Below are 111763 nucleotides of genomic sequence, written 5' to 3' on the forward strand. Positions count from 1 at the left end.
TGGTTGACCAGGGCTGCGGTGACCTGGAAGGGGCCGATCTCGACGGTGCCCGGCGACAGCGCCGTGAAGGCGAAGGCGGTCTCCATCGTGGGCTCCTGCGGCATCCCGTAGGCGGCGTTCAACCTCGTGGGGGCCATCGAGGGGGCGTACACCGGGATCTTGGCGTAGGGGGCCCCGGGGCCGTAGCTGCGGACGACGTGGTAGCTGCACATGTCGAGACAGTGGTCGGCGTGCAGGTGCGACAGGCAGATCGCGTCGATGTCGAACGGGCTGACGTGACGCTGCAGCGCGCCGAGCGACCCGTTGCCGAAGTCGACGAGCATCCGGAAGCCCTCGGCCTCGTACAGGTAGCAGGACGACGGGCTGTCGGGGCCGGGGAAGCTGCCGGAGCAGCCGACGACGGTCAGTTTCACGCTGTGCCTCCGAACACGGGCGCGGCCATCTCGACCGCTTGGATCTCCGGCCCGAGGAACCGCCGCCCGAGGGTCTCGAACAGCAGCGTGTCGCCGGTCGTGCCGAACCGGTGGGCGGGCACGCCCGAGGCCCGCACCAGGCCCCGGTCGCGCAGCACCCGGAAGACGTCTTTGGCGGTCTCCTCGGCGCTCGAGACGAGCGTGACGCCGTCTCCGGCGACGTAGGAGATCGCGCCGAGCAGCAGCGGATAGTGGGTGCACCCGAGGATCAGGGTGTCGCAGCCGGCGTCGAGGATCGGCGTCAGGTATTCGCGCACCGCCTCGATGACGGCCTCGCTCTCGGTCTCGCCGCGTTCGACGAACTCGACCAGGCGCGGTGCGGCGACCCCGACGAGCTCGACGTGCGGCGCGGCGGCGAAGGCGTCCTGGTAGGCCATCGACGAGATGGTGGCCTGGGTGCCGATCACCCCGACCTTCCCGTTGCGGGTCGCCGACGCGGCCCGCCGGGTGGCCGGCTGGATGACCTCGACGACCGGCACCCGGTAGCGCTCGCGGGCGTCGCGCAGCACCGCCGCGCTGGCCGTGTTGCACGCGATCACGAGCATCTTGACGTCGTGGGACACCAGATGGTCGAGCAGTTCGAGGGCGTAGGACCGGACCTCGGCGATGCGCTTGGGGCCGTAGGGCTGACGGGCCGTGTCGGCGACGTAGAAGACCGGTTCGTTGGGCAACTGGTCGATGATCGCGCGGGCTACGGTCAGCCCCCCGAATCCGCTGTCGAAGATCCCGATGGACCCCTGACCATAACTCTCCACCACGGAGTCAGCTTATGGCCGATCATGCCGGCCGTCCCCGTGACAACGAGCACATTAATCAGCCGCGTCCCACCCTCGCGAGCTGCCGCGACTGCGCGACGAGGCGTCCGGCGGAGTCCCACACCTCGGCGTCCTCGTCGAACCAGCCGTCGCCGACCATCCGTCCTGAGGCGAGGACGGTCAGCCAGCCGGGGGCCGGCAGGGCGCGCAGGTGCCAGGTGAGCTCGACGGTCGGCGCCCAGCCGCGCAGGCCCGCGCTGAACACCACAGGGGGCAGCGCGTCGACCGCCAGGGCCAGCACGAACGGGTCGGGCTCCTGGCCGTGCCGCAGGCGGAAGTAGGCCCGCGACTCGGGACGGCCGGTCGGCGCGCCGTTCAGCCAGCCGACGGTGGGCGGGTCGAACAGCAGCTCCATCTGGCCGTTCAGGTTCATGTTCGACTCGGGCCTGGGCTCGGGCAGCGGCAGGCACTCCTCGGGCGGCGGCATCGCATGTGCGGGCGCGCTCGTGTAGAGGGGCTCGGCGAGCGGGTCGAGGGTCGCCGTGGTGACCAACGTCTCCAGCAGCGGGCCGTCGTCGGAGACGAGCGAGGCCCTGCTGATCGTCGTCGTCTTGCCCGTCTTCACCTGCTCCACCCTGACCCGCGCCGGGCCCGGCCGACCGGTCCGCAGGAACTGGGCGCTCGTCGAGACCGGGTGCTCGTGCGGCGAGTCGTCGACCGCCGCCCGCAGCAGCACGGCCATCAGATATCCGCCGTTCAGCGGGCCCCCGATCGAGTACCCGTCGTCGAGGCACACGTCGTAGACGCCCTCGCCGACCCGGACCGCCCGGGTCGCCTCCCCGAAACCGCTCAACACACCCTCCCGAATGTTGTTCTGGAACACTGTATCTTGACTGGTCCATAGCCGTCCGTACAGGGAGATCCGGGCATTCACCGGCCATGACGGGACGGGAACTGATCGGTCAGTGCGTATGGGACGTACGCGGGGTGTGGGTCGGCCACGTGGTCGACGTGCGCATGGTCACCGGCAGCCGCAACCCGTTCAAGAGGGGCACCGAGCCCGAGACCGCCGGGCTGGTCGTGTCGGCCACCCGGGCGCAGTTCCTGCTCGGCGTCCACCGCGACGCCAACGGCCGCGTCAACGGCACGATGCAGCGGCTCACCCGGCTCCTGTACGCCCGCAGCCTGGTCGTCCCCTGGGATCTGGTCGAAACCAGCGATACCGGAGAAGTGCACCTCAAAGAACCGAAAGATGTCCTTCAGCGCCAATAGTCAAGAACCCTGCAAGCGATTCGCTACCGGCACGGCATACTTTCAGACTCGTCGGAGATCACCCCACTTTGCGAGTTGACCCCATGCCTGCCGAGAACCCCCCCGGTTTCCCCTACGACATCAGTGGCGGAGACCCGGACCGGACCATCAACTACCGGACGCCGCCGCCGCAGCAGCAGCAGCCGCAGCCGCACGCAGAGCCGACCCGGATCGACTTCGGCGGCACCCAGCAGATGTACGCCCCCCAGCAGCCCCCGCAGCAGGGCCAGTGGCGTCAGCCCGAGGAACTCGGTTACGGCCTGCCCCCCGTGGTGCACGAGCCCGTCCAGAAGCGCGGCCCCAAGGGCGCCATCATCGCCGTGATCGTCGCCGTGCTCGTCGGCCTCGTCGGCGGCGGCGGCGTGTGGGCCTTCTCCGCCCTGAGCGGCGGCGGCGCGCAGCCCGCCGAGGCTCTCCCGGCCGGCGCCCTCGCCTACGCCCGGATCGACCTCGACCCGGCCGCCAACCAGAAGCTGGCGCTGTTCAACATCGCCCGCAAGTTCACCGTCACCCAGGACGCCTTCTCGGGCGACGACCCGCGTGAGGCCTTCTTCAAGGCCATCTCGTCGGACAACGAGAGCTTCAAGGACATCAACTACGCGGCCGACATCGAGCCCTGGCTCGGCGACCGCATCGGCTTCGCCGTCATGCCCGGCAAGGACGCGAACCAGCCCGGCTTCGCCCTCGCGATCCAGGTGAAGGACGCCGACGCGGCCCGCGCCGGCATCGCCAAGCTCGACGCCGGCTCTGACACCAAGACCGGCGTGGCCATCCGGGGCGACTACGCCATCGTCTCCACCACCCAGGAGGAGGCCGACAAGTACGCCACCGGCCCCACCCTGGCCGAGTCGGCGAACTTCTCCGCCGACATGGAGGCCCTCGGCGAGCCCGGCGTGCTGTCCTTCTGGGGCGACCTCGGCCAGCTCGCCGCGCTGGGCGGCGCCCAGGTCGCCGACCCGGCCCTGACCGACCAGCTGAAGAACGGCCGCTTCGCGGGGGCGCTGCGGTTCGACGGCTCGTACGCCGAACTCGCCGCCATCACCCGCGGCGTCAAGAGCCCGGTCACCGTGCAGACCAGCCCGGTGAAGCTGGGCGAACTGCCCGACACCACCGCCGGCGCGCTGGCCGTCTCGGGCCTCGGCGAGGGCGTCAAGAGCGGCTGGGACCAGATCGTGAAGTCGGTGGAGGGCACCGGCGGCGGCGCCCAGTTCAGCCAGTTCATCACCCAGGCCCAGCAGCAGTTCGGCCTGACCCTGCCCGACGACCTGGCCACCCTGCTCGGCGACAGCATCACCGTCGCGATCGACTCGCAGGGCCTCGACGGCAACATGCCGAACGCCGGCGCCGTGCTGGCCACCGACCCGGCCAAGGCCGGCGAGGTGCTGACCAAGGTCGAGCAGGCGCTCGCCGTGGCCGGCGCGCCGCTCCAGCTCGCCAAGGCCCCCGGTGAGGGCAAGCTGGTCGTGGCGACCAACCAGGACTACGCGAACAAGCTCGCCGCGGGCGGCACGCTGGCCGACAGCGAGACCTTCCAGACCGCGGTCCCGAACGCCGACACGGCCGGGTTCGGACTGTTCGTCGACCTCGACAAGATCGAGAACCTGTACCTGCAGGGCATGTCGGACGAGGACAAGGCCAACCTCCAGGTGCTCCGCGCGGTGGGCATGAGCGGCGGGACCTCGGGGAGCGACGCGAACTTCTCTCTGCGCGTGCTGTTCAATTGACATACGGGAAGGACCCCGCCTCAACTCTCAGGGAGGCGGGGTCCTTCTCGCTTTTCTAGAGGTTTCCTGGCGCGAGCCACGGCCGTCCTTCGGCCGTCCGCGTCTCGCTCAAGCCCAGAGCTGCCCTTCGAGGCGGTCTTCGGCCTCGTCGAGGGTGCCCTCGTAGGCGCCGGTCGACAGGTACTTCCAGCCGCCGTCGGCGACCACGAACACGATGTCGGCCCGCTCACCCTCCTGCACGGCCTTGCGGGCCATGCCGATGGCCGCGTGGAGGGCGCAGCCGGTGGAGATGCCGGCGAAGATGCCCTCGGTGGCCAGCAGCTCGCGCGTCCGCTTCAGGGCGTCGGCCGAGGTCACCGAGTAGCGGGTGGTCAGCACCGACTCGTCGTAGATCTCCGGGATGAAGCCCTCGTCGACGTTGCGCAGGCCGTAGACGAGCTCTCCGTAGCGGGGCTCGGCGGCCACGATCTTCACGTCGGGCTTCTGCTCGCGCAGGTAGCGCCCGACGCCCATCAGGGTGCCGGTGGTGCCCAGGCCCGCGACGAAGTGGGTGACCGTCGGCAGGTCGTCGAGGATCTCGGGACCGGTCGACTCGTAGTGGGACCGCCAGTTGGCCGGGTTGCCGTACTGGTAGAGCATGATCCAGTCGGGGTGTTCGGCCGCCAGGCCCTTGGCCACCCGGACCGCCTCGTTGGAGCCGCCCGCCGCGGGCGACGAGATGATCTCGGCGCCGTACATGCGGAGCAGCTGGCGGCGCTCCTCGGAGGTGTTCTCGGGCATGACGCAGATCAGCTTGTAGCCCTTGAGCCGGGCCGACATCGCCAGCGAGATGCCGGTGTTGCCGGAGGTCGGTTCGAGGATCGTGCAGCCGGGGCTGAGCACCCCGTCCTTCTCGGCCTGCTCGATCATCCACAGGGCGGGCCGGTCTTTGATCGAGCCGGTCGGGTTGCGGTCTTCGAGCTTGGCCCAGATCCGCACGTCGGCCGACGGCGAGAGGCGGGGCAGCCCGACGAGCGGGGTGCGGCCGACCGACTCGATCAGCGAGTCGAAGCGCATCAGTGATCAGCCACCGGCGACGGCGGGCAGCACGGTGACCGTGTCGCCGTCGGAGACGGGGGTGCCGAGCCCGCCGAGGAACCGGACGTCCTCGTCGTTGAGGTAGACGTTCACGAACCGGCGGAGCTTGTCGTTCTCGACCAGCCGCGCCTTGATCCCCGGGTGCCGGGCCTCCAGGTCGCCGATCAGCTCTTCGATGGTGGCGCCGGAGGCGTCGACGGCCTTGGCGCCGTCGGTGTAGGTGCGCAGGATGGTCGGGATGCGGACCTCGATGGCCATGTCTCGTTCTCTCTCTTCAGGAAGGTCTGTGGTGTACGGGGAATGTGAACGATCAATGACAGTCGTAGACCACGACAGAACGAGAGTGCGCGAAGAGGCACGGTTGCACGCCCAGGGACATGTCATCCATTTTAAACGCCCGGTTCCAGGATCTTTACGTCCTCCTCCTCGATCACCCCGTCGACGATCCGGAACGACCGGAACTGGGTGAGCGCGGTGGAGTAGAGCACGTAGTGGGCGCCCGGCTCGGAGGCGTAGGAGACGTCGGTGCGCGAGGGGTAGGCCTCGGTGGCCGTGTGGGAGTGGTAGATCACGACGGGCTCTTCGTCGTTGTCGTCCATGTCACGCCAGACGCGGAACTGCTCCATCGAGTCGAACCGGTAGAACGTGGGGGACCGCTCGGCGTTCTCCATCGGGACGAACCGCTCGGGCACCCCGTTGCGCCCGGCGATGACGCCGCAGGCCTCGTCGGGGTGGTCGGCCGTCGCGTGGGCGATGATCTGGTCGACCAGTTCGCGCGAGATCGTCAGCATGCTCGGAACCTACCAAAGCGCCTGTACGAGGGTGTCCTGCAGGTAGGTCAGCCAGTCGTAGGTGACGAAGGCCGGGTAACGGGGGTCGTCGTCGCCCATTTCGGCGATCTCTTCGTGGATCTCCTCGGTGACCTCAAGACGTACACCCAGCACCAGCCGGAGGTCGTTGAGGGCGCGCAACCAGGCCTGGGCCTGTTCGGTGGTCAGCGTCACCTTGCCGCCTGCGGCGGTCTCGATCAGCGTGAGCGCGTCGGCGCGCTTGGCGTCGCGCAGATCACCCTCGGTGTAGCGGCGGAACTCGGCCGAGGCGGCGTCGTCGTCGGCGTAGGCCGAGGGGAAGAGGCGAGCGAGGACCGGGTCGGTCGGCTCGGTGGCGGGCCCGATGCGCAGCGCCCGCTCCAGCGGGTCGTCGCCGGTCTCCCCCGGCTCGACCACGTCGAGCACCATGGCGGCCACCAGCGAGCGGAGCACGCTGGCCTCGGCCGTGTCGAGGTGGACGGACACGCCCTCGCGCGTCGCCTTGAAACCGCGCCCCATCAGCCGTCCTTCTGCAGGGTGGCCCAGAGGCCGTAGGAGTGGAGGGTCTGGACGTCCCGCTCCATCTCCTCCCGCGTGCCGCTCGACACGACGGCCCTGCCCTTGTGGTGGACGTCGAGCATGAGCTTCTCTGCCTTCTCGCGGGCGTAGCCGAAGACGCTCTGGAAGACATAGGTCACATAGGACATGAGGTTGACCGGGTCATTCCAGACGATGGTCACCCACGGCAAATCTGGGCGAACGTCAGCTATCGGACGCTCAACCTCGATCGGAGCGGTGCTACCCACATCCCCAATCCTGCCTCACCGCGGTCGTACTCTCGACTCGTGCAAACGTCCATGAGCTCGGCCTTGCTAACAGACATGTATGAGTTGACCATGTTGCGGGCGGCCCTGGCCGGCGGCACCGCCCATCGCCGGGCGGTGTTCGAGGTCTTCGCCCGCCGCCTGCCCGCAGGCCGCCGCTACGGCGTCGTCGCAGGTACAGACCGGGTCCTCTCCGCAATCGAGACATTCCGCTTCGGCGAGCCGGAGCTGGAGTTCCTGGAGCGCGTCGTCGACCCGCCGACCCTGTCCTTCCTCGCCGACTTCCGTTTCTCCGGGGATGTGTACGGCTACCGCGAAGGTGAGACCTACTACCCGGGCTCCCCGATCATGGTCGTCGAGGGCACCTTCGCCGAGGCGGTGGTCCTGGAGACGGTCGTCCTGTCCATCCTGAACCACGACTGCGCGATCGCCTCGGCCGCCTCGCGCATGACCCAGGCGGCCCAGGGACGCCCGCTGATCGAGATGGGCTCCCGCCGCACCCACGAGAGGGCCGCCGTCGCCGCCGCCCGCGCCGCCTACCTGTGCGGCTTCGCGACCACCTCGAACCTCCAGGCGGGCCTCGAATACGGCATCCCCACGGCCGGCACCAGCGCCCACGCCTTCACCTTGCTCCACGACTCGGAGGAGGCCGCCTTCCGCGCCCAGATCGACGCCCTCGGGGCCTCGACGACGCTGCTGATCGACACCTACTCCGTCGAGGAGGCCGTGCGCACCGCCGTGAAACTGGCCGGCGGCGACCTGGGCGCGGTCCGGATCGACTCGGGCGACCTGGGGGTGGTCGCCATCGAGGTCAGGCGTCAGCTCGACTCCCTCGGCGCCGACCGCACCCGGATCGTCGTCACCGGCGACCTCGACGAACACGCCATCGCGGCCCTGGCCGCGGCCCCGGTCGACGGCTACGGCGTCGGTACGAAGCTGGTCACGGGCTCGGGCGCCCCGACGGCCAACCTGGTCTACAAGCTGGTCGACCGGGAGGACTCCACCGGGACCATGAAGCCGGTCGCCAAGACCTCGGTGGGCAAGCCGAGCAAGGGCGGCCGCAAGTGGGCCTACCGCTCCCTGTCCGACGGGATCGCGGCGGAGGAGATCGTCTCCACCCGTCCCGACGACTCCCTCGGACGTCCGCTGCTGGCCCCGCTGGTGCGCGGCGGCGAGATCGTCGGCCGCGAACCCCTCGACGCCGCCCGCGCCCGGCACCAGGAGTCGATGCGAGAATTGCCGCAAATCGCCCATAGCCTCTCGCCCGGCGACCCGGCTGTGCCTAGTATTTTCTCCTGATCGCGGGAGAGCGGCGCATGAGGACGACGCCGGTCTCCCGCGATCTTCTAGATTGGGACGCATGACCACCGCGCTTGTGATCGTCGACGTGCAGAACGACTTCTGCGAGGGCGGCAGCCTGCCCGTGACCGGCGGCGCGGGCGTGGCCGCGGCCATCAGCGTCCACGTGGCGCGCGGCGACTACGACCACGTCGTGGCCACCCGCGACTACCACGTCGACCCGGGCGCCCACTTCGCCCTCGACCCCGACTACATGACGACCTGGCCCGCCCACTGCGTCGTGGGGACGTCCGGAGCGGAGTTCCACCAGAACCTTGACACCGAACCCATCGAAGAGATCTTCAGCAAGGGCGCCCACGCGGCGGCCTACAGCGGGTTCGAAGGACATTCCACCGACGGAGTGGGGCTGGCGGCGTGGCTGCGTTCGCGCGGGGTCTCCCAGGTCGACGTGGTGGGCATCGCGACCGACCACTGCGTGCGGGCCACCGCCATCGACGCACGGGCCCAGGGGTTCGACGTGCGGGTGCTGCTCGACCTGACGGCGGGCGTGCTGCCGGTCACGACCGAGGTCGCGATGACCGAGATGGCGGCGGTCGGGGTCGAGCTGACGGGCCGCCCGATCGTGGCCGATGACCCGGAAGACTGACCTTCGTCGCTCAGCGTAGGACTACGCTTACCTAGCGTCATATCGTCTAGGTCGGCGGCTGGTCATGTTTGCTCTTGCTCTTGGTGTGTCGTGGTTGGTGCTGGCGCCCGTCTGCGTCTGGCTGCTCTTCGGGATCGGTCAACCGCTCCTCAACCGCCTCGGCGCCGTCGCGACGATCCTCGCCCTCGAAGGCGCGACGATCTTCCTCGCCTCCACCGCCCACCACCCCGAACCCCCGCCCGTGGCGGCGATCATGTCGCCCCGTCCGGTCCCGTCGCCGACGAACGAGTCCTGCCCCGTGCGGCTTCCGCATCCCGACGAGGTACGCCTGTCGCGCACCCACGTCACCATCCTCTGGCCCGCCGTCGTCGGCGAATGCGACACGGCGGCGGTCGTCCTGGGCGAGAAGGGCAACCGCCTGAAGGTGTGGGTCCACGAGGGCGCCCTGGTCGGCAACCACCGGGCGTCGGTGGTCCCGGTCAACATCGACGGCCACACGGCCTTCGTCGACGTCGCCCACAAACTGGCCCGGCACCGCTGGGTCGCGGTCGACGGCCGCAGCGGCGAGCGCATCCCCACGATCATCCACGGCTAGTGTCCCGGTCATGAAGGTGACCATGGCGAGCGTCGCCGCGCGGCCCGGCCGGCTGAACGAGGACTTCACCGGAGCCACCCCGACGGCGGCGGTCGTGGTCGACGGCGCCGGCATCCCCGGCGCCGAGCCGACCTGCCGGCACGGCGTGGCCTGGTACGCCACCACGCTGGGCGGCGGCCTGCTGGCGCTGCTGTCACTGGCCCCGGGTTCGAGCCTGCCCGCCCTGCTCGCCGAGGCCATCACCCGGGTGACCGACGTCCACCGGCACACCTGCGACGTGACCAGCCCCATCAGCCCGTCGGCGGCGGTGGCGATCGTGCGGGTGTCGGGCGACGGCCTCGACCACCTGGTGCTGGGCGACGCGGTCATCGTCCTCGACCGGCCCGGCGGCCCGCCGATCGTCACCACCGACCCGCGCGAGGTGGCCATCGGCAGGATCTATGAGGCCAGACTGGCGGCGATCACGCCGGGGAGCGACGAACACCGCCGTCTCCTCGGCGAGCTGCGCGCCCACCGGAATCGGCCGGGCGGCTTCTGGGTGGCCAGAGACGACCCGCGCGCGGCGGACGAGGCGGTCACCGGCCGTCACCCGATCGCCGACCTGTCGGCCGCCGCCCTGCTCAGCAACGGAGCCGGCCGAATCGTCGACCGTTTCGAGCTCACCGACTGGCCCGGAACCCTCGCCTTCTTGGCCTCAGCCGGACCCGGCGCCGTCATCGACCAGGTCCGGCAGGCGGAGAGACGCCACGCCGCAGAACCAGACGACGCCACCATCGCCTACTGCGACGGCCTCGACGACCGCTGAGGCCTCAGGGCACCCTGCGCACATACTCGACCTGGTCGATCAGCCCGCCCTCGCCGAAGTCGTATCGCCGGTTCTCCCCCGACTCCACGAACCCCGTCTTCACGTAGAACCGGCGCGACCGCGGAGTGTCGCGGAACGTCCACAGATGAACCGACCCGAACCCGTCTCGCTCCATCCGCGACAACGTCGCCGCCATCAGCGCCGCCGCGATCCCCGACCCCCACCCGTCAGGATGACCGTAGAAGCCGTGGATCTCCGCGGCGAACGCCCGGTCGGCGGAGGGCCCGTAGTAGGAGAAGGCCAGCGGACGCTCCTCAATGCGGGCCAGGAGAACCGTCTCGGACCCCTCGGCCAGCACCTCGTGCCACTTCCCCCGCCGATGAGCCACCGCCTTCTCGTAGTAGGACGGTTCGAAGAACGGCTCGTAGACGACCCAGCCCGCAGCATGGATCTCCCCGACCGCGTCGCCGTCGTCGGCCCGCGCCACTCCGATCTCGATCGTCATTTACGCCCGGCCGCCCACTTGCGGATCATCGCGATGCGCTCGCGGATCTGGTCGGCGGTCGCCTGCGCGATGGCCGGCCCGCCGCACGACCGCCGCAACTCGGCGTGGATGACCCCGTGGGGCTGCCCGGTGCGGTGGTTCCACGCCCCGACCAGCCCGTTGAGCTCCTTGCGCAGCTCGGCGATCTGCTCGTGGGGCGCCAGCTCTGGGGGCCCGGCCTTGGGCTTCTTCCTCGCGGCCGCCTGCTGGTCGGCCTGCCGCTTGCGCAGCAGCGAGGCCACCTGCTCGGGCTCCAGGAGCCCGGGAAGCCCGAGGAAGTCTTCTTCTTCGGGGGAGCCGGCGGCGGCGGCCGTGCCGAACTCACCGCCGTCGTAGAGGACCCGGTCGAAGGTCGCCGAGGCTTCGAGCGTCTGGAAGGGCAGCTCGTCGCCGAGGACGTCGGGCTGCTTCTGCTCGCGCTGGGCCTGCTCCAGGAGCAGGTCGTCGAGGCCGTCTTCGTCGCGCTTGCGGTTGAGGACGTGGTCGCGCTCGGCCTCCATCTCGGCCGCGAAGGTGAGCAGCAGCGGCACCGACGGGACGAACACCGACGCCGTCTCGCCGCGCTTGCGCATGCGGACGAAACGGCCGATGGCCTGGGCGAAGAACAGCGGCGTGGAGATGCTGGTGGCGTAGATGCCGACGGCCAGGCGCGGGATGTCGACGCCTTCTGACACCATGCGGACCGCGACGAGCCAGCGCTGCTGCGACGCGCTGAACTCCTTGATCTTCGCGGACGCCCCGGGGTCGTCGGACAGCACGACCGTCGCGCCCTCGCCCGTCACCGCGCGCAGGTGCTTGGCGTAGGCGCGGGCCGACTCGTGGTCGGTGGCGATGATGAGGCCGCCCGCGTCGGGCATGCCCCGGCGCACCTCGGTGAGGCGGCGGTCGGCGGCCTGGATGACCTGGCGGATCCAGTCGCCCTTCGGGTCGAGGGCGGCCCGCCAGGCCTGGCCGAGCTGGTCTTTGGTCAGCGGGGTGCCGAGCGTGGCGGTGATCTCGTCGCCGGCGCGGGTGCGCCACTTCATCTCGCCGCTGTAGGCGAGGAAGATGACCGGCCGCACGACCCCGTCGGCCAGCGCGGGCCCATAGCCGTAGCTGTAGTCGGAGACGCTGCGCAGCGCGCCCTCGGCGTCTTCGGTGTAGCCGACGAACGGGATCGGGTTGTCGTCGGAGCGGAACGGGGTGCCGGTCAGCTGGAGGCGGCGGGTGGCCGGTTCGAACGCCTCGCGGACGCCGTCGCCCCACGACTTCGCGTCGCCCGCGTGGTGGATCTCGTCGAAGATGACGAGCGTCTTGCGGCCCTCGGTGCGGGCGCGGTGGAGCGCGGGGTGCATCGCGACCTGGGCGTAGGTCACCGCGACGCCCGTGTAGTCGCGCGAGGTGGCGCCCTGGCTGTTCTTGAACTCGGGGTCGATGCCGATGCCGACCCGGCCCGCGGCGTCGGCCCACTGGCGCTTGAGGTGCTCGGTCGGCGTGACGATCGTCACGGCCTTGATGACGCCCCGGCTCAGCAGTTCGCTCGCGATGCGCAGCGCGTAGGTGGTCTTACCGGCGCCCGGGGTCGCGACCGTCAGGAAGTCGCGCGGTTCGCGGGTGAAGTAGAGGTCGAACGCCTCCTGCTGCCACGCGCGCAGCTTCGGGGCGGTGCCCCAGGCGGCGCGGTCGGGATATGACGGCGACAGGTGGGACGCGGCCGACGTGCTCACGCGCGCCTCCCGCCGGTCACTCGGACATTGCCGTATCTATCGGTTCCCCTCACGTGGCCACAGACTAGCCGGACCCACCGACAAGACGTGCCGAGGCCGCGAGATCCTCGCCATCGTGCCTGGTAACTGCTATCGCGCGCCCGTCATGATCGTGTCTATCTCGCGCCGCGAGACCGGGTCGTCGGGGTGCGCGAGGCCCAGCATGACCACACTGCGCCCCTCTTCGGCGGTGAGCACGGTGACCCGCAGGAAGGCCGGCTGGTTCACCACGTCGCGATACTCGGCCCGCACCGCGCGGGTGTGGCCGGTGCGTCCGCCGATCTCGACCTTCTCGTCGTCGACGACGTCGATCGTGTCGCCGTGCAGCAGCAGCCGCGAGTAGGTCTCGGCCAGCTTGAGCAGCGCGGGGCGCGGGTCGGCCGCGTCGAGCTTCTCCCCCGGCCGGGCCATCACGGTGGCGCGGTCGTCGTTGACGGCGACCGAGGTGAACCCGGTGACCGGCGCGAGCGCGCCCTCGTGCCACCCCGGCGGGATCGGGTAGGTGAGCCCGGCCAGCTCGTCGGTGACCAGCACCGTCTCGACCGGCGCCTCGGGGCGGCTCAGCACGAACAACACGATCCCCCCGATGACCGCACCGGCGCCCAGCGACACGATCGCGATCAGCAGGAGGCGGCGCAGCCCGCGCGGAATGCGGCGCGGCGGTGGAGCGGGCGTGCCGTACCAGCGGGCCGAAGGAGGCAGATCGTCGGCGTCGTCGGTGGGCGGCCAGACCCTCCGCTCGTCCATGCCGCCCAGTCAGTCACGCCGGAGCCCCAGCCGTCAACAACGATCACGGTTTCGCTATCACCAGAAGAGCCTCGTTCCGTTACGGCTCCGCCCACCCCGGCCCCGCCCGCCGACCCCGGCCCGCGCCGCATCCGGCGCCGACCGGTCTCGCAAGGCGACCGCCACGACGGCTCAGCCCCGGCCGCGCGGCAGGAACAGCGAGGCCGCCATCCCCATGTGGGGCCGAGGGGGCGCGATCGGCGCCTGGCCCGCCTGGGTGCCGAGCAGCCCGGAGACCATGCTCGACCGCGTTTGGATTCCCGCGACGCCGCCTCGGTAGGTCACCCACGCCTGCCGCATCCGCAGCCCCTGTCCGGCGGTGAACTGGTTCATGCAGCGGTCGTGGGCGTAGTCCATGAAGTTGTGGATCGGGTCCTCACCGGCCGCCGCGCACGAGTCCCGCCGATCGGGGCAGCCCTCGGTGGGGGTGGCCTGGAACGGGGTGTCGTCCACGGAGTCGCCCGGTTCGGAGCAGCCGTTCTCGAAGGTGTGGACGAGGCCCAGCCAGTGGCCGATCTCGTGGACGCCGGTGAAGCCGAAGTTGAAGTTGCGCAGCGCCCCACCGGGCAGGGTGCGCCAGTCGATCACGACGCCGTCCTGGCTGGGGTTGCCGGCGTACCAGTTGGGATAGGTCGCGTAGCCCAGCACCAGTTCGCTGAGCTGGGAGACGTACAGGTTGAGGGTTTCCGAGCCGCCCCTGCGCAGGCTGGTCTTCATGGGGTCTTCCATGCCGAGCGGGTTGCGGAACCAGTCGCGGTTCTCGGTGCGGGTGATGCCGCGCAGCGCGAACCGCACGCCCGTGTCGGCGCCGCCGTAGCCACCCGAGTAGGCCCGGTTGAGCACGTTGACCTGTTCGCGGACCGCCGCGTCGGGCGCGCCGGTGTGGCCGTCGGTGAGCACGTGGACCCACAGCGGCACGGTGACCGTCGGGGGGACCGGCCCGGGGTGGTTGCGCAGGGCCGCGTTCATCTGGGCGAACTCGGTGGCGGTCAGCGGCCGGGGCTCGGCGCGGCCGGAGGCGCGTTCGGGCGACGGGCAGTCGTGGTCGTGCCCGTGGTCATGCCCGTGCCTGTGATCGGCGCCTTCCGCGGGTGGGGCCGTCAGTGAAAAAAGGCATGCCAAAGAGACGGCGAGAAGACGCCGGGCCATTCGATTCCCCCGATGCGACCGGTCCGGACCAGAGTTCGAACGCTAGCCGCATCGGAGTCGATCAAGAGGTAGTGACACCCGTCACTTGTCGTCGCCCGACTCCCCCTTGGGGAGACCCTCGTAGATCTCCTTGCATTCGGGGCAGACGGGATACTTCTTCGGATCGCGGCTGGGCACCCACACCTTGCCGCAGATCGCCCGTACCGGCGCACCCGTGATGTAGCTCTCGGTGACCTTGTTCCGGTCGGCGTAGTGGCTGAACCGCTCGTGGTCGCCGTCGCCGCCGTGGGACGTGCGCGGGACGACCTCGGTCTTCTGGTCGGGAAGAATCTTCGTACTGCTCACGGGAACCGAGTCTACAAACTGTGGTGGCTCCCACCCCAAAAAAAAGGAGGGGAGCCACCGTTTGGGAGTTTCTCAGCCGATGTGCACCGCAGCGCCCTCGGTCTTGCGGCCGGCCCTGACGAGCAGGGCGATGACCGCCGCGAAGACCGCCACGCCGGCGCTGACCTCGAAGCCGAGGTGCAGGCCGTCCATGAACGACAGGTGCGAGGCGTTGGTGACCGCGCCGGCGATCTGCTCGGGCAGGCCGGTGGGGGCGGCGCCGTAGGAGGCGGCGTCCTTGAGACCCGCGAGCTGCTCCGGGGGGAACGACTGGGCGACGGGGCCGAGGTAGCCCTCGTACACCGACGAGACCTTCGCCGCGACGATCGCGCCGAGGATGGCGGTGCCCAGCGCGCCGCCGACCTGCATGGCCGACTGCTGGAGGCCGCCCGCGACACCCGAGAGCTCCTCGGGGGCGTTGCCGACGATGATCTCGGTGGCGCCGACGAAGACGGGCGACAGGCCGAAGGCCAGCAGCACGAACGGGATGGCGCTGTCGACGAACGCCGCGTCGATCGACAGGCGCGACATCAGGAACATCGCGACGGCGGTGATGAGCATGCCGCCCGAGATCATGATCCGCGGCCCGAGCTTGCCGATCAGGAACCCGGCCAGCGGCGAGGCGACGATCATGCCGGCGCTCATGGGCAGCATGCGCAGGCCCGACTCCAGCGGCGACAGGCCGTGGACGCCCTGGAAGAAGAAGGTCAGGAAGAACATCGCGCCGAACATGGAGAACGCGGTGAGGATCATCAGGGTCGTACCGACCGAGAACGACGCGTTGCGGAACAGGCCGAGCGGCAGCAACGGCTGGGAGACCCGGGTCTGCCACCAGAGGAACCCGACGAGGAACACGACGGCGACGGCGAGGGAGATCAGCGTGCCGGTGTCGCCCCAACCCCACTCGGGGGCCTTGATGATCGCCCAGACCAGCGAGAACATCATGATCGACAGCAGCACCACGCCCAGCCAGTCGACCTTGGAGAGGTACTTGGCCTTGCTCTCGCTCAGCGCCCACCAGCCCACCGCGAGGGCGATGACGCCGACCGGCACGTTGATGAAGAAGACCGACTGCCAGCTGACGTGCTCGACCAGCAGGCCGCCCACGATCGGGCCGGCCGCCGACGACAGGCCGATGATGCCGCCCCAGGCGCCCATCGCCATGTTGAGCCGGTCACCGGGGAAGGCCATGCGCAGCAGCGCCAGCGCGGCGGGCTGGAGCAGCGCGCCGAAGAGGCCCTGCAGCACACGGAAGGCGATCAGGGGGCCGATCGAGGAGGTCAGGCCGATCGCCAGCGAGGTCAGCGCGAAGCCGACGACGCCGATCAGGAACACCCGCTTGTGCCCGAAGATGTCACCGAGCTTGCCGGCGGTGATGAGGAAGACCGCCAGGGCCAGCAGATATCCGCTGGTCACCCACTGGAGGTCGGCGAGCGAGGCCTGGAGTTCGGCCCCGATGACCGGGTTGGCGATGGCGACGACGGTGCCGTCGAGCATCACCATGATCACGCCGAGCGAGACGGCCAGCAGGGTCAGCCACGGCCGAGCTGGGCCGGCTTCGCCTTGCGCCTCCTTCGGCAGGGCGGTGGTCTGTGACATAACGGGTTCTCCCCCGGATAGAAAGTCAACGCGACGTAGATTATGTCAGTCCATGACAGATGACAAAGTGTTTTATCCGACATATCCTGACAACTGGCAGCTGGTGAACTGAATGTTTCGAGGAGGTGACAGGGGTGGGTCTGCGTGAGCGCAAGAAGCTCAAGACACGCGTCGCGCTCATCGACGCGGCCCTCGACCTGTTCCTGGAGCAGGGCTACGAGTCGACGACGATCGACCAGATCGCGGCGGCGGTCGACGTGTCGCCCCGCACGTTCTTCCGCTACTTCGGCTCGAAGGAGGAAGTGGCCCTGGCGCCCGCCACCGACGCGCAGGACGTATTTCTATCGGAGCTCCACGACCGTCCCGGAACCGAGTCCCCCTTTACGGCGCTCGCCCAGGCCATGCGGGGCGCGGTGGCGCTCCTGCGCGACGGCGAACCGGAGGACAAGCAGCGCTTCCTCAAGGCCAGGCAGGTCGTCGAGGCGACCCCGACCATCTTCGCGGGCCAGATGCGCCTGATGCTCGCCAACGAGCGGCGCATCTTGGAAGAGGTGGCCAGACGCCGCGGAGCCGACGATCTGCGCAGCCAGTTCGTGACCGCGACGTTCACGAGCACGATCAGAGTCGGCTTCGAGAACTGCACGGTCGAAGAACTGAGCGACCTCGAAGGCATGACCAAACGCCTGGAAGACACCTTCGCTCTGGTGGACGACCTGATGACCCCCGACTGGGACCGCTGACGACCCCGGCTTCCCGGGGTGTGCCGTCAGTTCTGGGAGGGGTCGTCGGGATAGCTGGCCACGAAGGCCAGTTCGCCCGGCTGTCTCCTGAGGACCGTTCGCCACAGTGACGACGGGTGCGGGTGGAAGGTGTCGCCCGGTTCGGAGTCGACGATGTACCAGGCGCCCTGGGCGACCTCGCCCGCCAGCTGGCCCTGCGTCCAGCCGGCGTAGCCGGCGAAGATCCGCATCTGGGATATCTCGCCCGCCAGGATCTCGGGGGGCGCGTCGAGGTCGACGGTGCCGAGGCGGGAGACGCCCCGGCGGCCGGTGTGGAGGCGGCGCCAGCCGAGGGGTTCGGCGCCGCTCATGACGACGGCGAGGGCCAGGGCGCTGTCGGTCTGTACGGGCCCGCCCTCGAACAGGACCGACGGGCCGGTCACCAAAGGGTCCCAGGTGGGGAGTACCGACGTGACGCTGATGTCGCTGGGCCTGTTGATCACCACACCGAGCGTGCCGCCGTCTTCGTCGTGCTCCAGGATGAGGACGACACTACGCCGGAAGTTCGGGTCGTCGAGCAGTGGCGTCGCCACCAGCAGCCCACCGACGTAGATCGACTCCGCCATACCCTCCATGATGCGACAGGAAGGCCGATTCGCGCACGTCACCCCACCCCGTTACTCTGAGTTATGAAATTGGAGGACATGGGAACTCTCCGTACAAGAAAGATCTTGGCCGAGGGGGACCCGTGGGACAGAGCACACCGGCACGCAGGGCGTTCGCGCTGCTGGCCGCACCGATCGGGGCGGCGTTGCTGCTGCCCGGCCAAGCGGCCGCGGCCCCGCCTCCGCTCCAGGTGAAGTACGACAAGATCGACTGCGCCTCCGGCGAGGTCCTGGTCAGCATCACCAACCCCGGTCCCGACGCCCACGAGTTCACCCTCTACCGCGACGACGACGTCATCGCCCGCGGCCGCTCGGCGGCCAACGAGACCGTCGAGGAGTCGGTACGGATCACCCGGAGCGCCCGCCTCAAGGTCCACGGCGACGGCGAACAGGTCTCCGAACGCTGGATCGACGCCTGCCTGCCGGCCACCACCCGTACGGCCGGCCGGCAGAGGGAGGACCAGCAGGGTTCCGAAGAGGTCCACCACGGCCTGTTCGACTTCGGCAAGTGGGGCCAGGACCGCGAAGACCGTCAAAGCGAGGGCGGCGACCGCCAGCAGGGTCTGTTCGACTCCGGGAAATGGGGCCAGGACCGCGAAGACCGCCAAAGTGACGGCGGCGACCGCCAGCAGGGTCTCTTCGATTTCAGCAAATGGGGCCAGGACCACCACGACCACCAGGGCGACCGGGGCCACGGCCTGTTCGACTTCGACAAATGGGGTCAAGGCCGCGAAGACCACCAGGGCGACCGCCACCACGGCCTCTTCGACTTCGGCAAATGGGGCCAGGATCACCACGACCACCACGACCACGGCGGCTGGTGGGACCACCACGGCGACCGGGGCCACGGCGGCTGGTGGAACCGGGAAGAGCACAACTGGTGGAACCGCGACCACCATCACCACCACGACAACTGGTGGAACCGCGACGACCACCACCGCCACGGCGACCACCACGGCGGCTGGTGGGACCGCGAAGACGACCACGGCCCCGACCACGGCGGCTGGGGCGAACGCGAGGCCGAGAACATCGGCTGGTGGAACCGCGACCGCGTACACGACGAGGACGTGCTCCCCTACACCGGCCCGCCCGCCGACCTGTGGGGCAAGGTCGCCACGGCGGGCGGCCTGGTCATCATGGGCGGCGTCTTCTGGTGGCTGGCCCGTATCTGGCCCCGCCGAACCTTCCCGGTGACCCCTCGCTAGCTCGAAACGGCCCGGCCTGGAAACCCAGCCCGGGCCGGATCACACGCACCAGTCACGCCATCAGGCCGAAGCAGGTCGTACCGGAAACTACGCCTCGGTGAAGCCGCGGGCCTTGCCGCCCGCCGATTCCCGGACCGCCGCCGCGACCGCGCCCGCCACGTCGGGGTGGAACACGCTCGGCACGATGTAGTTGGGGCCGAGTTCCTCAGGTGACACCACCGCCGCCAGGGCGCGGGCGGCGGCCAGGAGCATCTCCTGGGTGACCCCGTCGGCCTGGGCGTCGAGGAGGCCGCGGAAGACGCCGGGGAAGGCCAGCACATTGTTGATCTGGTTGGGGTAGTCGGAGCGGCCGGTCGCCACCACGGCCGCGTGTTCGCGCGCGTCGTCGGGCGACACCTCGGGCTCGGGGTTCGCGAGGGCGAAGACGACCGCGTCGGAGTTCATCGTCGCGATGTCGTCGCCGGTCAGGATGCCGGGGGCGGAGACGCCGATGAACACGTCGGCGCCCTTGACGGCGCCGCGCAGGTCTTCGCTGTAGCCCTCGGCGTTGGTGTGCTCGGCGATCCAGCGCAGCGACTCGTCGAGGTCGTCGCGGCCCTGGTGGACGGCGCCCAGGTAGTCGCACACGATGACGTTCCGCGCCCCGGCGGCGAGCAGCAGGCGCAGCACGGCGGTGCCGGCCGCGCCGGCGCCGGCGAGGGTGATGCGGACGTCGGGCAGTTCCTTCTTCACCACCCGCAGCGCGTTGGTGAGCGCGGCCAGCACGACGATCGCGGTGCCGTGCTGGTCGTCGTGGAAGACGGGGATGTCGACGAGTTCGCGCAGCCGGCGCTCGATCTCGAAACAGCGGGGCGCCGAGATGTCTTCGAGGTTGATGCCGCCGAACCCGGGCGAGATGGCCCGGACGATCTCGACGATCTGGTCGGCGTCCTGCGTGTCGAGGCAGATGGGCCACGCGTCGATGCCGGCGAACCGTTTGAACAGGGCGGCCTTGCCCTCCATCACGGGGAGGGCTGCGGCGGGGCCGATGTTGCCGAGGCCCAGGACGGCGGAGCCGTCGGTCACGACCGCGACCGAGTTCCGCTTGATCGTCAGGCGGCGGGCGTCTTCGGGGTTGCGGGCGATCGCCATGGAGACCCGCGCGACGCCCGGCGTGTAGGCCATCGAGAGTTCGTCGCGGTTGCGCAGCGGCACCTTCGACTTCATCTCGATCTTGCCGCCGAGGTGCATCAGGAAGGTCCGGTCGGAGACCTTGTGGATCACCACGTCTTCGACCTCGCCCAGGCGGTCGACGATCGCCTGGGCGTGGTCGGTGTCACGGGCGGCGCAGGTCACGTCGATGCGCAGCTTCTCATGTCCGGCGTTGGTCACGTCGAGGGCGGTGACGACGCCTCCGGCGTTCTCGACCGCATGGGTGAGCTGGCTCACCGCCTTGCCCCCTGCGGGCACTTCCAGACGGACGGTGATCGAATAGGACACGCTGGGCACGGTAGCCACGTCAATCCGCTCCTTTGCGCATTGGGTGTGCATCCAATCGTGCCACCATCCAGCAGGTGATATGCCCGGTTCAGAAGAGCGCGGAGGCGAGACCGCGGCGCGCCTTGGCCACCGAGGGATCGTCGGCGGGCAGCGTCTCGAACAGGCTCAGCAGGTGGACGCGGGCCTTGTCGCGGTCGTCGCCGGCGCTCCGGCGGACCGTGGCGATGAGCCGGTCGAAGGCGGCGTCGACCTGGCCGCCGAGCAGTTCGACGTCGGCGGCCTGGAGCTGCAGCGCCACGTCGGCGGGCGCGGCGGCGGCCCGGTTCAGCACGTCGGCGGGGTCGAGGTCGAGGGTGCGGCTGAGCAGGCCGACCCCGGCCAGGCCGATCTTGGCCTCTTCGTTGCCGGGCTGGCGGGCGAGCAGCCGCTGGAAGGCCTGGGCGGCGGCCTCGAGGTCGCCGTCTTCGATGGCCATGTCGGCGGCGAGCAGGTCGGGGTCGACGGCGGGCTCCTGCGGGGTGGCCTCGTCGTCTCCCTCGCCGGGCGGCGGCAGCGCGACGCCGAGCTGCTCGAAGACCTGGGCGATGGCCTGACGCAGCTGCGGCTCGGACAGCGGCCCCTCGAACAGCGGCATGAGCTGCCCCTGGAAGGCCAGGTAGACGGTGGGGATGGCGCGCATCCGCAGCGCCTGGGCCAGCTCGGGGTTGGCCTCGACGTCGACCTTGGCCAGCAGCCAGGCGCCCTTGGCCTCGGCGGCGAGCTTCTCGAGCGCGCGGCTGAACTCCTGCACCTGGGCGGCCCGCGGCACCGTCGCCTCGACGACGATCGGCACCCCCATCGACCGTTCCACGACCTCGGTCGTGAAGGTCGCCGCCGTAGCGTCGATGATCTCGGGCGCCGCGCCGGGGGCGGCCGGGTTCTGCGCGGCGGCCTCCCGCCGGGCCTGCGCGTCGAGGGCTTGCTTACGGGCGCCGAGGTCGATGGCGCCGTAGAGCGATCCGGGTCGAGAGAAGTCCGCTGCCATAAGGCCAATCCTGCCGCATCGGCGAGGGCTCCCACTCCGCACCCCGGAAAACCTCTGCTCCGTTACGGCTCCGCCCACCCCGGCCACCTCCCGCCGCCCCCCGCGCCCACCGTCCATGGCGCCCAGGACCGCGGGAGCACGCGCCGCGACGCCGGGCAGACCCGGCCGTCCGACGACGTCTGGGCGGCCCGAACGGTCTAGAACCGCGGCGGTTCGGTGTAGGTCCCCCACTCGTCACGGAGGACGTCGCAGATCTCGCCGAGGGTGGCCTCGCGACGGGCGCACTCGATCATGGGCGGCACCATGTTCCCGGTCCCCCGCGCGACCTCCAGCAGTTCGCGCAGGGAGGCGTCGACCGAGGCCTGGTCGCGGGCGGTGCGCCGGGCGGCGAGCACCCGGTTCTGCTCCTTCTCCACCTCGTGGCTGATCCGCAGGATCTCCAGCGGCTCCTCGGTCGTGGCGGTGTGGCAGTTCACCCCCACGATCTTCTTCTCGCCCTTCTCCAGCTTGCGCTGGTAGTCGAAGGCCGCCTCGGCGATCTCCGACATGAACCACCCGTCTTCGATCCCCCGCAGGATCCCGCCGGTCATCGTGCCGTCGGGCCCCATCTCGCGGATCTTCGCGAAGATCGCCTCGGCCTCCTCCTCCAGGCGGTCGGTCAGCGCCTCGACGTACCAGGAGCCGCCCAGGGGGTCGGCCACGTTGACGACCTCGGTCTCCTCCATGATCACCTGCTGGGTGCGCAGCGCGATCTCGGCGGCCTTGGCCGACGGCAGGGCGAGCACCTCGTCGAGCGCGTTGGTGTGCAGCGACTGGGTGCCGCCGAGCACCGCCGCCAGGGCCTCGACGGCGGTCCGGACGATGTTGTTGTCGGGCTGCTGGGCGGTCAGCGACACTCCGGCCGTCTGGGTGTGGAAGCGCAGCCACTGCGCCTTCTCGGTCGTCGCGCCGTAGACGTCGCGCATCCAGCGGGCCCAGATGCGGCGGGCGGCGCGGAACTTGGCGATCTCCTCGAAGAAGTCGATGTGGGCGTCGAAGAAGAACGACAGGCCGGGGGCGAACACGTCGACGTCGAGCCCCCGCGACAGGCCCAGCTCGACGTAGCCGAACCCGTCGGCGAGGGTGAACGCGAGCTCCTGCGCGGCCGTCGAGCCGGCCTCGCGGATGTGGTAGCCGGAGACCGAGAGGGGCTTGTAGGCCGGGATCTCGGCGGCGCAGTACTCCATCAGGTCGCCGATGAGGCGCAGGTGGGGTTCGGGGGCGAACAGCCACTCCTTCTGCGCGATGTACTCCTTGAAGATGTCGGTCTGCAGGGTGCCGTTGAGGGCGCGGGCGGGCACTCCCTGGCGTTCGGCCGCCACGACGTACATGCAGAAGATCGGCACCGCCGGGCCGCTGATGGTCATCGAGGTCGTGACGTCGCCCAGCGGGATGCCGTCGAACAGCAGGTCCATGTCGAGGGCGCTGTCGATGGCCACGCCGCAGTGGCCGACCTCGCCGAGCGAGCGGGCGTCGTCGGAGTCGCGGCCCATGAGAGTCGGCATGTCGAAGGCGACCGACAGGCCGCCGCCGCCCGCGCCGAGGATCATCTTGTAGCGCTCGTTGGTCTGCCGGGCGTTGCCGAAGCCGGCGAACTGGCGGATCGTCCAGGGACGGCCCCGGTAGCCGGTCGGATGGAGGCCGCGGGTGAAGGGGAACTCACCCGGCCAGCCGATGCGCTCGAACCGGGGATCGGGCGCCGCCGGGCCGTAGACCGGGTCGACCGGAAGCCCCGACAGGGTGCGGAATTCGCGGTCGCGTTTCGGCGCCGCGTCGAATCTCGCCTGCCACCGCGCGCGGCCGGAGTTGATCTCGTCCATGTGACCTCCCGCCCAGATACTAGGACGTCCTACTAGTTATCGCCAGGGTTAGGGAGATCAACACCTCAATGTCACACATTGATTGCGAATTTCCACTGACCTATGACACGGGGCGTCAATCACCAAATATGAGCGTCGTCCCAATCTGCCTACAGGGAGGTGGCAGTGAAGCGCAGCATCGTCATCGCGTCCGCTGTGGTGTTAACCGCGGCGGCGCTGACGGCGCCCGCCACGACGGCTCAGGCCCAGGTGCCCACCGTCGCGGCCGACACCGCTAGCGAGTACGTCGTCCTTTACAAGGAGGGCGCCAGCACCGCCGAGGCCCAGAAGGCCGTCCAGGCGGCCGGCGGCTCCGTCGTGAAGGTCAACACCGCCGTCGGCGTCGCCACGGTCAGCACCACGAACGCCGGTTTCGCGGCCGCCGTCTCGGCCAGCCCGCTGATCGAAGGGGTCGCCCACAACCGGGTGATCGGCCATGCCCCCGAGGTCAACGCCCGCGCCAAGGCCGCGCTCAAGAAGGTCGTCGAGTCGCGCGCCCTTGAGAAGGAAGGCCGCAACCACGGCGGCCAGATCAACAAGAAGTGGGGCAAGAAGCCCTCCGCCGAGCCGCTCGACGAGGCCCAGTGGGACCTCGACCAGATGAAGGCCAACGAGGCGCACAAGTACGAGACCGGCGACAAGCGGGTCCTCGTCGGCATCCTCGACACCGGCGTCGACGGCAGTCACCCCGACATCGCCCCGAACTTCAGCAACCGGCTGAGCCGCAACTTCACCACCGACGTCCCCGTCGACGCCAACGGCGACGAGATCGACGGTCCGTGTGAGGCCGAGCCCGACCAGTCGTGCAACGACCCCGCCAACGTCGACGAAGACGGCCACGGCACGCACGTCGCGTCGTCGATCGCCTCGCCGCTGAACAAGCTGGGCGTCGCGGGCGTGGCCCCGAACGTGACGATCGTCAACATCCGGGCCGGCCAGGACTCGGGCTACTTCTTCCTGCAGCCCTCTGTCGACGCCCTGACCTACGCCGGCGACATCGGCGTCGACGTCGTCAATATGAGCTACTACATCGACCCGTGGCTGTTCAACTGCGTCGACAACCCGGCCGACTCCCCCGCCGCCCGCGCGGAGCAGGCGACCATCATCAAGGCCACCCAGCGGGCGCTGAACTACGCGCACCGCAAGGGCGTCACCCTGGTGGGCGCGGCCGGCAACGAGGCGATCGACTACACCAAGACCAACGTCGACTCGGGCAGCCCCGACTTCGCCAGCGAGCCGGGCGAGGCGCCCTACGACCGGACGATCCCGCCGAGCTGCATCTCGCTGCCCGGTGAGGGCGAGCACGTGATCTCCGTCTCCTCGACGGGCATCAGCAAGCGCAAGTCGTACTACTCCAGCTTCGGCAACGGGTACATCGACGTCGCGGCCCCCGGCGGCGACACCTACGACACGCCGGGCAACACCCGTGACGTCACCAGGGCGACCCTGTCGGCCTACCCCGAGTCGCTGGCCCGCGCCAACGAGGAGATCGACGAGAACGGCGTTCCGACGGTCGACTACGTGGTGCGCGACTGCAAGGGCTCGACCTGCGCCTACTACCAGTACCTCCAGGGCACCTCGATGGCCTCGCCGCGCGCCGCCGGCGTCGCCGCCCTGATCGTCAGCAAGTACGGCCGCGCCACGTGGGGCGGCGGCTTCGGCCTCGACCCCGACGTGGTGGAGGCCCGCCTGAAGGCGACCGCGGTCAAGACCCCGTGCCCGCCCGGCGGCAGCTACACCTACACCCGTCACCTGCCGACCGGTTCGACCGTGACCGCGACGCACACCTGTGAGGGCAACACCCTCCGGAACGGCTTCTACGGTTCCGGCATCGTGAACGCCCTGAGGGCCGTGGGCCACTAAGCCCGTCAGCCGTCAAAAGGGGGCCCGTTCCGCTACCGCGGGGCGGGCCCCTCGCCGTCGGTGAAGTCGCCCGCCGCGACCCGGAGGGTGCGCAGGCTGTCGAACATGTCCTTGAGCGCGGTGTGGTCGTACATGCCGAGACCGAAGTCGGCCCCCATCAGGTCGGCCGTGGCCCCGCGCACGGCCTCGCGCCCCGCGTCGGTGATCTCGGCCAGGACGCCGCGCCCGTCGTTGGGGTTGCGCATGCGCCGGACCAGCCCCGCCTTCTCCAGGCGGTCGACGGTGTTGGTCACGCTCGTCGGGTGGACCATGAGGCGCTCGCCGATCTTCGACAGCGGCAGCGCGCCGGTCCGGCTGAAGGTGAGCAGCACCAGTGCCTCGTAGCGGGCGAAGGTCAAGTCATAGGGCTTGAGCAGCGCGTCCAGTTGCGCGATCAGGATCTGGTGGGCTCTCATGATCGAGGTGACCGCGGCCATGGCGGACGACGGACCGAACCGCTCTCGCCAGGTCTCGGCGGCGCGCTCGATGGGGTCGAACGGCAGGTTGAGGGGCACGCGCCTACCGTAGCGCGGCGATAGTCCGCTTTGGGACTTCACGCACCGTGACCAAACTCAGTCCTTGACCAGAAGAAGCACCCCCCAAACATTACGCTCCGTTATGGTTATCGGGGTTCGACGGGGGGTCCTACATGGGGCGTGAGCACAAGGGCGTGTCACGCGAGGAGCTGAAGCAGAGCGCGGTCGTGACGGTGACCGTGCTGCTCGCCCTCGGTCTGGTGACGGCCTGGACGGTGCTCATCCCCGGAGTGATGGCCTGGGACAACATCGTGATCGCGGTGATCGGCTCGGTCCGGCTGACCGGCCCGGTGGCGTGCGCGTTCGCGGCCTGGGTGGCGGTGCGCAAGCGCCGGTCGAAGAACCGCCCCGAGTCGTGGCGGGTGCTGAAGGCCCCGGTGGCGATCCTCGCGGTCGTGACCGGCTCGTTCGGGGCGACCGTGATGGTGCTGTCGCTGCGGGCCGTCGCCGACGAGCAGGCCGGGAAGCTGCTGCCCAGCGGCCTGGCCATGGGCGCCGCCGGTCTGGTCCTGTACGTCGTCCTCGGCTGGGTCATCGGCTGGCTGATCCCCTACTCGATCACGCCGATGCTCGCCGGGTTCACCGTCTACGCGGTCTTCACGTGGATCTCCACCCGCACCACCTGGGCCGACCGGCTCGCGCCGGGCACCCGCGAGCCCTACGACCTGTTCGAGGGCCTGAGCACCACCGCGTTCGTCGACCAGACCCTCTGGCTGCTGGGCCTCAGCCTGGCCCTGCTCATGGGCTGGACGGCCGCGGTGACCCGCCATTCGGTGGCGCTGGCGGCGGCGATGGTCGCGGTGCTGACGGCCGGGGTCGGGGTGGCCCGGCTGGTGTCCGACCACCGTCCCCACCCGGGCCAGGTGGCCTACTCGTGCCAGGACTGGCCGATCACGGTGTGCGTCCACCCCGGCATGAAAGAGGGCCTGCCCGAGCTGGGCACCGCCTTCACCGGCATCGCGGCCCGGCTGAGCGGCACCCCGGCGGCCTTCAACCGGGTCGAGCAGCACTCCCGCAAGACCGGCGAGACCCTCCAGGGCGGGGTGGTCCCGATCCACGTCGACGACCTCGGCGCCGGCTACGCCGACCGCGCGGCCCGCGAGTTCGTCGAGCGCCTCTCCCGTCCGTGCCCGGCGCAGCGATCGGCCGGATACCGCGAGATCGTGCTGGCCTGGCTGCGCGGCGAACCGCTGCCGCCGGGCGACTACCCCGAGCACCAGACGGCCTCGGCCTGGTTCGCGGTGCTCACCGAGCAGCAGCGCCGCGAGTGGCTGCGCATGTACTACGCCGACTTCGCCAACTGCCGCCTGCAGGCCGCCCACTTCGGCGCGGCGGCGTACACCCATCCCGTGCCGAGCCCCACGGTGATGTCTGGCCCACAGGCGAGGTGAAACGGCGGGCTTTGCGGGAAGATGTCCCACCGTGACCGGACAGACTCGCGCACCGCTCGCTCAACCGGCCCCAGTGAGGCGCGGCCCCCGCCGCGCCTGGCGCTGGCTCGCCGGTTTGTTGTTCGTCGCGCTGCTCCTCGTGGTGGGCGGCCGACTGGCCTGGACGTGGCTCGACCCGTTCGGGGAGCAGAGCATCGACCGCAGCCAGCCCGCGCTGCTGCAGTCGATCCAGAACATGAGCCGCTACCAGGCGGCCACCGGCAGCTTCCAGGTCATCGTCGACCTCGAGAAGGACGCCGCCTTCCTGCCCGACGCCGTCAAGGGCACCCGCACCCTGTTCGTCGGCGCCGGCACGGTCGACGCCTACGTCGAGTTCGGCGGCCTCACCGGCGAGGCCGTCTCGGTCTCCGAAGACCGCAAGTCGGTGACCGTGACCCTGCCGCACGCGGCGCTGGAGAAGCCCAGCCTCGACAACAGCCGCTCCTACGTCTACGCGCAGGAACGCGGCCTCATCGACCGCGCCCAGGACTTCCTGTCGTCGAACCCGCCCGACCAGAAGGAGCTCTACCTCCTGGCCGAGAAGAAGATCACCGAGGCGGCCACCGCCAGCGACCTGCGCAACCGCGCCGACCAGAACACCAAGGCGGCCATCGAGGGCATGATGAAGGCCCTCGGCTTCACCAACGTCACGGTGAAGTACGGCCCCCAGCCGTAGCGACGACGAGGCCCTCCGATCGGAGGGCCTCGTTCACGCGCCCGCTAGATGTAGCCCCACTTCCGGGCCACGTCGCGGAGCATCTCGGGCACCTCTTCCGGCGCCGGCAGCTCCCGCCCCGGCTGCACCCGGCCGGACTGGATCTTGTCGCGCCAGTCGCCGATGCCCTTGGTGAAGTCGGTCGGCTTGTTGTGGCGGCCGTAGTCGAGCATCCCGTCTTCGAACGGGATGCGCAGCGTGGCGCACAGCGCCCGCAGCTCGTTCTCGGGGTCGGTCGTCAGCTTCTCGTAGGTGATCTCATGACCGGGCAGGCGGTGGCGGGCCTCCTCCAGGTACTTCATGTACTGGAAGGTGTGCCGCACCGCCTCGTGCATCGGCCGCTTGACCGGGTCGGCCTCGTGCCACGAGCGGGCGATCGAGAGCGGGTGGCGCAACAGGAAGACGAACCGGGCGTCGGGCCAGCAGATCGACAGGCGCTTCCACGCGAACACGTTGCTGGGGGTCTTCTCCACCAGGGTCGGCTTGCCCGAGCGGATCAGCTCGCGGTGCAGCAGCCGGTCCCACAGCAGGTGCTCGACGTCACTCTGGTTGTGGCCGAGCGCCACGACGGCCTGGCGGACCGGGTCGGTGTTCAGGTTGGTCGAGATGCGCCGGAAGTGGGTCTCGATGGGCGAGTGCAATTGGGAGTGGCTGTTCATCATCGACCGCAGCAGGGTCGACCCCGAACGGGGCGGCGACAGGATGAACACCGGCGCGCGCAACAACCGGTCGGCTTCGAGGTCGGCGGGGGGACGCGCGACGTCGCCCTCGAGCCGGGCCGGCAGCGGGGGCGTCATGGGCTTCGGCGGCGAGACCGGCCGCACGGGCAACTTCTGACGCTGGATCGTATAACCGGTCACGCCCTCAAGGGTCGTATTGACCACTTGCTTCCACTTCATGGCTGGCAACGTAGGGACACCAAGTTAATCGAGGGTGAACTTCGACTGGGAAACGTCGAAGTGCGTCACAGCTCCGCAATCACATTGTCAGCCGCAGTATAAGGGTCGGCAAGGCCGTCCAACACGTCTTGGGCGAGGCGGTATAGGCGCAGGTCACTGGCCGGATCGCCGAATCTGTCCCGCAATGCGCGCAGTGCGACCGCGGTGATTTCGTCGCGGGCCCGCGCAAGGCGTCTGGCCCTTCCTTCTCCGGTTTCACTCAGATGACGCGCGTGGTCGTCGAGCGCTTTCACGAGGTCGCCGATTCCCTCGTCGCGGACGGCCACCGTCGGCACCACCGGGGGCCGCCAGGCGGCGCCGCCGAGCGAGATCATGTTGCGCAGGTCGCGCACCGTCGACTGGGCGCCGTCGCGGTCGGCCTTGTTGACCACGAACACGTCGGCGATCTCGAGGATGCCCGCCTTGGCGGCCTGCACCCCGTCGCCCATCCCGGGGGCCAGCAGCACGACCGTGGTGTCGGCGAGCGCCCGGACGTCGACCTCCGCCTGCCCGACCCCCACGGTCTCGACCAGGACGACGTCGAACCCGGCCGCGTCGAGCACGCGCAGCGCCTGCGGCACCGCCCACGACAGGCCGCCCAGGTGACCGCGCGTCGCCATCGACCGGATGAAGACGCCGTCGTCGAGCGCGTGGTCCTGCATGCGCACCCGGTCGCCGAGCAGCGCGCCGCCGGTGAAGGGCGACGACGGGTCGACGGCCAGCACGCCCACCCGGTCGCCCCGCGCGCGCAGCGCCTTGACGAGCGCGGCCGTCGTAGTCGACTTGCCGACGCCCGGCGAGCCGGTCAGGCCGACGACGCGGGCCCGGCCCGGCGCCTTCAGCAGCTTCGCCGCCTCCCGCAGCTCATTGTCGGAGCCGCTCTCGACCAGCGAGATGAGGCGCGCGACCGCGCGGGCGTTGCCGGCGCGCGCCTTCTCTACGAGGTCGTTCACGCGGGGACGCTGATGATCAGGGCGTCGCCCTGTCCGCCGCCGCCGCAGAGGCCCGCCGCGCCGAGGCCGCCGCCCCGGCGGCGCAGCTCGTGGGCCAGGGCCAGCACGATCCGGGCGCCGGAGGCGCCGATCGGGTGGCCGAGCGCGATGCCGCCGCCGTTGACGTTCACCTTGTCGAGGGAGATGCCGAGCTCCTTCGCCGACTGGAGCACGACCTGGGCGAACGCCTCGTTGATCTCGACGAGGTCGAGGTCGCCGGCGTCGAGGCCCTGCTTGGCCAGCGCCTGGGCGATGGCGTTGGCGGGCTGCGACTGCAGCGAGTTGTCGGGGCCCGCCACGTTGCCGTGGGCGCCGATCTCGGCCAGCCAGGTCAGGCCCAGCTCCTCGGCCTTGGCCTTCGACATGACGACGACCGCGACCGCGCCGTCGGAGATCTGCGAGGCCGATCCGGCGGTGATGGTGCCGTCCTTGGTGAAGGCGGGCCGGAGCCTCGCCAGCTTCTCGGCCGTGGTGTCGGGGCGCACGCCCTCGTCGGCGGTGAACTCGTCGACGGCGACGATCTCGTCGTCGAAGACGCCGTTCTTGATGGCGGCGGCGGCGAGCTGGTGGGACCGGGCGGCGAAGGCGTCCTGGTCCTCGCGGGAGATCTTCAGGCGGGCGTTGTGGCGCTCGGTCGACTCGCCCATGGCGATCTGGTCGTAGGCGTCGGTGAGGCCGTCGAAGGCCATCGAGTCGAGCACCTCGGCGGCGCCGTACTTGACGCCCTTGCGCAGACCCGGCAGGAGGTGCGGCGCGTTGGACATCGATTCCATGCCGCCGGCGACGACGATGTCAAACTCGCCGGCGCGGATGAGCTGGTCGGCCAGGGCGATCGCATCGAGGCCGGACAGGCAGACCTTGTTGATCGTGAGCGACGGCACGCTCATCGGGACGCCGGCCTTGACGGCGGCCTGACGTGAGGGAAGCTGCCCCGCGCCTGCCTGGAGGACCTGCCCCATGATCACGTACTGTACGTCGGAGGGGGCGACACCGGCCCGCTCGAGCGCGGCCTTGATGGCGACGCCGCCCAGTTCGACGGCGGACAGACCGGAGAGGGCGCCGAGCAGACGGCCGATCGGCGTGCGAGCTCCGGCGACGATGACGGAACCGGACATTGGAGGGCCTCCTACGCGATATGGGGGCGACGGTGTCACCATACCCAGCAGCGTTCAGCGCCTAGTCAAGGAGGGCCTGCCAATGTTTCTGCGAATCGACCATGTGGGCATCGCGTGTCACAACCTCGAGGAGAAGATCGAGTTCTACGAGTCGACGTTCGGCCTCGTCGTGGTGAGCCGCGAGGTCAACGAGGCGCAGGGGGTCCGCGAGGCCATGCTCCACGTGGCCGACGGCGAGGGCGGGACGAGCTACGTGCAACTGCTCGAACCGCTGAGTCCGGAGACGGCCGTCGGCAAGTTCCTGGCCAAGCGCGGCGAGGGCGTGCACCACATCGGTTACGGGGTGGCGGACGTCAGCAAGGCAATGGCGGAAATCGCCGCAAAAGGTGTCAGGTTGATTGACGAACGCCCACGTCATGGCTCTATGGGTGCCTCAATCGCGTTTCTCCACCCCAAGGATGTGGGAGGAGTGCTGACAGAGCTGGTCGAGGCTCCGAGGGCGTAATGGAACGTAAGAAAGGTTCATACGTAACAAGTCGCGCAGAAAGTCCGTGGAGGCCTCCAACGGCGCACGCTCGGAGTACGCTGGCCTTCCACCGGACGTGGATCCCACCCTAATGGGCTCCTCGCCTCGGATGTCCCAAACCCCCCGTCCGGCCCGTGTAGCCGTCTCGACAACCCAGGATCGAGCCTCATGCAGTCCGACATCGATGCCCAGCTCAACAATTTCTTCGAAGACGCCCCCTCCCGGGAATTCGACGTGGTGCTTCGTGGCTATGACCGGCACCAGGTCCACGACCACTTGAAGCAGCTCGACACCGATTTGCGGCAGGCGCGTGAGCAGGTCGGCTCGCTTCAGCGCGAGTTGTCCGACTCGCAGCGCCAGTTGCAGGAGCAGGAGCGTCCGACCTACTCGGGCCTCGGCGCCCGGATCGAGCAGCTCCTGCGTCTCGCTGAAGAGCAGGCCACCGAACTGGTGCAGGCGGCACGGTCGGAGGCCAACGAGATCAAGGCCGCCGCCAAGGTCGACGCCGCCGACACCCGGGCCGCCGCCGAGAACGAGGCCGCCGAGAAGCGGGCGCTCGCGACGCGTGAGGCCGACGAGATGCGCACGGCCGCCGAGCGCGACGCCGAGGAGATCCGGGGCACGGCCAAGCGTGAGGCCGACGAGCTGACCAACACGACCGAGCGCGAGGTCGCCAAGCAGCGCGCCACCGCCGATCACGAGGTCGCCGAGAAGCGCGCCGACGCCGAGCGCGAGATCGCCAAGCTGCGCACCACCACCGAGCGTGAGGTCGCCCAGCTGCGCGCCAGCACCAAGCGCGAGCGCGACGAGATCCTCACCACCGCCAAGCGCCAGGCCGACGAGATGCGCGCCCAGGCCCAGCGGGTGCTCGAGGAGTCCGAGGCCAAGCGGGCCCAGGACGAAGCCGAGTTCGAGATCCAGCTCGCCAGCCGCCGCGAGGAGGCCGAGCGCCAGGAGGCCGAGCGCCACGCCACCGCGCAGGCCAACACCCAGAAGCTGGTCGCCGAGGCCGAGCAGCGGGCGGCCACCGCCGAGCAGCGCGCCACCAAGGCCACCCAGCAGGCCGAGCAGACCCGGCGCGAGGCCGACACCCACGCCAAGCAGCTGCTCGCCAACGCGCGCAAGAACGCCGACCAGCTGGTCGCCGAGGCCAAGACGAGCGCCGAGTCGATCACGACCGACGCGAAGAACGAGGCCGAGCGCACCCGCACTGCGATGCAGCGCCAGGTCGACGAGCTGACCCGTCAGCGCGACAGCATCACCAGCCACCTCGCCCAGCTCCGCCAGCTCCTCGGCGGCGCCGCCCTCCCGGGCATGGAGCCGGAGCCCGCGCCCGTCGTGGCCGCCGCCCCGGTCAAGCCCGCCCTGTCGGCGGCCCCGCCGGTCGAGCACAAGCCCGTGCCGAAGCCGGCCGAGCCCGTTGCGGCCAAGGCCGACGACGACGCGGAGTGGTGGCAGGAGTAACCACTCGGCATCGACTCGGGGCGAACGGCTACAGGACATGAGTAAGGCCCGGCGGATATCCGCCGGGCCTTTTCTCGTGTGTCCCCGTGCCGGTCGTCGGCCGCATGTCACCGGCGCGACCGGGTGGCGCCGGATGCGGCGGGCACTGCGTGCGGCGGGCGGCGCCGGAGTGGGCGGAGCCGTAACGGAAGGACTAGATCCAGCCCTTGCGCGCGGCCTGCACCCCCGCCTGGAAGCGGCCCGTCGCGCCCAGCCTGCTCAGGAGGGTCGCGATGCGGCGGCGCAGGGTGCGCTCCGACATGCCCAACTGGCGGAGGATCGCCTCGTCCTTCATGCCGACCGCGAGGAGTTCGAGGATCTGCTGGTCGACGCCGTCGATCGCGCCCGTGCCGTTGCCCCACACCGGGGAGGCCTCGCGCCAGAGGGTCTCGAAGAGGGCGACGAGGGCGTTGGTGAGGGCGCTGCGTCCGACCACTACCGAGGTGAACCGGACCCCTTCCTCCCGGTCGGTGAGCGGCAGCAGCGCGGTGGAGCGGTCGACCAGGATGAGCTTGATGGGGACTTCGGCCAGTATCCGGGCCTGCTCCCCCAGTGCGGTCACCTGGCGGATCTCGTCGAGCTTCTTGGGTATGTCGAGCACCAGCGAGGAGTAGAGCGCCCGCACCCGCACGCCCCGGGCGAGCGCGGCCGACTCGGCGTCGATCGAGGTGCCGCTGGTGGCGTAGGGCGGGGTGTCGATGGCGAGGATCTCTTCCTGCGCCTGCGCGGCCAGTTCGGCGACCTTGCGCCCGGCGGCGGCGGCCCCTTCGACGACCTCGATGACCCGCCCGGGGTCGGCCCGCAGCAGGCCTTCCTGGAAGTCGGTGGCCAGTTCCTCGGCCTCGACGGCGAGCCGGTCGAGTTCGGCGCGGCGGCGCCTGATCGCCGACCCGATCGCCATGCGGGGGTCGGCGGGCCGGAACCCGGACAGGGGGTCGGACTCCATGAGACCGGTCTCCTGCAGACGGGCCAGCGCGGCCCCGACGGTCTCCGGCGAGGACTCGAGGCGGCGGGCCGCCTCGTCCGGCGTGATCTTGGGGTCACGCAGGAGGAGCCGGTAGAGGCGCTCTTCGAGGGAGCTCAGGCCGATGGCTTCCCACATGGGACAACCTTGGCAGATTCCGGTCACTGACCGGTACCGGCCACCACAATTCGCGCAATCCATGCGGAATTCACGTCATCGTTGAAGCGTCTTCAGACCGGTCGCGCCGGTCCTTGAGGGAGGAAGACAGGTTCGGCCGGCGTTGAGGGAGGCGCCGGCCGTTCTTTTTGCCGGCGAACACCAGACCTCACATGGGCGCGTCGACCACTGCGTAGACCACCTTGCCGCCGGTGACGGGCCAGCGGTAGCCCCAGCGCCGGGTCAGCACCCCGACGAGCATGAGCCCCCGGCCGCCGATGTCGTCGGGGCCCGGGTCGAGCAGCCGCGGCGGCAGGCGCTCGCCGTCCCAGACCTCCACGACGACCGCGCCGCCGGCCCGGTAGACGCCCAGGCCGACCTGGCCGCCGGGCTCGCTCACCTTCACCGCGTTGGAGATCAGTTCCGCCGTGACCAGTTCGGTCGCGCCCGCCAGATCGGTCAGGCCCCAATCGGCGAGCAGGGCGCGGACCCGGTCGCGGGCCAGTGCGGCCGACCTCGGATGAGCGGGGAATAGTTCGTATCGCGTCGCGACTTCGAGTGCCATGTGCGCATACCACCCGCCCGATCGAAAGCCTCGTTCTACGGCATTTGCCTCGAGGATTTACATTTCGCCGCTTGCCATATTCCTGAGCGTAAGCATCTCTACACTCGGAGTCAGCGTCCATTCACCGGCTGTCCAGTCGTGTCCGGTCAAGGACAGGACAGCGTTCCCCCCTGACGGCAGGGAGCTGTGCGCACTATGGAGTCATTCGGGGAGGCGCTTCGCCGCCTGAGAGGCGACCTCTCCATTCGTGGCCTCGCCCGCCGGGCCAACTGTTCTCCCAGTTACATCTCCGCGCTCGAATTCGGGAAGAACATCCCGAGTTCGGCAGTGGTGTCGGCCTTGGATGCCGCACTGGGAGCCGGCGGTGAACTGATCAGGCTGCACGACATGGAGGTGGGTCCGACGGAACGAAGAGAGGCGCTTGGCCTGATCGGAGTCGTGCTGGGGGGCGTGTCCGGGGCCCTTCCGGCGACCGACGGGCTGGAACGCATCCGGATGCTGGTCGAACGCCGTCTGGGCGGTCCCGACCTGGGGTTCTGGGAAGAGGTCGCCTGGGAGCACGCCCACGGAGTCGGCGCCCACCCGGCCACCGACGGAATAGGGCGTCTGTCGGCCGACGTCCTGGCGCTGGAGACGGCGCTGACCCACGTCAAGGGCAACCCGCCGGCCTGGGCGCGGGTGCGCACCCGGCTGCTCTACCTGCTGGCCTACGCGCTCGGCTCGGCCGGGCGGGAGCACGAGTCGCGGCACTGGTGGGCCGCCGCCCGCCGCGCCGCCGTCGCGGCGGGCGACGACATGCGGGCGTTCGTCGCCGCGCAGGAGGCCATCCAGGCCCTGTACGAGAAGAGGCCCCTCACCCTGGTGCTCTCGCGGGCCGGGCAGGCCCTCGCCGACGACCGCCCCTCGGTGGCACGGGCCCGCGCCCTGGGCGCACGGGCGCACGCGAAGGTGCTGCTGGGCGACCTCGCGGCGGCCTACGCCGACCTCGACGAGCAGGCCCGGGTCTTCGACCGCCTGCCCAGCGAGGTCACCGGCGACGCCGCCTCGGCCGAGGGCTGGCCGGTCACCCGCCTGCTGCACAGCCGCTCCCTCGTCTACACCCTGGCCGGGCATCCCGGCGCCGCGGCCGCCCAGGCGGAGGCCGTCGCGGCCTACCCGCCCGGTGCGGTCAGACCGGTCGCCCAGATCAGAATGCACGAGGCGATGTCGGCGATACGCGGCGGCGAGGTGGTGGCCGGGCTCGCGCACGCGGAGAGGGCGCTGACGGTCGCGCAATCTGCCGGATATTCCCACTATGTGGGGCAACTGGCGACTATGGTCGCGGATCAGGCGCCGGCCGGACACGAGGCACTGCACTCCTTCCGCGACCGGGTCGCCGGCTTACGCGGAGGCATGTCGTGAACGTCATCTTCACCCACCTGACCGGCCCCGACGCGGCCGTCGTCGTCGACGACGACTACACCGCCGTCTACACCCTCATCAGGGCCGAACCCCCGTACAACTCGGGCCCCCTCTACCACCCCGACCGCTATCGCGAACGGACCGGAAACCAGCTCGACCGCCCCGGCTTCACCCTGGTCGCCGTCGAAGACGGACCGACGCTGGCGGGCTTCGCCTTCGGCTTCACCATGCCGGCCGGCCGCTGGTGGGGCGGCGACACCACCCCCGGCCCGCCCGAGGTGGTCGCGGCCGACAAGTTCGCGGTGATCGAACTGAACCTGCGGATCGAATATCGCGGCCGGGGCATCGGCAAACGCCTTCTGGGCGAACTGCTCGACGGGCGCACCGAGCCCTACGCGACGCTGCTGTCGCTACCGGAGGCGGCGGCCCACGACATCTACGAGCACTGGGGCTGGAAAGTGGCGGGCACCTGCCGCCCGGCCCCCGACACGATGCTCGCCGACGTCATGGTCTTGACCCGCTGAAGGGGATCTGCTCGGCCAGGAAGCCCGCCACCTCGCGGTTGAAGGTTTCCGGAGTCTCGATCGCCGACAGGTGGCCGGTGTGGCCGATCACCACCAGGCGGGCGTCGGGGAGGGCCTTGGTCATGGCCTCGGCGTCGCCTACTGGGGTGATCTTGTCTTCGTCGCCCGCGATGACCAATGCCGGCACGTTCAGGCCGCGCAGGGTGTCGAAGGAGTCGGGGCGGGCGGCCATGGCGCGCTGGGCCCAGGCCGCCGCCGGTGCCGGGGCCGAGCCGACCAGGCCGCGTACGCGGCCGACGACCATGCCTCGGCGTTCCAGTGACGTCGAGCCGAGCAAGTTGGGGACCGTGTCGAGGAGGTCGCCGCCGTCGAGGAGCCGTTGCGCGATCGTCTCGCGGTTGGCGGCGGCCTCCGGTGTGTCGGCGGAGGCCTTGGTGTTGGCCAGGATCACCCCCGACAGCCGCCCGGGATGACGCCGGGCCAGCGCCATCGCCACGTAGCCGCCCATGGACAGGCCGCCGACCACGGCCCTCTCCAGACCGAGGGTGTCGAGGAGCTCGGCCACGTCGTCGGCCATGGCGTCGACCGACGGTTCGTCGTCGCCGAGCCGTGAGCCGCCGAAGCCGCGCAGGTCGGGCGTGATGACGTGGGCGCCGGCGGCGAGGCCGCCGCGTTGGGCGAGCCACATCGCCGATGACAGCGGGAAGGCGTGCAGCAGCACGAGCGGGACGCCGGTGCCGGCCGTCCGGGTATACAACTTCACCGCGTCACCGTAACCCCGTCAGACCTCCGTGGGGAGCGGGACTGCCGACGGGTTGAGCCGCCGGACGATGTGGTCGAGGACGATCCGGACGTACGGCTCCCCCACCCACAGGTGCTTGGCGCCGTCGACGCCGACGACCTCGGCCTGCGGCACCCGCTTGAAACGGTCGGCCGCCTCGGCGGGACGCAGGTAGTCGTCGAACTCGGGCACCAGGGCGACCAGCGGCCGGCCGAACTCGGCCCAGGCGTCGAGGTCGGCGTCGGTGGCCCGCTTGAGCGGCGGCGACAGTAGGATCGCGCCCTCGACCAGCGGGTCGCGGCCCCACCGCAGCGCCAGTTCGGTGCCGAACGACCAGCCGAGCAGCCACGGCCGGGGCAGGTCGTTGAACTCGGCGAACTCCAGAGCGGCGGCGACGTCGAGCCGCTCCCCCACGCCCTCTTCGAACGCGCCCTGGGAGGTGCCGCGCTCGGAGGAGGTGCCGCGGGTGTTGAACCGCAGCACCGCGACGTCGGCCAGGGCGGGCAGCCGGAACGACGCCTTGCGCAGCACGTGGCTGTCCATCATGCCGCCGTGGGTCGGCAGTGGGTGGAGACAGATCAGCGTGGCGACCGGCGGCGCGCTCTCGGGCACCGCCAGCTCACCGACCAGGGTCAGTTCGTCGGCGGTCTGCAACTCGATGTCGGTGCGGCGGGCAGGCAGCACCGTCGAGGCCCGGATCTCCACTGTCGTCGTCTCCTCTTCAGTAGCGGGTGCGGCCGGGGCCGCGGTTGAGGCGGTTGCGCCAGCAGGCGGTGTGCCAGTGGCGGCGCTCCTCCTCGCCGCCGGCCCAGTGGGGCCAGCTCACGATGTGGGGAACGCCCGGACGGATCGCCTGATCACATCCGGGGCATCGGTAGGGCCGGTCGGCGGAACCGCCGGTGACCGTGCGGACCAGCCAGTCGCCGTCGGCGGCCTCCTCGACGCGGTCGACCCCGGAGGGACGCAGGGGCCCTTTGGGGAACTCGTCGGCTCGGCGGGCACGGCGGGGGCTCATACGTCCTATTCTTCCAGCTCGGGAAAACTGTCGAGCGAGCGCATCCGCAGGGCGGCGATGGTCTCGAACGGTCCCGACCGGTAGCCGCAGCCCAGCTTCATGGCCTCGTCGATGTCGTCCTGGGAGGCGTAGCCGCTGTTCGCCATCTCGATGGCGTCGACCAGGTAGGGCCGCAGCAGCACCATGGCGTCGAAGCCCTCCTCCGTCCCGGGCTTCCCGTCGTAGAAGCCGCCGCCCGACTTGCGGCCCAGGCGGCCCCGCGCGACGAGGTCGGCGAGGATCCTGGCCGGTTCGTGCCGGGGGTCGCCGCCGTCGCGGTGGAGCACGGCGCAGATCTCGTACGCCGTGTCGAGCCCGATCAGGTCGAGCAGCGCGAAGGGGCCCATCGGCAGCCCGGCCTGGACGACCATCGCGGTGTCGATCACCTCCTTGGAGGCCACCCCCTGGTCGAGCAGCTGACAGGCGTGGTTGAGGTAGCCGAGCAGCAGCCGGTTGACCACGAAGCCGGGCCGGTCGCCGACGACCACGGGGCGTTTGCCGATGGCGCGGGCGAGGGCCGCGACCTCGTCGGTGACGGTGCTGTGGGCCGTACCGATCACCTCGACGAGCCGCATGACCGGCGCCGGGTTGAAGAAGTGCAGGCCCACGACCCGCGAGGGCCGGCCGGTGTGCGCGGCGAGCTCGGTGACGCTGAGGGACGAGGTGTTGGTGGCCAGGATCGCCGACGGCTTGCAGACCCGGTCGAGGTCGGCGAACAGGGGGAGCTTGAGCTCCATGAGCTCGGGGATCGCCTCGACGACGAGGTCGGCCTCGGCGAAGGCGGCCCGGTCGGTCGACAGGGTGATCCGGGCGAGGATCGCCGCCTGCTCCTCCGGGGTGAGCCGCCCCCGCTCGACGGCCCGGCCGGTCGACCTCTCCAGGTGCCCGCGACCGCGCGCCAGCGCCGCCTCGTCGGCCTCCACGCCGACGACCGCGAGCCCCGCGCGGGCGAAGACCTCGGCGATGCCCGCCCCCATCGTGCCGAGCCCGGCAACCCCCACCGTCTCCACGAGACCACCTCCGGCTCCGAGTCTCCCAGAGCCGCTTTCGCCGGTAAGGTTCGGGCATGCGGCTGGTCATCGCGCGATGCAGCGTGGATTACGTGGGACGGTTGACGGCACACCTGCCGATGGCGCCCAGGCTCATCCTCATCAAGGCCGACGGCAGCGTGTCGATCCACTGCGACGACCGCGCCTTCAAGCCCCTGAACTGGATGAACCCGCCTTGCAAGATCCGTGAGGACGACGGCACCTGGACGGTCACCCACAGCAAGACCGGCGAGAAGCTGATCCTCACGATGGACGAGATCATGCACGACTCCAAGCACGAGCTCGGCGTCGACCCCGGCCTGCAGAAAGACGGCGTGGAGGCCCACCTGCAGGAGCTCCTGGCCGAGCACATCACCACCCTGGGCGCCGGCTACACGCTGGTCCGGCGTGAATACATGACCGCGATCGGCCCGGTCGACATCCTCTGCCGCGACCAGAGCGGCGCGACGGTCGCCGTCGAGATCAAGCGCCGGGGCGAGATCGACGGCGTCGAGCAGCTCACCCGCTACCTCGAACTGCTCAACCGCGATCCCCTGCTCGCGCCGGTACGCGGCGTCTTCGCCGCCCAGGAGATCAAGCCCCAGGCCAAGGTGCTGGCCATGGACCGGGGCATCGACTGCGTGACCCTCGACTACGACGGCCTGCGCGGCATCGAACCCGAGAACCCCACCCTCTTCTGAGCGGCGTCAGGCCGACCGGTCGCGCAGGATCGCGACGCCGGGGCCGTCGAGGTCGTCGAGGAAGGCCGGGCGCCCGGTCATCGCCATGATCAGCGCCAGCGTCGGCCCGGTGACGAGCGCGCCCGAGCCGGTCGCGAAGTCGCCGTCGGCCGCCTCCAGCCGCAGGCCGCCGATGCGGCCCTTGGCCTCGACGACCATGTCGCTGCCCGCGTAATAACCGGCCACCAGGGTCAGCGCCGGCGAGGTCGCCGGCCAGGGCGGCCCGTTCGGCGTGGACGAGTGGCCAGATCTCCGACTTCATCACCTTCGTCACCCTAGATGTCCATCGTTCGGAGGACATCGCGGTCGACCGGCCGGAGGTCCCCGGGGGCCGCGATTTCGCGGACGCTTTACCCATGACGACAGCGATCCACGTTCGCGGCCTGACCAAGCGTTACGGTGAGGTCCAGGCCGTCGGGGGCCTGGACCTCGACATACACACCGGCGAGGTGTTCGCCATCCTCGGCCCCAACGGCGCCGGGAAGTCCACCACGGTGGAGATCCTCGAGGGCTACCGCAAGCGCGACGCCGGCGAGGTCTCCGTCCTCGGCGTCGACCCGGGACAGGCCACCAGCGCGTGGCGGGCCAGGGTCGGCATCGTGCTGCAGACCGCCAACGACGCCGCCGAGCTCACGGTCCGCGAGACGGTCCGCCACTTCGCCCGCTACTACCCCCACAGCAAGGACCCCGACGAGGTCATCGCCAAGGTCGGGCTGACCGACAAGGCCGGGGCCCGGATCCGCCAGCTCTCCGGCGGCCAGCGCCGTAGGGTCGACGTCGCCCTGGGCATCGTCGGCCGCCCCGAACTGGTCTTCCTCGACGAGCCCACGACCGGCTTCGACCCGGAGGCCCGCCGGCAGTTCTGGGACCTCATCAGGTCGCTGGCCGCCGAGGGCACCACGATCGTGCTGACCACCCACTACCTCGACGAGGCCGAGGCGCTCGCCGACCGGGTGGCGGTCATCGCGAAGGGACGCATCGTCGCCGAGGGCACCCCCCAGACGCTGGGCGGACGCGCCACCGCCAGCGCCCGTGTCACCTGGGCCGACGGCTACGCCGAGACCGACACCCCCACCGCGCTCGTGCGCACCCTCGCCGACAAGTACGACGGCGAGATCCCCGGCCTGCAGATCGTGCGGCCCTCCCTCGAAGACATCTACCTGGACCTGATCGGGGACGCCCAGTGACCGCCACCCTGAACATCGGCCTCGCCCGCGCGTCGCTGGAGACCAAGCTCTTCTTCCGCCAGCGCGACGCCGTCATCTTCACCTTCTCCTTCCCGATCATCCTGCTGGTCCTGTTCGGCTCGATCTTCGAAGGCGACCTGGAGGGCACCGGCATCACGGTCGCCCAGCTCTACTCGGCCGGGCTGATCGGCGCCGGCGTGATGGGCGTGGCGTTCCAGAACCTCGCGATCGGCATCGCCATCGACCGGGACGACGGCACGCTGAAGCGCCTGGCGGGCACGCCGATGCCGCGCGCGGCCTACTTCGTCGGCAAGCTGGTCAGCTCGCTGGTGCTCGCGGCGATCGAGGTGGCGCTGCTGCTGGCGGTGGCGGTGTTCCTGTTCGGCCTCGAACTTCCCACCGACGTCACCCGATGGGTGACACTGGTCTGGGTGCTCACGCTCGGCCTGGCCGGCGCGGCTCTCCTGGGGATCGCGGTCAGCAACCTGCCGCGCAACGCCAAGAGCGCCTCGGCGGTGGTGTCCATGCCCTACGTGCTGCTCCAGTTCATCTCCGGCGTCTACATCCCCTTCACGGAGCTTCCCTCATGGCTGAACGACGTCGCGGCGATCTTCCCGCTGAAGTGGATGTGCCAGGGCCTGCGCTCGGTGTTCCTGGGCGACGCGGGGGCGGCGCTGGAACTGACGGGGTCGTACGAGCTGCCGAAGGTGGCGCTGGTGCTGGGACTGTGGCTGGTGGGCGGGCTGGTGCTCTGCCTGACGACGTTCCGGTGGACCAACCGCGGCGAAAGCTGAGGGCCTTCCTGGGCAGGCGGCCCGAAGTGCGGGCCGCCTTCCCCGAGGAGACCAACGCCTGGGAGTCCTTCCGGGGCTGGGAGATCCTCTTCGCCCTGGCCTGGACGACGGCCCTCCTCTTCGTCCTGTACGACGAGGTGGCCTCCCCCCTCGAACGGACCGTCACGATCGGCCTGATGCTCTGCTGCGCGGTGGCCTACCTGCTCATGGGCCGCAAGCTGATCATCGGCGACCAGGAGGACAGCCCCCGAGCGATCCTCTACGTGGCCCTGCTCTGCCTGGCGTTCATCCCGGCGACGCTGATCGTGCCGAACGCCTCGTTCGGGCTGTTCACGCTGTGCCCGCAGGTGTTCATGCTGCTCAGCGGGCGGCTGGCCGCCGCGGCGGTGGTGCTGCTCAACCTGTCTCCGGCGTTGTGGTTCGTCCAGCAGACCGATCTGCGGTTCCCCGACCTGCTCAGGTTCTCCGGCACCACCCTGATCGCGCTGACGTTCTCGCTGGTGTTCGGGCCGTGGATCACCCGGATCATCCGCCAGAGCGCCGAACGGGCCGACCTGATCCGGCAGCTGGAGGCGAGCGAGGCCGAGGTGACGCGGCTGTCGGTCGAGAAGGGCACGCTGGCCGAGCGCGAGCGGCTCGCCGGGGAGATCCACGACACGATCGCCCAGGGGTTCACCAGCATCATCATGCTCATCCAGGCCGCCCAGTCCGGGCGCGATCCGGCGCGGCACCTCGCGCTGGCCGTCCAGACGGCCCGGGAGAACCTGGCCGAGGCCCGCGCGCTGGTCGCGGCGCTCAGCCCGGCGCCGCTCGACGGCTCCACCCTCGATGACGCGCTGCGGCGGCTCTCGCTGCGGCTGTCGGAGGAGATCGGCGTCGCGGTGTCGCACGCGGTCGAGGGCGAGTCGCGCAAGCTGCCGCCGAGCAGCGAGGTGGTGCTGATCAGGACGGCGCAGGAGGCGCTGGCCAACATCCGCAAGCACGCCGGGGCCTCCTCGGTCCGGGTGACGGTCGGCTATGGCCGTAATGACGTCACTTTGACCGTCGCGGACGACGGTGCCGGCTTCGATCCCGCGGCCGGCGCCGGGTTCGGACTGCGCGGGATGCGCGCCAGAATCGAACAGCAGGGCGGCCGCCTCGACCTCGTGAGCGCGCCCGGAGAAGGGACCTCGGTCCACGTGACGCTGCCGATGGGAGAACGATGATCCGGCTCATGATCGTGGACGATCACCCCGTGGTCCGCGAGGGCCTGCGGGGGATGATCGACGGCAACGAGGGCATCACGGTGGTCGGCGAGGCCGGCTCGGGCGACGAGGCCGTCGTCCGGGCCCGCGACCTCGCGCCCGACGTGGTGCTGATGGACCTGCGCATGCCCGGCGGCGACGGCGTGGGGGCGACCAGCCGCATCCTCGCCGGGCAGCCGGGCGCCCGGGTGATCGTGCTGACCACGTACGAGACCGACCAGGACATCGTGCGGGCCGTCGAGGCGGGCGCGGCCGGTTATCTGCTGAAGGACACCTCTCGGGCCGACCTGCTGGGCGCGATCAAGGCGGCGGCCCGGGGCGAGACGGTGCTCTCCCCCAGTGTGGCGACCAGACTGGTGACGCGAATGAGAGCGCCCGTAATCGAGTCGCTGTCACCCCGGGAGACCGAGGTACTGTCTCTGGTGGCGCGCGGGCTGACCAACGCGGAGATCGGGCGGGAGTTGTTCATCAGCGAGACCACCGTGAAGACCCACCTGCTGCGGGTGTTCGGCAAGCTGGGCGTCTCCGACCGGACCGCCGCCGTCACCACCGCGCTCAACCGAGGTCTGCTTTAGTGACATCCGATAACCAACTTGCATAAAAGAAGCTAATTTCCCGATACTTCCGTTAAAAAGATCTTGCGTCCATAATGGTGGCTTCTGGGGGGGCCAGGACGGCGAGGTGAAACGGTGACGGGACGAGAATATCGGGGGATGACGGCGGCCGAGCGGGTCGCCGATCGTAGGGAGCGGCTCATCACGGCCGCCTACGGCCTGTTCGCCAATCCCGGCTTCCACGCGACGACGATCGAGCGGCTCTGCTCGACCGCGCACATCTCCAACCGCGCGTTCTACGAGTGCTTCGCGGGCAGGGAGGAGCTGATGCGGGCCGTCTACGAACGCTGCGTCGACGACACCCTGAACGCGGTCGGCGCGGCCATCGAGGACGCCCCGCCCACGCTGGAGGGGCGCATCGTCGCCGGGATCACCGAGTACGTGCGCTTCGTGACGCTCGACGTCCGCCGCGCCCGCATCATGCACTTAGAGGTGCGCCGCGCCGGCGACGTCCTGTCGGGGTCGCGGCAGAAGGCGGTCGCGGGGTTCACCCACATGATCGAGAGCTCGCTCAAGGGGCTGCAGGAAGAGCTGCCCGCCGAGCTCCACCTGCTGGCGCTGGCCTTGATAGGGGCGCTCACCGAGCTGCTCATCGAGTGGGTGCTCTCGGACGACCGGCCGGAGAAGGACCTGCTGGTCGCCACCGCCGTGCACGTGTTCCGGCGCTCGTTCCAGAACTGACCGGAAGTCCGCGGACCCTGGCCCACCTGCAGAAGGATCTGTGAGGGGCGGGCCAGGGGCCGCAAATATGTGAACACCGGGACCGGCGTCCCGGAGCGGGCGAAACGAGATCACGTTCCGTAGTCACACGATGACACAGAAAGGGGTCACGGGCCCGGAACGACCCGTCAGATCCAGCCCATGTCCTGAGCCGTCCGGATCGCCCCGATGCGGTTGACCGCGCCCAGCTTGGCGATCGCGTTGGACAGGTAGTTGCGCACCGTGCCCTCGCTGAGGTGCAGCGACGAGGCGATCTCGGTCACCGACGCGCCCGAGGCGGCCAGCGCGAGCGCGTCGCGTTCGCGGTCGGTCAGCGGCGACTCCCCGGCCATCATCGCCGAGGCGGCCATCTCGGGATCGAGGTAACGGCCGCCCGCGTGCACCTTCCGGATGGCGGCGGCGAGCTCCTCGGCGGAGGCGTCCTTCGGGACGAAGCCGCGCACCCCCGCCGCCAGCGCGCGGCGCAGGTAGCCGGGGCGGCCGAAGCTGGTGAGGATCAGCATCGCCTGGCCGGGCATCGACTCGGCGACGCTCAGTCCGTCCATGCCGGGCATCTCGACGTCGAGCACGAGCACGTCGGGGGCGTGCTCGGCCACGGCGGGCCCCACCAGGTCGCCCCTGCCGACCTGGACCACGACGGTGATGTCGGGCTCCAGGTCGAGGAGGGTGGCGATGGCCTGCCTGATGAGGTGCTGATCGTCGGCCAGCAGGACTCTGATCACAACCGGCCCGCCAGCACCGGTTCCTGCACCCTCGGGGCGGCCGCCCTCAGCACGAAGCCGCCCTTCCTGTCGGGCTCGGCCGTCAGCTTCCCCCCGACGGCGCCGAGCCGTTCGGACAGCCCGGCCAGGCCGCTGCCCTCGCCGTTCTTGACCGCGTCCTTCTGGACGCCGTTGTTGCGCACCTCCAGGATCGTCTCCTCCTGCGTGAGCCGCAGGGTGATCTCGCAGGTGGTGGCGGTGCTGTGGCGGAGCACGTTGGTGACGGCCTCGCGGACCACCCAGGCGAACACCGGGGCGGTGTCGCCGGGGGCCTCGCGGTAGGGCAACTTGAGGTCGCAGGTGATCCCGGCCGCCTCCAGCACCCCCCGCACGCTGGCCAGTTCGGCGGTCAGGTCGAGCTGGCGATATCCCTTGACGGCCTCGCGCAGCTCGCGCAGGGCGGTGCGGGCCAGACCGCGCACCTCGGCCATCTCGGCGCTCGCCGGGGTGTCGCCGCCGAGCCTGACGGCCAGTTCGCTCTTGACCGCGATGGCCGAGAGCTGGTGTCCGACCAGGTCGTGGAGGTCGCGGGCGAACCGCAGGCGCTCCTCGGCGACCGCCAGGCGGGCCTGCGCCTCACGGCCCTCGTGGGCCTCCTCGGCGATGCGCCAGATCCACACCCACAGGCGGTTGGCCCAGGGAAGGGTCCCGCACATCAGGGCGGTGTAGAGGAAGGAGCCGACCACCGCCCCGACCTGGGTGGCCGTGTCGGCGTCGCCGATGTAGTCGAGCATCCGGTAGCCGTTGAGCGGCGCCGTCACCAGCAGGGTGGCGAGCGACAGGATCCACGCGGTGCGCACCCGCACCCCGATCACGGCGACCGACAGCCAGGTGAAGGCGACGAACGACCACGAGGTCGGGGCGCCGGTGCCGAGGAGCGCGACCGCCAGCGAGACGACGGCGCCGGCGACCAGCTCACGCTGGGCGTAGCGCCGTTCGAGGATGGCCTTGGTGACGCGGAGGAACAGGGCGCTGAACACGACGACGAGGGCGAGCGCGGGGCCGAGCCGCCACCAGTTGACCGGCCCGGCCTCCTGCTCCGCCAAGAGGCCGAGCACGATGACGAACCAGACCAGCCCAAGAGTCGTGTTGAGCGTCCAGCGGACGACACGTCGGACTCTTTTGATCACTTTGTCCATCATCGCCTGCCCATCTTAAGTGGGTCACTTCGTGCGGAGAACCTCGGAAACCTTCAGCCGCCTGCCGGTACGCAGCACCGCGCGCTCGTAGATGCGCCCGCCCACCATCAGCACCGCCGCGACCGCGATGACCATGAGGGCGCCCGACAGCAGACTCTCCCAGAGGGCCACCTCGGAGGCGGCCATCCGCACGGGCATGACCATCGAGGAGAACGGCGGCACGAACGAGAGGATCTCCGACACCGGGTGGTCGGGGTTGGTGGAGGCGAAGAACGACACCCCGTACGAGATCAGGAACAGCAGCATCATCGGCTGCAGCACGTTGCCGACCTCCTCCTGCCGCGACACCAGCGAGGCGAGCGACCCGGCGAGGGCGGCGAAGAAGGCGTAGCCGAGGATCCACCAGGCCACGGCGCTCACCACGATGCCGGCCATGCCGGGCGGGAAGTCGGTGGCGAAGCCGGACAGGAACGCGCCGACGAGCCCGGCGGCCACCACCGCCGTGAGGTTGACGAACCCGACGACGCCGAGCCCGAAGATCTTGCCGCCGAGCAGCTGCCAGGGCCTGATCGAGATGAGCAGGATCTCGACGATCCGGCTGCCCTTCTCCTCGACGACACCCATGGCGACGACCATGACCGAGCTCATGATCATGAAGAACAGGAGCAGCACCACCACGGTCGCGATGCCCTGCCGCGCCCCCTCGTAGCGGGTGTCGGCGCCGACCGACTGCATCTGGAGCGGCGTCACGGTCACCCCGGCCGCGCCGATCTGCGCCTCGCGGTTCGCGCTCTGCAGCAGCAGCCCGAGCTCGCTGTCGATCTCGCCGTTGGTCAGCACCCGCTTGGAGTCGACGAGCGCGACGTCGACGTCGCCGTCGAGGACCGCCTTGGAGGCGGCCTGCTCGTCGGGGAAGGTCTTCCAGATGATCTTCGCCTCGGGGGCGAGCGCCTGGACGGCCAGCTCCTGCCCCCCGACCCGGCCGAGGTTGTACTCGTCGGGCCCGCCGAAGAGCTTGGGCGCGAACGCGATGCCGCCGGTCAGCAGCGCCGAGACGATCAGGCTGATGACGAACGCCCGCGTCCTGACCTGGGTGCGGATCTCCCGCCCCGCCACCATCAACAGGCCGTTCATGCCACTGCCTCCCTGAAGATCTCGACCAGCGTGGGCCGCTCGACACCGAAGAACTCGACGTGCCCCGCTTCGACGGCCCGCCGCAGAACGGCCTGGTCGTCGCCGCCGACGACCGTCAGCACGTCGCGGTCGCCCTCCTTGCTCAACTCGCCCGGCAGGCCGTCGGCCCAGCCCGGCTTGGGGTCTCGGACGACCACCCGGAGCCGCCGCCCCTCGGCGTCGCGCAGCTCCTCGACCGACCCGCTCGCCACCATGCGCCCGGCCGACACGATCCCGACGGAGTCGCAGAGCCGCTCGACCAGTTCGAGCTGGTGGCTGGAGAAGATGACCGGGACGCCGCCGCGCGCCCGCTCGTGCAGCACCTCGGCCAGCACGTCGACCGCGATCGGGTCGAGGCCCGAGAACGGCTCGTCGAGGATGAGCAGCTCGGGATCGTGGATGAGGGCCACGGCCAGCTGCACCCGCTGCTGGTTGCCGAGAGACAGCGACTCGACGGTGTCGTCGACCCGCTCGGTCAGCCCGAGCCGCCCGATGAGCGCGTCACGCGCCTTGCCGACCGACGCCGCGCCGAGCCCGTGCAGCCGCCCGAAGTAGTCGATCTGCTCCCCGACCCGCATCTTCTGGTAGAGCCCGCGCTCCTCCGGCATGTAGCCGAAGGTCCGCCGCTCGGCGAACGTCAGCGGACGCCCGTTCCAGAGCACGTCGCCCTCGTCGGCCTGCAGCACGCCCATGACGATGCGCATCGTCGTCGTCTTGCCGGCCCCGTTGGCGCCCACGAAGCCGAACATCTGCCCGGCGGGGACCGCGAAGCTCACCCCGTCGAGGGCGACCTTGCCGGCCCCGAATATCTTGCGCAAACCCCTGATCTCCAACATGAGACCATCCTGGCTTTACCCGCCGCTGACTCGTAGACGTCGATATCAGCAACCGGCCGGGGATTACGCAGCCGTTCGGGATGACATTTGCCACATGGCTACGCTTGGCCGCATGACGCCTGACCACAACGACCAGCCGGTGGTGCTGTCGAAGATCTACACGAAGACCGGCGACGACGGCACGACCGCCCTCGGCGACATGTCCCGCACCGCGAAGACCGACCCACGGCTCGCGGCCTACGCGGACGTGGAGGAGGCCAACGCGGCCATCGGCGTCGCCCTCGCCATGGGCAACCCTCCGGAGGAGATCGGGGCGGTGCTGCTGCGCGTGCAGAACGAGATGTTCGACGTCGGCGCCGATCTGTGCACGCCGGTCGTGCCGGATCCGGAGTTCCCGCCCCTGCGGGTCGAGCCCTCCTACGTCGAGTGGCTGGAGTCGCAGTGCGACGAGTTCAACGCCCGGCTCAAGCCGCTGCGGTCGTTCATCCTGCCGGGGGGCTCACCGGGAACCGCGTTGCTGCACGTGGCCCGGACGGCCGTCCGGCGGGCCGAACGCTCGACGTGGGCGGCCCTTGCGGCGCACGACGACATGAACCCGCTGACGGCGACCTACCTGAACCGGCTGAGCGACCTGCTGTTCATCCTGTGCCGGGTGTCGTCGGACGGGAACGAGATCCTCTGGAAGCCCGGCGGCACCCGCTGACATGCTGCCCAGGAACCGGATCGGCAACTTATTCGCCACCGGGATCGCCACGGGCGCGGTGGCCTGGGGCACGGTCGGCGCCTGGACGGCCCTGACGGTCGGAAACTACCCGTGGAACCAGTGGATCCCGTTCACCAACGGCCTGACCAAGGGCGTCGTCCTCGGCCTGATCGCGGCCGGCGCCGCCGCGATCGCCGCGGCCCTGGGCGCGCGGACCTGGATCGTCTTCCTCACCGCGTTCGTCGGCGGCGTCTGGCACGGGACATACAGGGACCTCCATGGCGCGCCGGCCGCGATCCTCTACTTCGAGGACGCGATGCCGGACGAGGAGTGGTTCGGCACGACGATGCTGATCCACTGGGCGACCAAAGAGGTCCCGCCGGCCCTGGTGTGCGCGACGGCGATCACCCTGCTGGCGGCGCGCGCCCATCGGCGGACCCACACGATCGGCGCGGGCGCGGCACTCGTGCTCACCACCATCGCGCTCGCCCTCATCCCCGTGATCGCCGCAGATCTGGCCCCGCCGGTCGAGGGGAACGGCCAGCACACCAACGAAGGCGCCGTGGCCGCCTTCCGGTGCTGGTTCCTCGCCCTGCCGCTCCTGGTGGCGGGGGCGCGCAGGCTCGCGGTGACCTTAGCGACGTGGAACCTAGACGGCGTCGAGGTGGGCGCTCGGGGGGGCTGACTCCAGCCAGGCCAGGAAGCCCGTCAGCGCGTCTTCGCTCATCGCCAGGCTGACCGTTCCGGCCTCGACCGTCCAGTAACCCTCGGGGCCTTCGCCCGCGTCGAGGGGGCGGCGGCGGGAAACGACGAGGCCGCGCCTCGCTATCGCGTGGCGCGGCCTCAGACGGATTCCGGCGAAAGGCACCCAGTGGAGCTCTCCTCCGGCGTAGCGGGCTACTCCGCTCTGCCATTTACCGGTGCCGGTTCGTACACAACAGACGACCGTCCCCCGGCGAGACGCCAGGGCGACGACACGGATACAGAACAGGGCAGCGAGCAGAGCCAACCCTATGAGTAGCTCCACCGCTGCCCCTCCTTCTGAAACTCAGACCTCTTCGCCGGCCGCCCGGAGGCGGGCCGCGTTGCGCTTGGCCTCCAGCTGGGCGTCCGCGTCGTCCTGGCTGGACTCGATCGCGGCCTGGGCCCGCTGGAGAGCGTCCTTGGCTGCCGCCACGTCGACCTCGGAACCGAGCTCGGCCGCTTCGGCGAGGACGGACACTTCGTTGGCGGCGACCGAGATGAAGCCCCCGTGTACGGCGGCGACCAGGTCGGCGTTGCCGTCACGCTTGACGCGAAGCACGCCACCCTCGACGAGGACGCCGATAACGGGCGCGTGATTCGGCATAATACCGATCTCGCCCTCGACGGTCTTGGCAATCACCATGTCGGCTTCGCCAGACCAGATCTCACGCTCCGGTGAGACCACGCCCACCTGCAGCTTTGCCATCTCTTCCCTCCAAGAACACCGGCGCGGCCACAGGGCCGCGCCGGCGCCGCATGATTAGCGGGTCAGTTCCTTCGCCTTGGCGATGGCCTGCTCGATGCCGCCGACCATGAAGAACGCCTGCTCGGGCAGGTGGTCGTACTCACCCGCGCACAGGCCCTTGAAGGAGGCGATGGTCTCGTCCAGCGGGACGAACTCGCCCGGCTGACCGGTGAACGCCTCGGCGGCGTACATCGGGTGGGACAGGAAACGCTCGATGCGGCGGGCACGCTGAACGGTGACCTTGTCCTCTTCGGAGAGCTCGTCGATGCCGAGGATGGCGATGATGTCCTGCAGTTCCTTGTACTTCTGCAGGATCCGCTTGGTCTCCTGGGCCACCGCGTAGTGCTCCTCGCCGACCACGGTCGGGTCGAGGATGCGGGACGTGGAGTCGAGCGGGTCCACCGCCGGGTAGATGCCCTTCTCGGAGATCGGACGGGACAGAACCGTCTGAGCGTCGAGGTGGGCGAACGCGTTGTGCGGGGCCGGGTCGGTGATGTCGTCGGCGGGCACGTAGATCGCCTGCATCGAGGTGATCGAGTGACCGCGCGTCGAGGTGATGCGCTCCTGGAGCACGCCCATCTCGTCGGCCAGCGTCGGCTGGTAACCCACGGCGGAGGGCATACGGCCGAGCAGCGTGGAGACCTCGGAACCGGCCTGGGTGAAGCGGAAGATGTTGTCGATGAAGAGCAGCACGTCCTGCTTCTGCACGTCGCGGAAGTACTCCGCCATCGTCAGGGCCGACAGCGCCACACGCAGACGGGTGCCCGGGGGCTCGTCCATCTGGCCGAAGACGAGGGCGGTGTCCTTGAGAACGCCGGCCTCCTCCATTTCGAGCCAGAGGTCGTTGCCCTCACGGGTGCGCTCGCCGACGCCCGCGAAGCATGAGGTGCCCGAGAACTTCAGCGCGACTCGACGGATCATCTCCTGGATGAGAACCGTCTTGCCGACGCCCGCGCCGCCGAACAGACCGATCTTGCCACCCTTGACGTAAGGGGTGAGCAGGTCGATGACCTTGATGCCGGTGGGCAGCATCTCGGTGCGCGACTCGAGCTGGTCGAAGGCGGGAGAGGGGCGGTGGATGCCCCACTTCTCGGTGACCTTGATGGACGACGTCGGCACGTCGAGCGACTCGCCGAGGGCGTTCCACACGTGGCCCTTGACGACGTCGCCGACCGGCACCGAGATCGGCGCGCCGGAGTCGGACACCGCCGCGCCGCGCACCAGGCCGTCGGTGGGCTGCATGGAGATGGCCCGGACCAGGTTGTCACCCAGGTGCTGGGCGACCTCCATCGTCAGGGTCTTGGTCTGCGACTCACCATCGACTTCGAGGGTGACGTCGACGTTCAACGCGTTGTAGATGTCCGGCATCGCCTCGACGGGGAACTCCACGTCGACGACGGGACCGGTGACACGGGCGACGCGGCCCACGCCGGTCTCAACAGTCTGTGCGGTCATTTCACTCTTTCCCCGCGGCGGAGTCGGCGAGCGCGTTCGCGCCGCCGACGATCTCGCTGATTTCCTGGGTGATCTCCGCCTGACGAACCTGGTTCATCTTCTGGGTGAAAACCCGGATGAGCTCGTTGGCGTTGTCGGTCGCGGACTTCATCGCGCGGCGCCGGGCGGCCTCTTCGGAGGCGGCCGACTGCAGCAGCGCGGAGAAGATGCGCGATTCCACGTAGCGCGGCAGCAGCGAGTCGAGCACGGCACCGGCCGAGGGCTCGAACTCGAAGTAGGGCAGCGGGCCGTCCTTGGGCGCCTCGGTCGTCTCGACGACCTCCAGCGGCAGGATGCGGTTCACCACCACGTTCTGCGTCAGCATCGAGACGAACTCGGTCGAGACGATGTGGATCTCGTCGATCCCGTCTTCGGCCTTGAACGACTCGATCAGCGTGTCGGCGATCTCCTTGGCGTCGTTGTACGACGGCTTACGGGAGAAGCCCACCCACTGGCCGCCCATCTCGCGCTGGCGGAACGCGTGCCAGCCCACGCCCTTGCGTCCGGAGACGAAGGGCGTGACCTGGATGCCGCGCGACTCCAGCAGGCCACGCAGGGCCTCGGCCTCGCGCAGCAGGTTGGCGTTGAAGCCGCCGCAGAAGCCGCTGTCACTGGTGATGATCAGCACGCCGGCGCGGGCCGGGTTCTCCTTGGCCACCGTGAGCGGGTGGTCGACGGAGGAGGTGTTGCTGACGACACCGGTGACGGCGCGGGTGATCTCCCGCTCGTAGGGCACCGCGGCCTGCATGCGCTGCTGAGCCTTGACGATGCGCGACGAGGCGATGAGCTCCTGCGCGCGGGTGATCTTCGCCGTGGACTTGACCGACTTGATCCGCCGCCGCAGCAGTCGAAGCTGGGCGCCCATCGGCTACTTCGCCTCCGGCTTCCGCACGTGCTTGACGATCTTCTCCTGGCCGACCTCGTCGGCACCGAGCGGGGCCACCGGCTCGTCCTTGACCAGCAGGTCACCGGAGGAGGTGGTGAAGCCCTTCTTGAACTCGGTGATCGAGTCCTTCAGCACGGTGACGGTGTCGTCGGTGAGCTCGCCGCTCTCGCGGATGCCGTCGAAGACGCCCTTCTGGGTGCTGCCGACGTAGTCGAGGAACTCCGACTCGAAGCGGCGGATGTCTTCCAGCGGAACCTCGTCGAGCTCGCCGGAGGTGCCCGCCCACACCGAGACGACCTGCTTCTCGGCCGGGAACGGGGAGAACTGCGGCTGCTTGAGCAGTTCGACGAGGCGGGCGCCGCGCTCCAGCTGGGCGCGGGAGGCCGCGTCGAGGTCGGACGCGAAGGCGGCGAACGCCTCCAGGTCGCGGTACTGCGACAGGGACAGACGGAGCGTACCGGCCACCTTGCGCATCGCCTTGATCTGCGCCGAGCCACCGACTCGCGAGACCGAGACACCGACGTTGATCGCCGGGCGGACGCCGGCGTTGAACAGGTCGGTCTCCAGGAAGCACTGGCCGTCGGTGATCGAGATGACGTTGGTCGGGATGAACGCCGAGACGTCGTTGCCCTTGGTCTCGATGATCGGCAGACCGGTCATCGAGCCGCCGCCCATGTCGGCCGAGAGCTTGGCGCAGCGCTCGAGCAGACGCGAGTGCAAGTAGAAGACGTCGCCGGGGAACGCCTCACGGCCCGGCGGACGACGCAGCAGCAGCGACACGGCGCGGTAGGCGTCGGCCTGCTTGGTCAGGTCGTCGAAGATGATGAGGACGTGCTTGCCCTGGTACATCCAGTGCTGGCCGATGGCCGAACCGGTGTAGGGGGCGAGGTACTTGAAGCCCGCGGCGTCGGACGCCGGAGCGGCCACGATGGTGGTGTACTCCATCGCGCCGGCCTCTTCGAGGCGGCCCTTGACCTGGGCGATCGTCGAACCCTTCTGGCCGACGGCGACGTAGACGCAGCGGACCTGCTTCTCGGGGTCGCCGGAGAGCCAGTTCTCCTTCTGGTTGAGGATCGTGTCGACGGCGATGGCCGTCTTGCCCGTGCCTCGGTCACCGATGATCAGCTGGCGCTGGCCACGGCCGATCGGCGTCATGGCGTCGATCGCCTTGAGGCCGGTCTGCAGCGGCTGCTTCACCGGCTGCCGCTGGACCACGGACGGCGCCTGGGTCTCGAGGGCACGACGGCCCTCGGCCTCGATCGCGCCCTTGCCGTCGAGGGGGTTGCCCAGCGGGTCGACAACGCGGCCCATGAAGCCGTCGCCCACCGGGACCGAGAGGACCTGACCGGTGCGGCGCACCGACTGGCCCTCTTCGATCTTGCTGAAGTCGCCCAGAATAACGACACCGATCTCCCGGACATCCAGGTTCAGTGCCAGGCCACGCGTGCCGTCCTCGAACTCGAGCAGCTCGTTCGCCATCGTCGAGGGAAGGCCGGAGACATGGGCGATACCGTCGCCACAGTCGACGACGGTCCCGATCTCCTCACGTGCCGCGCCTTCCGGCTCGTACGCCTGGACGAAGCGCTCAAGCGCGTCCCGGATCTCGTCCGGCCGGATCGTCAGCTCCGCCATCTCTTCCTGTCTCCCTATTCGCCTAGCCGGCCAACCGGCGGCGGACTTCTTCAATACGTGCGGCGATCGTGGTGTCGATGATCTCGTCCCCGATCTTGATCGAGAACCCACCGAGCACCTTCGGGTCCACCTCGACATTCAGGTGGACGTCACGGCCGTAGGTGGCCCGCAGCCAGTTCGCCAGCCGCTGCTTCTGCGCGTCGGACAGCAGCACCGCGCTGGTGACGACCGCCACCAGACGCTGCCGCTGCAGGGCGACGAGGCGGCCGAACTCCTCCAGACCTCGCTCCAGGCTACGTCCGCGCGGGTGTGCGGCGACCTGGGAGACGAGGCGCAGGGTGGTCGGCGCGACCTTGGCCCCGAGCAGGTCGGCCAGGAGCGACTCCTTGCCGGTGGCGGCCGGGTCGGCCAGCGCGCGGCGCAGGTCGGGGTTGGCGGCGAGGATGCGGCCGAACCGGAACAGCTCGTCTTCGACGTCGTCGAGACGGCCGCCCGCTTCGGCCTCGCTCGCGGCGGCGATCACGCCGAGCCGCTCGACGGCGTCGGCGAGGTCACCGGATCGCGACCACTTGGCCTCGACCGCGGCCACCGTCGTCTCCAGAGCCGCCTGCGAGACCTTGCCCTCGAGCAGGGCGCGGATGGTCTGCGCCTTCTGCTCGGCCGGACGCGACGGGTCGGAGAGCGAACGGCGCAGACCGGGCTCCCGGTCGAAAAGCGAGGCGACCGCGAAGAGCTCATCGGCCAGCGTGCCCAGGTCGGCCGACCCGGCCACGCTGTTGAAACGCTCCTCGACGTCGACCAGAGAGGTCCTGCTCAGGCCCTGCATCAGCGGACCGCCGTGCCGGAGCCCTCAAGCTCCTCCAGGAACCGGTCGACGACGCGGCGCTGGCGGGCATCGTCCTCCAGCGACTCGCCGACGATGCGGCCGGCGAGGTCGGTCGACAGGCGGCCGATCTCGGAACGCAGCTGCGCGAGCGCCTGCGCCTTGTCGGCCTCGATCTGGGCGTGGGCGGCCTCGACGATGCGCCGGGCCTCGGCCTGGGCCTCCTCGCGGAGTTCGGCCTTGATCTGCGCGCCCTGCTCACGAGCTTCTTCCCGGAGGCGGGCGGCCTCCTGGCGGGCTTCGTTGAGCTGGTCGCGGTACTGCTGGAGCACGGCCTGAGCCTCGGCCTGGGCGTTCTCCGCCTTCTGGATGCCGCCTTCGATGGCCTCGGTCCGCTCAGCCAGCGTCTTCTGGATGCGCGGGGTGAGGATCTTTCCGACGACGATGAAGACGAGCAGGAACGCGAAGCCGCCGACGACCAGCTCGTAGACGTGCGGGATCAGAGGGTTGTTCGTCTCCGCCGCCAGAACCACAGCTGCCTGAGTCATGGGCGCAGCCTTCCGTCAGTGGGTTAACGCGTCAGCCGTAGATGAACGGCGCGACAAGACCGATCAGGGCGAGGGCCTCGGTCAGAACGAAGCCGAGCAGCATGTTCTGACGGATGAGGCCGTAGGCCTCGGGCTGGCGGGCGATGGCCTGCACACCCTGGCCGAAGATGATGCCCACGCCGATACCGGGGCCGATCGCCGCGAGGCCGTAACCGATCGCGCCGATGTTGCCGGAGACTTCAGCGAGAACGCTCATTGCGGTTTCCTTTACTGGTCGGCCGGTGGGTCACTGTGACCCATCCGGTCTGGTCACGTCAGTGGGTGGTTCAGTGGTCCGCGTGCAGCGAGCCGCCGATGTACATCGCGGCCAGCATCGTGAAGAGGAACGCCTGCAGGAACTGGATGAAGATCTCGAAGCCGGTCATGATCGTCGTCATGACCACGCCCACCAGACCGAGCGGCGCACCAAGCGGGGTGAGCTGCTCGAAGAGGAAGTGGAAGCCGACGCTCGCGAAGAAGGCCAGGATGAGGTGGCCGGCGAACATGTTCGCGAACAGTCGGACCGCGTGGGTGAACGGCGCGAGAACGAGGTTCGAAATGAGCTCCAGCGGCGCCATCAGGACGTAGACGGGCTTCGGCAGGCCGGGCGGGAACATCATGTTCTTGAAGTAGCCGATGCCACCCTGGTGCTTGATGCCCAGGTAGATCTTGATGACGTAGATCGTCACCGCGAAGATGATCGGATACGCGATGTGTGAGTTCACCGGGATCTGCAGCACCGGGATCACACCGAAGAAGTTCCACAGCAGGATCAGCAGGAACAGCGAAAGCAGCAGCGGCATCCAGCGCTCGGCGTCCTTGCCCAGGAACGGGCGGGCGCACTGGTCGCGGACGAACGTGTAGCCGTATTCACCGATGTTCTGGATGCCGCGCGGCACCAGCTTCGGCTTGGCGAAAGCGGTCCAGGCCAGGACGCAGATGATCAGGGCACCGATGACCGCCAGGATTACGGGCTTGGTGAGCCAGACGGGCGCCCCGGAGTAAAGCGGAGGGAAATCGAAGATCTCCGGCCCGGGAGCCTGGAATTCTCCGTCAGCGGCGAGGAGCGTCAGCGTAGTCACGCGGCGTTCCCTTCAACGTCGTGGACCATCATTGGAAGAATCAGAGCTTGTGCGGGCGCGTTCAGCGGCCGTGCTTGAGGTAGACGAGCCAGCAGGCCAGCCCTACCCCGATAACCACACCTATGGGGATGAACGCGTGCACGCCCGTCCAATGGCTCAGCAACCAGCCGAGGCCACCCCAAAGCAGCATTCCCGATAGCAGATAGCTGGGTACTGACCAGGCGGCGTCGGCGAAGTCGCGGCCGTCGTCCTCGGGCCTGCGCTGCTTCTCGCTCATCGCGGGCACGACGATAGCAGGCACCGCAAGGACTAGTCATATCGGACCCCATCAGTTCCCCTGACCGGGAACTTTGGAGTCTGGTTCGACGTACAGGAGCCTCAGCTTCATGAAGCCGCGCATCTCGCCGAAGGTCCACACGACGGTGAGGACGATCACACTCCAAGCGAACGCTTTGGGGTTGAAGACGGTGGTCGTCTCGAATGCCCTGAGAGTGATCATGATAGCGATCACCTTGACGAGATAGCTCAAAACCGCCGAGGCGAACATGGCCATCGGCGAGATCCGGCCCGCCCAGGTGACCACGATGAGCCCGACGGTGAAGAACGCGGCCACCAGGCCCAGGGCGATGACGGCGCCGAGCGCGCCCTCGAATCCGGCGAAGATCGCCGACACGATGACCGCTATGACCCCGACCGCCACCGTTGGCACGGCGGCGCCCTTGAGAACGCGCACGTCGTTGGCCTGCATGGACGACTCCAGAACATGTTGTCAACCGAGCGTTTGCTTCGCCCAGGCTATGGGTTGCTGTTAGTGAAAGCTATCACAAGCTCCGCGTCACGGGCTTTACCTGGCTTTTCGCGGCGAATTCACCCGGTTGTCGCCCGATGGTGACCCGCCTGCGAGCTCTCCGGCCGGTCGGCGGCGTGCGCCCCCTTGCGCCCCTTGGGCCTCGACAGCACCACCAGCACCGCGATCGCGACCACGCTGATCAGCGGGAACAGGATCAGCGGCACCCCTTCGAGCGACAGGCCCACGATCGTGAACGCGAAGATGAACGTCCAGGCGTACATGATCAGGACGCTCCGCCGGTGGGAGTGGCCGATGTCGAGCAGCCGGTGGTGCAGGTGCCCCCGGTCGGGCGCGAACGGCGACAGTCCTTCACTCGTACGCCGGATCACCGCCATGATCAGGTCGGTCAGCGGCAGCACGACCACCGCGAGCGGCAGCAGCGGCAGCACCAGCGCGAACCGGTTCACGTCGAGCGCGGTCGTCGGCACCGACGACGTGATGGTCACCAGCGAGGTGGCCAGGACCAGCCCGATCAGCATCGAGCCGGTGTCGCCCATGAAGATCTTGGCCGGGTTGAAGTTGTGCGGCAGGAAGCCCAGGCACATGCCGACCAGCAGGGCCGCGACCACGGCGGTCAGGTTGATGCGGGTCTGCTGCTGGTCCTGCGACAGCACCATGGAGTAGACCAGTGTGGCCATCGCCGCGATGCCGACGATGCCGGCCGCCAGGCCGTCGAGCCCGTCGACGAAGTTGACCGCGTTGATGGCGACCACGACGACCAGGATCGTCATCACGGCCTGCAGGTTCGTGTCGAGGAAGACGTTGCCGCCCATGCTCTCGGGCAGCGGCAGCGACCGCAGCGACACCCCGTAGTAGACCAGCAGGCCACCGGCCGCGACCTGGCCGCCCAGCTTGACCAGGGCGTCCATGCCCAGCCAGTCGTCGAGGAAGCCGGTCACCACGATCAGACCACCGGCCGCGAGCAGCGCGCTCGTGGTCCGACCGGACTGTTCGCCGGCCAGCGCGGAACCGACCCATGGCAGGTGGGAGGCCGCCAGCAGCCCGGCGGCCATGCCGCCGAACATGGCCAGGCCGCCCAGCCGGGGCGTCGGCACCTTGTGGACGTCGCGCTCCCTGACCTCGGGAGCGGCGCCGATGCGCAGCGCGAAGGCCCGGACCGGAGGCACCAGCAGGTAGGTGACAACGGCAGTGACAAGGCCCACGAAGAAGTATTCGCGCACGGCACCAGTTTCCCGGATCAACGGACCAGTTGAGACGGGAGAAGTACACACACCGCCTCTTTGCGACGACGCTAGCGCAGCTTTACGAGTACGCGTGCGGCGCGCCGGCCTTGCTCGGCACCCATCGGGGGGTGTCGGCGGCCTCGTCGCTGATCGAGGTGAGCACGGCCTGCCGGTAGAGCCCCAGGCGGGTGCGCCACTCGGAGATCTGCTGGATGTACCGTTTGGCGACGTCGGCGTTCCACGTGTCGGTGCTCCGCGCCAGCGTGTAGGGCCGGTCGAGCAGCGTCGAGATCTTCTCCATCAGCGGCATGACCTGGAACCAGAGGTCGACCAGGCGCTGGTATTCGGGGTTGAACACCCAGGTCGTCGCCTGGCCGCCCGGAATCAGCAGGTCGCTCCCGTTCGCGGCGGGCGGGGTCTCCCCCGGCTGCAGCGGCCGGGGCGCGGGCGGGTCGAGATAGCTCATCGGATCTCCTTACGCGGGCTGACCGGGGGCGACGGAACCGGCGGGGCCGTCGGGCTCGATGTCCTCGGGCACCCATTCGCCCGTGCCCCACTCCCCTGCCGGTACGGAGACGCTCGGCATGTCGATCGGCTCGATCTGTGCGTGGACGTCCATCAGCGCGAGGATCGCCTCATCCGAGATCGGTTTCGCCGGGGCGGAGAGCACATCGCCCGGCTGCTCGGCGGCCAGCCGCCTGGGGTCGTCGGATTGGTCTGGACCACTCCCCTGCGCGGCACCCGCGCCGTCGCCCGACGCGCCGCCGGCCGGGCCCTGCGCGGGACCGCCCTCGGAGCCGGAACCCGCGCCGGCCATGGACGGCGTCTCCTGCGGGCCGATCTGGTCGTCGAACCCGAGCAGGGCGCCGAGCGCCTGGTCAGAGATGTGGTGGGCCGGAACCGACAGGACGTCACCGGGCTGTTCGGCGGCCAGTCTCCTCGGGTCGACGTCGCCGCCGGCGTGGCTCGCCGAGGGGGTCTGAGCGGCTGCGGGACCTGACGCGGATTGGTCTGAACCATTTCCACCGGGCCCGCCCTCCGCACCCGAGCCTCCGCCGGTCATGGACGGCATCTCCTGCGGACCGATCTGCGAGTCGATGTTCAGCAGCGCGCCGAGGGCCTGGTCGGAGATCGGGTTCGCCGGGGCGGACAGGACGTCGCCGGGCTGCTCTGCGGCCAGCTTCTTGGGATCGATCTCGGCCCCGGCCTGACCCGCGAGCCCCGACTGACCGTCCGCCGAGAGGCCCGCCGGGCCGTAGTGCGCCATGGTCGGACCGGTCGTGAGCCCGGCCTGGCCGTTGGCCGATCCGTTCGCCGCGGGTTTGTCACCGCCCTGCGGCCCGCACTGACCGTCGTTCCCACCCTGCGGACTGGATGAATTGCCCGAGTTCCCCCCGGCGGACGGCTGCTGGGAGCCGCTGTCGTTGGTGCCCTCGCCGCCGATCGCCGCGGGCGGATTGCCGCCCCCGGCCGATCCGCTTCCGTCGGTGACCGTCGGCATGCCCTGCGGGCCGATCTGCGAGTCGTTGCCGAGGAGCGCGCCGAGGGCCTGGTCGGAGATCGGGTTCGCCGGGGCGGACAGCACGTCGCCGGGCTGGGCGGCGGCCAGGGCCTTGGGATCGACGGCGTCGCCGCTCACCAGCGTCGTGTCCGCCGGGAGCTGGGGGGCGGAGGCCAGGAACGGGTCTTCCGGGACGTTGCCGGCGGTGCCCACGTTCGCGCCACTGGGATCGCCTGCGGGCGGGGTGACGGGGTTGCCCTTGAGGTAGGGGTCTTCGGTCACGTTGTCGGCGGCGGTGCCCACGTAAGCGCCCATCGGGTCACCCGGGGCCAGACCGGGCTGCGGCGGAGGCTGCGTGACGGGGTTGCCCTTCAGGTACGGGTCCTCGGTCACGTTGTCGGCCGCCGTGCCCACATAGGCGCCCATCGGGTCACCCGGGGCCAGACCGGGCTGGGGGGCGGGCTGCGCGGCGGCCGGGTTGTTCTTCAGGTAGGGGTCTTCGGTCACGTTGTCGGCCGCCGTGCCCACGTAGGGGCCCATGGGGTCGCCGGGATCGAGGCCGGGCTGGGGAGCGGGGTGTTTGACCGTGGGCTCCAGCGGTTCGACGTAGCCGGGCTTGCCGTCGGGCTGGGGGCCGGTGGGGGGCTGGGCGGAGTCGACCGGGCGGACCACGTCGAGGTCCTGGTTGAGCGGGTAGGACACCACCTTCGTCCCGTCGACGTCGAGCTCGACCCGGCCCTTCGTCTGGTCGATGTCGTCGGGATGGTCTTTCTTCGGGGTGTCGATCGGCGGCTCGCCGTCGCTCTTCTTGGGCGGCGGGTTCGAGTCGGTGTCGCCCTTCTTCGGCGACTCGGTCTCGCCCTCGGGCTTCTTGGGCGGCGGGTTCGAGTCGTCGCTTCGGTCCGGGGCGGCGGACTCGGTGTCGCCCTTCTTCGGCGGCTCGGTCTCGCCGTCGCTCTTCTTCGGGGGCGGGTTCGAGTCGTCGCTCCTGTTGGGAGCGGTCGTCTCGGTGTCGCCCTTCTTCGGCGGATCCGCGTCGCCGGAGGGCTTCTTCGGGGGTTCGGAGTCGCCCCCGGTCGGCTTGGGGGCCGGGTTGGCGTCGCCGGAGGTCGTGGGGTTCGGCTGGGTGCCGGGTTCGCGTTCGCGCTTCTCCAGGAGGGCCAGGCGGGCGGTGACGTCCTTGTCCATCTCGGCGATGGCGTCGGCCACCGCCGAGGGGCGGTAGGTCACCGCGGCGGGCACGCCCGCGTTGCGGACCGTGGTGGTCGCCTTGGCCTCGATGGTCTCCATCTCCTTGGCCGCGCTTCGCAGCTCGGCCAGGAGATCGCGGACCAGTTTGGGGTCCATCCCATCGATCTTGGGCATGCGCCAGCCTCCCGGGGTCGAAAACCTCGACTCACGCTAGGCCGCCACGCCCCCGGTGACCCGGTGCGATAGCCAGACGGTATGGATCTACTCCTCGGTCGCGAGGTACCCCACGACGCCCCGGATCTTGTCGACCGGAACGCCGCCCTTGCGCAGCACCCGGGGCACCGAGGTGGTCAGGTCGAGGATGGTCGACGGGGTGTTGTCGTTGCACGGTCCGGCGTCGAGGTAGACCGCCACCGACTGGCCGAGTTGCTCTTCGGCGTCGGCCGCCGTGGTGGCGGGCGGGTTGCCCGAGCGGTTGGCGCTGGAGACGGCCATCGGGCCGGTCTCCTTGAGCAGGTCGAGGGCCACCTGGTGGAGCGGCATGCGCAGGGCCACGGTGCCCTTGGTCTCGCCGAGGTCCCACTTGAGCGACCGGTTGGCCTTGAAGACGAGGGTCAGCGGGCCGGGCCAGAAGGCGTCGATCAGGTCCTGGCCGTGGGTGCCGAGCGACTCGACGAGCGCCCCGGCTGCCCGGACGGTCCCGACGAGGACGGGGACCGGCATGTCGGGGCCACGGCCCTTGGCGGTCAGCAGGGCCCGCACGGCCGAGGGCGTGAAGGCGTCGGCGCCGATGCCGTAGACGGTGTCGGTCGGGAGGACGATCAGGTCGCCGGCTCTGATGACCGACGCGGCGTCGATGAGGCCCGACTCGCGCTCGCCGGGGTTGGAACAGAGGTATCGGCGGGTCATGTGATCTCCCTTGTCACTCCAGGCCGTACTTGGCCGTCACGAAGCGGTCGCGGCCGGTCAGATCCTGACGCAGGCGGGCGTCGCGCCAGCCGTTGCCCTCGGGGAACAGCCAGTAGACCGCGTTGCCCTGCTCGTCGGCGTGCTCCACCGCGACCAGGCCGCCGGGCCGCAGGAGCCGGCGGGCCGTGGCTTCGACCGCCCGGACCTCTCCCAGGCCGTCGTCGCCCGAACCGTAGAGGGCACGGCGAGGATCGTAGTCGCGCACCTCGGGGTCGCGGGGCACCGCCCCCGGCGGGATGTAGGGCGGGTTGCTGATGACCAGGTCGACCTGGCCTTCGAGTTCGGGCAGGCAGTCGGACAGGTCCTCCGGGTGGAGGGAGGTCCGGCCCTGGCCGTGTTCGAGGATGTTGCGCTTGGCCCAGCGGTAGGCCGCCGGGTCGATCTCCACGGCGTGGACCTGCGCGAGCGCGACCTCCTGGGCGATCGACAGCGCGATCGCGCCCGATCCGGTGCCGAGGTCGACCACGATCGGCGAGGCGACGTCCATCTCGTTGAGGCGGTCGATGGCCCAGCCGACCACGACCTCGGTCTCGGGCCTGGGGATGAACACCCCGGGGCCGACCTCGAGCGACAGGTAGCGGAAGAAGGCGCGGCCGGTGATGTGCTGCAGCGGCTCGCGCGACTCCCTCCTGGAGACGCCCTCCCAGAAGAGGGCGTCGAACTCGGAGTCCTTCACCGTGTGGAGGGTGCCGCGGGTCACGCCGTGGACGAACGCCGCGATCTCCTCGGCGTCGGCGCGCGGCGACGGGACACCTGCCTCGGCGAGCCGGGCGGTGGCCAGCGCTATCTCGTCCAGGAGGAAGGTCATCGGCTCAGGTCGCGGCGGCGGCGAGCTTCTCCGCGAGCTCGGCGTCGAGCAGGGCCTGGATCACCGCGTCGAGGTCGCCGTCGAGCACCTGGTCGAGGTTGTAGGCCTTGAACCCGACCCGGTGGTCGGAGATGCGGTTCTCCGGGTAGTTGTAGGTGCGCACCCGCTCGGACCGGTCCACCGTGCGGACCTGCGACTTGCGCTCGGCCATCGCGGCGGCGTTGGCCTCCTCCTCGGCGATGGCCTGCAGCCGGGCCCGGAGGATGCGCATCGCCGACTCCTTGTTCTGGAGCTGGCTCTTCTCGTTCTGGCACGACACCACGACGCCGGTCGGCATGTGGGTGATGCGCACCGCCGAGTCGGTCGTGTTGACGCTCTGGCCGCCGGGACCGCTGGAGCGGTAGACGTCGATGCGCAGGTCGTTGGGGTCGATCTGTACGTCGACCTCCTCGGCCTCGGGGTAGACGAGCACCCCGGCGGCGGAGGTGTGGATGCGCCCCTGCGACTCGGTCGCGGGGACCCGCTGCACCCGGTGGACGCCGCCCTCGAACTTGAGCCGCCCCCAGGCGCCTTCGCGGCCCTTGATGGCGACGGTGACGTCTTTGTATCCGCCGAGGTCGGAGTGCTGGGCGTCGATGATCTCGGTCTTGTAGCCGATGCGTTCGGCGTACCGCAGATACATGCGCAGCAGGTCGCCGGCGAACAGCATGGACTCCTGGCCGCCTTCGCCGGCCTTGATCTCCATGATGATGTCTTTGTCGTCGTTGGGGTCGCGGGGCACCAGCAGGTGGCGCAGCCGCTCCTCCAGCGCGGGGACGCGGGCCTCCAGCTCGGCCGCCTCTTCGGCGAACGAGGAGTCTTCGCCGGCGAGTTCGCGGGCCGCCTTGATGTCGTCGCGCACCTGACCGAGCTCGCGGTAGGTGCCGATGATCGGCGTGAGCTGGGCGTAGCGCTTCCCGAACTGCCTGGCCTTCGCCTGGTCGGCGTGCACGGCCGGGTCAGCGAGCTTCAGCTCGAGATCGGCGTATTCGTTGATGAGCTCGTCGAGGTTCACCGCGCGTCCCCTCCTGCTGGTCGAATCGAGTAAGCCCTTTCACCACGAACGCCGACCCGGGCGCGCCCCCTGCGAGAGGAGGACGGTTCCGAGCCGGCGTCTGGGAAGGAGCTACTTGCCCGCGGCCTTCTTGCCGAACCGGGCCTCGAAGCGCGCCACGCGGCCGCCCGTGTCGAGGATCTTCTGCTTGCCCGTGTAGAACGGGTGGCACGCCGAGCAGACGTCGGCGTGAATCGTGCCGTTCTTGGCGGTGCTGCGCGTGGTGAACGTGTTACCGCACGAACACGTCACATTGGTGACGACGTACGTGGGGTGGATGTCGGGCTTCATACCTTTTTCCTCTCCGGGGCGCGGTCGCCGGATCGCCTCTGTCAGCCTGGAGACCAGGGGGGCGGGAACCGGAACCGCAACGGTTCGGCTACCAGTGTGCCAGATCGGAGAACCCTCCCAGGCCATCGCGCATTCCCGGGGTCGTCGCTGAACGATGCCTGGGAAGTCCGTGAGAAGGTCACCGCGCATGTGGACTGGTCACAGGGGCCCCACTAGGCTCGCCCTGCTCAAACCCGAGCTTTTCCCTCAAAATTACCTTAGTTAGGGGATTCGATGAGGAAAGGCCTGCGACTGCTCATTGCAGGCGCCAGCGGGGTGGCACTTTTCGCCAGCGGTGTGGCCATCGCCGCCTCCCCCGCTTCAGCCGAGCCCGTCACGGTGTCGAACGCCGTCGTCAACGACACGTTCATCCCGCCGGTCTCCCAGGACATCATGTCGTTCTCGTTCGATCTGGCGGACGCCTATCACGGGAAAGCCCCCGACAACTCCTGGTACCCCAAGTACAAGATCTGGGCCCGCGTGACCCCGGACTACAACCCCGGAGCCGGCGTCACGGTGAACTGGCGCACCGCCAGCGTCACCCAGCTCGCCAAGGTGACCACCGACCCCGGCACGGGCGCGAAGAGGATCACCGGCAACTTCACCGTCCAGAACAACGACAAGCCCGGTGACCGGTGGAGACTGCAGATCTCCCCGGAGCTCCTTCCCGTAGCCGGGACTCCGTCGCCCACCGCGACGACCGCGCCCAACGCCTGGCAGGACGTGAAGACCTTCACGGTCACCCCCGCCACGCGGGTCACGAACGTCGGCATCGACCCGAACCCCGTCGTGCTCAAGGGCGCGACCGACGTCGGCTTCAGCGCGACGATCGAGAAGTTCGGCGGCGAGACGCTCAAGCAGGTCCGCGCGCTGCACCCGTCGAGCGGCGAGTACTACTCGCTCGGCACCTCGCTCGAGGGCGACGACAAGAGCTACTACAACTTCGTGACGATGGGGACCGACGCTCCGGCCGGCTCCTGGCAGATCAAGTTCACGATCACGCGCGGCACGAAGACCTACGCCTTCACCAAGGGCTTCACCGTCAGCAAGACCTCCGCTCCGGCGGCGAAGGCCAAGTCGAAGATCACGATGTCCATCGCACCCACCAAGGTGAAGAAGGGCAAGTCGATCAAGATCTACGGCAAGGTCTACCGCGGCGTTAAGTCGTGGGGCGTCTGGAAGAAGAAGGTCCTCAAGCTCTACTTCAAGAAGAAGGGCACCAAGAGCTGGAAGTTCGTCAGCTACGTCGGCGCCAACAACTCCGGGAAGTACAGCAAGACGATCAAGCCCAAGTACGACGGCTACTTCCGGATGGCGGCGACCGCCACGTCCCTGACGAAGTCCTCGTACTCGCCGTACAAGCTCGTCGACGTTCGCTGACCCTGTACGGCTCGCGCCACCAACCCCTGGCGCAAGCCGTATAGGTGACGAATGGGCCCATGTGTGCACACGTGGGCCCATGTCACGTTATTCTCACAAGCTACATTTCTCCCAATAATCACTCATGTAAGGGGCCTTACATGCGCAAGAGCCTGCGGCTCATGCTTGCGGCCGCCACGGGGGCGGCTCTCTTCGCCACCGGCGCCGTCGTTGCGGCACCCGCCTACGCCGCCGTCGGTGTCGACTCGGGCACCGGCCTCACCGACCTGTTCATCCCGCCGAGCGGCAGCGACAAGATTCCTTTCAAGGTGAAGGTCACCGACGCGTACGCGGCGGGCCTGGACAAGCCGGTCCGGGTACACGTGGAGTTCCGGAAGCCGGACGAGCCCGACTCCGCCACCCCCCATGAGGGCACCGCCGCCGAGATTCCCACGGTCACCGCCACACCGGCTCCGACCGCGACGGTTGACGTCGCCGCCTCTATCCCCGTGGCGGCGTCGGACAAGCCCGGTACGTGGAAGTACCGCGTCGGTTACGCGCCCAACGGCTCCACGACCAAGGAATGGAACAACTGGGTCACCTTCACCGTCGCCACGGCGACCCGGGTGACCTCCGCGACCGTCGACCCCGACCCGGTCAAGCTGAAGAAGGGCGAAGAGGTCGACGTCTTCGCCAACTTCAAACTTGAGAAGTACGGCGACGAGAAGGTCACCGCCGTCCGCTTCGAGCACGCCTCCTCGGGCGACTACTACTCGCTGAACAGCGGCCTCGAGGCCGACGACAGCTACCACGGCTCGGCCTCGTTCGACGACCAGTCGCCGACGGGCAGCTGGCAGCTCAAGGTCAACGTGACCCGCGGCTCGAAGAGCTACAGCTTCGTCAAGGGCTTCTCGGTCAGCGGCTCCACCAAGGCCGCCAAGGCCAAGTCGAAGATCACGATCGCCGTCTCGCCCGCGAAGGTGAAGAAGGGCAAGACCGTGAAGATCTACGGCAAGGTCTACCGTGGCACCAGCAAGTGGGGCGCGTGGTCGAAGAAGATCCTCAAGCTCTACTTCAAGAAGAAGGGCACCTCGACCTGGAAGTTCGTCGGCTACGTGGGCGCCAACTCGACCGGCAAGTACAGCAAGACCGTCAAGCCCAAGTACGACGGCTACTGGCGTCTCTCGGCGACCAGCACCAGCGCGACCAACTCGTCGCTGTCGCCGTACAAGCTGGTCGACGTCCGCTGACGTCGTTCTAGCCGAACCCCTGCTCGCATACGGAAAGGGGCGTCCCGGAAGGGGCGCCCCTTTCTCGTGCCTGCCCTCTCTTCAAGCGGGGGCGCGAACGGCGTCAGCGGGTGTCTGCGACCTTGTCGCCGGCTGGCTCAACAGGTGCCGAGCGGTTATCCACAGGGCCTGGATGAGCCGGGCGGGAACGTCGGTCGCGGGGGCGAAGCTGGTCCGGCTCCCGGGTGGGCGGGCTCGGGCGGTTCCGCTCGGTCCGGGAATTGCCCGACCCAGCCGACCAGCCCCTCGCCGACCTTGGTGGACAGGCCCGCTGCAGACTTTCCACAGTGGTCGGCCACACCTGGCAGATCGTCAGTCGCAGCGGCGAAACTGACTCGAACCCGGGTGGACGGGCCCGCGAGCTGCGCCCGCCCCACAAGCAGCACCGCCCTCGGGTAGGAGGGGCGGCGAGGGCCAGCAGCTCAAGGCTCGTCATCTCGGCAACCCCGCACCGCCATCTCAGCCCACAGGATCCAGGCGAATCGCCTTGGTGACCGCACTCAACCGCGTCAGCCGCAGAGACCCAGGCGAGTCGGCTCAGCATCCACACCTGACCATGCCCGCCACATAGGCTCCCAGCGATCTTCCCAGTGGCCGCACCTCACCGCGTCGGCCGTGGATGCCTGGGCCAACGCCTCCATGACCACACGTGTCCCGTCTGCCCCGGAGGCCCGACCCTGGGCCTTGTCCTCCACGACAGTCCCTATTGCCGTTTCGCGCCAAACTTCTCCGTCGTTTCGGGGAGCGCCATGCGGGGCCGGGTTGCGCCGGATGCGAAGGCGAGCCGCCGACGGCGGGCGGTGCCTGGGTGGGCGGAGCCGTAACGGAAAATGAACTTTCAGGGCCGGTGCCCGAGATAGGCCAAGACGGCGAGAACGCGCCGGTGGTCGTCGGGCGCGGGGTCGAGGGCCAGTTTCAGGAAGATGCTGGAGATGTGCTTCTCGACGGCGCCCTCCGAGACGACCAGGCGGGCCGCGATGGCGCTGTTGGAGCGGCCTTCGGCCATCAGGGCCAGGACTTCGGTCTCGCGGGCGGTCAGGCGTTCGCGTGGGAGCCGGCGGCGGCCCAGGAGCTGGACGACCACGTCGGGGTCGATCACCGCGCCGCCCGAGGCGACGCGACGCACGGCGTCGAGGAACTCGGCCACTTCGGCCACGCGCTCCTTCAGCAGGTAGCCCACGGCCTGGGCGCCGGCGCCGAGCAGGTCGGTGGCGTAGCGCTCCTCCACGTACTGCGACAGGACCAGGATCGGGAAGCCCGGACGCCGGGACCTGACCTCCAGGGCGGCGCGCAGGCCCTCGTCGGTGTGGGAGGGGGGCATGCGCACGTCGACGACGGCCAGGTCGGGGTTGTGTACGTCGACCGCCTCCACCAGCGAAGGGCCGTCGCCCACCGCGGCGACGGTCTCGATTCCGCCGTCGGCCAGGAGCCGGGACAGGCCCTCGCGCAGCAAAACCGAGTCTTCGGCGATCACGACACGCATGCCCGTCACCATACGCAGGGCAGCTCGGCCCTGATGCGGGTGGGACCGCCGGGCGGGCTGTCGACGGTGAGGTTGCCGTCGATGGTGGCCGCCCGGTCGGCCAGGCCGTTGAGGCCGCCGCCTGGGCGGATGACGGCTCCCCCGATCCCGTTGTCGGCGATCTCGACGACGACCCGGCCAACCGCTCTGCTCACTTTGACGCTCGCCTCGGTGGCTTCGGAGTATTTGGCCATGTTGGTGAGGGCCTCCGCCACGACGAAGTAGGCGATGCTCTCGACGGCCGCCGGGGGGCGTTCGGTGATCTCGACGGTCACCTCGACCCGCACGGGGGCGCGGGCGGCCAGGGACGAGAGGGCGGCGTCGAGGCCCCGGTCGGTGAGGATCGCCGGGTAGATGCCTCTGGCCAGGTCTCTGAGCTCGGCTATCGCCGCCTTCGCACCTGCGGCGGCGCTTTCGACCAGGATTCTGGCCTGCTGGGGGTCGTCGTCGAATTTGGCCTGGGCGCGGCCCAGATCGAGGGCCACCGACAGGAGGCGCTGCTGGGCGCCGTCGTGGAGATCGCGTTCGATGCGGCGGCGTTCGGCCTCGGCGGCGTTGACGCCCCTGGCGCGGCTGGCCCTCAGATCCTCGTTGCGGGCCAGGAGCAGCTTGCGGTCGTCAGTGCCCAGGAGCGCCCGCGCCACCCAGCCGTGGGCCAGCGCGGCGCCTCTGAGGGCGTACAGGGACGCCACCAGGGAGACCACGCCGACCAGCATGACCAGCACGGCCTCCGGCACCGTCGAGACCTCGACGAACCAGGCCGACATGGTGCGGTCGGTCAGGACGAGCGGCAACGGGATCGCCAGGAGTTCCAGGCCCAGCGACCACAGTCCGAAGACGACGACGAACTCCAGCAGGCCCAGGGGGCACAGCAGGAGGACGTAGCCGAGATCCTTCCAGGTGGCCGGGTCGACGAAGAGCCACCTCAAGTGGGCGTAGAGGCCGCCTTCCGGGCGGGGGCGGTAAGGGTCGGGGATGTCGACGCCGAGCGTCCAGCGGACGAACCGGCGCTCCGCGAAGGCGACGCCCCGCCAGAGCAGGATCAGCACCGCCAGCATGGGCAGCCCGACCCAGACCAGGACCAACACCAGCGACAACGGCAGCGCCAGGCCCAGGCCGACGAAACAGGCGGTGCCGACGACGGGGGCGACGATGAAATAGGGGGCCGCCTTCCACGTGACCGGGTCGACGGCGATGCCCAGTGGCCCCCACGGGCCGAAGGGGACCCGGTCCCGCATCCTTCGCTCCATGCGTCGAGGATGCCAAAGGGCAGGCTGCCCAGGGTATGGAGCGACCGGGGTGGGGGTAACCCCCCGATTTGCCCCTTGATGTCAGACATGACCGCGACGGATCCGTTTGCTCCTGAGTCTGGAAACGGGCCGCTCCCGTAGCGGCTGAGATGTCCAGGTGGGTGAACCCAGCGGGATCGCCGATCTCCGCGGATGACAATCGATCCATGAGCGATCGTTCCGGCCTGTTACTCGGGCTGCCGATGTGGGCGATGGCCGTGGCCGCGTGTGTGCCCGTTCTCGGCGACCCGAGGCCGCGGCCCCGCGGGGCTCGGCCTAGCCGTCGCGGTGCGGGCCGGGCGCGGCCGGTTGGCGCCGGTTACGGCGGGATTCGGCGGCGGCGGGCGGGGCAGGGTGGGCGAGAGCCGTAACGGAGGCGAAGAAAAAGACCCCGGGCGGCGCCCGGGGTCTTTCGCTCGGAGAGCTAGTCGCGGTCGTTGCTGACGGTGGTCTTCTGGACCTGCATCAGGAACTCGACGTTGCTCTTGGTCTCCTTCATCTTCTCCAGGAGGAGCTCCAGGGCCTGCTGCATGTCGAGCGCGTGCAGCACGCGGCGCAGCTTCCAGATGACCTGGAGCTCGTCCTTGCCCATGAGGATCTCTTCCTTACGGGTGCCGGACGCGTCGACGTCGACAGCCGGGAAGATGCGCTTGTCGGCCAGGGAGCGGTTGAGCTTGAGCTCCATGTTGCCGGTGCCCTTGAACTCCTCGAAGATGACCTCGTCCATCTTCGAGCCGGTCTCGACCAGGGCCGTCGCGAGGATCGTCAGCGAGCCGCCGTTCTCGATGTTGCGGGCGGCGCCGAAGAAGCGCTTGGGCGGGTAGAGGGCCGTGGAGTCGACACCACCCGACAGGATGCGGCCCGACGCGGGGGCGGCCAGGTTGTAGGCGCGGCCCAGGCGGGTGATCGAGTCGAGCAGGACGACCACGTCGTGGCCCAGCTCCACGAGGCGCTTGGCGCGCTCGATGGCCAGCTCGGCGACGGTGGTGTGGTCTTCGGCCGGACGGTCGAAGGTCGAGTGGATGACCTCGCCCTTGACCGACCGCTGCATGTCGGTGACCTCTTCCGGACGCTCGTCGACCAGGACGACCATCAGGTGGCACTCGGGGTTGTTGCGGGTGATCGCGTTGGCGATGGCCTGGAGGACCATCGTCTTGCCGGCCTTGGGCGGCGACACGATCAGGCCACGCTGGCCCTTGCCGATCGGGCTGACCAGGTCGATGATCCGCGTGGTCATGATGTTCGGCTCGGTCTCCAGCCGCAGGCGCTCCTGCGGGTAGAGGGGCGTGAGCTTGTTGAAGTCGGGGCGCTGGCGGGCCTGCTCGGGCTCCATGCCGTTGACCGTGTCGAGGCGGACCAGCGCGTTGAACTTCTCGCGGCGCTCGCCGTCGCGCGGCTGGCGGACGGCGCCGGTGATGACGTCGCCCTTGCGCAGGCCGTTGCGGCGGATCTGGGCCAGCGAGACGTAGACGTCGTTGGCGCCGGGCAGGTAGCCGCTGGTGCGGACGAACGCGTAGTTGTCGAGGATGTCGAGGATGCCGGCGATCGGGATCAGGACGTCGTCGTCGCTGACCACGGGCTCGTTGGCGTCGCCGAAACGGTCGCGGCCGCGGCGGTTGCGCTCGCGGAAGCGGCCACGACGGCCGCGCGGGTCGTCGTCCTGCGGGCCGCCCTGGCCGGGTCCGCCCTGGTTCTGGCCCTGGCCGTCCTGGCGGGTGTCCTGCTGGCGTTCCTGGCGGTTGTCCTGCCGGTCGTTGCGGCCCCCACGGTCGCCACGGTCGCCACGGTCGCTGCGCTCGCCGCGGTCCTGACGGTCGGGGCGGTCGCCGCGGTCGGCGCGGTCCTGACGGTCGCCGCGGTCCTGGCGGTCGCCACGGTCACCGCGGTCGGGGCGCTCACGGCGCTCGCCGCGCTCCCCGCGGCCACGGCGCTCGCGGCGGTCGCCGCGCTGCTCACGGCCTTCGGACGGGGCCTCGGACTGCTCCACGACGGTCGGGGTCGTCTGCACCGTAGGCTCGAGGGATGCCGGCGGGGCGGACTCGACACGCTCTGCGGGAGCCTCGGCCGGGGCCTCGGCGGGCGCCGCGACGGCGGCGCGGGAGGAACGTTCCCGACGGGCTCTGGTGGGCCGCTCAGCCGGGGCGGCTTCCGCCTTCGGCTCGCTCTTGGGCTCGGGCTTGCTCTCCGCGGCGGGCTGCGCCGCCGCCCCCTGCTTCTCCTGGATGGCCGCGATGAGCTGGCTCTTCCGCATCCGGCCGGTGCCGCTGATGCCGAGACCGGAGGCCATCGCCTGCAGTTCGGGGAGCACCATGGCCGACAGGCCGGTGCCGGAGCGGCGACGGCGCGCGGTCGTGGGGGCGTCACCGACGGGTGCGTCGGCGAGGAGTTCGGTGGTGTCGCTCAACTAAGGGTCCTTCCCAGGGGTCGGGCGCCGGACTGTCTGATTCCGCCGTCCCGGTTATGCGACCCGGCGGGACAGACCGGGTCGGGCTTCGTGGATCTCGTGCGGTCGAGCCGGGTGCCGAGAATCACGAGCGGCAGGCTTCCAGGGGAGACCCCCTGGGATGCCACGACCGACCAGATGTCGAGGTGGCTCGAACGCGCATGTCTCCGAACACGCCGCCCCCTGCCGCGTCGGCGGATGGAGGAGGTGGGTTCAGGGAAATCGCCACGGCGGCTTCGGCTGTGCGAGGAACCGCGATGTACGAATGACAAGCACGCACCCAACACGGGGGCACCTGGTGCGGCTATCAGCCTAACATCACCGGCGCACACAGCTATTCCCTGAAGGTCGAAGAGGCATCAGCGTGTCTCGGGAAACTGAACGGTCGCACCGGAAGGGTCGACGTTCAGTGGCTGGATTTGCCAGTCGATACCCACTTCGGGCTCGATCAAATCCTGCGTATCCGGCGTGGAAAACGCAAGAACCGTGGGGCCCGCTCCCGAAACGACCGCGGGAACCCCTTTCGACCGCAGACGTTCTACCAGATCGGCGGTCTGCGGCATGGCGGGCGCGCGGTATCTCTGGTGGAGACGATCTTCGGTCGCGGCCAGCAGCACCGAGTTCTCCGGCGTTCCGGTGAGCGCGGCGACGAGCAGCGCGGCCCGGCCGGCGTTCACGGCGGCGTCGGAATGCGGGACTTTCTCCGGTAGCAGCCCACGTGCCTCTTCTGTGGACAACCGGAACGGGGGTATCAGGACCACCGGCCGGATGTCGCCGTGGGGCAGAAGTCTGCACACCCCGGAGTCCCAGGAGATGGTGAGCCCGCCGCGCAGGCAGGGCGCGACGTTGTCGGGGTGGCCCTCGATGGCCGTGGCGAGCGCGAGGACCTTGTCGTCGTCGAAGACGGCGCCCGACAGTCTCTCGGCCAGCGCCCTGGCGGCCAGGATGCCGGCCACGATCGCGGCCGACGACGAGCCCAGGCCGCGCGCGTGGGGGATCCGGTTGACGCAGGTCAGCCGGATCCCTTCGGGCTGCGCGACGCCGATCTCGTCGAAGGCGCGGCGCATCGTCCGCACGATCAGGTGCCCCTCGCCGGTGTCGACCTCGCCGGCTCCCGCCCCTTCGACCTCGACGACCGTCGGGTGACCGCCGATCGAGGCCGTCACCTCGTCGTGGAGGTCGAGGGCCAGGCCGAGGGTGTCGAATCCGGGGCCGAGGTTGGCGCTGGTCGCCGGTGTGCGCACCAGAACGGTCAAAGGGTGCTCCCGCAGGTCAGGCGAGTTCGAGTGCGGCCGCCGCCGCGTAGGCGTCGATCGGGATGGTGACGGGCGCGGAATCCCCGAGATGTGCCATCACGACAGGTGGGGTCTTTCGCGTTCCGCGCGTCATGCGAGTTCGAGCGCGGCCGCCGCCGCGTAGGCGTCGATCGGGATCGTCACGGGCGCGGGAGCGCCCGAGATGGCCCAGTCAGGGTCTTTGAGGCCGTTGCCGGTGACCGTGCAGACCACGCGCTGGCCGGGCTGGAGCAGGCCCTGCTCGTGGGCCTGGAGCAGGCCGGCGACGCTGGCGGCGGAGGCGAGTTCGACGAACACGCCCTCGCCCTGGGCCAGCAGCTTGTAGGCGGCGGCGATCTGGCGGTCGGTGACCGCCTGGATCACGCCGCCCGACTCGTCGCGGGCCGCCTCGGCGAGCTTCCACGACGCCGGGTTGCCGATGCGGATCGCGGTGGCGATGGTGTGGGGGTGGGTGACCGGGGCGCCGTTGACGATCGGCGCCGAGCCGCTGGCCTGGAAGCCGAACATCTTCGGCGGCTTCGCGGCGTATTCCTGGTAGCCCATCCAGTAGGCGGAGATGTTGCCCGCGTTGCCGACCGGGATGCAGTGGACGTCGGGCGCGGAGCCCAGGGCGTCGACGATCTCGAAGGCGGCCGTCTTCTGGCCCTGGAGGCGGTGCGGGTTGACCGAGTTGACCAGCGCGATCGGGTAATTCTCAGCGAGCTTCTTGGTCATCTCGAGACAGTCGTCGAAGGACCCCTCGACCTGCAGCAGCTTCGCGCCGTGGACGAGCGCCTGGGCCAGCTTGCCCATCGCGATCTTGCCGCGCGGCACGAGGACGGCGCAGGTCAGCCCGGCGCGCACGGCGTAGGCCGCCGCCGAGGCCGAGGTGTTGCCGGTCGAGGCGCAGATGACGGCCTGGGCGCCCTCTTCGACGGCCTTGCTGATGGCCACGGTCATGCCGCGGTCTTTGAAGCTGCCCGTCGGATTGAGGCCCTCGACCTTGAGGAACACGTCGCAGCCGACCAGCGCGGAGACCTTCGGCGCCGGAACCAGCGGGGTGCCACCCTCGAGGAGGGTGACCACGGGCGTCGTCGCGCTCACGGGAAGCCGGTCGCGGTATTCCTCGATGAGTCCACGCCAAACCCTGGACATGCGGATCCTCCATGTCACCTGCGTTATCGGTGACCGAGTCTACGGGCAAACGTTCGAGATCCGGGATTCGGCGTCCGCCAGGTGGGACGACTCCCCGGATGCGGGGTAGGGCGCCCTTTTTGTCCGCCTAATACGCTCTCAGGAATCTGCCAGAGAGGTTGACTATTGTCGATCAACGTTCCGCAGAAGACCGGCGATCGTGTGAAGGAGAAGGCATGGTGACGGGCACCGCCACCCGGCCCCGGATCCGCCACAACGACTATTCGCCGCTGTCGCCGCCGGAGGCCGGTCACTGGACGCCGAGCCTGCCGGTCAGCGTGGTCATCCCCGCCCACGGCAACCAGCCGCTCGTCGACCTCACCCTGGCCGCCCTGTCGGCGCAGACCTATCCCGCCCATCTGACCGAGGTCGTCGTGGTCGACGACGGCAGCCTGCCGCCGCTGCGGTTGCCGAAGATCCGGCCGGAGAACACCCGGATCATCCGCTCGGGGCCCGGCGGCTGGGGGCCCGCGTTCGCGCTGAACGCCGGGATCGCCGCCAGCGAGGGCACGGTCGTCCAGCGGCTCGACGCCGACATGGTCGTCTACCGCGACCATCTCGAACGGCTGCTGCGCTGGCATCACCTGACCGACTATCTGGTCACGATCGGCGCCAAGGTCTTCGTCGAGCCGCCCGCGCTCACCCCCGAGCAGATCGTCGAGGCGGTGGCCCGCGACCGGCTCGGCGAGCTGATCGACCTGTCGCAGGCGACGCCGAGCAGCACCGAGCGCACCATTCTGCGGCTCGACGGCATGAAGAAGAGCCGCAACCCCTACCACGTGGTGACCGGCCCGACCCTGTCGCTGCACCGGACCCTGCTCAAGGCGGTCGGCGGTCTCGACGCCGAGGTGCACCGGGGCGAGGACACCGAGTTCGCCTACCGGCTGGCCCAGGGCGGCGCGGTGTTCGTGCCCGACCTGTCGGCGCGGGCCGTCCACATGGGGGTGCCGGCCCAGAAGCGCAACCGGGCGGCCACCGTGAAGGCCGTGGAGCCCTACCACGCGCAGCGCATCCCGCTCCGCCGCGACCTGCGCAAACAGCGCGGGCGTACGTGGCACACACCGTACATAGAGGTGGTGTTCGACGTGTCGAAGGCGAGTGAGCGGGAGGTCCGCGACGCCGTCGAGTCGGCGCTGACCGGCTCGATCACCGACGTGCGGGTGCTGCTGACCGCCCCGTGGTCGTCGGTGAAGACGGGGCGCGGCGAGGCCATGGCGGGTCAGGAGTTCGAGCTGCGCCTGATCAGCGAGAGCATGCGCGGCGACCCCCGGGTCCACCTGGCCGAACGGGCGCCGGCGACGGCCTTCCCGGTCCCGTTCCGCTACCGGGGATCGGTGCACGCGCCGCCGGCCCCCGAGACCCTCGAGCGCATGACACGGACGATGACAGACGGGCGGCTGGGGGTCCTGGTGACCGAATCGCCGGCCGGGACCGAGGCCGTCATGGAACGCACCGAGGCGGTTTCGCGCGCTTTGTTGCTGGCGCGTCCAGGCGAAACTCCACACGATGTCATCCGCCAGACACACGGGGTCAGGCGGACCTCCCCCGCGAACTTCTGGCCCCGCCCGGATCCCGGCTCCGACGTGCCTCAGGAGAAGCGGCGCGGGCTAGGGTTGTTTCGCCGCCGCACGTCATGACATGTCGATTCGACGGCAAAATCTCCGTATTCCTGCTAACGAATCATGAGAGATCTTCCAATAGAATCCCGATCCATTCCTTGTTGACACGGAGGCTGACAAAAGATGCCCACGCTACGCCGTCTGGCGATGCTCGGCGCAGCAGCCGGAACGGTCGTGCTGGCCGCCCTCGCCGCCCTCGTCCTGATGGGCGCGCTTCCCGTGGTCGACGCCCTGGTGCTGGTGTTGCTGGGCGGGTGCCTGGCCGCGCTCGCGCTGCTGCTGTTCAGCGTGCGGCGGCTCGACGGCAAGACCCAGCGGATCGACACCCGCGTGAAGAAGCTCGAGACCAACCTCGCCCGGGTCACCGACACGCTGGGCACGGTCTCCGATGAGCTGGCGGGCGCCTCCCGGCTGCTGGCCGAGGGCGCGGCCCGCCGCGACGACGACCTGCGCGCGGTGCTGGCCGCCCTCGGCGAAGACCGCGTCAACGCGATGTTCCTGCGCAACGAGGTCGAGGCCGAGATCAAGGAGATCCGCCGCATCACCGGGGCGCCGCCCCGGGTGAGGACCGATGTGGGCGAGCGTTGACGGCGCGGATCAGGCACAACGACTGGAGCTCCCTGCGCCCGGCACCGCTGGGCGCCTGGACCCCGCGCCTGTCCGTCAGCGTCGTCATCCCGGCCTACCAGTGTCAGGACGCACTTGACCGCACGCTCGCCGCGCTCGCCGCGCAGAGCTACCCGGCCGACCTGACCGAGGTCGTCGTCGCCGACGACGGCAGCACGCCCGCGCTGACGCTCCCGCCGCTGGCGCCCCACCAGACCAGGATCGTCCGGGTGCCCGCCGGTTCGTGGGGGCGCGGCGCCGCGCGGCAGGCCGGGGCCTCGGCCGCCTCCGGCGACGTGATCCACTGGCTCGACGCCGACATGCTGCTCGACCGCGAGCACATCGAGGCCCACATGCGCTGGCACCACCTGGCCGCATACGTGGTCGTGCACGGCACGATCAGGTTCGTCTCCGCCGAGCAGCCCTCCCCCGCCCACGTCTACGCCGAGGTCGCCGCCGGGCGGTCGGCCAACCTGTTCCCGGGGGCGGACGTCCACCCTCATGTGTGGCTGGAGAAGACCCTCGCCGAGACGCGGCACCTGCGCGACGCGCGGTCGAACCCGTCGCGGCTCCACTCGGGCGCGACCACCTCGGTGCGGGCGGCCATGCTGGCGCGGGCGGGCGGCGTCGACGTGACCATGAACATGGGCGAGGACACCGAGCTCGGCTACCGGCTGACCCAGGCCGGGGCCGTGTTCATCCCCGACGCCGAAGCGCTGAGCTGGCACGTCGGCAAGTCGACGGTGATGCTCCGGGAGAAGGAGGTGCACCGGCACAACTGGACCCTGTTCGCCGACCGCATCCCCGATCTCCGCTGGCTGCGCGCCCATCCGCGGCGGGTCTACTCGGTCCCGTACGTCGAGGTGGTCGTCGCCGCCACCACCTACGAGGAGACCAGGGGAACCGTCGACAGCGCCCTGGCCCAGACGATCCACGACCTCTCGGTCACGATCGAGGGCCCGTGGGACGAGCTGCCCACCGGCCGCCGGGCCTCGCTCGACGAGCCGATGCTCGACCTGCGGCTGCTCGGCAACCTCTACGCCGGCGAACCCCGCGTCAACCGGGCGGTGCAGGCCCCTTACCGGCTGACCCTCCCGGCGGGCTGGTCGCTCGGCGCCGACAGCGTCGCCCGGCTGGTCAAGCTGGCCGAGAGCCAGGGGTACGGGCTGGTCTGCGCCGCCCTCGCCGAGACCCACGACGGCGTGGCGACGGCCCGGCTGGAGAAGACGGCCGCCTACAACCGGGCCCGGCTGTTCCCCGGGGAAGCCCCCGACGACGTGGTCGACGAGCTGTTCGGCGCGCACTGGGTCGACGGGGCCGAGTTCGGCGTCGTCCCGCTGGAAGAGGCCGAGCCGCTCAAGGGCGACGCCCAGACCTGGCGGGCGCTGGCCGAGAAGCACAAGGCCGAGGCGCGCAAGCACAGGGCCGAGGCCGAACGGTGGAAGGCGGAGGCCGAGAAGCTGGCCGCCCAGCCGCCGGCCAAGCGCCGATGGAGGGGCCGATGACGACGTACACGATCGGCTTCGACGAGGGCGAGGGCGACCTCGACAGCGGACCGCACCTCGATCCCGAGTCCGAGGTCGCCGAGCTGACGGTGCTCGCCAAGACCCCCACCGACCTGCGCCGGGCGATGACTCTGCAGTCGACGCTGCCCAAGGCGTCGAAGGTGTCGGTGGTGGTCGCCGAGGCGCCCTACTGGTTCACCGCGCCGAACCCGTCGCTCACCCCGGCCCACCGGTGGCGGGCGCTGACCGAGGTCCGCACATATAAGAAGGGCGCCGGCTGGCAGGTCGACGTCACCTTCAGCGCCCCGACGCCCTCGGGCCGGGTGGTCACGGCCGTGGCCCGCGCGTTCTCCGGGAACCGGCTGGAGGCCATCGCCTCGCCGGTGCCGGTGGTGGCCGGTCCGGGCGCGGCCCACTGGCGGCCCGGCGACCCCAACGCCGCCGTCGCCGATCCGAAGGGCCCGATGCCGATCCGCATCGGGGCGCCCGCGGGCGACCTCGTGGTCCGCACCGACGCGTCGGCCCCCTGGGCCGGCGACGCCGTGACCGTCGACCGGCCGGCCTCGCCGAGCTGGGAGGAGATCGGGCGTCCCGGCGGCGAGAGGCTGCTGGCGGCCGGGCTGAGCGACCCCGCGCTGGTGCCGCCGGTCGACGACCGGTCGGTCAACCCGATCGGGTTCGTCAGCGTGCCGACGCAGGGGGTCGGAGAGCTCACCGTCGTCGACGACGCCTGGGTGATCCGGTACGACGGCGCGGTGCTGACCCGGATCGCGACGTCGGGCGCGGTGACCGTCATGGACGTCAACCGGGTCCGCAAGCTGCGCGGCGTCACGATCGACTGGCGGCGCGGCAGCACCCTCGGCACCATGGGCCCGCTGACCGCCGTCAGGGTCGTGGCCGGGCTGGCCGCCGCCGGGGTGCCGCTGGTCTGCGACCACGTCCCGGTGTGGGCGGGGGCGCTCGGCCCCGGCCTGGTCGCCCTGCTCGGCGCCGCCCCCGAGGGCGTGCTCGACGACGACCTGACCCGCGAGGAGCACAGCATCCGGCTGCGGCGGCGCGCGCTGCGCGACCACGGGGTGAAGGAGCGCTGGGCGCGGCTCGGCGCGGTCGGATCGTACCTGCCGACCACCTCGATCCTGCTGGCCACCCGGCGGCCCGACCAGGTCGCGTTCGCGCTCGAACAGGCCGGACGGCAGCGCGAGGCCGACCTCGAAGTGGTGCTGGCGCTGCACGGCGTGCCCCGCGAGCATCCCGGCGTCGCGGCGGCCATCGAGAAGTTCGACCGGCCGCTGACCGTCTACCAGGCGCCGCACGCCCAGGCCTTCGGGTCGGTGCTGAACGCCGCCGCCGAACGCGCCTCCGGGTCGATGCTGCTGAAGATGGACGACGACGACTGGTACGGCCCCGACTTCCTGGCCGACCTGCTGCTCGCCCACTCCTACAGCGGCGCCGACGTGATGGGCACCTCGCCGGAGTTCGTCTATCTCGCGGCCATCGACGTGACCGTCCACCACCAGCAGATCACCGAGCAGGTCACCAACTTCATCGCCGGCGGGACGATCCTGGCCACCCGCTCGGCCTTCGACGCGGTGGGCGGCTTCCGCCCGCTGCCCCGATCGGTCGACACCCAGTTCCAGCACGCGGTCCAGGCCGCGGGGGGAACCATCTACCGAGGTCACGGCCTCGGCTACATCCTGCGGCGGGGCAAGGCCACCGAGCACACCTGGCGGGAGCCGATCGGCACCTTCCTCAAACGCAACAAGCGGCAGTGGCGCGGGTTCCGGCCCAACGCCCTGATGGAGCTCACGGGAGGCAGGTCATGACGGCTCGCGTACCCCGCAACGACTACGGCGTGCTGGTGCCGCCGTGTCCCGATTCCTGGCAACCCGGCAAGACCGTGTCGATCGTCATCCCGGCCCGCGACTGCCAGCGGAAACTCGACCTGACGCTGGCCGCGCTGGCCGTGCAGGACTACCCGGCCCACCTCATGGAGGTGATCGTCGTCGACGACGGCGGGCCGCTCACGGTGCCGCCGGGGGTGCGCCTGGTGCCCAACGAGGGCTGGGGCATCGCGTGGGCGATCCGCACCGGGTTCGGCTACGCCACCGGCGAGGTCGTGCTGCGGCTCGACGCCGACGTGGTGCCCTCGCGCGGCCACGTCAGCGCCCACATGCGGTGGCACCACGCGGCCGACTACCTGGTGGTCCTGGGGTCGCTCCGGTTCACCGCGTCCGAGACCGGCCTGCCGCCGGTGTGGGCGCTGCGCGAGGCCGTCCGTGACGGGCGGGAGGCCGCGCTGTTCGAGGAGTGCGAGGGCCACACCTGGTGGCACCAGCTCGTCGACGAGCACGACGGCCTCCGGCGGGCCCCCAGCCCGCTGCTGCACCGCGTCCACGTCGGGGCGAGCGTCTCCCAGCACCACGACCTGTGGACGCAGGCCGGCGGCATCGACACCTCGCTCGTGCTGGCCGAGGACACCGACCTCGGCTACCGGCTCACCCAGGCGGGCGCGGTGTTCGTGCCCGAACTCGAGGCGCCGGCCTGGCATCTCGGCCGGTCGACTTTAATGCGGCGCCAGACCGAGGTGAAGCGCTACAACGCGCCGTTCGTCGCCGACCGCATCCCCTACCGGCGGTTCCTGCGCACCGAGGGCGGACGCCAGTGGCTGGTGCCCTACGTCGACGTGGTCATCGACACCCGGGGCGCGAGCTATGAGCACGTCCGCGGCGGCGCCGACGCGGCGCTGGTCAGCACGCTGCCCGACGTACGGGTGACGTTGGTGGGCGAATGGTCGCAGCTGCACGACGGCCGGCGCTCCGCCTTCGACGACCCCCGGCTCGACGCCCGGCTGATCAAGGGCGGTTACGAGCACGACGGCCGGGTGAGGCTCGTCGAAGACCCCGGTCCGACGTCGGCGCCGGCCCCGTTCCGGCTGGTCTGCCCGCCCGGCTGGACGATCGCCGCCCAGACCCTGGCCACCCTCATCGAGAAGGCCGACGCGACCGACCTCGGGCTGCTGCACATCGCGCTGACCGAGACCCACGAGGGCATCGTCACCGCCCGGCTCGAACGCACCGCCGCCATCGCCCGCGCCCGCCACGTCATCAAGGACGGCGAGGAGTTCGACGACGTCGTCCACGAGCTCTACGGCTCCGAATGGCTCGACGGCGAGGAGCTCGGGTTCGCCCCGGTCGACACCGGCGTCAAGCCGCCCATCGTGAGCCGGAACACCGAGGCCGCCCACTGGCGGGCCCTGGCCATCGACCGTAAGATCGCCGCCGGACGGCTGGAGAAGCAGGTCCACGCACTGGAGCGGCAGGTCGCCGCCCTGGAGAAGAAGGCCGCCAAGGGCACCGCCGACACGGCGCGCTGGCAGGCGAAAGCGGAGAACTGGCGGGTGCAGACGGTGCGGTTGCAACGGCGCGGTGAGCGCACGGTGTTCAAGCGGGCGTTGCGCAAGGCCCGGCGGCTGCTGGGCTGATGACCCTCACGGTGAGTCGCGGCCTCCCGGTGCGGGAGGCCGCTCGCGGTCATGGCCCATGGGTGGGCCTGATCACCGTGGTCGCGGCCGTCGGCTACACCCTCGTCGGCTACCTCGAACTGCGCGGCATACGGGCCGGGGTGCTCGACCTGGCCATCTTCGACCAGGGCGTGCGGAGCTACTCGGAGTTCCGGCTGCCCGAGTCGGTGACCAAGGAGTACCTCGACGGCTTCCACGACGAGGGGTTCTCGCTGCTCGGCGACCACTGGTCGCCGATCCTGGCGCTGCTCGCGCCGCTCTACTGGCTCAACGACGGCCCGTTATCGCTGCTCTTCGCGCAGGGGGTGCTGTTCGCGCTGGCGGCGCCGCCGCTGTGGCTGTTCACCCGCCGCCGCCTCGGCGCCGCGTCGGCCTACCTGGTCTCGGTCGCGTACGTCGTCTGCTGGCCGGTCGCCCAGGCCGTCGAGTTCGACTTCCACGAGGTGGCGTTCGCGCCGCCGCTGATCGCGTGGATGGTCGAGCGGTACGACGCCGGCCGGGTCCGCACCGCGCTGCTCATGGGCGGCCTGCTGCTGCTCACCAAAGAGGACATGGGCCTGGTGATCGCGGGGTTCGGCCTCTACCTGGCGGCCCGGGGCCGCTGGCGGAGCGGGCTCCTGCTGGTCGGCGGCGGGGTCGCGGCCGTGCTGGTGGCGACCAAGGTGCTCATCCCGTTCTTCGGCGGCCGCGACGGCTTCTACTGGCGCTACGAGGACCTCGGCGACGGCCCGTTCTCCGCGCTCGTCCACGTGCTGACCCATCCGGTGCGGACGCTGGCCCTGCTCGGCACCCCACCCGACAAGCTGGTCACGGGCTGGCTGCTGCTGATGGTGCTCGGGGCGTGCCTGCTGTCACCGCTGGCCCTGCTGTCGCTGCCGCTGCTCGCCGAGCGCATGCTGTCGTCGTATCCCCACTGGTGGGGGGTGCCGTTCCACTACAACGCGTTCCTGGCGATCCCGCTGTTCCTGGCGGCCGTCGACGGGATCGCCCGGTTCGGGCCCCGGACACGGGTGACGTGGGCGGCCGGGGTGCTGGCGACCGGGCTGGTCACGGCGCCGCTGTTCGCGTACGGGACGATCGCGCGGACCGAACTCGGGCCCGAGCCGGCCTATGTGGCCGTCGCGCGCAGGGCGGTCGCGGCGGTCCCGCCGGGCCCGATGGTCGCGGCGGCGCTGCCGGTCGGGGCGAGCCTGACGGCCCGCAACCCGGTGATCCTCTGGGAGCCGGCGCCTGCCTACGAGAACCCGCCGTGGATCGTGGCCTTCACCCGCTGGAAGACGACCCCGTTCGACCGCGTCGAAGACCAGGTGGCCGAGGTGGAGCGGCTCCGCTCCACCGGATACCGGACGGTCTTCGACGAGGGCGGCTTCGTCGTCCTCCACCGGCCCCAGGAAGCACCCACGCCCGTTTCATAACTCTCTGACCAGGGAAAACGTCATTCGTCGGGTTTCATCCCGTTTGTGCGTTAATTCCGGTTAGAGGGTTCACATCATGCTGGTCGAGAACAGGACGGACCGTACGGTCTGGCTCGGGCTGTACACCCTGCAGGACAGGGCCTACCTCGCCACCACCTTTCCGTGGGGCGCCCGCCAGAAGCTTCTGCCCCACCAGCGGAAGGAGTTCTCACCGGCGGCCGAGCGGCAGCAGGTGGTCTTCTGGAACACCGGCGCCCTCGGCGACATGCTGCACGTCCCGCGTTCGATGCGGACGACCCAGGTCTCGATCGACCAGGACGCCGACGGCTGCTTCATCTACAACCATCTCGGCGATCCCGCCCCGATGGACCGGATCGAGCACTTCGTCGTGCTGATGCTGGAGAACCGGTCGTTCGACAACCTGCTCGGCTGGCTCTACGACGACACCGACAACGTGCCGCCGCGCAACGTCCCGGCGCCGCCGGACGGCAAGCCCTACTTCCTGGGACTCAAGGAGAAGGCGTACTGGAACACCGTCGCCGCCGGCGCACACGACACCGCTCCGGAGGAAGGCCGCACCTACGCGCGGAAGGGGGCGCGGACCGACACCACACCCGACCCGAACCCCAGCGAGATCTGCTGGTCGTTCGTGGAACAGATGTACGGCACCCCGATGCCCAGGGCGGGGCAGCAGCCCAACATGTGGGGTTTCCTGGCCAACTACGAAGCGCACACCCGGCCGCGGGACCGGTCGGTCGTCATGGACTGCTTCACGCCCGACCAGGTGCCGAACATGAGCACCCTCGCCAAGCAGTTCGCCGTCTGCGACCGCTGGTTCGGCTCGGCGCCCTGCGAGACCTGGCCCAACCGCTCGTTCCTGCACGCCGGTACGTCGTTCGGCCGGCTCAACAACTGTGACGCCCCCGACCAGGAGGACTGCGTACCGAACTTCTTCCCCTACGCCGGGAAGCGCACCGTCTTCGACGCTCTGGACGAACTGGGCATCCGCTGGCGTCTCTACCAGGACGCCGCCGTGCTCGGCACCCTGCTGAGCGCCCAGTTCTGGACGGTGCCGCAGAAGCTGAAACGGCAGGCCCACCACGCGATGTACATCGGGCCGGACCTCAAGCCGGGGTTCCGGATCCAGTTCCCGCCGGAGTACATCTTCGTCGAGCCGTCGTACTGGCTGGAGAACAACGACCAGCATCCGCCACACAAGGTCTCCAGCGGCGACGCGCTGGTGGGCACGATCTACCGGGCGCTGTCGACCAGCCCCCGCTGGAACAGGATCCTGTTCGTCATCACCCACGACGAACACGGCGGCTGCTACGACCACGTGCCCCCGCCCGCGGCCATGCCGCCCGACGGCTACGTGCCCCAGTTCTGCGTCGGGGAGATCAACCCCTTCCGGGTGTACGGGCCGAGGGTGCCGGCCATCCTGGTGTCGCCCTACATCGAGGCGGGCACCGTGTTCCGGGCGCCGGCCGAGGCGTGGCTCCGCAACGACGACGACAACAGCAAGCGGTTCCCGGCGAGCGGCGGCCTCACCGAGTTCTACGCCGACACCAACGAGCTGGTCTGCCCGCCCGGCCGCGTCGTCACCGGCATGGCCCTGCGCCGGAAGGCGCCTCCCGGATCGGAGGGCAACCGCGTCGCGCTGTCGCTGCAGCACTCCCGCCCCGACGGCTCCGATCCGCAGTGGCTGGAGAACGCCGACTGGAACGGCGAGTACGTACCCCAGCGGGGCGGCCTGGGCAGCTTCGTCGCCGACACCAACCCGCTGATCTGCCCGCCCGGCCGCGTCGTCACCGGTCTCGCCTTCCGCCAGAAGGCTCCTCCCGGCCACGACCCGTCGACCGGGAACCGCATCGCGCTGGCCCTGCGGCACTCCAAGCCCGACGGCTCCGACCCGCAGTGGCTGGAGAACCCCGACTGGAACGGCAACCACGTGCCGGCGAACGGCGGCCTGGCCACCTTCGACGTGGACACCAACCCGCTGACCTGGCCGCCGGGGGCGATGCTCGGCGTGGCGCTGGGGCAGAAGGGCGCCAACCACCTGGCGCCCCAGGCGTTGACCGTGGGTGCCGAGTTCGACCACACGTCCATCCTCGCGTCGATCCGCGACTGGGTCGGCGCGCGGTCGGACCTGCTGGGCCCGAACGAACGCATCAGGCGGGCCCCGACGGTCTGGCCGGTGCTAACCCGGACCAAGCCCCGGACCGACACGCCGGTGCTGCCCGAACCGGTCGCCGCTCCGGCCGAGTTGAACGGCCACAAGCCCACTCCGCGCCAGATCGACCTCATGGCGCTGGCCGAGGGAGAGCGGACGGCCGTGGCCGAGGCCGCTCAGGCCAACGGCCGGGCTCCGGAGTGGTGGGAGCGGCGCATCGCGGAGGCCGCCCAGGAGACGGCCGCCGAACTCGGGGGCGCGGCCGACTCAGGCGACCTGCCCGATGAACTGACCGAAGGGATCGCTTAGAACTCTTCCCAGGTCGACTTGTCGGGGACCGGGCGCGACTTGCCGCCGATGACGTCTTCCAGCGGACGCACCACCGTGCCGTGCTTCTTGCGCGAGTCGAGCCAGGTCAGGAACTCGTCGAGCAGCTTCTCGGTGGTGGAGTAGTCGCCGCACACCCGGGCGCAGACCTTGTGGATCACCACCGGGAGCAGCCCCCCGCCGGCCCGTTCGGCCGCCGTGACCTGCTTCTTGAGGTCGTTCAGGGTGGTGTCGTGGTTGACCGAGCCGTAGGTCCGGACCGAGTAGAGCTGGGCGGGCCGCATCGACTCGACCGGGGCGCAGTAGTCGCACGAGCCGAGGGCCAGGCCGCCGACGGTGCGGGCGGCGTTGTAGCCGCAGAAGCGGGCGGCGTGCTGGGAGTCGCCGTTGTTGGCGCCGAAGGGGTAGGCGAACGTGGTGACCGGGAGCTTCAGCTTGAGGAGGGCGGCCCGGTCGGCGCAGATGTCGACCCGCTGGTCGATGGCGGTCAGGTCGGGCAGCCGCACGTGGTGGAGGGTGTGGCCGCCGATCTTGTGGCCCTGCCGGGCGAGGGCGCGGACCTGGCCGACGCTGAGTTTTCCCTTGGTGTTCAGGTCGCCGCTGTTGATGTAGAACGTTCCGCGAACACCGTGTGAATTCAGGATTTTCGCGGCGGTGAGGTGGGTGGCGTCGCCGTCGTCGAAACCGAGCGCGACCACCGTCTTGACCTTGGCTTTCGGGCGAGCGGCCTGCGCGGGCGTGGTGACCAGCAGCATCGGAAGGAGCGTTCCCAACAGGACGCCCACTGCTCCTAACCGGAGCGAAGACCGCATGACCGACTCCCGTCTTCAAGTGTGGTGGGGGAAGGTGACCAGGCTAGCGGCTATTGCCCCGGAAACCGGCTGCTAGACCCAATCGGTACACATGGATCACTTGCGGCCGAACAGCACCAGAACGAGGCCCGGGGACCGGTCCGGTTCCCACGTCCGGAGCGGTTCGAAGCCGAGCACCCGGAGCGACCTGAGCTTGGCCGGGGCCACCCGGCCGAGGTCCTCGACGCCCAGGGCGGGGTTGCCGCGCCAGACCGCCCACACCCGCGTGGCCTGGCTCAGCACGTGGTTGAGGTCGCCGCGTTCGACGAAGCCGAAGGTGCCGGGGACTCGGCTGGTGCCGCGCCGCAGCACGTCGGACGGGAAGCCGTCGGTCGTGCGGCGGTAGTAGAGGATGCCTTCACGCTGTGGGGCGGAGCCGTAGATCAGCACGTCGCCCGGCTGATAGGCGCGTTCGATGGTCTCGACGACGAACGGGTAGTCCTCGCGGCGGCCGTCCTGCGCGCGGTTGAGGGCGAGGTCGGGCAGCGCGACGATCCCGCCCACGAGCAGCAGCGCCAGCGCGGCGGGCGGCCGGACCCGCGCCAGGGCGAGCCCGGCCAGCAGGGCCAGGGCGGGCGCGGCGGCGAAGAAGTAGCGGTCGACGTACAGGGGGATGGTCACCCACGAGACGGCGAACAGCAGCAGCGGGGGCAGCAGCAGCCACGTCCAGAGCCCGCTCAGCCACGGCTTGAGCGGCGTGCCCGACCCGGCCACGGCCGCGCCGATCAGCAGCAGCGCCAGCCCGCCCGACCCCGTCAGCGCGCCGGGCAGGCTCGTGACGGTCTTCCAGTCGGGCCGCTCGATCCAGCCCACCGCCTCGCTCTGGAGCGCGCCCAGCACGACCAGGCCCGCCCACGGCACCAGGCCGATCGCGGCGGGGATCAGGAACCTGCGCAGATCCCCGCTGCGCCAGGCCACCAGCAGCTGCGCCGGAAGCACGAGCACCGCCATCAGGTGGGTGCAGCCGAGAAAGAGCACGCTCAGCGTGTACGCCACCCACGGCCGCCGCCCGGTCTGGCCGATCGCCCGGTGCAGGGCCCAGAAGGAGAGCACGGCCGCCAGGGCGGCGAAGGCGTAGGGGCGGGCGTTCTGCCCGTGGTAGGAGGTGAACGGCAGCAGCAGGAACGCGACCGCGGCCCAGATCCCGGCCGTCCGGGAGCACAAGCGGCGGCCCAGGTCGGCCAGCAGCCCGGCGGTCACCCCGACGGCGAGGGCGGTCGGCAGCCGCAGCCACCACAGGTCGTCGCCGAACTCGGCCCAGAAGTGCATGACCGTGTAGTAGGGCAGGAAGTGGGCGTCGATGTTCTGGGCGAGCTGCCACAGGCCGCCGAGCGACCGGGTGATCGCGCTGTAGGTGGCCAGTTCGTCGTTCCACAGCGAGGGCGTGGAGATGCCCACGACCATCGCCGCCGTACCGACGGCGCCCGCCGAGAGGGGTATCGCGACGTCGGTCCGGTTCATCGCAGCATCTTAGGGGTTCGGGCGGATCATGGTGATCCAGGTCGGTTTGCCGTTGCTACTGGCCAGGACGTGCCGGTCCCACTCTTCGGCGCCCTTCGGCGGCGTCTTCTGGCTGAGGGTGGCGACGACGCCGGGAAGCCCTTGAGCCGCCTCGGCGACCGACTCCCCGCGCCGCACGATCCGGACGTCACACCCGGTCAGGAACTGGTGGGCCGGGTTGACGGAGGTCCCCACGAGGGTGCACGGCCGCGTGACCCCGGCGTCGATCATCTTCTGCACGAACGCGGCCTGGAACTGCCGGAGCGGATAGTCCTGCCCCTTCACCCCCTGGAACGCCGTGAACTGGACGACCAGATAGGCGGCCAGCAGGACCGCGAACGGCGGCCGGAACCGCGACATCGTCGCGGCGGCCGGGATCATCAGCAGGGCGTAGGCCGGGAGCAGGAACCGGGGGGCGGCGTAGTCGACCAGGAACAGATAGGGCGCGGCCATCGCCAGCCCCGCCAGCAGCGGGACGGGATGCCGCCGGGCCGACACCAGCGCCAGCGCCGGGAGAGCGAGCCACCAGATCAGCAGGTAGGGCCTCTCCAGCGGGATGTCGCACGGGCGGCAGAAGGCGGGCCCGTTGGCGGCCTTGAACTCGTACCAGAACCCGGGCGCGGGCGCGATCCCGCCCTGCACCTCCCCCGCCGCCGCCCACCGCTGGAGCAGCGACCCGAAGCTCGTGTACGCCTCCACCACCCACGGCACCGACCCCACCACGGCCGCGACGAGGATGGTCGCGGCGGCGGCCCACCTCCGCCAGAGCAGCGCGGCCGGCCCGGCGACCACCCCCAGCCACAGGACGTCGCTCGGCCGCAGCATCGCCACCGAGGCGAACCCGGCCGCCAGGCCCGCATAGGCCCACCCGGACGGCGACTCCCTGACGACCAGCAGCGACCCGATCGCCAGCACCGCGCCGAAGGCGACGTAGAGGTTGGGCATGACCTGCGGGCCGTACCAGAGGGCCACCCAGAGCGTGGCGAACAGCCCGGCGGCCAGCACGAGCGCGGTCGGCTTGAGCAGCCTCGTCCACGGCAGGAACGCCAGGAACAGTCCCCCGGCCGCGAGGATCATCATCCACCAGCGGATCGCCACCGGATCGGTGGTGACCTGCACGATCGGCGCCACCAGCCAGGTCACGCCCCTCGCGCGGGGGGCCGAGAACATGGCGTCGGGCACCCCTGGTGCGACCTGGCTCGTGTAGACGACCTCGTCCCATTCGAGCGTCATGTCCGCCGGGACCAGCAGGGCCTGCAGCGCGAGATATCCCAGCGCGACCAGGCCGAGCAGGGGGACGGGACGGGCAAGCATCGTCTTACCTTGGCGTAAGCGCCGCAAGCTGCGCAAATGGCAAACTGTCCGGATGCGTCAGGTGAGCGCCGTGGTGACCTGCGGCGATACTTTCCATGGCCGATTCGGCCCCGTAGAGATGCCCTCCCCATGGTGGAACGACGTCGCCCCCGTGGTGACCTGGCTCTCCGGGCTGCTCGGGGTGCCTGTTGTGGTCCTGCGCCTGCTCGACGTCGATGGCGGCGCCCTCATGCGCGACGGCCACGTGACCTACCATGCGGAAGCCTTGGAACAGCCGGCCGGTCTTCCGGCCAACGTGCCGATTCACCTCGGGGACGAAGAACCGCTTCGTGCCTCTTGGGCGACCCGCGAAGGACTGCGCGCGGCCCTCGACTGGGCGCTGGCCATCACCGGGCCGAGCGAGATCCGCCAGGTCAAGACGTGGAACCTGGCCGGGCTCTTCCACCTGCCGGGCGGGAACGCCTGGCTGAAGACCACTCCCCCGTTCGCCGCCCCCGAGGCGTCGATCATCGCCGCGCTGGCGGAGGTGGATCCGACGCTGGTCCCGAAGGTGCTGGCGGCCGATCCCGCTCGCGGCCGGATGCTGCTGGAGCACATCCCAGGCGAGGACTGCTGGAAGGCGGGCCCGGATCTGGTGCCGGAAACGGTCCGGCGTTTCGCTCGGGCACAGCAGCGGCTAAGCCTCGGGCTCCAGGGCATCGACGACAGGCCTGCCCCGCACGAGGCGATCGGCGAAGAGCGTGGTCTCCCGCCCGGGCTGATCGATCGGCGGAGCGTTCTCGCCGCCACCCGCCGGCTCCCCCGGATCCCCGGGTCGGACGAGCTGCTGGCCGAGGTTCCCGCCCTGGAAGAGGAGCTGGCGGCCTGCGGGATTCCGTACACGCTGGTTCACGGGGACTTCCACCCCGGCAACTGGCGGGCGGTCCCCGGCGGGGCGGCCGTGGTTCTCGACTTCGCCGACGCGCACGTCGGGCATCCGGCCGCCGACGGGCTGCGGCTGCGGGAGTGGACCGGCGACGCCGAGGCGTGGGTCGAAGCCTGGTCCCTGCCGGGGGCCGACCCGCGCAGGGCGCTGGAGGTCGCCGCGCCGTTGGCGGCGCTCGGGCAGGCCGTGCGGTACCAGGAGTTCCTGGACGGCATCGAGCCCTCCGAACGCCGCTATCACGCCGGCGACCCCGAAGACGCGCTGGGTGAGGCCGTTAAGGCGCTTCGTCGCCTTCGACGCGCATGACGCTGGCCACCGCGCGCACGATGTCGAGCTCGCGCAGGCCCTCGACCGTCGACGACAGCGCCGCGTCGGAGGCCCGGTGGGTGACCAGGACGAGCTGGGCGTCGTCGCCCCGGCCCTCCTGGCGGACGGTCTGGATCGACACGTCGTGGCGGGAGAACATCTCGGCCACGGTCGCGAGCACGCCGGGCTTGTCGGCCACGTCGAGCGACACGTGGTAGCGCGTCACCGTCTCGCCCATGGGGTGGACCGACAGATCGGCGTACACGGACTCGGACGGACCGCGGGTGCCGGCGATGCGGTTGCGCGCGACCGCGACGATGTCGCCCAGGACGGCGGAGGCGGTGGGGGCGCCACCGGCGCCGGCGCCGTAGAACATGAGGCGGCCCGCCGACTCGGCCTCGACGAACACGGCGTTGTAGGCCTCGCGGACCCCGGCCAGCGGGTGGGTGCGCGGGATCATCGCGGGGTGCACCCGGACGCCGATCGACCGGCCGTCGTCGGAGCGGGCGCAGATGGCCAGCAGCTTGATGACGTAGCCCATGGCCTTGGCCGAGGCGACGTCGGAGGCGGAGACCTCGGTGATGCCCTCGCGGTGGACGTCGGCGGCGGTGACCCGGCTGTGGAAGGCGATCCCGGCCAGGATCGCGGCCTTGGCGGCGGCGTCGAAGCCCTCGATGTCGGCGGTCGGGTCGGCCTCGGCGTAGCCGAGCGACTGGGCCTCCTCCAGCGCGTCGGTGAACGAGGCGCCGGTGGAGTCCATCTTGTCGAGGATGTAGTTGGTCGTGCCGTTGACGATGCCGAGCACCCGGTGGACCCGGTCGCCGGCCAGCGACTCGCGTAGCGGGCGGATCAGCGGGATCGCCCCGGCGACGGCGGCCTCGAAGTAGAGGTCGGCCCGGTTGGCGGCGTGGAGGGTCGCGCCGTCTTCGGCGAGCAGGGCCTTGTTGGCCGAGACGATCGACTTGCCCTCGGCCATGGCGGCCAGGATCAGCGCGCGGGCGGGCTCGATGCCGCCGATCACCTCGACGACGATGTCGACGTCGGGGCGGGTGACCAGGGCGTGGGCGTCGGTGGTGAGCAGCGCGGGGTCGAGGTCGACGTCGCGCTTGCGGCTCATCTTGCGGACGGCCACCCCGGCGAGCTCCAGCGGGGCGCCCACCCGGGCGGCCAGGTCGTCGGCCTGCTCGTGAAGCAGGCGGGCGACCTGGGAGCCGACGACACCGCAGCCCAGGAGCGCCACTTTGACGGGTTTACTCACAGCTGCCCCCTGAGCAAATCTTCTTCGGTCTCGCGCGCCACGATGACTCGTGCCTTGCCGCCGGCGACCGCCACGACCGCGGGCTTGGGCAGGTAGTTGTAGTTGCTGGCCAGCGACCGGCAGTAGGCGCCGGTGGCGGCCACCGCGATCAGGTCGCCGGGCACCAGGTCGGCGGGCAGGTAGAGGTCGCGGACCACGATGTCGCCGCTCTCGCAGTGCTTGCCGACCAGCCGCGACAGCATCGGCGCTGCGGTGCTCTCGCGGGAGGCCAGGCGGGCGGTGTAGTCGGCGCCGTAGAGGGCGGTGCGGACGTTGTCGCTCATGCCGCCGTCGACCGAGACGTAGGTGCGCAGACCTTCGACGTCCTTGACCGTGCCGACCTCGTAGAGCGTCACCCCGGCGGTGCCGACGATCGAGCGGCCGGGCTCGACGGTGAGGCGCGGGACCGGCAGGCCCTTGCTCTGGCAGACGGTGGTGACGATCTCGCGCAGCGCGTCGGCGATGACCTTCATGTCGGGCGACTCGTCGCCGTCGACGTAGGGGATGCCGTAGCCGCCGCCGAGGTCGAGCTCGGGCAGCACGACGCCGTGCTCGTCGCGGATCTGCACCAGCAGGGTGGCCAGCCGTCGGGCGGCGACCTCGAATCCGGCGGTGTCGGTGATCTGGGAGCCGATGTGGCTGTGGAGGCCGACGAGCTCCAGCGACGGCATCGCGAGGATGCGGCGGGCCGCCTCGGCGGCGGCGCCGCTGCTCAGCGACAGGCCGAACTTCTGGTCGTCGTGGGCGGTGGCGATGAACTCGTGGGTGTGGGCCTCGACGCCGACCGTGACGCGGATCAGCACCTTGGGCCGCGCGCCGTGCTTCTCGGCCAGGTAGCCGAGGCGGGCGATCTCCTCGAAGGAGTCGACGACGACGTGGCCGACCCCGACCGTGACGGCCTTCTCGAGCTCGGCGATCGACTTGTTGTTGCCGTGCATGGTGATCCGGTCGGGCGGAAAGCCGACACTCAGCGCGACGGCGAGCTCGCCGGCGCTGCACACGTCGAGGCCGAGGCCCTCCTGCATGATCCACCGGGCGACCTCGCGGCACAGGAACGCCTTGCCCGCGTAGTGGACGTCGCCGTCGTGGAAGGCCTGCCGGAAGTCGATGGCGTGGGCCCGGAAGTCGTGCTCGTCGAGGACGTAGAGCGGCGTTCCGAACTCTTTGGCCAGGTCACGGACGTCGAGCCCGCCGATCGTGAGCGATCCCGCGATCCGCTCGGACGTTCGCGGCCAGATGGCCGGATCGATGGAGTTCAGGTCGGCGGGCGCATGGGGAGGACGGTCCTCCGGGAGCACCTCGGCATGCCGGTCACCGGCGGGATGGGCGAATCGACTCACCCGAAGCAGGCTATCCGACTCGGGGTGTCTCCCGAGACAGGTGCTCACGTAGCGAGACGTGACGAAAAGTGGAAATTCGGTCGCGAGAGACCATCTCGCCCGGAAGATCTCCTAGATCCTTTCCGGCAGCCGCTCCGCGCTGATCGCCGCGAGCACGGCGGCGACCGCGTCGCCGGTCGCCACCCGCGCCGCCGACGCGCCCGTGAAATCCGCGTCCCCCCTTGGCAGGGGGTTCGCGGCCTCGAACGCGTCGTGATAGCGCGCGGCGAGGTGCTCGGCGAAGGTCTTCCACTTTCCTTTACGGCTCCGCCCACGACTGGGCAGTTCCGCGAGCAGCCGCACCACGCCCCTCCACTCGGCGGGCAGCGACTCCCACTCGGGGTCGGCGGCCCCCGCCCACCGGCGGGCCCAGCGGGCGCGGGCATGCGCGTAGCGGACCACGAAGCCGGGGTTGGCCCAGGTGCGGGGGAAGTCGGGCCAGGTCTCGGCGGCCAGATTTTCCGGAACCTTGGCGAGTTGGTCCCAGGGATACTCTCCGATGACCAGCTCGCCCCGGACGAGGTAGGTCGCCTCGCTCGCCCAGTCGCCGACCGGGATCATCCGGGGATCCGGCCGACCACGCGGGCGTACATCCGGGTCGGCGCCACCACGGCCGTCAGGAAGCCCGGCAGGGCCGGGAGGTCGACGGCGAAGCGCTGGAGTTCGGTGTAGAGGGCGTCGGCGGTCGGCGGGCGCTGGTCGGGCGACTTCTCCAGCAGCGCCCCGACCAGGTCGGCCAGCCCGGCCGGGATGTCGCGGACCCTCGGCGGGCGCTCCTTGACCTGGCGTTCGTAGACGGCGTAGTCGGTGGGCCCGGTGAAGAGCTGGCGGCCGGTGAGCATCTCGTGCAGCACGCAGCCGAGGGCGTAGAGGTCGCTGCGCGGGTCGGCCACGCCGCGCTTGATCTGCTCGGGGGCCATGTAGGCGGGGGTGCCGAGGATCTGGCCGGTCCGGGTGAACTGGCCGGCGTCGGCCTCGCGCAGGATGGCCAGGCCGAAGTCGAGGACCTTGACCGTGCCGTCGGGGCACAGCATCAGGTTGGTCGGCTTGAGGTCGCGGTGGCAGATCGACAGCGCGTGGGCGGCCGACAGCACGGCGCAGGCCTGCGCGGCGATCGCGGCGGCCCACGGCACGGGCAGCGGCCCGTGCTCGCTGACCACGTCGGCCACGGTGACGCCCTCGATGAACTGCATCACCTGGAAGAGCCGCTGCTCGTGGGTGCCGAAGTCGTAGAGGACCGGGGCGCCCGGGTGGTCGAGCCGGGCCAGGATGCGGGCCTCGCGGATGAACCGGCGTTCCAGCTCCCGATCGGGGCCGCCGGGGGGCCGGAGGAACTTGACCGCCACCTTGCGGTCGAGATGTCTGTCGTGGCCGCCGTAGACGGCGCCCATCCCGCCCTGGCCGAGCGGGAGGTCGTCCAGTTCATAGCGGTCACCGATGACCATGCGGCAACTTTATTGCAGATGTCCGGCCGCTCGACCCGTCTTCCACGCGGCGCTCGTTGAGACGTGAATGTCCCGCTCGCCCCCATGCCGCACCCGTTTCATTGCAGATGTCCGGCCGCTCGACCCGTCTTCCACGCGGCGCTCGTCGAGACGTGAATGTCCCGCTCGCCCCCATGCCGCACCCGTTTCATTGCAGATGTCCGGCCGCCAGACCGTCGAGCGCGAGGCGGATCAGTTCCTGGCCTCTTCTCCCGGCCTCGTGGAGGGCGGTGTCGAGGTCGGCGAGGCGGCGGAAGGAGCGGCCGTATTCGCGCTGCTCGGCCAGGGGCAGCCGGGGGACCTTGGTGCGGCGGGCGTCGAGGCGGCTGGCGCCGCGGGACAGGCTCGAACCCGCACGCAGGAAGCCGGCCAGGAAGTCGGCGTCCAGCCGGGCGGGGTCGACGCGGTAGAGGGTGAGCTGGGGCCCCAGGGCCCAGCCGGACTCCTCGACGACGCGGACCGCGCCGGTCGGGGTGGCGACCACGTCGCCTGGCTCGATCATGACCAGGCCGGCGCCGGGCTCGGTCCAGCCGGTCGGGGGGCCGCCGGCGACGAGGTCGTCGGCGGTCAGCACGGGCTGGTCGCCCGATCCGAGGCGGGCCGCGGAGTGGTGGATCGCCACCGAACCGCCCCGCGCCAGCTCGGCGATGGTCGTCATGGGCGGCTCACGGGGCGGGTCGACCGGGGCGAGGGCGGGCAGCGTGCCGGTCAGGCCGTCGAGGGCGGCGGTGAAGCGGGCGCGGGCGCCCGCGTAGTCGGGCGGCCCGGCGGTGGCGCCGAAGCGCAGCGGGCTGACGTCGACCTCGTCGTCGAGCAGGTCGAGGACGCTCGTGCCGCCCCGGCCGGTCCGCTGGAACTCGCGCCAGGCCGGTTCGACCGAGCCGAGGTCGCCGGCGGCGTCAAAAAGCAGCACCCGCGACGGCGCGCGCTCACCGGGCTCGGGGCGGCGCAGCAGCCAGACGTCGCTGGTCCCGGCCGCGATCACGGCCCGCAGGGCGCCCGCGCGGAGCAGGTTCGACCGGATGCGGCGGCCCGGACGGCGCGCGGCGGCGGCCGGGGGCATCAGGACGGTGACGGTGCCGCCGGGACGGACCCGCGACAGGCAGTGCTGCACCCAGGCCAGTTCCGACTCGCCGCGCGGCGGCAGGCCGAACTCCCAGCGCGGGTCGGCGGTGAGCTCCTCGTAGCCCCAGGTGCGTTCGTTGAAGGGCGGGTCGCAGACGACCGCGTCGGCGCCGCCGGGCAGGCCGTCGGCGCGCAGCGAGTCGCCGGTCAGGACGGTGGCGGCGATCCCGCGCATCCGCAGCCGGGTGGCGGCGATGCGGGCCGCCGACCCCGAGACGTCCTGCCCGCGCGCGGCCTTGGCGGTGAGCAGCAGGGTGCCCAGGCCGCAGGCGGGGTCGAGCAGCACCCCGCCGCCAGACAGGCGCACCATGAGGTCGGCCAGGTCGGGCGGGGTGATCGCGAGCTGGCGCGAGTGGGCCTCGACGTAGCGCTCGCAGAGGAACTCGAAGGCCTCCAGCCGCCCGCGCTCCTCGGCCAGCCCGGCGACCAGCTGGGTGACCTCGCGGGGCAACGCCGAGGGACGCCCTTCGAGGAAATCGCCCGCGGCCGCCACCAGCTCCCCTAGCCTCAGGTCATCGCCGCTGGCCCGGAGGCGCTGCCAGGCCAGATCGGCGGCCGACAGCGAGAACGGCTTGCCGTTGCGGCGCAGCCATTCTTCGACCTCGGTCAGCGAGAACAGCGGGCTGGCGGCGGTGCCGCCGACCGGCTGGGGGAAGTCGTCGTGACGGCGACGCCAGTTGGACACCGCGGCCCGGCCGACGTCGGCGAGGCGGGCGATGTCACCGGCGTTCACGTAAGTCACGTGGTTACTCTACACGAAGCGTCCACTTGTGAAGTGCTTCAACCAATGTTTTACTGTGGACATGAACCACAGCACGCTGGGCCTCCGGTACGCCGCCCGATCCGACGTCGGCCAGCGCCGCCCGGAGAACGAGGACGCGGCCTACGCCAGCCCCCGCCTGCTCGTCGTCGCCGACGGCATGGGCGGCCACAACTACGGCCAGGTGGCCAGCGCGACCGCGATCCGCGTGCTGTCCGGCGCGCACCTGGAAGGCGACCCCGTGGTCGCGCTCGAAGGCGCCATCCAGCAGGCGGCGCAGACCCTGAAGGGCATGGCCGACGCCAACCCGGCGCTCAACGGCATGGGCACCACCCTGACCGCGATGCTGTGGGACGGCAGCGGCTTCGCCCTGGCCCATGTGGGCGACTCGCGCGGCTACATGCTGCGCGACGGCGTGCTCTACCAGATCACCCACGACCACACGCTGGTGCAGTCGCTCGTCGACGACGGCCGGATGACCCCCGAGCAGGCGGCCGAGCACCCGCGCCGGTCGATGCTGATGCGGGCGCTGGAGAGCACCGGCAACGTGAGCCCGGACGTGTCGCACCGCGCCGCCTTCGCGGGCGACCGCTACCTGCTGTGCTCCGACGGCCTGGCGGGCGTGGTCTCGCCCGAGACGCTGCACGAGTTGCTCACCTCCGTCGCCGACCTCGACCAGCTGGTCACGACCCTCGTCGACCTGGCCAACCGGGGCGGCGGCCCCGACAACATCACCTGTGTCGTGGCCGACGTCGTGGCGGGCGGGCACGGCGACGGTCACCCCATCATGGTCGGGTCGGCGTCGGCCGATCAAGAGCTAGATCAGGGCGAGGGGACCGGCGGGGACGTACCCCTCCAGACGAGCTGAGCCGAACAGGCGGCCCTCCGCGCGGGCGCGCACGCACACGTAGGAGAAGCGGTCGCCCGAGTAGACCCGGATCCCGCCGGAACGGCACTGCCGCATCAGCGTCTCGTCCCACTCCTCGCTGAGGTCGGCGATGCCCAGGTCGACCAGCACCGACCGGCGGGACACGATGGTGCCGCCGCCGAGTTCGGGCAGGAAGCGGTATTCGGCGTCGGGCTGGCGCAGCAGGGTCGCCCCGGCCGCGTGGGCGTAGAACGCGGCCTTGCCGACGATCTCGGTCTCGACCTCGGCGAACCGGCGCAGCGAGTCGGCCAGGTAGTGCTCGCCGTAGAGGTCGCGCGGGTCGACGACGGCCACGTAGTCGCCGTCGGCCAGCAGCAGCGCGTGGGCCAGCGCGGCCCCCCGCGTCGACGTCGACGTCGACCGGACCACCAGCTCGGGCAGCACGCCCTTGTTGTAGCCCTCCTCGCGCGCGCCGATCGCCTGCCTAGCCGTCTTCTCGACCACCCCGGCGTCGAGGTTCTCGGCCACCACGACGATCTGGTCGGGCCGCCGGCGCTGGCCAATGATCTGCGTCACCGCCTGGTCGAGCTCCATCTGGTCGCGTACGGCCACCAGCGCCGTCACCACCTGGGTGTTGCGCACGTCGGGCAGGCCGACGGCGGAGAACACCGGCTCCAGGCGGGCGGTGACCGGGACGGTGGCCCGCCAGGCCAGGTGGGCGCGGCGGTCGCGCTCCTGCGGGTCGGCGGCCAGTTCGGCCGCGCCTGTCGCGACGACCGGGGTGCCGCACGCCTCGATCTCGGCGATCTCGCGGTCGCTCGCGTCGGGCCCGGCGACGACCACCTCGATCTTGCGCACGGCGGTCAGGAAGTCGTCGTAGCTCGTCTTGTCGTCGCCCTGGGCGGGCAGCGGGTCGCCGCCCTCGGCGGTGCCGAGCGTGGCCACGCCGCCGGTCCGGCCGCCCTCGGCGCGGAAGGTGTTGTGCACCCGGGGCTGCACGCTGTGCGGCAGCACCAGCACGCGGTCGTGCCGCAGCGCCGCCCGCCACTCGCGGGCCCGCTGCTCGGTGGTGGCCAGCACCAGGTCGAACAGCTCGGCGACCGGGACGGCCTTGCCGAGCGAGCCGCCCGAGTGCCAGAAGACGGTCTTGATCCCGCGCTTCTTGCACGCCTCCACCAGGTCGCGCAGCGCCCGGTCCTGCCCGGCCATCGAGTCGAGCCAGCGCCCGCCGTTGCCCTGGCGCGGCCCGGCGTGCAGCGACTCGACGAACAGCATCGAGGGCCGGTAGGTGTCCAGCATCTTGGCCCAGTTGTCGGGGCCGAAGTTGGTGACCTGACGCCATTCGTACCGGAGCAGGGCCTCGGTGCGCCGGTCGACGATCGCCGCGACCGTCATGTACGGCCGGGTCAGCGGCCCCTTCGGCACGGCGAAGTACTCGGTGAGCGGGGTGGAGAACAGGGGCGCGCGGGGGTCGGGGTCGACCGGCGGGGCCTTGGTCTCGGCCGCCGCGGGCTGGATCGAGGGCTTCTCGACCGGGAAGTCGGTGCGCTTGGGGGCTTTGGCGCTCGGGGCGGAGGCCCGCAGGGAGCGGGCGACCGAGCCGGGCTTCTTGGCCTGGACGGCCTCGCCTATCTTGATCCAGCGGTTGCCCTGCAGCTTGGCGAGCTTCCACTCGGCCACGGCCGTCTGGTACTTCTGCTCGGCCAGTTGCTTGGCGAGCTGGGCGAGCTGGCGTTCGGCCTGTTTCTCGACCGCCTTGCGGGCCGTCTCGGCGTCGCGGGCCCTCGTGAGGGCCTCGGCCTCGGTGCGGGCGGCCTCGTCCAGGCGGGCCTGGTAGTCGGCGAGCAGACGGGCCAGTTCGGCGGCGCCCTCGGCCTTCTCGACCGCCTGTGCCAGCGCCCGCCGCAGGCTCTCCAGCTCACTCATAAACGCCCACTCCTCCAGGTAACGGCGACAGTCACCATATTCTCAGATCATGGTCTACCTGCATCGAAACCGTCATTAAGGCACCAAGAGTCCACCTGACGTCCGTAAACTCGACGCACACCACCGATCGGGGAGGGACCTGAGGTGCGCAAGGGAGAGTGGCCGTCGTTCCGGGCCAGGCCGTACGTCTGTGGCGCCTTCGGGCCGTTCTCCCAGGAGCGGCTCGACCTGCTCGCCCGGTCGGGGCCCCACGTCGAGACGGCCTACGTCACCCGCGACGCCGCCGTGCTGTCATCGGGCCCGCTCACCATGTACGACTCCTCGCCCACCATGGCCGCCTTCTCGTGGGGCGACCGCACCCCGATCGCGGGCGGCGACTGGCTGCACGTGGCCGAGCACTACGAGGCGCCCGGCTTCATCGACGAGCCGTCGTCGGTCACGCTGCACACCGGCGCGTTCGGGCTGATCGACGTCTACTACCTGACCGACGGCGACGCGGTCTACTTCTCGGGCCTGATCGAGCCGCTGCTCGCCCTGGCGCGCAAGCCCTACGTGGTGAACTGGAACGCCTGGGCGGCGATCCTCAAGCTGACGTACCCGCTGCTCGAAGACACCCCCTACGCCGAGGTCAAGCGCCTCCCCGGGGCGACCGCCCTGTCGTGGTCGCGCGACCGGCGGCGGCTGTCGGTCGACAAGCGGGCCCCCCGCTGGGTGCGCGAGGAGCCGTTCGACCACGGGGTGACCGCCCACGACATCGTCAGCCTGCTGCACGAGTCGCTGAAGCCGTACGAGAAGGTCCTGGTGCCCGTCAGCGGCGGCTACGACTCGCGGCTGCTGGCGAGCGTGGCCGTGGCGCAGGGCAAGGACGTCGTCTCGTGGACGACCAGCCCCGACGACGGCCTCGACAACGACATCGACTTCGCCATCGCGGTCACCCGCGAGCTCGGCATCCCCCACCGGGTCATCGAGCAGAACGCGGCCGACTTCCCGGCCGAGGCCCTGTGGGCCGCCCGCAGGCTGGAGTTCCTGACCAGCCACCACGCCTGGTACTCGCCGTTCGCCCGCGAGGTCCACGAGGGCGGCCGTCCCGTGGTCGACGGCCTGGCCGGCGGCCCGCTGATGAAGAACTTCCTGATGTCGGCCGCCGCGGCCGCCACCACCCCGCTGGAGCGCCGCCAGGCGCTGCTGAAGTCGATGACCACCGGCGACGCCCACATCCCGGTGCTCGGCGAGGGCGCGCTGGCCTGGATGGACGACGTCGTCGAGACCACGTTCGCGCAGGCCACCTCGATGCTGAACGGCCACCGCAGCGAACTCGCCCTGAGCGTGCTGCACACCCGCACCGCCCGGGGCATCGCCCGCTCCCCCGTCAACCTCGTCGGCCCCGAGGCCACCCCGGTCTTCCCGTTCCTGCACCCCGGCTTCTTCGACGCCGCCCTGTCGGTCCCGGTCGGCCGCAAGGAGGGCGGGAAGTTCTACCGGGAGATCCTGTGGGCCGCCAACCCCCGGGTCGCATCGCTGCCGTCGACCAACGGCGGCCTGCCGCACCGCCGCGTGCCGCTGCGCTCGGGCTCGGTCTGGGCCCGCGAGTGGAACCACGCCATGCTCCGCCGGGTGGCCCGGGTTCCCGGACTGCTGTCGCCCCAGATGGCCGACGTGGTCGAGGGCGGCCCCGACGCGCTGGCCGCGTTCGGGTCGTGGAACTCCCGCTTCTGGCTGCGCGGGCTGGCGCTCTTCGGCGCCTGGCTCACCGACTACGACGAGGTCCTCGGAGATCTCACCCCTCCGTGGAGCTCTCGTTAGAACACGGGGAGTAGTCGATCGACAACCGACGGAAAGCCCGAAGTAAGGGCTACGTAACCGTTCTTTGTCAGGGGCTACCGGGTGGTACCTTCTCCGGAAGGCCGCGCTGAGCTGCGGACATTCCCTATTTTCATTTTCCGTGGAGCGAGGTCTGATGACTGCGGCTGCGCCCTGCCCTGAACCCGTGTCAGAGCCGATCGAAGAGTTTGAGGTCCAGGACCCCGCCTGGTACAAGAAGGCCGTCTTCTACGAGATCCTCGTACGCGGCTTCAAGGACTCCAACGGCGACGGCACCGGCGACCTGCGCGGTCTGGTCGACAAGCTCGACTACCTCCAATGGCTCGGCGTCGACTGCCTCTGGCTCCTTCCCCTGTACGAGTCCCCGCTCCGCGACGGCGGCTACGACATCAGCGACTACCTCAAGATCCTCCCGGAGTTCGGCGACCTGTCCGACTTCGTGGCCATGATCGAGGCGGCCCACGAGCGCGGCCTGCGCGTCATCACCGACCTGGTGATGAACCACACCAGCGATCGCCACCCCTGGTTCCAGGCCTCCCGCCACGACCCCACGGGCCCCTACGGCGACTTCTACGTCTGGACCGACGACCCCACGACGTACGAGGGCGTGCCGATCATCTTCGTCGGCGCCGAAGAGTCGAACTGGACCTACGACCCGGTCCGCGGCCAGTACTACTGGCACCGCTTCTTCCACCACCAGCCCGACCTCAACTACGACAACCCGGCCGTGCAGGAGGCCATGCTGGAGGTCCTGCGCTTCTGGCTCGACCTCGGCGTCGACGGCTTCCGCCTCGACGCGGTCCCCTACCTGTTCGAGCGCGAGGGCACCCAGTGCTCCGGCCTGCCCGAGACCCACGCCTACCTCAAGCGGGTCCGCGCCGAGGTCGACCGCCTCTACCCCGACCGCGTGCTCCTGGCCGAGGCCAACGGCTGGCCCGAAGACGTCGTCGAGTACTTCGGCGACCCGTCGGTCGGCGGCGACGAGTGCCACATGGCCTTCCACTTCCCGCTCATGCCGCGCATCTTCATGGCCGTACGGCGCGAGTCCCGCGAGCCGATCTCCGAGATCATGTCGCGCACCCCCAAGCTGCCCGAGACGGCCCAGTGGGGCATCTTCCTCCGCAACCACGACGAGCTCACCCTCGAGACGGTCACCGAGGAGGAGCGCGACTACATGCACGCCGAGTACGCCAAGGACCCGCGCATGCGGGCCTACCTCGGCATCCGGCGCCGCCTCGCTCCGCTGCTGGAGAACGACCGCGACCAGATCGAGCTGTTCACCGCCCTGCTGCTGTCGATGCCGGGTTCCCCGGTCATGTACTACGGCGACGAGATCGGCATGGGCGACAACATCTGGCTGGAGGACCGCGACGCCGTCCGGACCCCCATGCAGTGGAGCCCCGACCGCAACGCCGGCTTCTCCAAGGCCGACCCGGGCCGCCTCTACCTGCCGACGGTCATGGACCCGATCTACGGATTCCAGGCCGTCAACGTCGAGGCCCAGCTGAAGAACCCCAGCTCGCTGCTCCACTTCACCCGCCGGATGCTCCAGATCCGCCGCGAGCACCCCGTCTTCGGCACCGGCGAGTACATCGAGCTGTGGTCGCACAACCCCGCCATCCTGGCCTTCCTGCGCGAAGACGGGAACGACCGGGTGCTGTGCGTCAACAACATGTCCCGCCACCCGCAGCCGGTCGAGCTCGACCTGCGCCGGTTCATGGGCATGACCCCCGTCGAATGCCGCGGCGGCGTGCCGTTCCCGGTGATCGGCGACCTGCCCTACCTGCTGACGCTGCCCTCCCACGGCTTCTTCTGGTTCTCGCTCACCGAGCGGGAGGACTAGGCTTTCGCGGCATGGCAGGCCGTCCCTTAAACGAGCTAGTGGAACCGGGGTGGGCGAAGGCCCTCGAACCGGTCGCGGACAAGATCGCCGAGATGGGCGACTTCCTCCGGAATGAGATCGCGGAAGGCAGGCAGTACCTGCCCGCGGGCGAGAACGTCCTGCGGGCCTTCAAGCAGCCCTTCGCCGACGTGCGGGTGCTCATCATGGGTCAGGACCCCTACCCGACCCCCGGGCACCCCATCGGGCTCAGCTTCTCGGTGGCCGAAGACGTCAGGCCGATCCCGGGAAGCCTCCGCAACATCTACACCGAGCTGATGGAGGACCTGGGCCTGCCCAAGCCCTCCAACGGCGACCTGACCCCGTGGACCGAGAACGGGGTCCTGCTCCTCAACCGCGTCCTGACGGTGATGCCGGGCAAGCCGGCCTCCCACCGGGGCAAGGGCTGGGAGGAGGTCACCGAACAGGCCATCAAGGCGCTCGTCGAGCGCGGCGGCCCGCTGGTGGCGATCCTGTGGGGCCGCGACGCGCGCAACCTGCGCCCGATGCTGGGCCAGGTCCCGTGCATCGAGTCGGCCCACCCGAGCCCGCTGTCGGCCCGGAGCGGCTTCTTCGGCTCCAAGCCGTTCAGCAAGGCCAACGAGATGCTGGAGCGGCAGGGCGCGACCCCTGTCGACTGGAAACTCCCTTAGGATCTGCGACCATGAGCGATGTTACGGATACCGCACGCTATCTCCGTCTCACGGTGGATCTCGTGGTTGAAGTCACCGATGTCGGCGCCCTTCAGGCCGCCGCGCTGAAGGAGATCCGCAGCCCGGAGTCCGACCTCGAGGAGTCCGAGCGCCAGGAGCAGATCGACCTGGTGAACGCGGACGAGACGGGCGCCGCCGCCCTGCAGTGGCTGATCGAGCCCGATCACGTGCTCAGCCTCGTCGAGCACATCGACGAGGTCGAGCCGCGTGAGGCGATGCTGGGTGTCGAGCCGTCAGACGGCTCCCTTGAAGACGAAGAAGACGAGCACGACCACGATCACGACCACGTGTGAGCCACCACCTGTCAGACGGGCTCCAGCTTCCGGTGGGGCCCGTCGGGCAGGGTCACCCTGATCTCGTCTCCCGGGCGGATCTCGCCGCCCGTCACCACGACGCTCATGATCCCCGCCTTGCGCACGATCCCGCCGTCGTCGTCGCGGTCGAGCACCGCCTTCATCAGGCCCTGCTGGAACCCGTCGATCTGGACGCACGGGTTGCGCAGCCCCGTCACCTCCACGACCGCCTCCGGGCCGAGGTGCAGCAGCGTGCCGGTGGGCAGGCCGAGCAGGTCGACGCCCCGCGTGGTGACGTTCTCGCCGATCTGGCCGGGCGCCACGGTGAAGCCCCGGCCCGCGAGCTCCTCGAAGAGTTCGGCGTGGATGAGGTGCACCTGGCGCAGGTTGGGGGCGTCGGGGGTGCGGGCCACCCGGCTGCGGTGGCGGACCTTCTCGCCGTAGTGGGCGTCGCCTTCGACGCCGAGCCCGGCGATCAGCCTGATCACGCCCTCGTTGGGCTTGCTGAAGGTGTACTGCGCCGATCTGCTGACCGCTTCGATGGAACCCACCCGGAATCCTCCCCGTGAAGACCGTTACGGGATGATTGTCCCATTCTCTTACTTGTCGAGCATGACGTACACGCCGAGCAGGACGCCGGCGACCACGAGCAGGAAGCAGACGCCGCCCGCGACGCGGCCCACCACCCTGCCGGAGGAGACGCCGATCAGGCCGACCGAGAACAGCGCCGCGATGCCGACGCCGCCGATGAGCGAGGCCACCATGACCCGCCACAGAGCGTCGACGTCGATGTAGCTCATACCGGTGTCCTCACCTGGGTGGGCGTACCCCGTCCGACCCATTCGTCGTTGACGTTCCCGGCGTGCACGGCCGTCTTCCTGGACGCCAGGTAGAGCAGGGCGGCGAAGACCACGGCCGCCACGAAGACCACGATCACGCCCAGCGTGCCGCCGATGAGCTGGGCCGCGCCGAAGGCGAGGGCGCCGACCAGGGCGGCCGCCGGGAGGGTGATCAGCCAGGCGACGCCCATGCGGGCCGCGACGCCCCAGCGCACTTCGGCCAGGCGCTTGCCGAGGCCGGCGCCGATCACCGAGCCGGTGCACACCTGCGTGGTGGAGAGCGGGAAGCCGAAGTGGGTGGAGGTCAGGATGACGGTCGCCGACGACGTCTCGGCCGCGAAGCCCTGCGGGGTCTCGATCTCGGTCAGGCCCTTGCCGAGGGTGCGGATGACCCGCCATCCGCCGACGTAGGTGCCGGCGGCGATGGCGGTGGCGCTGCACACGATCACCCAGAAGGGGGTGCCGGAGTTCTGGGTGATGGTGCCGTTGGCGATCAGGGCGAGGGTGATGATGCCCATCGTCTTCTGGGCGTCGTTGGTGCCGTGGGCGAGCGACACCAGCGAGGCCGAGCCGATCTGACCGATCTTGAAGCCTTTGGTCCGGGTCCTCTCGCCGACCTTCCGGGTCAGGACGTACACGAGATAGGTGCCGACGGTGGCGACGACGATGGCGGCGATCGGGGCGAGCAGGGCCGGGACGATGACGTGGGAGACCAGTCCCTCTCCTTTGACGGCCTTGATGCCCGAGGCGAGCAGGGTGGCGCCGACGACGCCGCCGATCAGCGCGTGCGAGGAGCTCGACGGGATGCCGTAGTACCAGGTGACCAGATTCCAGGCGAGGCCGCCGACGAGGCCGGCGAAGACGACGGTGAGCGTGATCGCCCCGCTGTCGACGATGCCGTTGGCGATCGTGGCCGCCACCTTCAGCGACAGGAACGCGCCGACGAAGTTCAGCACTGCGGAGAGCGCCACCGCGATCTTGGGTTTCAACGCTCCGGTGGCGATCGAGGTGGCCATCGCGTTCGCCGTGTCGTGGAAGCCGTTGGTGAAGTCGAACGAAAGTGCCGTGATGACGACCACGATCAGGAGAACCAGGTCACCGTTCATATTCACTGAGATTAGGGTGCCATGCCCGATCTATGCCTCTGAATAGGTCAATGCCCGATATTTATTTGGGGTCAACCTCGCCAGATCGGTGAGGTGTACCCGAGGACCGGCGAGGGCGCCCGCCACGGCTCGTGCAGGGTGGCCGTCGGGACGTTCGCCAGCTCGGGCACGTAGCGGCGGATGTACTCGCCGTCCTGGTCGAACTTCTTGGCTTGGCGGACCGGGTTGAGCATCCGGTAGGGCCGGGTGTCGTTGCCGGTGCCGGCCACCCACTGCCAGTTGCCGTAGTTGTTGGCCACGTCTCCGTCGAGCAGCAGTTCCTCGAAGTGATCGGCCCCCACACGCCAGTCGATCCGCAGGGTCTTGGTCAGGAACGAGGCGACGATCAGGCGGGCCCGGTTGTGCATCCATCCTTCGGCGATGAGCTGGCGCATCCCGGCGTCGACGATGGGCACGCCGGTCATGCCCTCGCGCCAGGCGTCCTCGACCTCCTTGTCGTGGCGCCATTCACCCCGGCCGGGCCGGTAGTCGTCGTGGTTCATGCGCGGGAAGGCGAAGGTGACCTGGGCGTAGAAGTCGCGCCAGCAGAGTTGGCGGACGAACTCCTCCGAGCCCCCCGACCGGGTGGCCAGCTCCAGCGGCGAGACGCAGCCGAACCGCAGGTAGGGGCTGAGCCGGGAGGTGTGGTCGCCGGCCAGGTCGTCGTGGCCGGCGGCGTAGTCGCCCAGGCAGTGGCGGAGCCAGAGGTCGAGGCGGCGGCGCACCTCGTGTTCGCCGCCGGGCAGGTGGGGCTTGCGCCGGGCCGTGGGGATGTCGCCGGGCCGCACCTCGGGCATGGAGATCGTCTCGGGGGTCTCCACGAGCGGCCGCCAGCGGATCTCCGACCAGGCGCGGTAGAAGGGCGTGAAGACCCGGTAGTGGTCGCCCGTGGCGGGCTTGAGCTTCGCGGGCGGCACGATCGTGACGCCGGGGAAGGTCTGGAAGTCGATGTTCTCCCCCGCGAACCGGCTCTCCCGCCTTCTGGCGCGTGCGGTGACGTCGCCGCTGGCGTAGATCGCGGTGGCGCCGGTCTCCGCCGCGACCCTCATCGTCTCCTCGACCACGTCGCCGCGCCTGACCACGAGGTCGGCGCCCTTCTCCCGGAGGGAACGGCGCAGGTCTTCGAGGCACTCGATGAGGAATCCGGCCCGGCCGCGTGGGGGGATGGCCGGGTCGATCACGAACAGCGGGACCACCTGCCGCGCGTCCTGGCACGCCTGGTGCAGCGCGGGGTGATCGGTGATCCGCAGATCGCGGTTGAAGAGGACAATGATGACTTCCGGCACGACCGTGCTTTCGTGCACGCCACGTGACCGGTTGCATCCAATCGTCGACCACCTTCGAAAGCACGGGTGAGGAGGTAGGGGACTGTGCCGGAACGGGAACCGACGGCCCCGAGCTACGGCATAGGCGCGGTAGCCCGGCGATTCGGCCTGCCCGCCCCCACCCTGCGCACGTGGGACCAGCGCTACGGCCTGGGGCCCAGCCTGCGCACGGCGGGCGGCCACCGGCGCTACACCGAGCTCGACGTGCGCCGGATCGAGGAGATGCACCGCCTGGTGCGGGCGGGCGCGCCGGCGGCCGAGGCGGCGGAGACGGCGCTCAAGATCCTGCGGCTCACGACTCCGGCACGACGCCCGGCCGCCCGGGATCCGCGCGCGGAGCCGGGCCGATCGCCCGCCGGTTGGGACGAGCCCGTCTACTCCGTCACCCAGGTCGCGCGGGCCGCGCTCTCCCTCGACTCCTGGTTCGTCACGGCCGCACTGGAGAACTGGCTGCGCGAACGGGGAGTCGCCGGCACCTGGGACCACCTCGTCATCCCGGTCTTCGCCGCGATCTCGCGCCGCCAGGACGACACCGGCGCAGGGATCGACCTGGAGCACCTGTTCTCCGAACGGGTGCTGGCCGCCCTCGCCCCGCTGGTCGAGCGTCCCGCCGCGCCGGTCCACCCACGCCCGGTCCTGCTGGCCTGCGCCGAGGAGGAGCAGCACAGCCTCCCGCTGTTCGCGCTGGCCGCCGCGCTGACGGTGGAGCACGACGTGGAGTGCCGGGTCATGGGGGCCCGGATGCCCTACGACGCCCTCGCCGACGCCATCCGGCGGCTCGCCCCGGTGGCGGTGTTCCTGTGGTCCCAGCAGGCCGGCACCGGCGACCCGGCGCCGCTGGCCGGGCTGCCCCGGCTCCGTCCCGCGTCCGCCCTCTTCGTGGGCGGGCCCGGGTGGGGTGATCTCCCCGCAGGTGTCGTCCACCTGCGATCTCTTGACGAGGCCATCACGTCGATCTGCGCTGTCCTGCGCTGAGCAGGGCATATTCCCGTCGAACCACTTGCGCCTCACGCCCGAGTGTGAATAGGTTTTGAGTAGGTTCTCGAATCGGGGAGGTCGCATGGACGGCGAGGAGATCGCGGTGACGGAGTGCTACCGGAGCCACGCGCCGTTGGTCCGCGGCTATCTCCGGCATTTCATCCCGAAGCAGGACGTCGAGGATGTGCTCCAGGTCGTGTTCGGCGAGGTCTGGCGCTCGCGCCGGCGCTACGACCCGAGCCGCAGCCTCGAAGGGTGGGTGCTGGGCATCGCCCGCAACCGGGCCATCGACTACCTGCGGGCCCGCCACCCGGCGACGGTGCCGCTCGACGGGGTGCCCGAGCCGAGCGACCACGTCGACCCGGCCCGCCGGCTCGACGACCTCGACCAGGTGCGCCGCGCCCTGCGGCACCTGCCCGAGGTGCAGCGCGAGGCGATCACGCTGGCCTACTACGGCGACCTGACGCAGCGCGAGATCGCCGAACGCCTCGACGTGCCGCTGGGCACCGTCAAGGCCCGCACCGCGCGGGCGCTGCACAAGCTCTCCACCGTGCTCGAGGCCGCATGAGACCCCGGGTCGGCGTGTCGAGCTGTCTCCTCGGGGAGCCGGTCCGGTTCAACGGCGGGCACAGCCGCGACCGCTTCCTGGCCGGCGACCTCACCGACCACGTCGACTGGGTGCCGTTCTGCCCCGAGGTCGAGGCGGGCCTGGGCACCCCGCGCGAGACGCTGCGCCTGGAGCCGGGCCCGGAGGAGGGCGAGCGGCTGATGCTGCGCAAGAGCCGCGTCGACCTGACCGCGACCATGCACGAGGTCGCCGGCCGCCGGATCGCCACCCTTGAGGTCGACGGTTACGTCTTCAAGTCGAAGAGCCCCTCGTGCGGCATCCACGGCATCCCCGTGTACGAGAACGACGCTCCCGTCCGCCGGACCAGGGGCGTCTTCGCGCAGCGCATCATCGACGCCTACCCGCTGCTGCCCGTGGAGGACGAGGGCCGCCTCAACGACGCCGTGCTCCGCGAGCAGTTCGTCGAGCGGATCTTCGCCCACGCCCGGCTGCGTGAGCTGTTCGAGTCCGACTGGAAGCCGCGCGACCTGGTCGCCTTCCACTCCTGCCACAAGATGCAGCTGCTCGCCCACGACCCCGAGGGCTACCGGGTCGCCGGGCGGGTGGTCTCCCGGGCGGGCAGCGCCCCGCGCGAGGAATTGGAGCGCGACTACACGGTCGCCTTCCAGAGCACCCTGGCGCGCAAGGCCTCGATCGGCCGCAACGTCAACGCGCTGCACCACTGCCTGGGCATGGTCGGCCACGCGCTCGACGACGCCCGGCGGGCCGACCTGCGCGAGGTCATCGCGGCCTACCAGGAGCACCAGGTGGCGATCACCGTGCCGATGACGCTGCTGCTGCACCACGCCAAGGGCGAGGCCGCCGACTACGTCCGCGACCAGACCTTCTTCGCGCCGTTCCCGGCGGATCTGCGGCTCCGCAACCACGTACCTAATTGAACCTCTAGCGTTACTTTTGTCGGGGAATGCCCGGTTTCATGGCCGACCTTCCCTTCCACGACCAGACCGACTTCGCCGACGCCGACCGGGGCTTCGCCGCCCGCCTCGATCCGGCCCTGATCAGGTCGGCCGACGGCCGGATCGTCTGGAACGCCGACGCCTACCGGTTCCTCGACCACGACACCCCCGGCTCCGCCGACCCGAGCCTGTGGCGGCAGAGCCGCCTGTGCGCCCGGCAGGGCCTCTACGAGGTGACCGACGGCGTCTGGCAGGTCCGCGGCCTCGACCTGTCGAACATGACCCTGATCGAGGGCGAGCGCGGCGTGATCGTCGTCGACCCGCTGCTCTCGACCGAGTGCGCCGAGGCGGCCCTCGGGCTCTACCGGCGGCACCGGGGCGAGCGCCCGGTCACCGGCGTGATCTACACCCACTCCCACGCCGACCACTACGGCGGCGTGCGCGGCGTCACCGACGGCGCCGGCGTCCCGATCATCGCCCCGGCCGGCTTCCTGGAGCACGCCG

Annotated in this window: 111 protein-coding genes (2 of these 111 cut by a window edge); 42 read left to right on the forward strand and 69 right to left on the reverse strand. The window is 70.3% G+C overall.

The window, feature by feature from the left end:
- The 3 genes in view from FDA94_RS06535 to FDA94_RS06545 are tightly spaced (at most 55 nt apart) and all read right to left on the reverse strand, a layout consistent with a single transcriptional unit that may run on beyond the window.
- Positions 1 to 413: the 5' portion of an MBL fold metallo-hydrolase gene (locus tag FDA94_RS06535; protein ID WP_137246124.1), read on the reverse strand. It extends 340 nt beyond the left edge of the window; 413 of the gene's 753 nt are visible here — the first part of the coding sequence; the start codon lies at positions 411 to 413; its stop codon lies off the left edge, out of view.
- Complete coding sequence (gene murI / locus FDA94_RS06540) at positions 410 to 1231, reverse strand: glutamate racemase (protein ID WP_246059585.1); 822 nt, start codon at positions 1229 to 1231, stop codon at positions 410 to 412. The genes FDA94_RS06535 and murI overlap by 4 nt, the downstream gene beginning before the upstream one ends.
- A gap of 55 nt (positions 1232 to 1286) precedes the next feature.
- On the reverse strand, positions 1287 to 2084 hold the full coding sequence (locus FDA94_RS06545; RefSeq protein ID WP_342778449.1) for a thioesterase family protein: 798 nt from the start codon (positions 2082 to 2084) through the stop codon (positions 1287 to 1289).
- Positions 2085 to 2167: 83 nt separating this feature from the next.
- Here FDA94_RS06545 and FDA94_RS06550 point away from each other — a divergent pair, with 83 nt between their 5' ends.
- Positions 2168 to 2500, forward strand: coding sequence for a hypothetical protein (locus FDA94_RS06550; protein ID WP_137246126.1), 333 nt, complete (start codon positions 2168 to 2170; stop codon positions 2498 to 2500).
- 83 nt (positions 2501 to 2583) lie between these two features.
- Positions 2584 to 4263: a DUF3352 domain-containing protein gene (locus FDA94_RS06555; RefSeq protein ID WP_137246127.1), complete on the forward strand. Its 1680-nt coding sequence runs from the start codon at positions 2584 to 2586 to the stop codon at positions 4261 to 4263.
- 108 nt (positions 4264 to 4371) lie between these two features.
- Here the strand turns inward: FDA94_RS06555 and FDA94_RS06560 are convergent, their stop codons facing one another.
- The 5 genes from FDA94_RS06560 to clpS all read right to left on the reverse strand — a co-directional run bounded on the left by FDA94_RS06560 (position 4372) and on the right by clpS (position 6955).
- Complete coding sequence (locus FDA94_RS06560) at positions 4372 to 5319, reverse strand: PLP-dependent cysteine synthase family protein (protein ID WP_137246128.1); 948 nt, start codon at positions 5317 to 5319, stop codon at positions 4372 to 4374.
- Between the two features lie 6 nt (positions 5320 to 5325).
- A complete protein-coding gene (locus FDA94_RS06565) occupies positions 5326 to 5598 on the reverse strand; it encodes a MoaD/ThiS family protein (protein ID WP_030455581.1) in 273 nt (90 codons plus the stop codon).
- A gap of 131 nt (positions 5599 to 5729) precedes the next feature.
- Positions 5730 to 6131, reverse strand: a complete 402-nt coding sequence (locus FDA94_RS06570) for a M67 family metallopeptidase (protein WP_137246129.1) — start codon at positions 6129 to 6131, stop codon at positions 5730 to 5732.
- Positions 6132 to 6140: 9 nt separating this feature from the next.
- Positions 6141 to 6668: a DUF2017 domain-containing protein gene (locus FDA94_RS06575; RefSeq protein ID WP_137246130.1), complete on the reverse strand. Its 528-nt coding sequence runs from the start codon at positions 6666 to 6668 to the stop codon at positions 6141 to 6143.
- Complete coding sequence (gene clpS, locus FDA94_RS06580) at positions 6668 to 6955, reverse strand: ATP-dependent Clp protease adapter ClpS (protein WP_062335922.1); 288 nt, start codon at positions 6953 to 6955, stop codon at positions 6668 to 6670. The genes FDA94_RS06575 and clpS overlap by 1 nt, the downstream gene beginning before the upstream one ends.
- Before the next feature lie 75 nt (positions 6956 to 7030).
- Between clpS and FDA94_RS06585 the strand changes: the two genes are divergently transcribed.
- The 4 genes from FDA94_RS06585 (at position 7031) to FDA94_RS06600 (ending at position 10318) form a co-directional block, all read left to right on the forward strand.
- Entirely contained in the window at positions 7031 to 8272 is a 1242-nt protein-coding gene (locus FDA94_RS06585; RefSeq protein ID WP_246059588.1) for a nicotinate phosphoribosyltransferase, read from the forward strand.
- Between the two features lie 61 nt (positions 8273 to 8333).
- Complete coding sequence (locus FDA94_RS06590) at positions 8334 to 8918, forward strand: nicotinamidase (protein WP_137246131.1); 585 nt, start codon at positions 8334 to 8336, stop codon at positions 8916 to 8918.
- Between the two features lie 85 nt (positions 8919 to 9003).
- On the forward strand, positions 9004 to 9513 hold the full coding sequence (locus FDA94_RS06595; RefSeq protein WP_137246132.1) for a hypothetical protein: 510 nt from the start codon (positions 9004 to 9006) through the stop codon (positions 9511 to 9513).
- Positions 9514 to 9523: 10 nt separating this feature from the next.
- Entirely contained in the window at positions 9524 to 10318 is a 795-nt protein-coding gene (locus FDA94_RS06600; RefSeq protein WP_212735209.1) for an integrase, read from the forward strand.
- 4 nt (positions 10319 to 10322) lie between these two features.
- Here the strand turns inward: FDA94_RS06600 and FDA94_RS06605 are convergent, their stop codons facing one another.
- From FDA94_RS06605 to FDA94_RS06630, 6 genes are all read right to left on the reverse strand, one after another.
- Positions 10323 to 10823, reverse strand: a complete 501-nt coding sequence (locus FDA94_RS06605) for a GNAT family N-acetyltransferase (protein WP_137246133.1) — start codon at positions 10821 to 10823, stop codon at positions 10323 to 10325.
- The gene (locus FDA94_RS06610) at positions 10820 to 12568 is read right to left on the reverse strand and encodes a DEAD/DEAH box helicase (RefSeq protein ID WP_137246134.1); all 1749 of its coding nucleotides are present in this window, start codon (positions 12566 to 12568) and stop codon (positions 10820 to 10822) included. The genes FDA94_RS06605 and FDA94_RS06610 overlap by 4 nt, the downstream gene beginning before the upstream one ends.
- Before the next feature lie 129 nt (positions 12569 to 12697).
- Positions 12698 to 13354, reverse strand: a complete 657-nt coding sequence (locus tag FDA94_RS06615; protein WP_137246135.1) for a hypothetical protein — start codon at positions 13352 to 13354, stop codon at positions 12698 to 12700.
- Positions 13355 to 13525: 171 nt separating this feature from the next.
- Entirely contained in the window at positions 13526 to 14542 is a 1017-nt protein-coding gene (locus FDA94_RS06620; protein WP_137246136.1) for a zinc metalloprotease, read from the reverse strand.
- 81 nt (positions 14543 to 14623) lie between these two features.
- On the reverse strand, positions 14624 to 14887 hold the full coding sequence (locus tag FDA94_RS06625) for a DUF3039 domain-containing protein (RefSeq protein ID WP_030455569.1): 264 nt from the start codon (positions 14885 to 14887) through the stop codon (positions 14624 to 14626).
- 72 nt (positions 14888 to 14959) lie between these two features.
- The gene (locus FDA94_RS06630; RefSeq protein WP_137246137.1) at positions 14960 to 16525 is read right to left on the reverse strand and encodes a DHA2 family efflux MFS transporter permease subunit; all 1566 of its coding nucleotides are present in this window, start codon (positions 16523 to 16525) and stop codon (positions 14960 to 14962) included.
- Between the two features lie 134 nt (positions 16526 to 16659).
- Between FDA94_RS06630 and FDA94_RS06635 the strand changes: the two genes are divergently transcribed.
- Positions 16660 to 17265 carry a TetR/AcrR family transcriptional regulator gene (locus FDA94_RS06635; protein ID WP_170990809.1) on the forward strand — a complete coding sequence of 202 codons (606 nt, stop codon included), beginning with the start codon at positions 16660 to 16662 and terminating at the stop codon, positions 17263 to 17265.
- Between the two features lie 26 nt (positions 17266 to 17291).
- On the opposite strand, the gene FDA94_RS06640 is transcribed toward FDA94_RS06635, so the two are convergent.
- On the reverse strand, positions 17292 to 17870 hold the full coding sequence (locus FDA94_RS06640; protein WP_137246139.1) for a YqgE/AlgH family protein: 579 nt from the start codon (positions 17868 to 17870) through the stop codon (positions 17292 to 17294).
- 122 nt (positions 17871 to 17992) lie between these two features.
- On the opposite strand from FDA94_RS06640, the gene FDA94_RS06645 reads away from it, so the two are divergent.
- A complete protein-coding gene (locus FDA94_RS06645; RefSeq protein WP_137246140.1) occupies positions 17993 to 19114 on the forward strand; it encodes a hypothetical protein in 1122 nt (373 codons plus the stop codon).
- Positions 19115 to 19201: 87 nt separating this feature from the next.
- On the opposite strand, the gene FDA94_RS06650 is transcribed toward FDA94_RS06645, so the two are convergent.
- The 3 genes from FDA94_RS06650 to icmA all read right to left on the reverse strand — a co-directional run bounded on the left by FDA94_RS06650 (position 19202) and on the right by icmA (position 23476).
- Positions 19202 to 20611 carry an NAD-dependent malic enzyme gene (locus FDA94_RS06650; protein ID WP_137246141.1) on the reverse strand — a complete coding sequence of 470 codons (1410 nt, stop codon included), beginning with the start codon at positions 20609 to 20611 and terminating at the stop codon, positions 19202 to 19204.
- A gap of 70 nt (positions 20612 to 20681) precedes the next feature.
- Entirely contained in the window at positions 20682 to 21617 is a 936-nt protein-coding gene (locus FDA94_RS06655; RefSeq protein WP_137246142.1) for a tetratricopeptide repeat protein, read from the reverse strand.
- A gap of 197 nt (positions 21618 to 21814) precedes the next feature.
- Positions 21815 to 23476 carry a coenzyme B12-dependent isobutyryl-CoA mutase large subunit gene (gene icmA, locus FDA94_RS06660; protein ID WP_137246143.1) on the reverse strand — a complete coding sequence of 554 codons (1662 nt, stop codon included), beginning with the start codon at positions 23474 to 23476 and terminating at the stop codon, positions 21815 to 21817.
- Positions 23477 to 23641: 165 nt separating this feature from the next.
- Between icmA and FDA94_RS06665 the strand changes: the two genes are divergently transcribed.
- On the forward strand, positions 23642 to 25378 hold the full coding sequence (locus FDA94_RS06665) for a S8 family serine peptidase (protein WP_137246144.1): 1737 nt from the start codon (positions 23642 to 23644) through the stop codon (positions 25376 to 25378).
- A 32-nt stretch (positions 25379 to 25410) separates the two neighbouring features.
- Here FDA94_RS06665 and FDA94_RS06670 read toward each other — a convergent pair whose 3' ends face one another.
- On the reverse strand, positions 25411 to 25932 hold the full coding sequence (locus tag FDA94_RS06670) for a MarR family transcriptional regulator (RefSeq protein WP_137246145.1): 522 nt from the start codon (positions 25930 to 25932) through the stop codon (positions 25411 to 25413).
- Between the two features lie 134 nt (positions 25933 to 26066).
- On the opposite strand from FDA94_RS06670, the gene FDA94_RS06675 reads away from it, so the two are divergent.
- Both FDA94_RS06675 and FDA94_RS06680 read left to right on the forward strand, forming a co-directional pair.
- Positions 26067 to 27344, forward strand: coding sequence for a hypothetical protein (locus FDA94_RS06675; RefSeq protein WP_137246146.1), 1278 nt, complete (start codon positions 26067 to 26069; stop codon positions 27342 to 27344).
- 73 nt (positions 27345 to 27417) lie between these two features.
- Positions 27418 to 28059, forward strand: a complete 642-nt coding sequence (locus FDA94_RS06680; RefSeq protein WP_137246147.1) for a DUF4230 domain-containing protein — start codon at positions 27418 to 27420, stop codon at positions 28057 to 28059.
- A gap of 44 nt (positions 28060 to 28103) precedes the next feature.
- On the opposite strand, the gene FDA94_RS06685 is transcribed toward FDA94_RS06680, so the two are convergent.
- The 3 genes from FDA94_RS06685 to FDA94_RS06695 form a co-directional block, all read right to left on the reverse strand.
- Positions 28104 to 28997 (reverse strand): sulfotransferase family protein, encoded by an 894-nt coding sequence (locus tag FDA94_RS06685; RefSeq protein WP_137246148.1) that lies wholly within the window; start codon positions 28995 to 28997, stop codon positions 28104 to 28106.
- A gap of 65 nt (positions 28998 to 29062) precedes the next feature.
- Positions 29063 to 29989 carry a methylmalonyl Co-A mutase-associated GTPase MeaB gene (meaB, locus tag FDA94_RS06690; protein WP_137246149.1) on the reverse strand — a complete coding sequence of 309 codons (927 nt, stop codon included), beginning with the start codon at positions 29987 to 29989 and terminating at the stop codon, positions 29063 to 29065.
- Entirely contained in the window at positions 29986 to 31143 is a 1158-nt protein-coding gene (locus tag FDA94_RS06695) for an acetyl-CoA C-acetyltransferase (protein WP_137246150.1), read from the reverse strand. Before FDA94_RS06695 ends, meaB begins: the two co-directional genes overlap by 4 nt.
- Positions 31144 to 31225: 82 nt before the next feature.
- Between FDA94_RS06695 and mce the strand changes: the two genes are divergently transcribed.
- Both mce and FDA94_RS06705 read left to right on the forward strand, forming a co-directional pair.
- Positions 31226 to 31648, forward strand: a complete 423-nt coding sequence (gene mce, locus FDA94_RS06700; protein WP_137246151.1) for a methylmalonyl-CoA epimerase — start codon at positions 31226 to 31228, stop codon at positions 31646 to 31648.
- 189 nt (positions 31649 to 31837) lie between these two features.
- Complete coding sequence (locus FDA94_RS06705; protein WP_137246152.1) at positions 31838 to 33133, forward strand: DivIVA domain-containing protein; 1296 nt, start codon at positions 31838 to 31840, stop codon at positions 33131 to 33133.
- 193 nt (positions 33134 to 33326) lie between these two features.
- On the opposite strand, the gene FDA94_RS06710 is transcribed toward FDA94_RS06705, so the two are convergent.
- A complete protein-coding gene (locus FDA94_RS06710) occupies positions 33327 to 34274 on the reverse strand; it encodes a winged helix-turn-helix transcriptional regulator (protein ID WP_170990810.1) in 948 nt (315 codons plus the stop codon).
- A gap of 187 nt (positions 34275 to 34461) precedes the next feature.
- The gene (locus FDA94_RS06715) at positions 34462 to 34857 is read right to left on the reverse strand and encodes an ATP-binding protein (RefSeq protein ID WP_137246154.1); all 396 of its coding nucleotides are present in this window, start codon (positions 34855 to 34857) and stop codon (positions 34462 to 34464) included.
- A gap of 195 nt (positions 34858 to 35052) precedes the next feature.
- Between FDA94_RS06715 and FDA94_RS06720 the strand changes: the two genes are divergently transcribed.
- A complete protein-coding gene (locus tag FDA94_RS06720) occupies positions 35053 to 36258 on the forward strand; it encodes a helix-turn-helix domain-containing protein (RefSeq protein WP_137246155.1) in 1206 nt (401 codons plus the stop codon).
- Positions 36255 to 36782 carry a GNAT family N-acetyltransferase gene (locus FDA94_RS39030; protein WP_170990811.1) on the forward strand — a complete coding sequence of 176 codons (528 nt, stop codon included), beginning with the start codon at positions 36255 to 36257 and terminating at the stop codon, positions 36780 to 36782. The genes FDA94_RS06720 and FDA94_RS39030 overlap by 4 nt, the downstream gene beginning before the upstream one ends.
- Here FDA94_RS39030 and FDA94_RS06730 read toward each other — a convergent pair.
- From FDA94_RS06730 to FDA94_RS06745, 4 genes are read right to left on the reverse strand one after another with little or no spacing between them, the layout of a single operon-like run.
- A complete protein-coding gene (locus FDA94_RS06730) occupies positions 36763 to 37545 on the reverse strand; it encodes an alpha/beta fold hydrolase (RefSeq protein ID WP_170990812.1) in 783 nt (260 codons plus the stop codon). The two genes, FDA94_RS39030 and FDA94_RS06730, sit on opposite strands and share 20 nt — an antisense overlap.
- Before the next feature lie 18 nt (positions 37546 to 37563).
- Positions 37564 to 38268: an alpha/beta hydrolase gene (locus tag FDA94_RS06735; protein WP_137246157.1), complete on the reverse strand. Its 705-nt coding sequence runs from the start codon at positions 38266 to 38268 to the stop codon at positions 37564 to 37566.
- A gap of 16 nt (positions 38269 to 38284) precedes the next feature.
- Positions 38285 to 38578, reverse strand: coding sequence for an ATP/GTP-binding protein (locus FDA94_RS06740; protein WP_137246158.1), 294 nt, complete (start codon positions 38576 to 38578; stop codon positions 38285 to 38287).
- A 5-nt stretch (positions 38579 to 38583) separates the two neighbouring features.
- Positions 38584 to 39627 carry a 3-hydroxyacyl-CoA dehydrogenase gene (locus tag FDA94_RS06745; protein ID WP_137246159.1) on the reverse strand — a complete coding sequence of 348 codons (1044 nt, stop codon included), beginning with the start codon at positions 39625 to 39627 and terminating at the stop codon, positions 38584 to 38586.
- A 56-nt stretch (positions 39628 to 39683) separates the two neighbouring features.
- Here FDA94_RS06745 and nucS point away from each other — a divergent pair, with 56 nt between their 5' ends.
- Positions 39684 to 40346 carry an endonuclease NucS gene (gene nucS, locus FDA94_RS06750; protein WP_030455543.1) on the forward strand — a complete coding sequence of 221 codons (663 nt, stop codon included), beginning with the start codon at positions 39684 to 39686 and terminating at the stop codon, positions 40344 to 40346.
- 6 nt (positions 40347 to 40352) lie between these two features.
- Here nucS and FDA94_RS06755 read toward each other — a convergent pair whose 3' ends face one another.
- Positions 40353 to 40571 carry a hypothetical protein gene (locus tag FDA94_RS06755; protein WP_212735210.1) on the reverse strand — a complete coding sequence of 73 codons (219 nt, stop codon included), beginning with the start codon at positions 40569 to 40571 and terminating at the stop codon, positions 40353 to 40355.
- Positions 40572 to 40741: 170 nt separating this feature from the next.
- Here FDA94_RS06755 and FDA94_RS06760 point away from each other — a divergent pair, with 170 nt between their 5' ends.
- From FDA94_RS06760 to FDA94_RS06780, 5 genes are all read left to right on the forward strand, one after another.
- Positions 40742 to 41572: an ABC transporter ATP-binding protein gene (locus FDA94_RS06760; RefSeq protein ID WP_170990813.1), complete on the forward strand. Its 831-nt coding sequence runs from the start codon at positions 40742 to 40744 to the stop codon at positions 41570 to 41572.
- Positions 41569 to 42366 carry an ABC transporter permease gene (locus tag FDA94_RS06765; RefSeq protein WP_137246160.1) on the forward strand — a complete coding sequence of 266 codons (798 nt, stop codon included), beginning with the start codon at positions 41569 to 41571 and terminating at the stop codon, positions 42364 to 42366. The genes FDA94_RS06760 and FDA94_RS06765 overlap by 4 nt, the downstream gene beginning before the upstream one ends.
- Positions 42342 to 43571, forward strand: coding sequence for a sensor histidine kinase (locus FDA94_RS06770; protein ID WP_212735211.1), 1230 nt, complete (start codon positions 42342 to 42344; stop codon positions 43569 to 43571). Before FDA94_RS06765 ends, FDA94_RS06770 begins: the two co-directional genes overlap by 25 nt.
- Positions 43568 to 44185 carry a response regulator gene (locus tag FDA94_RS06775; RefSeq protein WP_137246162.1) on the forward strand — a complete coding sequence of 206 codons (618 nt, stop codon included), beginning with the start codon at positions 43568 to 43570 and terminating at the stop codon, positions 44183 to 44185. Before FDA94_RS06770 ends, FDA94_RS06775 begins: the two co-directional genes overlap by 4 nt.
- 114 nt (positions 44186 to 44299) lie before the next feature.
- The gene (locus FDA94_RS06780; RefSeq protein WP_246059592.1) at positions 44300 to 44905 is read left to right on the forward strand and encodes a TetR/AcrR family transcriptional regulator; all 606 of its coding nucleotides are present in this window, start codon (positions 44300 to 44302) and stop codon (positions 44903 to 44905) included.
- A gap of 167 nt (positions 44906 to 45072) precedes the next feature.
- On the opposite strand, the gene FDA94_RS06785 is transcribed toward FDA94_RS06780, so the two are convergent.
- From FDA94_RS06785 to FDA94_RS06800, 4 genes are read right to left on the reverse strand one after another with little or no spacing between them, the layout of a single operon-like run.
- Positions 45073 to 45666 (reverse strand): response regulator transcription factor, encoded by a 594-nt coding sequence (locus FDA94_RS06785; RefSeq protein ID WP_137246163.1) that lies wholly within the window; start codon positions 45664 to 45666, stop codon positions 45073 to 45075.
- Positions 45663 to 46835 carry a sensor histidine kinase gene (locus tag FDA94_RS06790; RefSeq protein ID WP_170990814.1) on the reverse strand — a complete coding sequence of 391 codons (1173 nt, stop codon included), beginning with the start codon at positions 46833 to 46835 and terminating at the stop codon, positions 45663 to 45665. Before FDA94_RS06790 ends, FDA94_RS06785 begins: the two co-directional genes overlap by 4 nt.
- Before the next feature lie 33 nt (positions 46836 to 46868).
- Complete coding sequence (locus FDA94_RS06795) at positions 46869 to 47978, reverse strand: ABC transporter permease (RefSeq protein WP_137246165.1); 1110 nt, start codon at positions 47976 to 47978, stop codon at positions 46869 to 46871.
- On the reverse strand, positions 47975 to 48853 hold the full coding sequence (locus FDA94_RS06800; RefSeq protein WP_137246166.1) for an ABC transporter ATP-binding protein: 879 nt from the start codon (positions 48851 to 48853) through the stop codon (positions 47975 to 47977). The genes FDA94_RS06795 and FDA94_RS06800 overlap by 4 nt, the downstream gene beginning before the upstream one ends.
- Positions 48854 to 48965: 112 nt before the next feature.
- Here FDA94_RS06800 and FDA94_RS06805 point away from each other — a divergent pair, with 112 nt between their 5' ends.
- Both FDA94_RS06805 and FDA94_RS06810 read left to right on the forward strand, forming a co-directional pair.
- Positions 48966 to 49556, forward strand: a complete 591-nt coding sequence (locus FDA94_RS06805; protein WP_137246167.1) for a cob(I)yrinic acid a,c-diamide adenosyltransferase — start codon at positions 48966 to 48968, stop codon at positions 49554 to 49556.
- 1 nt (position 49557) lies between these two features.
- Positions 49558 to 50241, forward strand: a complete 684-nt coding sequence (locus FDA94_RS06810) for a hypothetical protein (protein WP_137246168.1) — start codon at positions 49558 to 49560, stop codon at positions 50239 to 50241.
- Here the strand turns inward: FDA94_RS06810 and FDA94_RS06815 are convergent.
- From FDA94_RS06815 to rpmE, 18 genes are all read right to left on the reverse strand, one after another.
- On the reverse strand, positions 50206 to 50583 hold the full coding sequence (locus tag FDA94_RS06815) for a DUF2550 domain-containing protein (protein ID WP_137246169.1): 378 nt from the start codon (positions 50581 to 50583) through the stop codon (positions 50206 to 50208). The genes FDA94_RS06810 and FDA94_RS06815 overlap by 36 nt on opposite strands.
- Before the next feature lie 21 nt (positions 50584 to 50604).
- On the reverse strand, positions 50605 to 51006 hold the full coding sequence (locus tag FDA94_RS06820; RefSeq protein WP_030450992.1) for a F0F1 ATP synthase subunit epsilon: 402 nt from the start codon (positions 51004 to 51006) through the stop codon (positions 50605 to 50607).
- 54 nt (positions 51007 to 51060) lie between these two features.
- On the reverse strand, positions 51061 to 52500 hold the full coding sequence (atpD, locus tag FDA94_RS06825) for a F0F1 ATP synthase subunit beta (protein ID WP_062335829.1): 1440 nt from the start codon (positions 52498 to 52500) through the stop codon (positions 51061 to 51063).
- Between the two features lies 1 nt (position 52501).
- Positions 52502 to 53404, reverse strand: coding sequence for a F0F1 ATP synthase subunit gamma (locus tag FDA94_RS06830; RefSeq protein WP_137246170.1), 903 nt, complete (start codon positions 53402 to 53404; stop codon positions 52502 to 52504).
- Positions 53405 to 53407: 3 nt separating this feature from the next.
- On the reverse strand, positions 53408 to 55057 hold the full coding sequence (gene atpA, locus FDA94_RS06835; protein WP_137246171.1) for a F0F1 ATP synthase subunit alpha: 1650 nt from the start codon (positions 55055 to 55057) through the stop codon (positions 53408 to 53410).
- A gap of 22 nt (positions 55058 to 55079) precedes the next feature.
- The gene (locus tag FDA94_RS06840; protein WP_137246172.1) at positions 55080 to 55883 is read right to left on the reverse strand and encodes a F0F1 ATP synthase subunit delta; all 804 of its coding nucleotides are present in this window, start codon (positions 55881 to 55883) and stop codon (positions 55080 to 55082) included.
- On the reverse strand, positions 55883 to 56428 hold the full coding sequence (locus FDA94_RS06845) for a F0F1 ATP synthase subunit B (RefSeq protein ID WP_137246173.1): 546 nt from the start codon (positions 56426 to 56428) through the stop codon (positions 55883 to 55885). Before FDA94_RS06845 ends, FDA94_RS06840 begins: the two co-directional genes overlap by 1 nt.
- 31 nt (positions 56429 to 56459) lie before the next feature.
- Entirely contained in the window at positions 56460 to 56684 is a 225-nt protein-coding gene (atpE, locus tag FDA94_RS06850; protein ID WP_061296843.1) for an ATP synthase F0 subunit C, read from the reverse strand.
- Between the two features lie 70 nt (positions 56685 to 56754).
- A complete protein-coding gene (gene atpB, locus FDA94_RS06855) occupies positions 56755 to 57549 on the reverse strand; it encodes a F0F1 ATP synthase subunit A (protein ID WP_137246174.1) in 795 nt (264 codons plus the stop codon).
- A 61-nt stretch (positions 57550 to 57610) separates the two neighbouring features.
- Positions 57611 to 57826: a hypothetical protein gene (locus FDA94_RS06860; RefSeq protein ID WP_051759411.1), complete on the reverse strand. Its 216-nt coding sequence runs from the start codon at positions 57824 to 57826 to the stop codon at positions 57611 to 57613.
- A gap of 51 nt (positions 57827 to 57877) precedes the next feature.
- The gene (locus tag FDA94_RS06865; protein ID WP_137246175.1) at positions 57878 to 58297 is read right to left on the reverse strand and encodes a Cg1360 family ATP-synthase-associated protein; all 420 of its coding nucleotides are present in this window, start codon (positions 58295 to 58297) and stop codon (positions 57878 to 57880) included.
- A gap of 119 nt (positions 58298 to 58416) precedes the next feature.
- Positions 58417 to 59580 (reverse strand): glycosyltransferase family 4 protein, encoded by a 1164-nt coding sequence (locus FDA94_RS06870; protein ID WP_137246176.1) that lies wholly within the window; start codon positions 59578 to 59580, stop codon positions 58417 to 58419.
- A gap of 82 nt (positions 59581 to 59662) precedes the next feature.
- Positions 59663 to 60049, reverse strand: coding sequence for a hypothetical protein (locus tag FDA94_RS06875; RefSeq protein WP_137246177.1), 387 nt, complete (start codon positions 60047 to 60049; stop codon positions 59663 to 59665).
- A gap of 9 nt (positions 60050 to 60058) precedes the next feature.
- Positions 60059 to 62449: a hypothetical protein gene (locus FDA94_RS06880; protein WP_137246178.1), complete on the reverse strand. Its 2391-nt coding sequence runs from the start codon at positions 62447 to 62449 to the stop codon at positions 60059 to 60061.
- A gap of 87 nt (positions 62450 to 62536) precedes the next feature.
- On the reverse strand, positions 62537 to 63184 hold the full coding sequence (locus FDA94_RS06885) for an L-threonylcarbamoyladenylate synthase (protein ID WP_137246179.1): 648 nt from the start codon (positions 63182 to 63184) through the stop codon (positions 62537 to 62539).
- A gap of 13 nt (positions 63185 to 63197) precedes the next feature.
- Positions 63198 to 64052 carry a peptide chain release factor N(5)-glutamine methyltransferase gene (gene prmC / locus FDA94_RS06890; RefSeq protein WP_137246180.1) on the reverse strand — a complete coding sequence of 285 codons (855 nt, stop codon included), beginning with the start codon at positions 64050 to 64052 and terminating at the stop codon, positions 63198 to 63200.
- A 4-nt stretch (positions 64053 to 64056) separates the two neighbouring features.
- Positions 64057 to 65106, reverse strand: a complete 1050-nt coding sequence (gene prfA / locus FDA94_RS06895) for a peptide chain release factor 1 (RefSeq protein WP_137246181.1) — start codon at positions 65104 to 65106, stop codon at positions 64057 to 64059.
- 111 nt (positions 65107 to 65217) lie between these two features.
- Positions 65218 to 65436, reverse strand: coding sequence for a 50S ribosomal protein L31 (gene rpmE, locus FDA94_RS06900; protein ID WP_137246182.1), 219 nt, complete (start codon positions 65434 to 65436; stop codon positions 65218 to 65220).
- A gap of 273 nt (positions 65437 to 65709) precedes the next feature.
- Between rpmE and FDA94_RS06905 the strand changes: the two genes are divergently transcribed.
- Positions 65710 to 66855, forward strand: a complete 1146-nt coding sequence (locus FDA94_RS06905; RefSeq protein ID WP_137246183.1) for a hypothetical protein — start codon at positions 65710 to 65712, stop codon at positions 66853 to 66855.
- A 140-nt stretch (positions 66856 to 66995) separates the two neighbouring features.
- Entirely contained in the window at positions 66996 to 68084 is a 1089-nt protein-coding gene (locus FDA94_RS06910) for a hypothetical protein (RefSeq protein WP_137246184.1), read from the forward strand.
- Between the two features lie 877 nt (positions 68085 to 68961).
- Here the strand turns inward: FDA94_RS06910 and FDA94_RS06915 are convergent.
- The 5 genes from FDA94_RS06915 to thrC form a co-directional block, all read right to left on the reverse strand.
- Positions 68962 to 69606 (reverse strand): response regulator transcription factor, encoded by a 645-nt coding sequence (locus tag FDA94_RS06915; RefSeq protein WP_137246185.1) that lies wholly within the window; start codon positions 69604 to 69606, stop codon positions 68962 to 68964.
- A gap of 5 nt (positions 69607 to 69611) precedes the next feature.
- Positions 69612 to 70883, reverse strand: a complete 1272-nt coding sequence (locus FDA94_RS06920; RefSeq protein ID WP_137246292.1) for a sensor histidine kinase — start codon at positions 70881 to 70883, stop codon at positions 69612 to 69614.
- Positions 70884 to 71358: 475 nt separating this feature from the next.
- Entirely contained in the window at positions 71359 to 73338 is a 1980-nt protein-coding gene (rho, locus tag FDA94_RS06925) for a transcription termination factor Rho (RefSeq protein ID WP_137246186.1), read from the reverse strand.
- A 398-nt stretch (positions 73339 to 73736) separates the two neighbouring features.
- Complete coding sequence (thrB, locus tag FDA94_RS06930; RefSeq protein ID WP_246059594.1) at positions 73737 to 74633, reverse strand: homoserine kinase; 897 nt, start codon at positions 74631 to 74633, stop codon at positions 73737 to 73739.
- Positions 74634 to 74762: 129 nt separating this feature from the next.
- On the reverse strand, positions 74763 to 75806 hold the full coding sequence (gene thrC / locus FDA94_RS06935; protein ID WP_062335784.1) for a threonine synthase: 1044 nt from the start codon (positions 75804 to 75806) through the stop codon (positions 74763 to 74765).
- A 215-nt stretch (positions 75807 to 76021) separates the two neighbouring features.
- Between thrC and FDA94_RS06940 the strand changes: the two genes are divergently transcribed.
- The 7 genes from FDA94_RS06940 to FDA94_RS06970 all read left to right on the forward strand — a co-directional run bounded on the left by FDA94_RS06940 (position 76022) and on the right by FDA94_RS06970 (position 86989).
- A complete protein-coding gene (locus tag FDA94_RS06940) occupies positions 76022 to 77482 on the forward strand; it encodes a glycosyltransferase family 2 protein (protein WP_246059596.1) in 1461 nt (486 codons plus the stop codon).
- A 105-nt stretch (positions 77483 to 77587) separates the two neighbouring features.
- Complete coding sequence (locus FDA94_RS06945; protein WP_137246188.1) at positions 77588 to 78052, forward strand: hypothetical protein; 465 nt, start codon at positions 77588 to 77590, stop codon at positions 78050 to 78052.
- Positions 78049 to 79575, forward strand: coding sequence for a glycosyltransferase (locus tag FDA94_RS06950; RefSeq protein WP_137246189.1), 1527 nt, complete (start codon positions 78049 to 78051; stop codon positions 79573 to 79575). The genes FDA94_RS06945 and FDA94_RS06950 overlap by 4 nt, the downstream gene beginning before the upstream one ends.
- Positions 79572 to 81398, forward strand: a complete 1827-nt coding sequence (locus FDA94_RS06955) for a glycosyltransferase family 2 protein (RefSeq protein ID WP_170990815.1) — start codon at positions 79572 to 79574, stop codon at positions 81396 to 81398. The genes FDA94_RS06950 and FDA94_RS06955 overlap by 4 nt, the downstream gene beginning before the upstream one ends.
- Positions 81395 to 83056, forward strand: coding sequence for a glycosyltransferase family 2 protein (locus tag FDA94_RS06960; RefSeq protein ID WP_137246191.1), 1662 nt, complete (start codon positions 81395 to 81397; stop codon positions 83054 to 83056). Before FDA94_RS06955 ends, FDA94_RS06960 begins: the two co-directional genes overlap by 4 nt.
- A gap of 62 nt (positions 83057 to 83118) precedes the next feature.
- Complete coding sequence (locus FDA94_RS06965) at positions 83119 to 84510, forward strand: DUF2079 domain-containing protein (protein WP_170990816.1); 1392 nt, start codon at positions 83119 to 83121, stop codon at positions 84508 to 84510.
- A 76-nt stretch (positions 84511 to 84586) separates the two neighbouring features.
- Positions 84587 to 86989 carry an alkaline phosphatase family protein gene (locus FDA94_RS06970; RefSeq protein WP_137246193.1) on the forward strand — a complete coding sequence of 801 codons (2403 nt, stop codon included), beginning with the start codon at positions 84587 to 84589 and terminating at the stop codon, positions 86987 to 86989.
- Here the strand turns inward: FDA94_RS06970 and FDA94_RS06975 are convergent.
- From FDA94_RS06975 to FDA94_RS06985, 3 genes are all read right to left on the reverse strand, one after another.
- Positions 86986 to 87762 carry a polysaccharide deacetylase family protein gene (locus FDA94_RS06975; RefSeq protein WP_170990817.1) on the reverse strand — a complete coding sequence of 259 codons (777 nt, stop codon included), beginning with the start codon at positions 87760 to 87762 and terminating at the stop codon, positions 86986 to 86988. The two genes, FDA94_RS06970 and FDA94_RS06975, sit on opposite strands and share 4 nt — an antisense overlap.
- A 153-nt stretch (positions 87763 to 87915) precedes the next feature.
- A complete protein-coding gene (locus tag FDA94_RS06980; protein WP_137246195.1) occupies positions 87916 to 89319 on the reverse strand; it encodes a glycosyltransferase family 39 protein in 1404 nt (467 codons plus the stop codon).
- A 9-nt stretch (positions 89320 to 89328) separates the two neighbouring features.
- On the reverse strand, positions 89329 to 90672 hold the full coding sequence (locus tag FDA94_RS06985) for a hypothetical protein (RefSeq protein ID WP_137246196.1): 1344 nt from the start codon (positions 90670 to 90672) through the stop codon (positions 89329 to 89331).
- Between the two features lie 118 nt (positions 90673 to 90790).
- On the opposite strand from FDA94_RS06985, the gene FDA94_RS06990 reads away from it, so the two are divergent.
- Entirely contained in the window at positions 90791 to 91903 is a 1113-nt protein-coding gene (locus FDA94_RS06990) for a phosphotransferase family protein (RefSeq protein WP_246059598.1), read from the forward strand.
- Here FDA94_RS06990 and FDA94_RS06995 read toward each other — a convergent pair.
- From FDA94_RS06995 to FDA94_RS07015, 5 genes are all read right to left on the reverse strand, one after another.
- Positions 91872 to 93161 carry a homoserine dehydrogenase gene (locus FDA94_RS06995; protein ID WP_246059600.1) on the reverse strand — a complete coding sequence of 430 codons (1290 nt, stop codon included), beginning with the start codon at positions 93159 to 93161 and terminating at the stop codon, positions 91872 to 91874. The genes FDA94_RS06990 and FDA94_RS06995 overlap by 32 nt on opposite strands.
- Entirely contained in the window at positions 93158 to 94540 is a 1383-nt protein-coding gene (gene lysA, locus FDA94_RS07000; protein WP_137246198.1) for a diaminopimelate decarboxylase, read from the reverse strand. The genes FDA94_RS06995 and lysA overlap by 4 nt, the downstream gene beginning before the upstream one ends.
- 111 nt (positions 94541 to 94651) lie before the next feature.
- Positions 94652 to 95140 (reverse strand): hypothetical protein, encoded by a 489-nt coding sequence (locus FDA94_RS07005; protein ID WP_137246199.1) that lies wholly within the window; start codon positions 95138 to 95140, stop codon positions 94652 to 94654.
- Complete coding sequence (locus FDA94_RS07010) at positions 95137 to 96024, reverse strand: serine/threonine-protein kinase (protein WP_137246200.1); 888 nt, start codon at positions 96022 to 96024, stop codon at positions 95137 to 95139. Before FDA94_RS07010 ends, FDA94_RS07005 begins: the two co-directional genes overlap by 4 nt.
- Positions 96025 to 96211: 187 nt before the next feature.
- Positions 96212 to 97930 carry an HsdM family class I SAM-dependent methyltransferase gene (locus FDA94_RS07015; protein WP_137246201.1) on the reverse strand — a complete coding sequence of 573 codons (1719 nt, stop codon included), beginning with the start codon at positions 97928 to 97930 and terminating at the stop codon, positions 96212 to 96214.
- Positions 97931 to 97991: 61 nt separating this feature from the next.
- Here FDA94_RS07015 and FDA94_RS07020 point away from each other — a divergent pair, with 61 nt between their 5' ends.
- Positions 97992 to 98816, forward strand: a complete 825-nt coding sequence (locus FDA94_RS07020; RefSeq protein ID WP_137246202.1) for a PP2C family protein-serine/threonine phosphatase — start codon at positions 97992 to 97994, stop codon at positions 98814 to 98816.
- Here the strand turns inward: FDA94_RS07020 and FDA94_RS07025 are convergent.
- The gene (locus tag FDA94_RS07025) at positions 98766 to 100742 is read right to left on the reverse strand and encodes a hypothetical protein (RefSeq protein ID WP_137246203.1); all 1977 of its coding nucleotides are present in this window, start codon (positions 100740 to 100742) and stop codon (positions 98766 to 98768) included. The genes FDA94_RS07020 and FDA94_RS07025 overlap by 51 nt on opposite strands.
- 144 nt (positions 100743 to 100886) lie before the next feature.
- Between FDA94_RS07025 and FDA94_RS07030 the strand changes: the two genes are divergently transcribed.
- The 4 genes from FDA94_RS07030 (at position 100887) to FDA94_RS07045 (ending at position 105448) form a co-directional block, all read left to right on the forward strand.
- A complete protein-coding gene (locus FDA94_RS07030) occupies positions 100887 to 102545 on the forward strand; it encodes an asparagine synthetase B family protein (protein WP_137246204.1) in 1659 nt (552 codons plus the stop codon).
- Between the two features lie 154 nt (positions 102546 to 102699).
- Positions 102700 to 104406 carry a maltose alpha-D-glucosyltransferase gene (gene treS / locus FDA94_RS07035; RefSeq protein WP_137246205.1) on the forward strand — a complete coding sequence of 569 codons (1707 nt, stop codon included), beginning with the start codon at positions 102700 to 102702 and terminating at the stop codon, positions 104404 to 104406.
- 11 nt (positions 104407 to 104417) lie between these two features.
- Positions 104418 to 105095, forward strand: a complete 678-nt coding sequence (locus FDA94_RS07040; RefSeq protein WP_062335744.1) for a uracil-DNA glycosylase — start codon at positions 104418 to 104420, stop codon at positions 105093 to 105095.
- 11 nt (positions 105096 to 105106) lie between these two features.
- Entirely contained in the window at positions 105107 to 105448 is a 342-nt protein-coding gene (locus FDA94_RS07045) for a hypothetical protein (RefSeq protein ID WP_137246206.1), read from the forward strand.
- Between the two features lie 11 nt (positions 105449 to 105459).
- Here the strand turns inward: FDA94_RS07045 and FDA94_RS07050 are convergent, their stop codons facing one another.
- The 4 genes from FDA94_RS07050 to FDA94_RS07065 form a co-directional block, all read right to left on the reverse strand.
- On the reverse strand, positions 105460 to 105999 hold the full coding sequence (locus FDA94_RS07050) for an MOSC domain-containing protein (RefSeq protein ID WP_137246207.1): 540 nt from the start codon (positions 105997 to 105999) through the stop codon (positions 105460 to 105462).
- A 48-nt stretch (positions 106000 to 106047) separates the two neighbouring features.
- On the reverse strand, positions 106048 to 106248 hold the full coding sequence (locus FDA94_RS07055; protein ID WP_137246208.1) for a hypothetical protein: 201 nt from the start codon (positions 106246 to 106248) through the stop codon (positions 106048 to 106050).
- A complete protein-coding gene (locus tag FDA94_RS07060; protein WP_137246209.1) occupies positions 106245 to 107393 on the reverse strand; it encodes an inorganic phosphate transporter in 1149 nt (382 codons plus the stop codon). Before FDA94_RS07060 ends, FDA94_RS07055 begins: the two co-directional genes overlap by 4 nt.
- 71 nt (positions 107394 to 107464) lie before the next feature.
- On the reverse strand, positions 107465 to 108736 hold the full coding sequence (locus FDA94_RS07065; protein WP_246059604.1) for a cryptochrome/photolyase family protein: 1272 nt from the start codon (positions 108734 to 108736) through the stop codon (positions 107465 to 107467).
- Positions 108737 to 108802: 66 nt separating this feature from the next.
- On the opposite strand from FDA94_RS07065, the gene FDA94_RS07070 reads away from it, so the two are divergent.
- From FDA94_RS07070 to FDA94_RS07085, 4 genes are all read left to right on the forward strand, one after another.
- Positions 108803 to 109732: a MerR family transcriptional regulator gene (locus FDA94_RS07070; RefSeq protein WP_137246210.1), complete on the forward strand. Its 930-nt coding sequence runs from the start codon at positions 108803 to 108805 to the stop codon at positions 109730 to 109732.
- Between the two features lie 85 nt (positions 109733 to 109817).
- Positions 109818 to 110303: an RNA polymerase sigma factor gene (locus tag FDA94_RS07075; protein ID WP_137246211.1), complete on the forward strand. Its 486-nt coding sequence runs from the start codon at positions 109818 to 109820 to the stop codon at positions 110301 to 110303.
- Positions 110300 to 111241 (forward strand): YbgA family protein, encoded by a 942-nt coding sequence (locus FDA94_RS07080; protein WP_137246212.1) that lies wholly within the window; start codon positions 110300 to 110302, stop codon positions 111239 to 111241. Before FDA94_RS07075 ends, FDA94_RS07080 begins: the two co-directional genes overlap by 4 nt.
- Positions 111242 to 111279: 38 nt before the next feature.
- On the forward strand, positions 111280 to 111763 hold the 5' end (the start) of the coding sequence (locus FDA94_RS07085; protein WP_137246213.1) for an alkyl/aryl-sulfatase. 1310 nt of this gene lie beyond the right edge of the window; only the first 484 of its 1794 coding nucleotides appear in the window; it begins with the start codon at positions 111280 to 111282; the stop codon falls past the right edge of the window.

Origin of the sequence: Herbidospora galbida, assembly GCF_005233835.1 — a bacterium.
In the GTDB taxonomy this organism is placed as follows: domain Bacteria; phylum Actinomycetota; class Actinomycetes; order Streptosporangiales; family Streptosporangiaceae; genus Herbidospora; species Herbidospora galbida.

Bases quoted from the DNA above. Each gene is read 5' to 3' on its own strand.
- FDA94_RS06550 (WP_137246126.1), top strand. From the start codon at position 2,168: ATGACGGGACGGGAACTGATCGGTCAGTGCGTATGGGACGTACGCGGG.
- FDA94_RS06555 (WP_137246127.1), top strand. From the start codon at position 2,584: ATGCCTGCCGAGAACCCCCCCGGTTTCCCCTACGACATCAGTGGCGGA.
- FDA94_RS06560 (WP_137246128.1), bottom strand. From the start codon at position 5,319: ATGCGCTTCGACTCGCTGATCGAGTCGGTCGGCCGCACCCCGCTCGTC.
- FDA94_RS06565 (WP_030455581.1), bottom strand. From the start codon at position 5,598: ATGGCCATCGAGGTCCGCATCCCGACCATCCTGCGCACCTACACCGAC.
- FDA94_RS06570 (WP_137246129.1), bottom strand. From the start codon at position 6,131: ATGCTGACGATCTCGCGCGAACTGGTCGACCAGATCATCGCCCACGCG.
- FDA94_RS06575 (WP_137246130.1), bottom strand. From the start codon at position 6,668: ATGGGGCGCGGTTTCAAGGCGACGCGCGAGGGCGTGTCCGTCCACCTC.
- FDA94_RS06585 (WP_246059588.1), top strand. From the start codon at position 7,031: ATGTATGAGTTGACCATGTTGCGGGCGGCCCTGGCCGGCGGCACCGCC.
- FDA94_RS06590 (WP_137246131.1), top strand. From the start codon at position 8,334: ATGACCACCGCGCTTGTGATCGTCGACGTGCAGAACGACTTCTGCGAG.
- FDA94_RS06600 (WP_212735209.1), top strand. From the start codon at position 9,524: ATGAAGGTGACCATGGCGAGCGTCGCCGCGCGGCCCGGCCGGCTGAAC.
- FDA94_RS06605 (WP_137246133.1), bottom strand. From the start codon at position 10,823: ATGACGATCGAGATCGGAGTGGCGCGGGCCGACGACGGCGACGCGGTC.
- FDA94_RS06615 (WP_137246135.1), bottom strand. From the start codon at position 13,354: ATGGACGAGCGGAGGGTCTGGCCGCCCACCGACGACGCCGACGATCTG.
- FDA94_RS06620 (WP_137246136.1), bottom strand. From the start codon at position 14,542: ATGGCCCGGCGTCTTCTCGCCGTCTCTTTGGCATGCCTTTTTTCACTG.
- FDA94_RS06630 (WP_137246137.1), bottom strand. From the start codon at position 16,525: ATGTCACAGACCACCGCCCTGCCGAAGGAGGCGCAAGGCGAAGCCGGC.
- FDA94_RS06640 (WP_137246139.1), bottom strand. From the start codon at position 17,870: ATGGCGGAGTCGATCTACGTCGGTGGGCTGCTGGTGGCGACGCCACTG.
- FDA94_RS06655 (WP_137246142.1), bottom strand. From the start codon at position 21,617: ATGGCAGCGGACTTCTCTCGACCCGGATCGCTCTACGGCGCCATCGAC.
- icmA (WP_137246143.1), bottom strand. From the start codon at position 23,476: ATGGACGAGATCAACTCCGGCCGCGCGCGGTGGCAGGCGAGATTCGAC.
- FDA94_RS06675 (WP_137246146.1), top strand. From the start codon at position 26,067: ATGGGGCGTGAGCACAAGGGCGTGTCACGCGAGGAGCTGAAGCAGAGC.
- FDA94_RS06685 (WP_137246148.1), bottom strand. From the start codon at position 28,997: ATGAAGTGGAAGCAAGTGGTCAATACGACCCTTGAGGGCGTGACCGGT.
- FDA94_RS06695 (WP_137246150.1), bottom strand. From the start codon at position 31,143: ATGTCCGGTTCCGTCATCGTCGCCGGAGCTCGCACGCCGATCGGCCGT.
- mce (WP_137246151.1), top strand. From the start codon at position 31,226: ATGTTTCTGCGAATCGACCATGTGGGCATCGCGTGTCACAACCTCGAG.
- FDA94_RS06705 (WP_137246152.1), top strand. From the start codon at position 31,838: ATGCAGTCCGACATCGATGCCCAGCTCAACAATTTCTTCGAAGACGCC.
- FDA94_RS06710 (WP_170990810.1), bottom strand. From the start codon at position 34,274: ATGTGGGAAGCCATCGGCCTGAGCTCCCTCGAAGAGCGCCTCTACCGG.
- FDA94_RS06715 (WP_137246154.1), bottom strand. From the start codon at position 34,857: ATGGCACTCGAAGTCGCGACGCGATACGAACTATTCCCCGCTCATCCG.
- FDA94_RS06720 (WP_137246155.1), top strand. From the start codon at position 35,053: ATGGAGTCATTCGGGGAGGCGCTTCGCCGCCTGAGAGGCGACCTCTCC.
- FDA94_RS06740 (WP_137246158.1), bottom strand. From the start codon at position 38,578: ATGAGCCCCCGCCGTGCCCGCCGAGCCGACGAGTTCCCCAAAGGGCCC.
- nucS (WP_030455543.1), top strand. From the start codon at position 39,684: ATGCGGCTGGTCATCGCGCGATGCAGCGTGGATTACGTGGGACGGTTG.
- FDA94_RS06760 (WP_170990813.1), top strand. From the start codon at position 40,742: ATGACGACAGCGATCCACGTTCGCGGCCTGACCAAGCGTTACGGTGAG.
- FDA94_RS06775 (WP_137246162.1), top strand. From the start codon at position 43,568: ATGATCCGGCTCATGATCGTGGACGATCACCCCGTGGTCCGCGAGGGC.
- FDA94_RS06795 (WP_137246165.1), bottom strand. From the start codon at position 47,978: ATGAACGGCCTGTTGATGGTGGCGGGGCGGGAGATCCGCACCCAGGTC.
- FDA94_RS06800 (WP_137246166.1), bottom strand. From the start codon at position 48,853: ATGTTGGAGATCAGGGGTTTGCGCAAGATATTCGGGGCCGGCAAGGTC.
- FDA94_RS06805 (WP_137246167.1), top strand. From the start codon at position 48,966: ATGACGCCTGACCACAACGACCAGCCGGTGGTGCTGTCGAAGATCTAC.
- FDA94_RS06810 (WP_137246168.1), top strand. From the start codon at position 49,558: ATGCTGCCCAGGAACCGGATCGGCAACTTATTCGCCACCGGGATCGCC.
- FDA94_RS06820 (WP_030450992.1), bottom strand. From the start codon at position 51,006: ATGGCAAAGCTGCAGGTGGGCGTGGTCTCACCGGAGCGTGAGATCTGG.
- atpD (WP_062335829.1), bottom strand. From the start codon at position 52,500: ATGACCGCACAGACTGTTGAGACCGGCGTGGGCCGCGTCGCCCGTGTC.
- FDA94_RS06830 (WP_137246170.1), bottom strand. From the start codon at position 53,404: ATGGGCGCCCAGCTTCGACTGCTGCGGCGGCGGATCAAGTCGGTCAAG.
- atpA (WP_137246171.1), bottom strand. From the start codon at position 55,057: ATGGCGGAGCTGACGATCCGGCCGGACGAGATCCGGGACGCGCTTGAG.
- FDA94_RS06840 (WP_137246172.1), bottom strand. From the start codon at position 55,883: ATGCAGGGCCTGAGCAGGACCTCTCTGGTCGACGTCGAGGAGCGTTTC.
- FDA94_RS06845 (WP_137246173.1), bottom strand. From the start codon at position 56,428: ATGACTCAGGCAGCTGTGGTTCTGGCGGCGGAGACGAACAACCCTCTG.
- atpE (WP_061296843.1), bottom strand. From the start codon at position 56,684: ATGAGCGTTCTCGCTGAAGTCTCCGGCAACATCGGCGCGATCGGTTAC.
- FDA94_RS06860 (WP_051759411.1), bottom strand. From the start codon at position 57,826: ATGAGCGAGAAGCAGCGCAGGCCCGAGGACGACGGCCGCGACTTCGCC.
- FDA94_RS06865 (WP_137246175.1), bottom strand. From the start codon at position 58,297: ATGCAGGCCAACGACGTGCGCGTTCTCAAGGGCGCCGCCGTGCCAACG.
- FDA94_RS06875 (WP_137246177.1), bottom strand. From the start codon at position 60,049: ATGAGCTATCTCGACCCGCCCGCGCCCCGGCCGCTGCAGCCGGGGGAG.
- FDA94_RS06880 (WP_137246178.1), bottom strand. From the start codon at position 62,449: ATGCCCAAGATCGATGGGATGGACCCCAAACTGGTCCGCGATCTCCTG.
- FDA94_RS06885 (WP_137246179.1), bottom strand. From the start codon at position 63,184: ATGACCCGCCGATACCTCTGTTCCAACCCCGGCGAGCGCGAGTCGGGC.
- prmC (WP_137246180.1), bottom strand. From the start codon at position 64,052: ATGACCTTCCTCCTGGACGAGATAGCGCTGGCCACCGCCCGGCTCGCC.
- rpmE (WP_137246182.1), bottom strand. From the start codon at position 65,436: ATGAAGCCCGACATCCACCCCACGTACGTCGTCACCAATGTGACGTGT.
- FDA94_RS06905 (WP_137246183.1), top strand. From the start codon at position 65,710: ATGAGGAAAGGCCTGCGACTGCTCATTGCAGGCGCCAGCGGGGTGGCA.
- FDA94_RS06910 (WP_137246184.1), top strand. From the start codon at position 66,996: ATGCGCAAGAGCCTGCGGCTCATGCTTGCGGCCGCCACGGGGGCGGCT.
- FDA94_RS06915 (WP_137246185.1), bottom strand. From the start codon at position 69,606: ATGCGTGTCGTGATCGCCGAAGACTCGGTTTTGCTGCGCGAGGGCCTG.
- FDA94_RS06920 (WP_137246292.1), bottom strand. From the start codon at position 70,883: ATGCGGGACCGGGTCCCCTTCGGCCCGTGGGGGCCACTGGGCATCGCC.
- thrC (WP_062335784.1), bottom strand. From the start codon at position 75,806: ATGTCCAGGGTTTGGCGTGGACTCATCGAGGAATACCGCGACCGGCTT.
- FDA94_RS06940 (WP_246059596.1), top strand. From the start codon at position 76,022: ATGGTGACGGGCACCGCCACCCGGCCCCGGATCCGCCACAACGACTAT.
- FDA94_RS06945 (WP_137246188.1), top strand. From the start codon at position 77,588: ATGCCCACGCTACGCCGTCTGGCGATGCTCGGCGCAGCAGCCGGAACG.
- FDA94_RS06955 (WP_170990815.1), top strand. From the start codon at position 79,572: ATGACGACGTACACGATCGGCTTCGACGAGGGCGAGGGCGACCTCGAC.
- FDA94_RS06960 (WP_137246191.1), top strand. From the start codon at position 81,395: ATGACGGCTCGCGTACCCCGCAACGACTACGGCGTGCTGGTGCCGCCG.
- FDA94_RS06970 (WP_137246193.1), top strand. From the start codon at position 84,587: ATGCTGGTCGAGAACAGGACGGACCGTACGGTCTGGCTCGGGCTGTAC.
- FDA94_RS06975 (WP_170990817.1), bottom strand. From the start codon at position 87,762: ATGCTGCTGGTCACCACGCCCGCGCAGGCCGCTCGCCCGAAAGCCAAG.
- FDA94_RS06980 (WP_137246195.1), bottom strand. From the start codon at position 89,319: ATGAACCGGACCGACGTCGCGATACCCCTCTCGGCGGGCGCCGTCGGT.
- FDA94_RS06985 (WP_137246196.1), bottom strand. From the start codon at position 90,672: ATGCTTGCCCGTCCCGTCCCCCTGCTCGGCCTGGTCGCGCTGGGATAT.
- FDA94_RS06990 (WP_246059598.1), top strand. From the start codon at position 90,791: ATGCCCTCCCCATGGTGGAACGACGTCGCCCCCGTGGTGACCTGGCTC.
- FDA94_RS07005 (WP_137246199.1), bottom strand. From the start codon at position 95,140: ATGATCCCGGTCGGCGACTGGGCGAGCGAGGCGACCTACCTCGTCCGG.
- FDA94_RS07010 (WP_137246200.1), bottom strand. From the start codon at position 96,024: ATGGTCATCGGTGACCGCTATGAACTGGACGACCTCCCGCTCGGCCAG.
- FDA94_RS07020 (WP_137246202.1), top strand. From the start codon at position 97,992: ATGAACCACAGCACGCTGGGCCTCCGGTACGCCGCCCGATCCGACGTC.
- FDA94_RS07025 (WP_137246203.1), bottom strand. From the start codon at position 100,742: ATGAGTGAGCTGGAGAGCCTGCGGCGGGCGCTGGCACAGGCGGTCGAG.
- treS (WP_137246205.1), top strand. From the start codon at position 102,700: ATGACTGCGGCTGCGCCCTGCCCTGAACCCGTGTCAGAGCCGATCGAA.
- FDA94_RS07040 (WP_062335744.1), top strand. From the start codon at position 104,418: ATGGCAGGCCGTCCCTTAAACGAGCTAGTGGAACCGGGGTGGGCGAAG.
- FDA94_RS07045 (WP_137246206.1), top strand. From the start codon at position 105,107: ATGAGCGATGTTACGGATACCGCACGCTATCTCCGTCTCACGGTGGAT.
- FDA94_RS07055 (WP_137246208.1), bottom strand. From the start codon at position 106,248: ATGAGCTACATCGACGTCGACGCTCTGTGGCGGGTCATGGTGGCCTCG.
- FDA94_RS07060 (WP_137246209.1), bottom strand. From the start codon at position 107,393: ATGAACGGTGACCTGGTTCTCCTGATCGTGGTCGTCATCACGGCACTT.
- FDA94_RS07075 (WP_137246211.1), top strand. From the start codon at position 109,818: ATGGACGGCGAGGAGATCGCGGTGACGGAGTGCTACCGGAGCCACGCG.
- FDA94_RS07080 (WP_137246212.1), top strand. From the start codon at position 110,300: ATGAGACCCCGGGTCGGCGTGTCGAGCTGTCTCCTCGGGGAGCCGGTC.